At 60.3% G+C, this 114,676-nt stretch carries 103 protein-coding genes, 1 CRISPR repeat array and 1 riboswitch (2 of these 105 cut by a window edge); of the genes, 41 read left to right on the plus strand and 62 right to left on the minus strand.

The features are described from left to right. From GGU46_RS12270 to GGU46_RS12285, 4 genes are all read right to left on the minus strand, one after another. Positions 1–272, minus strand: partial view of a UTP--glucose-1-phosphate uridylyltransferase gene (locus GGU46_RS12270; RefSeq protein ID WP_183403826.1) — the beginning only. Its footprint begins 3,064 nt before the window's first position; 272 of the gene's 3,336 nt are visible here — the first part of the coding sequence; the start codon lies at positions 270–272; its stop codon lies beyond the left edge, outside the window. Positions 273–522: 250 nt separating this feature from the next. After that, the gene (locus tag GGU46_RS12275; protein WP_246398993.1) at positions 523–1,482 is read right to left on the minus strand and encodes a UTP--glucose-1-phosphate uridylyltransferase; all 960 of its coding nucleotides are present in this window, start codon (positions 1,480–1,482) and stop codon (positions 523–525) included. A gap of 630 nt (positions 1,483–2,112) precedes the next feature. Beyond that, the gene (locus GGU46_RS12280) at positions 2,113–3,231 is read right to left on the minus strand and encodes a VWA domain-containing protein (RefSeq protein WP_215906339.1); all 1,119 of its coding nucleotides are present in this window, start codon (positions 3,229–3,231) and stop codon (positions 2,113–2,115) included. Between the two features lie 35 nt (positions 3,232–3,266). Next, positions 3,267–3,818 carry a CbrC family protein gene (locus GGU46_RS12285; RefSeq protein WP_183403827.1) on the minus strand — a complete coding sequence of 184 codons (552 nt, stop codon included), beginning with the start codon at positions 3,816–3,818 and terminating at the stop codon, positions 3,267–3,269. Positions 3,819–4,146: 328 nt separating this feature from the next. On the opposite strand from GGU46_RS12285, the gene GGU46_RS12290 reads away from it, so the two are divergent. Next, on the plus strand, positions 4,147–6,585 hold the full coding sequence (locus GGU46_RS12290) for a zinc-dependent metalloprotease (protein WP_183403828.1): 2,439 nt from the start codon (positions 4,147–4,149) through the stop codon (positions 6,583–6,585). A 226-nt stretch (positions 6,586–6,811) separates the two neighbouring features. Here the strand turns inward: GGU46_RS12290 and GGU46_RS12295 are convergent, their stop codons facing one another. The 7 genes from GGU46_RS12295 to pxpB form a co-directional block, all read right to left on the minus strand. Next, positions 6,812–7,174 (minus strand): Imm51 family immunity protein, encoded by a 363-nt coding sequence (locus GGU46_RS12295; RefSeq protein WP_183403829.1) that lies wholly within the window; start codon positions 7,172–7,174, stop codon positions 6,812–6,814. A 168-nt stretch (positions 7,175–7,342) separates the two neighbouring features. Then, entirely contained in the window at positions 7,343–7,900 is a 558-nt protein-coding gene (locus GGU46_RS12300; RefSeq protein WP_183403830.1) for a peptide deformylase, read from the minus strand. 180 nt (positions 7,901–8,080) lie between these two features. Continuing rightward, entirely contained in the window at positions 8,081–9,520 is a 1,440-nt protein-coding gene (locus tag GGU46_RS12305) for an amidohydrolase family protein (RefSeq protein WP_183403831.1), read from the minus strand. An 18-nt stretch (positions 9,521–9,538) separates the two neighbouring features. Then, on the minus strand, positions 9,539–10,729 hold the full coding sequence (locus tag GGU46_RS12310) for an NRAMP family divalent metal transporter (protein WP_317171911.1): 1,191 nt from the start codon (positions 10,727–10,729) through the stop codon (positions 9,539–9,541). Next, positions 10,726–11,505: a LamB/YcsF family protein gene (locus GGU46_RS12315; protein ID WP_183403832.1), complete on the minus strand. Its 780-nt coding sequence runs from the start codon at positions 11,503–11,505 to the stop codon at positions 10,726–10,728. The genes GGU46_RS12310 and GGU46_RS12315 overlap by 4 nt, the downstream gene beginning before the upstream one ends. Beyond that, complete coding sequence (locus tag GGU46_RS12320) at positions 11,502–12,509, minus strand: 5-oxoprolinase subunit C family protein (protein ID WP_183403833.1); 1,008 nt, start codon at positions 12,507–12,509, stop codon at positions 11,502–11,504. The genes GGU46_RS12315 and GGU46_RS12320 overlap by 4 nt, the downstream gene beginning before the upstream one ends. Then, positions 12,499–13,242: a 5-oxoprolinase subunit PxpB gene (gene pxpB, locus GGU46_RS12325; protein WP_183403834.1), complete on the minus strand. Its 744-nt coding sequence runs from the start codon at positions 13,240–13,242 to the stop codon at positions 12,499–12,501. Before pxpB ends, GGU46_RS12320 begins: the two co-directional genes overlap by 11 nt. A 51-nt stretch (positions 13,243–13,293) precedes the next feature. Between pxpB and GGU46_RS12330 the strand changes: the two genes are divergently transcribed. Continuing rightward, entirely contained in the window at positions 13,294–15,900 is a 2,607-nt protein-coding gene (locus GGU46_RS12330; protein WP_246398991.1) for a M1 family metallopeptidase, read from the plus strand. Positions 15,901–16,041: 141 nt separating this feature from the next. On the opposite strand, the gene GGU46_RS12335 is transcribed toward GGU46_RS12330, so the two are convergent. The 11 genes from GGU46_RS12335 to GGU46_RS12385 form a co-directional block, all read right to left on the minus strand. Continuing rightward, on the minus strand, positions 16,042–18,357 hold the full coding sequence (locus tag GGU46_RS12335) for a DUF5682 family protein (protein ID WP_183403835.1): 2,316 nt from the start codon (positions 18,355–18,357) through the stop codon (positions 16,042–16,044). 28 nt (positions 18,358–18,385) lie between these two features. Then, positions 18,386–18,868, minus strand: coding sequence for a DUF6985 domain-containing protein (locus tag GGU46_RS12340; RefSeq protein WP_215906340.1), 483 nt, complete (start codon positions 18,866–18,868; stop codon positions 18,386–18,388). A 7-nt stretch (positions 18,869–18,875) separates the two neighbouring features. After that, a complete protein-coding gene (locus tag GGU46_RS12345) occupies positions 18,876–19,526 on the minus strand; it encodes an SMI1/KNR4 family protein (RefSeq protein ID WP_183403836.1) in 651 nt (216 codons plus the stop codon). 96 nt (positions 19,527–19,622) lie between these two features. Next, complete coding sequence (locus GGU46_RS12350) at positions 19,623–20,195, minus strand: SMI1/KNR4 family protein (protein ID WP_183403837.1); 573 nt, start codon at positions 20,193–20,195, stop codon at positions 19,623–19,625. 63 nt (positions 20,196–20,258) lie between these two features. Further along, positions 20,259–20,828, minus strand: coding sequence for a hypothetical protein (locus tag GGU46_RS12355; RefSeq protein WP_183403838.1), 570 nt, complete (start codon positions 20,826–20,828; stop codon positions 20,259–20,261). Next, the gene (locus GGU46_RS12360) at positions 20,821–21,468 is read right to left on the minus strand and encodes a hypothetical protein (RefSeq protein WP_183403839.1); all 648 of its coding nucleotides are present in this window, start codon (positions 21,466–21,468) and stop codon (positions 20,821–20,823) included. Before GGU46_RS12360 ends, GGU46_RS12355 begins: the two co-directional genes overlap by 8 nt. Beyond that, positions 21,426–22,523, minus strand: a complete 1,098-nt coding sequence (locus GGU46_RS12365; RefSeq protein ID WP_183403840.1) for an ATP-binding protein — start codon at positions 22,521–22,523, stop codon at positions 21,426–21,428. Before GGU46_RS12365 ends, GGU46_RS12360 begins: the two co-directional genes overlap by 43 nt. Positions 22,524–22,924: 401 nt before the next feature. Beyond that, positions 22,925–24,523: a DUF5691 domain-containing protein gene (locus GGU46_RS12370; protein ID WP_183403841.1), complete on the minus strand. Its 1,599-nt coding sequence runs from the start codon at positions 24,521–24,523 to the stop codon at positions 22,925–22,927. Next, positions 24,523–25,944, minus strand: a complete 1,422-nt coding sequence (locus GGU46_RS12375) for an SWIM zinc finger family protein (RefSeq protein WP_183403842.1) — start codon at positions 25,942–25,944, stop codon at positions 24,523–24,525. Before GGU46_RS12375 ends, GGU46_RS12370 begins: the two co-directional genes overlap by 1 nt. A gap of 59 nt (positions 25,945–26,003) precedes the next feature. After that, a complete protein-coding gene (locus tag GGU46_RS12380; RefSeq protein WP_215906341.1) occupies positions 26,004–26,393 on the minus strand; it encodes a hypothetical protein in 390 nt (129 codons plus the stop codon). 317 nt (positions 26,394–26,710) lie between these two features. Beyond that, positions 26,711–27,262 (minus strand): hypothetical protein, encoded by a 552-nt coding sequence (locus tag GGU46_RS12385; protein ID WP_183403844.1) that lies wholly within the window; start codon positions 27,260–27,262, stop codon positions 26,711–26,713. Between the two features lie 107 nt (positions 27,263–27,369). Between GGU46_RS12385 and GGU46_RS12390 the strand changes: the two genes are divergently transcribed. After that, complete coding sequence (locus GGU46_RS12390) at positions 27,370–27,867, plus strand: 2-dehydro-3-deoxyphosphooctonate aldolase (protein ID WP_183403845.1); 498 nt, start codon at positions 27,370–27,372, stop codon at positions 27,865–27,867. Positions 27,868–27,935: 68 nt separating this feature from the next. On the opposite strand, the gene GGU46_RS12395 is transcribed toward GGU46_RS12390, so the two are convergent. Next, a complete protein-coding gene (locus GGU46_RS12395; RefSeq protein WP_183403846.1) occupies positions 27,936–30,236 on the minus strand; it encodes an efflux RND transporter permease subunit in 2,301 nt (766 codons plus the stop codon). Positions 30,237–30,443: 207 nt separating this feature from the next. Between GGU46_RS12395 and GGU46_RS12400 the strand changes: the two genes are divergently transcribed. The 7 genes from GGU46_RS12400 to GGU46_RS12430 all read left to right on the plus strand — a co-directional run bounded on the left by GGU46_RS12400 (position 30,444) and on the right by GGU46_RS12430 (position 35,378). After that, complete coding sequence (locus GGU46_RS12400; RefSeq protein ID WP_183403847.1) at positions 30,444–30,677, plus strand: hypothetical protein; 234 nt, start codon at positions 30,444–30,446, stop codon at positions 30,675–30,677. Positions 30,678–30,931: 254 nt separating this feature from the next. Then, positions 30,932–32,116 (plus strand): carboxylesterase family protein, encoded by a 1,185-nt coding sequence (locus GGU46_RS12405; RefSeq protein WP_183403848.1) that lies wholly within the window; start codon positions 30,932–30,934, stop codon positions 32,114–32,116. Between the two features lie 157 nt (positions 32,117–32,273). Continuing rightward, on the plus strand, positions 32,274–33,392 hold the full coding sequence (locus GGU46_RS12410; RefSeq protein WP_183403849.1) for a type I restriction endonuclease: 1,119 nt from the start codon (positions 32,274–32,276) through the stop codon (positions 33,390–33,392). A gap of 121 nt (positions 33,393–33,513) precedes the next feature. Beyond that, the gene (locus tag GGU46_RS12415; RefSeq protein WP_183403850.1) at positions 33,514–34,308 is read left to right on the plus strand and encodes a thymidylate synthase; all 795 of its coding nucleotides are present in this window, start codon (positions 33,514–33,516) and stop codon (positions 34,306–34,308) included. Positions 34,309–34,322: 14 nt separating this feature from the next. Continuing rightward, positions 34,323–34,490, plus strand: a complete 168-nt coding sequence (locus GGU46_RS12420; RefSeq protein ID WP_183403851.1) for a hypothetical protein — start codon at positions 34,323–34,325, stop codon at positions 34,488–34,490. Between the two features lie 408 nt (positions 34,491–34,898). Continuing rightward, on the plus strand, positions 34,899–35,084 hold the full coding sequence (locus GGU46_RS12425) for a hypothetical protein (RefSeq protein WP_184094010.1): 186 nt from the start codon (positions 34,899–34,901) through the stop codon (positions 35,082–35,084). Positions 35,085–35,183: 99 nt separating this feature from the next. Then, on the plus strand, positions 35,184–35,378 hold the full coding sequence (locus tag GGU46_RS12430) for a hypothetical protein (RefSeq protein WP_215906342.1): 195 nt from the start codon (positions 35,184–35,186) through the stop codon (positions 35,376–35,378). A 25-nt stretch (positions 35,379–35,403) separates the two neighbouring features. Here the strand turns inward: GGU46_RS12430 and GGU46_RS12435 are convergent, their stop codons facing one another. The 5 genes from GGU46_RS12435 to GGU46_RS12455 form a co-directional block, all read right to left on the minus strand. Next, positions 35,404–36,240 carry an aminotransferase class IV gene (locus tag GGU46_RS12435; protein ID WP_183403854.1) on the minus strand — a complete coding sequence of 279 codons (837 nt, stop codon included), beginning with the start codon at positions 36,238–36,240 and terminating at the stop codon, positions 35,404–35,406. Between the two features lie 53 nt (positions 36,241–36,293). Next, positions 36,294–37,433: a DNA-processing protein DprA gene (gene dprA / locus GGU46_RS12440; RefSeq protein ID WP_183403855.1), complete on the minus strand. Its 1,140-nt coding sequence runs from the start codon at positions 37,431–37,433 to the stop codon at positions 36,294–36,296. A gap of 13 nt (positions 37,434–37,446) precedes the next feature. Further along, a complete protein-coding gene (locus tag GGU46_RS12445; protein ID WP_183403856.1) occupies positions 37,447–37,869 on the minus strand; it encodes a hypothetical protein in 423 nt (140 codons plus the stop codon). Between the two features lie 3 nt (positions 37,870–37,872). Further along, entirely contained in the window at positions 37,873–38,235 is a 363-nt protein-coding gene (locus GGU46_RS12450; protein ID WP_183403857.1) for a MerR family transcriptional regulator, read from the minus strand. Between the two features lie 139 nt (positions 38,236–38,374). Then, complete coding sequence (locus GGU46_RS12455; RefSeq protein ID WP_183403858.1) at positions 38,375–39,469, minus strand: glycoside hydrolase family 53 protein; 1,095 nt, start codon at positions 39,467–39,469, stop codon at positions 38,375–38,377. A 439-nt stretch (positions 39,470–39,908) separates the two neighbouring features. On the opposite strand from GGU46_RS12455, the gene alaS reads away from it, so the two are divergent. The 3 genes from alaS (at position 39,909) to GGU46_RS12470 (ending at position 44,762) form a co-directional block, all read left to right on the plus strand. Continuing rightward, the gene (alaS, locus tag GGU46_RS12460) at positions 39,909–42,593 is read left to right on the plus strand and encodes an alanine--tRNA ligase (protein ID WP_183404278.1); all 2,685 of its coding nucleotides are present in this window, start codon (positions 39,909–39,911) and stop codon (positions 42,591–42,593) included. Positions 42,594–42,697: 104 nt separating this feature from the next. Continuing rightward, entirely contained in the window at positions 42,698–43,756 is a 1,059-nt protein-coding gene (locus GGU46_RS12465; RefSeq protein WP_183403859.1) for a PD-(D/E)XK nuclease family protein, read from the plus strand. Positions 43,757–43,793: 37 nt separating this feature from the next. Next, a complete protein-coding gene (locus GGU46_RS12470) occupies positions 43,794–44,762 on the plus strand; it encodes an LIC11966 family surface protein (RefSeq protein ID WP_183403860.1) in 969 nt (322 codons plus the stop codon). Positions 44,763–44,922: 160 nt separating this feature from the next. Here the strand turns inward: GGU46_RS12470 and GGU46_RS12475 are convergent, their stop codons facing one another. After that, complete coding sequence (locus tag GGU46_RS12475) at positions 44,923–47,376, minus strand: T9SS type A sorting domain-containing protein (protein ID WP_183403861.1); 2,454 nt, start codon at positions 47,374–47,376, stop codon at positions 44,923–44,925. A 198-nt stretch (positions 47,377–47,574) separates the two neighbouring features. Between GGU46_RS12475 and gatB the strand changes: the two genes are divergently transcribed. The 3 genes from gatB (at position 47,575) to GGU46_RS12490 (ending at position 51,040) form a co-directional block, all read left to right on the plus strand. Further along, positions 47,575–49,032, plus strand: a complete 1,458-nt coding sequence (gene gatB / locus GGU46_RS12480; protein WP_183403862.1) for an Asp-tRNA(Asn)/Glu-tRNA(Gln) amidotransferase subunit GatB — start codon at positions 47,575–47,577, stop codon at positions 49,030–49,032. 161 nt (positions 49,033–49,193) lie between these two features. Continuing rightward, the gene (locus GGU46_RS12485; RefSeq protein ID WP_183403863.1) at positions 49,194–49,715 is read left to right on the plus strand and encodes a peroxiredoxin family protein; all 522 of its coding nucleotides are present in this window, start codon (positions 49,194–49,196) and stop codon (positions 49,713–49,715) included. Between the two features lie 179 nt (positions 49,716–49,894). Further along, positions 49,895–51,040: a TlpA disulfide reductase family protein gene (locus GGU46_RS12490; protein ID WP_184094008.1), complete on the plus strand. Its 1,146-nt coding sequence runs from the start codon at positions 49,895–49,897 to the stop codon at positions 51,038–51,040. 116 nt (positions 51,041–51,156) lie between these two features. On the opposite strand, the gene GGU46_RS12495 is transcribed toward GGU46_RS12490, so the two are convergent. From GGU46_RS12495 to GGU46_RS12505, 3 genes are all read right to left on the minus strand, one after another. Further along, positions 51,157–51,990 (minus strand): hypothetical protein, encoded by an 834-nt coding sequence (locus GGU46_RS12495; RefSeq protein ID WP_183403865.1) that lies wholly within the window; start codon positions 51,988–51,990, stop codon positions 51,157–51,159. 72 nt (positions 51,991–52,062) lie between these two features. Beyond that, entirely contained in the window at positions 52,063–52,584 is a 522-nt protein-coding gene (locus GGU46_RS12500) for an acyl-CoA thioesterase (protein WP_183403866.1), read from the minus strand. 148 nt (positions 52,585–52,732) lie between these two features. Beyond that, positions 52,733–53,386 carry a protein-L-isoaspartate(D-aspartate) O-methyltransferase gene (locus tag GGU46_RS12505; RefSeq protein WP_183403867.1) on the minus strand — a complete coding sequence of 218 codons (654 nt, stop codon included), beginning with the start codon at positions 53,384–53,386 and terminating at the stop codon, positions 52,733–52,735. Between the two features lie 213 nt (positions 53,387–53,599). On the opposite strand from GGU46_RS12505, the gene GGU46_RS12510 reads away from it, so the two are divergent. The 4 genes from GGU46_RS12510 to GGU46_RS12525 all read left to right on the plus strand — a co-directional run bounded on the left by GGU46_RS12510 (position 53,600) and on the right by GGU46_RS12525 (position 56,888). Further along, positions 53,600–55,015: a sugar transferase gene (locus GGU46_RS12510; RefSeq protein ID WP_246398990.1), complete on the plus strand. Its 1,416-nt coding sequence runs from the start codon at positions 53,600–53,602 to the stop codon at positions 55,013–55,015. A 316-nt stretch (positions 55,016–55,331) separates the two neighbouring features. After that, positions 55,332–55,922, plus strand: a complete 591-nt coding sequence (locus GGU46_RS12515) for a riboflavin synthase (protein ID WP_183403868.1) — start codon at positions 55,332–55,334, stop codon at positions 55,920–55,922. Between the two features lie 128 nt (positions 55,923–56,050). After that, positions 56,051–56,602: a hypothetical protein gene (locus GGU46_RS12520; protein ID WP_183403869.1), complete on the plus strand. Its 552-nt coding sequence runs from the start codon at positions 56,051–56,053 to the stop codon at positions 56,600–56,602. Positions 56,603–56,678: 76 nt separating this feature from the next. Beyond that, positions 56,679–56,888: a hypothetical protein gene (locus GGU46_RS12525; RefSeq protein WP_139921832.1), complete on the plus strand. Its 210-nt coding sequence runs from the start codon at positions 56,679–56,681 to the stop codon at positions 56,886–56,888. A gap of 64 nt (positions 56,889–56,952) precedes the next feature. Here GGU46_RS12525 and GGU46_RS12530 read toward each other — a convergent pair whose 3' ends face one another. From GGU46_RS12530 to GGU46_RS12550, 5 genes are all read right to left on the minus strand, one after another. Next, on the minus strand, positions 56,953–57,465 hold the full coding sequence (locus GGU46_RS12530; RefSeq protein WP_183403870.1) for a hypothetical protein: 513 nt from the start codon (positions 57,463–57,465) through the stop codon (positions 56,953–56,955). Between the two features lie 444 nt (positions 57,466–57,909). Continuing rightward, positions 57,910–58,488 carry a phosphatase PAP2 family protein gene (locus tag GGU46_RS12535; RefSeq protein WP_183403871.1) on the minus strand — a complete coding sequence of 193 codons (579 nt, stop codon included), beginning with the start codon at positions 58,486–58,488 and terminating at the stop codon, positions 57,910–57,912. Then, positions 58,485–59,441 (minus strand): oxygen-dependent coproporphyrinogen oxidase, encoded by a 957-nt coding sequence (gene hemF / locus GGU46_RS12540; protein WP_183403872.1) that lies wholly within the window; start codon positions 59,439–59,441, stop codon positions 58,485–58,487. Before hemF ends, GGU46_RS12535 begins: the two co-directional genes overlap by 4 nt. A gap of 136 nt (positions 59,442–59,577) precedes the next feature. Beyond that, a complete protein-coding gene (locus GGU46_RS12545) occupies positions 59,578–60,474 on the minus strand; it encodes a hypothetical protein (RefSeq protein ID WP_183403873.1) in 897 nt (298 codons plus the stop codon). A 36-nt stretch (positions 60,475–60,510) separates the two neighbouring features. Then, positions 60,511–61,044: a GNAT family N-acetyltransferase gene (locus tag GGU46_RS12550; RefSeq protein ID WP_183403874.1), complete on the minus strand. Its 534-nt coding sequence runs from the start codon at positions 61,042–61,044 to the stop codon at positions 60,511–60,513. A 136-nt stretch (positions 61,045–61,180) separates the two neighbouring features. On the opposite strand from GGU46_RS12550, the gene GGU46_RS12555 reads away from it, so the two are divergent. Beyond that, positions 61,181–61,801 carry a hypothetical protein gene (locus tag GGU46_RS12555; protein ID WP_183403875.1) on the plus strand — a complete coding sequence of 207 codons (621 nt, stop codon included), beginning with the start codon at positions 61,181–61,183 and terminating at the stop codon, positions 61,799–61,801. A gap of 203 nt (positions 61,802–62,004) precedes the next feature. Further along, positions 62,005–64,131, plus strand: coding sequence for an alpha-ketoacid dehydrogenase subunit alpha/beta (locus GGU46_RS12560; protein ID WP_183403876.1), 2,127 nt, complete (start codon positions 62,005–62,007; stop codon positions 64,129–64,131). 221 nt (positions 64,132–64,352) lie between these two features. Here the strand turns inward: GGU46_RS12560 and tamL are convergent, their stop codons facing one another. Continuing rightward, entirely contained in the window at positions 64,353–66,983 is a 2,631-nt protein-coding gene (gene tamL / locus GGU46_RS12565; RefSeq protein WP_183403877.1) for a translocation and assembly module lipoprotein TamL, read from the minus strand. Between tamL and GGU46_RS12570 the strand changes: the two genes are divergently transcribed. After that, a complete protein-coding gene (locus GGU46_RS12570) occupies positions 66,974–67,729 on the plus strand; it encodes a TrmH family RNA methyltransferase (protein WP_183403878.1) in 756 nt (251 codons plus the stop codon). The two genes, tamL and GGU46_RS12570, sit on opposite strands and share 10 nt — an antisense overlap. Before the next feature lie 204 nt (positions 67,730–67,933). On the opposite strand, the gene GGU46_RS12575 is transcribed toward GGU46_RS12570, so the two are convergent. The 7 genes from GGU46_RS12575 to GGU46_RS12605 all read right to left on the minus strand — a co-directional run bounded on the left by GGU46_RS12575 (position 67,934) and on the right by GGU46_RS12605 (position 73,787). Beyond that, a complete protein-coding gene (locus GGU46_RS12575) occupies positions 67,934–69,067 on the minus strand; it encodes a porin family protein (RefSeq protein WP_183403879.1) in 1,134 nt (377 codons plus the stop codon). A gap of 26 nt (positions 69,068–69,093) precedes the next feature. Continuing rightward, entirely contained in the window at positions 69,094–69,915 is an 822-nt protein-coding gene (locus GGU46_RS12580) for a hypothetical protein (RefSeq protein ID WP_183403880.1), read from the minus strand. Next, entirely contained in the window at positions 69,896–70,483 is a 588-nt protein-coding gene (locus tag GGU46_RS12585; RefSeq protein ID WP_110979353.1) for an RNA polymerase sigma factor, read from the minus strand. The genes GGU46_RS12580 and GGU46_RS12585 overlap by 20 nt, the downstream gene beginning before the upstream one ends. Positions 70,484–70,759: 276 nt before the next feature. Next, on the minus strand, positions 70,760–71,119 hold the full coding sequence (locus GGU46_RS12590) for a CoA-binding protein (RefSeq protein ID WP_183403881.1): 360 nt from the start codon (positions 71,117–71,119) through the stop codon (positions 70,760–70,762). A gap of 73 nt (positions 71,120–71,192) precedes the next feature. Further along, entirely contained in the window at positions 71,193–72,773 is a 1,581-nt protein-coding gene (locus tag GGU46_RS12595; RefSeq protein WP_183403882.1) for an NAD(P)/FAD-dependent oxidoreductase, read from the minus strand. A 152-nt stretch (positions 72,774–72,925) separates the two neighbouring features. Further along, positions 72,926–73,243 (minus strand): hypothetical protein, encoded by a 318-nt coding sequence (locus GGU46_RS12600; RefSeq protein WP_183403883.1) that lies wholly within the window; start codon positions 73,241–73,243, stop codon positions 72,926–72,928. A 136-nt stretch (positions 73,244–73,379) separates the two neighbouring features. Then, positions 73,380–73,787 carry an acyl-CoA thioesterase gene (locus GGU46_RS12605; RefSeq protein ID WP_183403884.1) on the minus strand — a complete coding sequence of 136 codons (408 nt, stop codon included), beginning with the start codon at positions 73,785–73,787 and terminating at the stop codon, positions 73,380–73,382. A 183-nt stretch (positions 73,788–73,970) separates the two neighbouring features. Beyond that, positions 73,971–74,181: riboswitch (cobalamin riboswitch) on the minus strand. A 99-nt stretch (positions 74,182–74,280) separates the two neighbouring features. On the opposite strand from GGU46_RS12605, the gene GGU46_RS12610 reads away from it, so the two are divergent. Further along, entirely contained in the window at positions 74,281–75,606 is a 1,326-nt protein-coding gene (locus GGU46_RS12610) for an MFS transporter (RefSeq protein WP_183403885.1), read from the plus strand. Here the strand turns inward: GGU46_RS12610 and GGU46_RS12615 are convergent. Then, entirely contained in the window at positions 75,600–76,016 is a 417-nt protein-coding gene (locus GGU46_RS12615) for a hypothetical protein (protein WP_183403886.1), read from the minus strand. The genes GGU46_RS12610 and GGU46_RS12615 overlap by 7 nt on opposite strands. Before the next feature lie 207 nt (positions 76,017–76,223). On the opposite strand from GGU46_RS12615, the gene GGU46_RS12620 reads away from it, so the two are divergent. Next, a complete protein-coding gene (locus GGU46_RS12620; RefSeq protein WP_183403887.1) occupies positions 76,224–76,766 on the plus strand; it encodes a DUF2911 domain-containing protein in 543 nt (180 codons plus the stop codon). Positions 76,767–76,775: 9 nt separating this feature from the next. On the opposite strand, the gene GGU46_RS12625 is transcribed toward GGU46_RS12620, so the two are convergent. Then, a complete protein-coding gene (locus GGU46_RS12625) occupies positions 76,776–77,615 on the minus strand; it encodes a tetratricopeptide repeat protein (protein WP_183403888.1) in 840 nt (279 codons plus the stop codon). A gap of 220 nt (positions 77,616–77,835) precedes the next feature. After that, on the minus strand, positions 77,836–78,813 hold the full coding sequence (locus GGU46_RS12630) for a tryptophan 2,3-dioxygenase family protein (protein ID WP_183403889.1): 978 nt from the start codon (positions 78,811–78,813) through the stop codon (positions 77,836–77,838). Between the two features lie 475 nt (positions 78,814–79,288). Here GGU46_RS12630 and sdaAB point away from each other — a divergent pair, with 475 nt between their 5' ends. From sdaAB to GGU46_RS12660, 6 genes are all read left to right on the plus strand, one after another. Further along, positions 79,289–79,969 (plus strand): L-serine ammonia-lyase, iron-sulfur-dependent subunit beta, encoded by a 681-nt coding sequence (gene sdaAB / locus GGU46_RS12635; RefSeq protein ID WP_183403890.1) that lies wholly within the window; start codon positions 79,289–79,291, stop codon positions 79,967–79,969. A gap of 152 nt (positions 79,970–80,121) precedes the next feature. Next, positions 80,122–81,645, plus strand: a complete 1,524-nt coding sequence (locus GGU46_RS12640; RefSeq protein WP_183403891.1) for a TolC family protein — start codon at positions 80,122–80,124, stop codon at positions 81,643–81,645. 59 nt (positions 81,646–81,704) lie between these two features. Beyond that, on the plus strand, positions 81,705–83,147 hold the full coding sequence (locus GGU46_RS12645) for an efflux RND transporter periplasmic adaptor subunit (RefSeq protein WP_246398989.1): 1,443 nt from the start codon (positions 81,705–81,707) through the stop codon (positions 83,145–83,147). Between the two features lie 216 nt (positions 83,148–83,363). After that, entirely contained in the window at positions 83,364–84,353 is a 990-nt protein-coding gene (locus GGU46_RS12650) for an NAD(P)H-dependent glycerol-3-phosphate dehydrogenase (protein WP_246398988.1), read from the plus strand. Between the two features lie 449 nt (positions 84,354–84,802). Further along, positions 84,803–85,198, plus strand: coding sequence for a DUF4259 domain-containing protein (locus tag GGU46_RS12655; RefSeq protein ID WP_183403892.1), 396 nt, complete (start codon positions 84,803–84,805; stop codon positions 85,196–85,198). A 1-nt stretch (position 85,199) separates the two neighbouring features. Further along, positions 85,200–85,628, plus strand: a complete 429-nt coding sequence (locus tag GGU46_RS12660; RefSeq protein WP_183403893.1) for an EamA family transporter — start codon at positions 85,200–85,202, stop codon at positions 85,626–85,628. An 81-nt stretch (positions 85,629–85,709) separates the two neighbouring features. On the opposite strand, the gene GGU46_RS12665 is transcribed toward GGU46_RS12660, so the two are convergent. Together GGU46_RS12665 and GGU46_RS12670 are read right to left on the minus strand one after the other, a co-directional pair. After that, complete coding sequence (locus tag GGU46_RS12665; protein WP_183403894.1) at positions 85,710–86,144, minus strand: Fur family transcriptional regulator; 435 nt, start codon at positions 86,142–86,144, stop codon at positions 85,710–85,712. 460 nt (positions 86,145–86,604) lie between these two features. Then, on the minus strand, positions 86,605–88,671 hold the full coding sequence (locus tag GGU46_RS12670) for a tetratricopeptide repeat-containing sensor histidine kinase (RefSeq protein WP_183403895.1): 2,067 nt from the start codon (positions 88,669–88,671) through the stop codon (positions 86,605–86,607). Positions 88,672–88,823: 152 nt separating this feature from the next. Between GGU46_RS12670 and GGU46_RS12675 the strand changes: the two genes are divergently transcribed. Next, positions 88,824–89,684 carry a DNA/RNA non-specific endonuclease gene (locus tag GGU46_RS12675; RefSeq protein ID WP_183403896.1) on the plus strand — a complete coding sequence of 287 codons (861 nt, stop codon included), beginning with the start codon at positions 88,824–88,826 and terminating at the stop codon, positions 89,682–89,684. A gap of 102 nt (positions 89,685–89,786) precedes the next feature. Continuing rightward, complete coding sequence (locus tag GGU46_RS12680; RefSeq protein WP_183403897.1) at positions 89,787–90,173, plus strand: 4-fold beta flower protein; 387 nt, start codon at positions 89,787–89,789, stop codon at positions 90,171–90,173. Positions 90,174–90,363: 190 nt separating this feature from the next. Here the strand turns inward: GGU46_RS12680 and GGU46_RS12685 are convergent, their stop codons facing one another. From GGU46_RS12685 to GGU46_RS12695, 3 genes are all read right to left on the minus strand, one after another. Next, positions 90,364–90,588, minus strand: a complete 225-nt coding sequence (locus GGU46_RS12685; RefSeq protein WP_183403898.1) for a hypothetical protein — start codon at positions 90,586–90,588, stop codon at positions 90,364–90,366. Positions 90,589–90,829: 241 nt separating this feature from the next. After that, entirely contained in the window at positions 90,830–91,252 is a 423-nt protein-coding gene (locus tag GGU46_RS12690) for a hypothetical protein (RefSeq protein WP_183403899.1), read from the minus strand. A gap of 536 nt (positions 91,253–91,788) precedes the next feature. Next, positions 91,789–92,667 (minus strand): S24 family peptidase, encoded by an 879-nt coding sequence (locus GGU46_RS12695; protein WP_183403900.1) that lies wholly within the window; start codon positions 92,665–92,667, stop codon positions 91,789–91,791. A gap of 142 nt (positions 92,668–92,809) precedes the next feature. Between GGU46_RS12695 and GGU46_RS12700 the strand changes: the two genes are divergently transcribed. Genes GGU46_RS12700 through GGU46_RS12730 form a run of 7 tightly spaced genes read left to right on the plus strand, consistent with a single transcriptional unit; the run spans position 92,810 to position 97,285 of the window. Next, positions 92,810–93,031, plus strand: coding sequence for a hypothetical protein (locus GGU46_RS12700; protein WP_183403901.1), 222 nt, complete (start codon positions 92,810–92,812; stop codon positions 93,029–93,031). A gap of 2 nt (positions 93,032–93,033) precedes the next feature. Continuing rightward, complete coding sequence (locus GGU46_RS12705; protein ID WP_183403902.1) at positions 93,034–93,336, plus strand: helix-turn-helix domain-containing protein; 303 nt, start codon at positions 93,034–93,036, stop codon at positions 93,334–93,336. Next, a complete protein-coding gene (locus GGU46_RS12710) occupies positions 93,333–93,953 on the plus strand; it encodes a hypothetical protein (RefSeq protein ID WP_183403903.1) in 621 nt (206 codons plus the stop codon). The genes GGU46_RS12705 and GGU46_RS12710 overlap by 4 nt, the downstream gene beginning before the upstream one ends. A gap of 5 nt (positions 93,954–93,958) precedes the next feature. After that, positions 93,959–94,642 carry a hypothetical protein gene (locus GGU46_RS12715; RefSeq protein ID WP_246398987.1) on the plus strand — a complete coding sequence of 228 codons (684 nt, stop codon included), beginning with the start codon at positions 93,959–93,961 and terminating at the stop codon, positions 94,640–94,642. Positions 94,643–94,644: 2 nt separating this feature from the next. Further along, positions 94,645–95,481: an adenine nucleotide alpha hydrolase family protein gene (locus tag GGU46_RS12720; protein ID WP_183403904.1), complete on the plus strand. Its 837-nt coding sequence runs from the start codon at positions 94,645–94,647 to the stop codon at positions 95,479–95,481. Positions 95,482–95,493: 12 nt separating this feature from the next. Next, a complete protein-coding gene (locus GGU46_RS12725) occupies positions 95,494–96,537 on the plus strand; it encodes a hypothetical protein (protein WP_183403905.1) in 1,044 nt (347 codons plus the stop codon). After that, the gene (locus tag GGU46_RS12730; protein WP_246398986.1) at positions 96,500–97,285 is read left to right on the plus strand and encodes a hypothetical protein; all 786 of its coding nucleotides are present in this window, start codon (positions 96,500–96,502) and stop codon (positions 97,283–97,285) included. The genes GGU46_RS12725 and GGU46_RS12730 overlap by 38 nt, the downstream gene beginning before the upstream one ends. Before the next feature lie 136 nt (positions 97,286–97,421). Beyond that, a CRISPR array of direct repeats spans positions 97,422–104,032; the repeat unit is 37 nt; unit sequence GTTTCAATCCGTCTTCAATCCGGAATAGCCTAGTAGG. Between the two features lie 204 nt (positions 104,033–104,236). On the opposite strand, the gene cas4 is transcribed toward GGU46_RS12730, so the two are convergent. From cas4 to GGU46_RS12775, 9 genes are all read right to left on the minus strand, one after another. Continuing rightward, the gene (gene cas4, locus GGU46_RS12735; RefSeq protein WP_183403906.1) at positions 104,237–104,809 is read right to left on the minus strand and encodes a CRISPR-associated protein Cas4; all 573 of its coding nucleotides are present in this window, start codon (positions 104,807–104,809) and stop codon (positions 104,237–104,239) included. Positions 104,810–104,815: 6 nt separating this feature from the next. Continuing rightward, a complete protein-coding gene (cas2, locus tag GGU46_RS12740; protein ID WP_183403907.1) occupies positions 104,816–105,106 on the minus strand; it encodes a CRISPR-associated endonuclease Cas2 in 291 nt (96 codons plus the stop codon). Continuing rightward, positions 105,100–106,119, minus strand: a complete 1,020-nt coding sequence (cas1, locus tag GGU46_RS12745; protein WP_183403908.1) for a CRISPR-associated endonuclease Cas1 — start codon at positions 106,117–106,119, stop codon at positions 105,100–105,102. Before cas1 ends, cas2 begins: the two co-directional genes overlap by 7 nt. Before the next feature lie 104 nt (positions 106,120–106,223). Then, entirely contained in the window at positions 106,224–106,913 is a 690-nt protein-coding gene (locus GGU46_RS12750; protein ID WP_183403909.1) for a CRISPR-associated endonuclease Cas6, read from the minus strand. Further along, a complete protein-coding gene (gene cas3, locus GGU46_RS12755; protein ID WP_183403910.1) occupies positions 106,904–109,327 on the minus strand; it encodes a CRISPR-associated helicase Cas3' in 2,424 nt (807 codons plus the stop codon). Before cas3 ends, GGU46_RS12750 begins: the two co-directional genes overlap by 10 nt. Before the next feature lie 4 nt (positions 109,328–109,331). Then, a complete protein-coding gene (gene cas5, locus GGU46_RS12760) occupies positions 109,332–110,048 on the minus strand; it encodes a CRISPR-associated protein Cas5 (protein WP_183403911.1) in 717 nt (238 codons plus the stop codon). After that, positions 110,048–110,935 carry a type I-B CRISPR-associated protein Cas7/Cst2/DevR gene (gene cas7i, locus GGU46_RS12765; protein WP_183403912.1) on the minus strand — a complete coding sequence of 296 codons (888 nt, stop codon included), beginning with the start codon at positions 110,933–110,935 and terminating at the stop codon, positions 110,048–110,050. Before cas7i ends, cas5 begins: the two co-directional genes overlap by 1 nt. A 6-nt stretch (positions 110,936–110,941) precedes the next feature. Further along, the gene (locus GGU46_RS12770) at positions 110,942–112,837 is read right to left on the minus strand and encodes a hypothetical protein (RefSeq protein WP_183403913.1); all 1,896 of its coding nucleotides are present in this window, start codon (positions 112,835–112,837) and stop codon (positions 110,942–110,944) included. Between the two features lie 85 nt (positions 112,838–112,922). After that, the gene (locus GGU46_RS12775; RefSeq protein WP_183403914.1) at positions 112,923–113,822 is read right to left on the minus strand and encodes a helix-turn-helix transcriptional regulator; all 900 of its coding nucleotides are present in this window, start codon (positions 113,820–113,822) and stop codon (positions 112,923–112,925) included. A gap of 460 nt (positions 113,823–114,282) precedes the next feature. On the opposite strand from GGU46_RS12775, the gene GGU46_RS12780 reads away from it, so the two are divergent. Continuing rightward, on the plus strand, positions 114,283–114,676 hold the 5' portion of the coding sequence (locus GGU46_RS12780) for a LexA family protein (protein ID WP_183403915.1). Its footprint extends 74 nt past the window's final position; the window shows 394 of its 468 coding nt (coding positions 1–394); the start codon lies at positions 114,283–114,285; the stop codon falls past the right edge of the window.

The raw sequence follows: 114,676 nt of genomic DNA on the forward strand, positions 1-114,676 counted from the left end.
CGCCGGCCCAGCAAGTCCTCGAAGCCCGCGTAGGGAATCTTGCCCACGGGCGCTACCTCCGCCGACTCCTGCAGGAAAAACCGGAAGCCGGCGTACAGGAAAAGGATGGCCCGCACCTTGTCGTAGAGGTTGGGGGTAGCCTTCCGGAACTCGTCCAGCTCCCGCAGGTGGCGCAGCAGCTCCCGGGCCGGCAGCCCGCGGCTCAGCTCATAGAACGAGCGGTTGCGCGCCGCCGGGTCCGGGGAGGTAATGGTATCGATGAATGCATTCATGCGGATGCGTGATTTTTATGGCGCGTATCCTCGGGTAGGAGTGGGCTAGCAGCTAGCTCCCCTCCTTGGAAAGGAGGGGCTGGGGGTGGTTGACCGGAGCGGCAGGATAGGTTTAGCTTCTAGTTCGCCTCACCCCTATCCCCTCTCCGGAAAGGGAGAGGGGGACTAATTATAGTTTCGTTCTGGCGTCAGTCAACCACCCCCAACCCCTCCTCATCTGAGGAGGGGAGCTAGTTGCTAGCTTTAGCTTTTAGCTCAGCTGTGCTTTGCGGCTGTTGGCTTCGGCTAGGAGCTCTACCAGGGTGGTGAGGGTTTCGTCGTGGGCTTCGCCGGCCAGGCCCAGGGCAATCTGGGCGCGGAGCAGGCCCTGCTTGCGGCTGAGGTCGTAGCGGCTGCCGCGTACTTCCAGGGCCAGGTATTTCTCGGTGGTAGCCAGCTCCTGCAAGGCCGGGGTGAGCAGCACGTTGGGCCCGCCCGCTTCCAGCTGGGACTGCAGAATGCTGAATACGGCGGGCGTAAGGACGTGCATGCCGAAAAAGCAGAGGTAGTAGCCGGCCCGGAGCCCCGGCGTCTGCAGCTCCAGCTCGGCGAGGCTCAACGAGGGCTTCTCGATGATTTTATCAATCTGGTACACCCCAACCTGCCCGGCCAGGTGCTTGCCCGTGATGGTGCCGTAGCGGCTTACCTGGTGCTCAATAGTCGGGTTCACGGCTGATACCGAGCAGCCTTCCTGCGCGGCCAGGGCCAGCAGCTGGGCGGCGCAGCGCTGCCGGGGCACGTCGGAAACGTAGAGGTAGTCGCCGAGCAGGAGCAGGAAGGGCTCCTGGCTCACAAACTCGCGGGCGCAGTACACGGCGTGGCCGTAGCCTCGGGCCTCGGGCTGCTCGGCAAACTGCAGACGGCTGAGCAGGTGGTCGATTTTCTCGGCTTCCTCGCGGGCCCAGTCGATGCCCTGATAGGACCGGAGCAGGTTGTCGCGCAGGGAGCCGAAGGCTTCAAGGTAGCGTGGCCCGTCGCCGGGGGCGCACACCACGCACAGCTCCTCGATGCCGCTGCTCAGGGCTTCTTCGGCAATAATCTGGATAACGGGCTTGTGCAGGCCATCCACGTCCACCACCGGCAGCATGGCTTTCTGAATGGTATCGGCTACAGGGTAGAGCCGCTCGCCGCGGGCCGCTGCGGTAATTACCGCCTTCTTTATTTTCATCATAAACGCCAAAAGCAAGCAGGAGGCGCCCCGCATAGGGTAGCGCCAGAAGTAAAGCAATACGGATGAATACGCATCGGGAAACGATGCGAAAAGCAGCCGCAAAGAAACGCCGAAAAAAGGGTGGGTGCTGCTACCTGTCGCTCTACAATTCTGCTTGCTACAAGCTATAGGACAGTGGTTTATAAGGTTAGGCTAGTGCCGGTAGGAGAGAAATTCTACCGAAATCGTTACCGGTAGTTTAGGCAGTTTCAACCTGCTTTGGGATAAGCTTCCATGCCCACCAGTGCCCTTGCAAAGGTTAATCAAGGCCTGAGAATACTGGGGCAGAGAAGTTGACCAGTACGTAAAACCCGTCACGCAGAACTGGAAGCGCAGTATCTCGCTCAGCTAATATTGTCACAGTAATTGTCATGCTGAGCTTGTCGAAGCATCTCTACCGCTTCGTTGTTAGCGTGGGCGCCTCACCCCCCGGCCCCCTCTCCGGGGGAGAGGGGGAGCCGAATGACTATAGGTTAGCCAGCGGGCGAGATGCTTCGACTCCACGGACGCCAGATCAAGCATGACCCGGACCTCTAATCACGAGCCTCTAATGTCGCTTGGGTTGAGTAAGGTAGCCCTCAATCAAGCAAGCTACAATGGCGCAGCTTTCAATTCCTGACCCTGAATGGCGGCGGCCATTAGCTGCGAAAACTGGGCCGGAGTGCAGGCGAAACTCGGGATGCCCAGGGCCGCGAACTGCTCCGCCACGCGCCGGTCAAAGGAAGGAGCGCCATCGTCGGCGAGGGCGAGCAGGGCCACTACGGTTACGCCGGCTGCTTTCAGGGCAGCGGCCCGCTTTATCATTTCCCGCTCATTACCGCCCTCGTATAAGTCGCTGATGAGCACCAGAATGGTATCGGTGGGGCGGGTGATAAGCTGCTGGCAGTAAGTGAGGGCCAGGTTGATGTCGGTGCCGCCCCCGAGCTGCACCCCGAACAGCAAATCCACCGGGTCCTGCAGGTCTTCCGAGAGGTTGACCACGGCCGTATCGAAGACCACCATGTGGGTTTTCACGGCCTTGATGGACGCCAGCACTGCCCCGAACACCCCGGCGTACACCACCGAGGAGGCCATAGAGCCGCTCTGGTCCACGCAGAGCACAATTTCCTTAAGCGCCTGCCCGCGCCGCCCGTAGCCGATGAGTTTTTCCGGCACCACCGTTTTATACTCAGGCTGGTAGTGCTTGAGGTTGGCCCGGATGGTAGCGCCCCAGTTGATTTCGTGGTAGCGGGGGCGCGGGTTGCGCACGGCCCGGCTCAGGGCGCCCCGCACGGCCTGCCGTAGCGGGTTGGCCAGCTTTTGCTCCAGCTCGCGCACTACCTTCAGCACCACCTCACGGGCCGTGTGCTTCACCTTCTGGGGCATCACCCGGCTCAAGGACATGAGCGTGCCCACCAGATGCACGTCGGCCTGCACGGTGCGCAGCACTTCGGGCTCCAATAGCAGTTGGTGCAGGCCGAGCCGGTCCATGGCGTCCTGCTGCATCACGGCCACCACCGAGGAGGGGAAGTACGTGCGAATGTCGCCGAGCCAGCGGCTGACCTTGGGGGCCGAGCCGCCCAGGCCGGCTTTTCGCTCGCCGTTATGGTCGTAGAGCTGAGTCAGCACTTCATCCATGCGGCCGTAATCCGGCGACAGGGCAATTTCATTGGCGGCGTCGGCGGAGGAGCCAAGCACCAGTTTCCAGCGGGTAGCAGAGGTTGAAGACACAGCAGGGGGTAGGGAATGGGGAGCTGAAAACTACGTTAATCACAATCAATATGGAGCCGGTGCTGCCCGCAGTGGCGGCACTGGAACAAGTACCCGGTCAGGCCGCCATCAGCCGACAGGCTTTGGAGCAAAAAGTCCTCGTTGGGCCAATCCTGCAAATCAGGGCGTAGTTCCGGGAGCAGCGGCCGAATATCCTCGCCGCCCACGTAACCCAGAAACACGCACATGTCCTGGCAATGCGTCAGCCAAACGCCCTGTTGCCAGGAGTTGTAGCCGGGTGAGCGGGATACTACTTCTTCCAGGGAGGCCGCGTTGATAGGAGCCGATGCTTCGGCCGGATCAGGCGAATTGCCTTCCACAGATGCCCAGTCCTGAAATTCCGCGTCCCACTTCGCGGCCGCACTGCCGTCGGCAATGCACCACGGACACAGGTCCTCCACGTCGGCCTCGCAATAAATTGGCCCGGTATAGTTGTACGGGCGCGGCTGCTGGCAGCACTCGCAGGTAATATCCTTCTGCTCGAAGAGCCCCAGGGTGTAGGCATTGGGGTTGAACGTAAACTGCGGTAGGGCGCTGCTGGCGGACATATTAAGTAGGGGTTGCACCGCAAAATAGGCCTTAGCGTGTGGACAGTAAAGTTGTCACGCCAAATAAGCCTGTCATTCCGAGCTTGTCGAGGAATCTCGCCTGCTGACGAAGGAGTACCACTACAACATCAGCACGCGAGATTCCTCGACAAGCTCGGAATGACGTTTGGAGGAAGCAAAGATGGCGCAACGGAGCACGGCGCGGGCGGCTCCGGGTATGAGGCTGCTGAGCAGGAAAATACGCGTTCTGCCCAACGCGTGCGGTAGTCCGTGCTGAATACTGCGCATCCCTCGTTACCTTCCGCCGTCTTCACTACCTCTCCGCTGCATGAAAAAACTGTACTCGCTTCTGGTTGGCTCCCTGCTCATTAGCTCCCACTTAGTTTCGGCCCAAACCCTAGCCGAGAAAACCAAAGGCATGCAAAAGTCGCCGGGCTTTTTTCCGTTTTACTGGGATGAGAAAACGGGCCGGGTGCTGCTGGAAATCGACAAGCTCGACCAGGAAATCCTATACGTTAGCACCCTACCCAACGGGGTAGGCTCCAACGACCTGGGCCTGGACCGCGGCCAGATCGGGCAGACGCGCATCGTGAAGTTTGTCAAGAGTGGGCCCAAGGTGCTGCTGTTGCAGCCCAACTACGATTTCCGGGCCGTGAGTCCGAACGCCGAGGAGCGGCAGTCGGTGGAGAATTCCTTTGCCCAATCGGTACTGTGGGGCTTCAAGGCCGAAGCCCAGGAGGGAGGCCGGGTGCTGATTGACCTGACGCCCTTTCTGCTGCGCGACTCCCATCAGCTCGCCGACAAGCTAGAGGACCTGAAGCAGGGCACTTATAAGGCCGAGGAAAGCCGCTCGGCGGTATTTCTGCCCAACACCAAATCGTTTCCGCAGAACACCGAGTTTGAAGCCGTGGTGACGCTCACGGGCAAGGGCAAAGGCCGCGAAATCAACTCCGTGACGCCCGACCCCAGCGCCGTGACGGTGCATCTGCACCACTCTTTTATTCAGTTGCCCGACGATAAGTACAAGCCCCGGGCCTTTGATCCGCGGGCCGGCTACTTCGCCAACGAGTACATGGACTACGCCGCGCCCATCGACCAGCCCATTCAGAAGCGGCAGATTGTGCGGCACCGCCTCCAGAAGAAAGACCCCACCGCAGCGGTGAGTGAGCCGGTGGAGCCCATCGTGTACTACCTCGACCGCGGCACGCCTGAGCCCGTGCGCTCGGCCCTGCTGGAAGGGGCCGCGTGGTGGAACCAGGCGTTTGAGGCGGCCGGCTACCGCAACGCCTTCCAGGTGAAGATGCTGCCCGAGGGCGTGGACCCCATGGACATCCGCTACAACCTGATTCAGTGGATTCACCGCTCCTCCCGCGGCTGGTCGTACGGTTCCTCCATCGTAGACCCGCGCACCGGCGAAATACTTAAGGGGCAGGTGTCGCTGGGCTCGTTACGGGAGCGGCAGGACTACCTGATTGCCGAGGGGCTACTGCAGCCCTACGAGGACGGCAAGCCCGCCAGCCCCGAAATGCTGCGCGTGAGCATGGCCCGCCTGCGCCAGCTGGCCGCCCACGAGGTAGGCCACACCCTGGGCCTCTACCATAACTACGCCGCCAGCACCCGGGACCGGTCGTCGGTGATGGACTACCCCGTGCCCCGCCTCACACTCCGCCCCGATGGCACCGTGGACCTGAGCGAGGCCTACACCACCGAAATCGGCACTTGGGATAAGCGCGCCATTCTCTACGGCTACCAGGATTTTGGCCCCCAGGCCGATGAAGCCGCCGCGCTCAAGAACATCATCACCCAGACCCTCCAGGACGGCTACGTGTTCATCGCCGATGCTGACGCGCGGGCCCAGGGCGGGGCGCACCCGCTGGCTCACCTCTGGGACAACGGCACCAGCGCCGCCGACGAGCTACACCACGTTATGGATGTGCGCCGGGCCGTGCTGGACCGCTTTTCCGAAAAAGCCATTGCCCCCGGCCAGCCCATGGCTACCCTGGAAGAAGTGCTGGTGCCCATGTACCTGCTGCAGCGCTACCAGGTAGAAGCCACCTCCAAGGTGCTCGGCGGCCTCTACTACACCTACGCCGTGAAAGGCGACGGCCAGACCGTAACGCGCCTGGTAGAACCTGCCGAGCAGTGGAAAGCCTTCGATGCGCTGCTGCGCACGATTTCGCCCCGCGAGCTGGCTTTGTCGGAGGAGCTACTGACTAAGATTCCGCCCCGCCCCGTAAACTACCCGCGCACCCGCGAAACCTTCAGCGCCCGCACCGGCCTGACCTTTGACCCCACCGGCGCGGCTGAGTCGGCGGCGGCTACTACCCTGGAGTTTCTGCTGAACCCCCAGCGCGCCGCTCGCCTGGAGGAGTACCACGCCCGCCACCAGGAGCAGCCCGGCCTGGCCGCCGTGCTCGACCGGTTGGTAAAGCAAACCTGGCAGGCCAAGCCCGAAGCCGGCTACCCCGGCGAGCTGCAGCGCCTGGTAAATACGCTCACCCTGAACCGCCTGCTGACCCTGGCGGCTACCCCGCAAGCGCCCGCCGGCGTAAAAGCCGTAACCGCCATGAAAGTGGACGAGCTGAAAACCTGGCTGCAAAAAGAAGCAAAGTCGGGCAAGGACCAGAGCCGCAAAGCCACCATGTTCGCCGCCCTGCGCACCATTCAGCAGTTCGAGGAAACCCCCGAGAAGTTCCAGCCCGCCCCCGCCTTGCCCATGCCCGATGGCGCCCCCATTGGCAGCGAGGACGCCTGCGCGGGGTTTTAAGGAAGGGTAGGCTTACTCCGGCGACTATACAAGAACGTCATGCTGAGCGCAGCCGAAGCATCTCTACCGCTTCGTTGCAGAGACCTAGGCCAGTAATTAGCCAGAGGTAGAGATGCTTCGACAAGCTCAGCATGACGCTCTTTATGTGACTATAAAATTCAAGTTGCGGATTAGAGCTAGCAACTAGCTCTAATTCGCAACTTGAATTTTATTGTACTGACCCGCTCTACTCAAAAAAGTCGCCCGGGTCGGCTTGGCTGAGATACTTGTTAAGGCTGCCGAGGCCGGCGAAGATGGGGTGCACGAGGCGCAGAAACTGCTCGGTGCTGCTGCGACTGTCGGTGTAGGCGCGGAAGATGTCGCCTTCGCCGGCTAGCTCCAGGTGGTCCAGTAGCTCGGGAGCGTGTTCCTCTACAATGGTTTCGATATGCTCGGCCCAGGAGGCGCCGCTGCCGCTGAAACCGTGCTTTTCAAACACGGCGTAGTAGTCGTCCATCTCTGATAAGTCGACGACAATGCGGTATTGACGCTCCGGGGTGGCATGCTCCTGCAGGTCGTAAATGAGGAAGGGATAGTAGGGGTTGGCCATGAGGCGCAAGGTAGGGGTAGCGGCCCAAAGCAGCGGCGCCTGCCTAAAGAAACTGTCATCCTGAGCTTGCGAAGGATCGTATCACGCCTGAACGAGCCGTTGTTGCGTCTGGCGTGCTGGCGTGATACGATCCTTCGCAAGCTCAGGATGACAGATGGTTTCGCTACTTCACTCATTCACCATCTTACCACCACGCCCGTACGGGCTGTGGGCCTTGTGCTGGCGCTCAAATTCCTCGCGGGAGCAGAGCGACTTCACGTCCACCATGCGGTCCAGGGACAGGATGCCGTCGAGGTGGTCGATTTCGTGCTGGAGCAGCTCGGCCAGGTCGTCCTCGGGGCCGGCGTGGGTTTCGTGCCAGTGGCCCACTAGGTCCTGGTAGCGCACGGTTATCCACTCGTAGCGCTCTACCTGCATGAAAATGGAGAGGAAGGAGAGGCAGGCATCCCAAACCACCATTTTCTGGGGGCTGTGGCCGATGATGCTGGGGTTGATAAGCGGCCACACCGGCCGGCCCGGCAGGCGCAACAGAATCACGCGCTGCAGCTCGCCAATCTGGGGCGCGGCAATGGCCCGGCCGTAGCCCGTGGTTTCGCGCCAGTGGGCCACCGTATCCGTCAGGTCCGTGACCAGGTTGGCTATGTCGGCCGAGGTAGGGTCGGCTACGGGTTTGGCCACCGCCCGCAGGGTAGGGTGGCCAAGCTGCAGAATGTCGCGGATAGGCATGGGGAATGTGGTTGTGAGGCTAGAGCTAGTTCCCCTCCTTGGATAAGGAGGGGCTAGGGGTGGTTGAAAAACTAGAGCTAAAAAACGAAAGCCAGATTAGATACTAGTTAATATTCAGGTACATCAACCACCCCTAGCCCCTCCTTATCCAAGGAGGGGAACTAGCTTATAGCTCTAATTCTACCTGGAGTACTTGACGGCTTGCAGCATCTGGCGTAGCTCCGCGGCGCCGTACACCCGGCCGCCGGCGACTACCGTGTTTATATGGCGCAGATGGCGGATGTCTTGCAGTGGGTTTCGGTTCAGCAGCACCAGGTCAGCTTCCTTACCCGCTTGGATGGTGCCGGAGAGTTGATCGGCGTTGAGGAAGCGGGCCCCGTTGATGGTAGCGGCCTGCAGGGCCTGGGCTGGGATAAGGCCGGCCTGGACCAGCAGCTCCAACTCGCCCAGCAGGGAGGTGCCGGGGTACACGTAGGAGTTAGAAGCCCCCGCGTCGGAGCCGGCCAGCAGCGTGACGCCGGCTTGCTGCAGGGCGGGCACCAGGGTCATGAACTTGGCCGATAGCTGCTGGTTGAAGGCGCGGGTAGCAGCCGACTGAGCCCGGGCCCCGGCCAAGCGGCGGGCGTAGGTAGCCTGAATTCTGGGGTCGATGTAGGCCAGCAGCGTGTCGCGGGAGTGGTCGGTAGTGGGCAGCTCGGCCAGCAGCTTCTGGATGTAGAGCGTGGGCACGACGGCGGTTTTGTTTTTAGCCAGGGTCTGATAGAGGCGGGCGGCCGTTGCCGCGTCGTAGGTGCGGTAAATGGCGGGTAGCACCGCGAATAGGCCCAGGGGCCGGGCCGTTCCAAGGCTACGCTGCACGGCCTGGGTGATGCTGTCTTCCTTGGCGGAGCAGCCCTTGAATACGTAGTACAAGTGCTCGGAGGCATCCAGGCCGCGCGCCGAGGCCTCGCGCAGGGTAGCGGTGTAGGGCATGTGGCCGGTGGTGAGCATGCCGCGCTTTTCGGCCGCCGTAATCGTGCTGAGGAAGACTTCGCGCGAAATGGTGCTTTCGTAAAGCTTCACGTAATCGACTTTTAGCCGCTGCAAGGAGTCGAGAGCCTTATCAATCTGCGCTTGATTTTCTACCTCTAGCGAGCCGGCCCAAAACGCCTTCGGCCCGTCGATTTTGGGGCCCGAGGTGTAGATGGTAGGCCCCGCCAGTTTCCCGGCCCGGATCTGCTTACGCCATTCAAAAATGGCGGGCGTCAGGTCGCCGCCCGCGTCGCGCACGGTGGTAATGCCGTGGGCCAGGTAGAGGGGGAGCAGGTTGCGGTTGGCCGCGGCCAGCGAGTCGCCGCCCCGAAAGTGGACGTGCATGTCCCAGAGGCCAGGAATCAGGTACTTACCCTGTGCATCGAGGGTGCGCTTAGCAGCAGGCGGTTGAGCACCGGGCAGGCTTATCTGATGTATCAAGCCCGCAGAAATAACCAGCGTCCGATCAGCAAGCACCCGGCCGGTTTCCACATCCACTACGTTGGCGTGGGTGATAACCAGGTCGTAAGCCGGTTGGGTCGGGCGGCCGGCGCAGCCCGCGGCCAGCAGGGGCAGGGTTGCGGCCAGCAGGCGGGGTAGGAGTTTCATGAGGCCCATTTTCTAGTGTTATTTCCCTAGCTGCGCTACCTGCTCTAGCAGTACGGCGCCGCTCATACACGTCATCAGCAGCACGACCAGCACCCCGAATACCGTCAGGGCCAGGGGGTGGCGGTAGCTTCCTACCACGCTGGGGCGGTAGGCGGCCACGAGCAGGGTACCCAGAGTGATGGGCAGAATAAAGCCGTTCAGGGCCCCAGCCCAGACCAGCACGCTCACTGGCTTGCCTACCCCCACAAATACCAGAGTCGAGAAAACGATGAACCCAATAATCCAGCGGTTTTCGTGGGTGGCAATACCGGGCCGCATCGACTTGAGAAAGGAAACCGACGTGTAGGCCGAGCCAATAATGGAGGTAATGGCTGCCGCGAACATCACCACCCCAAACAGCTTATAGCCCACGGAGCCGGCGGCCAGCTGAAACACCGAAGCCGTAGGGTTGCCCTCCTCAATGGCCAGGCCGCGGGCCACTACCCCCAGCGTAGCCAGAAACAGCAGCACCCGAATCAGGGAGGCCACCGACACGCCCATAATGGCGCTGCGCGACACCTCGAGCAGGGCCGCCGGGCCTTTTATGCCGGCATCCAGCAGGCGGTGCCCGCCGGAAAAGGTGATGTAGCCGCCCACCGTGCCGCCCACTAGGGTAATAATGGCCCGGTAGTCGATAGCAGCGGGAACAACGGTGCGCAGAGCGGCTTCGGCTACCGGCGGTTGGGTAACCACGGCCACGTAGATAATGGCCAGAATCATGACTAGCCCCATGAGCTGGGCAAACCGATCCATGAGCGGGCCGGCCTCGCGCACCAGAAAAACAGCAATAGCTAGGCCCGCCGCTAGCACCGCGCACCACGTCACCGGCAGGCCCGTAAGCACCTCCAGCCCTAGGCCCGCCCCGCCCACGTTCCCAATGTTGAAGGCCAATCCGCCCAGCACAATCAGCAGGGAAATAAAGCCGCCCAGCCCCGGTAGCACGCGGTTAGCAATATCCGGGGCGCGCAGCTCCGACACGGCAATAACCCGCCAGATGTTGAGCTGCACGCCAATATCAATCAGAATAGAGGTCAGGATAACGAAGCCGAAGCTGGCGCCCAATGACTGGGTAAAAACAGTGGTTTGGGTCAGAAAGCCCGGCCCTACGGCCGAGGTAGCCATCAGAAAGGCGGCGCCCAGCAGCACGCCCCAGTTGCGGGCCGGCCTCACGCGGAAACCGGCTGATGGGTGCGCACGGCAATGCCTTCCTGCTTTAGCCGCGCCCGAATCTGTTGGGCAAACGCCAGGGCGTGAGCACCGTCGCCGTGCAAACACACGGTGTCGGCCTGAATGGCCACATCCTCCCCAGATTGAGCGCGCACTCGCCCGTCCTTTACCATGCGGACCACTTGGCTGATGGCCTTATCGGCGTCCGTAATTAGGGCGTCGGGCTGGCGGCGGGGCGTGAGCGTGCCATTGGGCTGGTAGGTACGGTCGGCAAACACCTCGTGGGCGGTAGCCAGGCCCAGCTTTTGACCGGCACTGATGAGGGCGCTGCCAGCCAGCCCGTAGAGGCAGGCTTCGGGGTGCACGCGGTACACGGCTTCCGCCAGGGCCTCAGCCAGAGCGAGGTTTACGGCGGCCATGTTGTAGAGGGCGCCGTGGGGTTTTACGTGGTGCACTATGCCGCCCTCAGCCCGCACGAAAGCCGCCAGTGCGCCGAGCTGGTACACCGTCATGTCGTAGGCTTCTTCGGGCGAAATGGCCATTTCGCGCCGACCGAAGCCTACCAGGTCGGGCAGGCCGGGGTGGGCCCCAATGGCTACCCCGTGTTGCAGGGCCAGGCGCACGGTGCGCTTCATCACGGCCGGGTCGCCGGCGTGGTAACCGCAGGCAATGTTGGCAGAAGTTACGAAAGGTAGAATGGCTTCGTCGTGGCCCAGGGGGTAGGCGCCGAAGCTTTCCCCCATGTCACAGTTCAGGTCGACGGCGTAGGGTTGGTTCATCGATAGTGGAAAAGGGCGAGGCCCCGTTGGAGTTGCTGAAGGGTTTTTTCCTGGTGCAGGTACCAGTAGTGCGCTTCCGCGAGGCTGACCTCCTGAAAGCGCAGCCTACCCCCCGGCGGCACCTGAGCAAGGCGGGAAAAGTCGGCGGTGATGACCTGCCCGATGCGGGGGTAGCCGCCGGTGGTCTGATGGTCGGCCAGCAAGACGATGGGCGCGCCGGAAGCGGGTACCTGCACGGTGCCGAATGTAACGGCTGAGGAGAGAATTTCCTGCTCGGCGCGGCGCTGCAGTTCCGGCTCGGCCAGCCGGTAGCCCATGCGGTCCGATTGCGGCGTCACGGTAAACTCTTCCTCCCAGAAAGCCCGCTGGCTGACCACCGTGAACAGGTCGTACTCCGGCCCTCGCAGGACCCGAATAACCGGCTCTGCTGTCGGCAAGGGCGTCAGCGCGGGCTCAGGAAACCAGGATGTGGCCACCCAGCGCGGGCCGGATTGTGGCCTGAGCAGCAGCTGATGCAGGCGCTGCCCGGCGGGCGTCGGGCCGGGGGCGGGCAGTACGTCACCGGCCCGCAGGGCCCGCCCTTCCAGGCCGCCGATGCCAGCTCGCAGGTAAGTCGATTGGCTGCCCAGCACCGCTGGCACCGCCAGTCCCCCGGAAAAAGCCAGGTAGGCCCGGCAGCCCGTGCGGGCCGGCCCGAAGGCCAACTCACTGCCGCGCCGCACGGCTACGGGCCGGTTGAGGGGTAGGGACTCGCCGTCGAGAGTAGCGGATAAATCGGCGCCGGTCAGGGCCAGCAGGTGGTCGGCTTCAAACCGAAGGGTAGGCCCCAGCAAGGTAATTTCCAGGCCGGCCACTTCGGGCGAATTTCCTACCAGCAGGTTGGCTACGCGCAGGGCCAGGGCGTCCATGGGGCCGCTGACAATCACGCCCGCCTGCCGGTAGCCCCGGCGGCCGCCATCCTGAATGGTAGTGAGCAAACCCGGCCGAAGAACGCTACAACTCATGTTCCTGCAGGTGTTGGTATTCAGCTTCGGAAATGGGCACGAACCGCAGCCGCTGGCCCGCCCGCAGCAAGCTCGGCGACGCGGCCTCGGGCGTGAACAGGCGGCGCGGCGTACGCCCAATCAGCTGCCAGCCGCCCGGCGTGGGTAGGGAGTAGATGCCCGTCTGGCGGCCGGCAATACCCACGGAGCCTGCCGGAACCAACGGCCGGGGCTGGGTTTTGCGCGGGGCAGTGAGCCGTTCATTCATCCCACCCAGGTAGGGAAAGCCCGGCGCAAACCCAATCATGTACACCAAGTACTCGGGTTCAGTATGCAGGCGAATAACTTCCTCCGCCGCAAGGCCAGTGTAGCGGCTTAGCAGGTCCAGATCAGGCCCAAAGGCGCCGCCGTAACACACCGGAATTTCTACCACCGGCACCGCATCAGGAGCCGGCAGTTCGGGCACCTGTTGCAGCAGCTGCCGGAGCGACTCTGAAACGCAGTGGTAAGGGTCTTGCTGGCCGGCCTGGCTCGCCACCCACGGGTTGTAGTACACGGTGAGGGTAGTGAAGGCCGGCACGTATTCGAGAAACCCCGGAAACGGGTGCGCGTCGAGGCAGGCCGCCACGGCCTGGATGGTGCGGTGCGTAGCCTCGCTGATACCCTCGCCGAATTGCAGCACCACGGCCGCGTCGCCGAGGGGGTAGAGCTGAACCGGCGTGGGGCCGAAGGGTGAGGGTAGGAGCTGGTCCATCGGAGGGTTTGCGTTACCTTGGGTGTTCGACCTGATGGAATTTCTCTCTGAATGAAGCTTCAATATAGTACTGGCGCGCGCCGCAGCATGTTTCTGTTGGCCCTGGGCCTGGTAGCCTGCTCTAAAAAACTCGTGGTTTCCAATTCTGCTACCCCCGCCGCAACTGCGGTAGCCGTGGTGCCCGGCGTCAGTCAGGAGCTGGCCCATGACCGCGCCCGCCGCCTTTCCCGCCTGGGCTACGACCTGCATCTGTTCGTGCCGTCGCGCAAGGAGCAGCCCGTTGCCGCCACCGAAACTGTCCGCTTTCACCTCACGGAGGCCAGCCAGCCCGTGCAGCTCGATTTCAAGGAGCAACCCGACCACCTAAAAAGCCTGACGGTGAATGGTAAACCCACGGCAATTGACTTCCGGCAGGAGCACCTGGTGCTACCCTCCGCTAGCCTGCAAACCGGCCCCAATGAGGTGAAGATTGAGTTTACGGCCGGCAACCAGAGCCTCAACCGCAACGAGGACTTCCTGTATACCCTGCTGGTGCCCGACCGCGCCCGCACCGTGTTTCCGGTCTTCGACCAGCCTAATCTGAAAGCGTCCTTTCAGCTCACGCTCACGATGTCGCCCGAGTGGCAGGCCCTGGCCAACGGCCCCCTGCTGGGCTCTACCGCCACGGCCACGAGCAAAACCCTGCGCTTTGCACCTTCCGACACCATCAGTACCTACCTGTTCTCGTTTGCGGCGGGTAAGTTTGAGCGGGTTGCGCGCACGATGGGGGGTAGGGAGATGCAGTTTCTGCACCGGGAAACCGACCAGGACAAGGTGCGGCTAAGCCTGGACCCCATCTTTCAGATTCATGCCGACGCGCTGCAGTTTCTGGAGCAGTACACCGTTATTCCGTATCCGTTCCGCAAGTTCGATTTCGTGGCCCTGCCCGACTTCCAGTACGGGGGCATGGAGCACGTGGGCGCCATCGACTACAAAGCCAGCACCTTGTTTCTGGACGAAGGCACCACCCAAGACCAGAAAATAGCCCGTTCCAACCTCATTGCCCACGAAACCGCGCACATGTGGTTCGGGGATTTAGTGACCATGCAGTGGTTTAACGACGTGTGGATGAAGGAGGTGTTTGCCAACTTCATGGCCGATAAAATCACCCAGGTAGCTGTAGCCAATTCCAACTACGACCTCAAATTCGTCATCGACCACTACCCCGCCGCCTACGGCGTGGACCGCACCACCGGGGCCAACCCCATCCGCCAGGACCTGGAAAACCTGAAAGATGCCGGCTCGCTCTACGGCAACATCATCTACCACAAGGCGCCCATTATGATGCGCCAACTGGAGCGGCTGATGGGTGAGGAGCCTTTCCGGCAGGGCCTGCAGGAGTACCTGCGGAAGTACAGCTTCGGCAACGCCACCTGGCCCGACCTCATCCAGATCCTCGACGAGCGCACCCCCGCCGACCTACAGGCTTGGAACCAGGTGTGGGTAAACCAGCCCGGCCGCCCCATCTTCGACTATCAGCTGCAAACCAAGGACGGTAGCACCGAGGTGGTCATCACCCAGCAAGCCGAGGACAAATCGGACCGGCTGTGGCCGCAGTTGTTTGAGGTGCTGCTGGTGTACCCCGATGGCCGCACCAAGGAGGTGGCCGTGAACATGAACCAGCGCCAGGTGGTGCTACCCCCGGCGGAAGGCAAAGCCGCCCCTGCTTTTATGTTGTTCAACTCTAGTGGCCTGGGCTACGGGGTTTTTCCAATTGACAAACAGCTCACTAGCAACCTGGGCAAGTTGCAGAACCCCGTGGCGCGGGCTGCCGCCTACGTAAACCTCTACGAGAATATGCTTGTGGGCCGCAGCCTCTCGCCGCGCCAGTTGCTGGAGGTGTACCGCCGGACGCTGCCCCAGGAGAAGGAGGAATTGAACATCAAGCTGCTAACGGGCCAGCTGACTGATATATATTGGAAATTGCTAAAGCCCGCGGAGCGCCTGGCTTTGGCCCCGACTTTGGAGAAAGAACTGTGGCAAGCCATGCAGCAAAATCCGGCCGCCAACTCCAAGAAGCTGCTGTTCAAAGCCTATCAGTCGGTGGCCCTGACCAAGGACGCGCAAACGCGCCTCTACCAGATCTGGGACCAGCAGCAGGCCCCCGCGGGCCTTAAGCTCACTGAAGACGACTACACCGCCCTGGCCCTCGCCCTGGCCGTGCGCGATTACCCCGCTGCTACTCCCATTCTGCCACATCAACTCACCCGCATCCAGAATCCCGACCGCAAAAAACGCATGGAGTTCCTGATGCCGGCCCTCTCGCCCGACGTGCAGACCCGCGACGCCTTCTTTGCCTCGCTCAGTGAGGAGAAAAACCGGGAAAAGGAAGCTTGGGTCACCTCGGCGCTGGCCTACCTGCACCACCCGCTGCGAGCCGCAACCTCCGAGAAGTACCTGCCCCAAAGTCTGGCTTTACTCGAAGAAATTCAGCAAACCGGCGACATTTTCTTTCCGGCCTCCTGGCTGCAGGCGACACTGGGTTCCTACCAAACGCCCACCGCCGCCCGTACCGTCCGCGACTTCCTGGCTGCCCACCCGAACTACAACTCTAAACTGCGTGCCAAGCTGCTGCAAGCTGCCGATGATGTATTTCGGGCCGAAAAGCTGGTGTTGTAGGAACCTCACCCCCCGCCCCCTCTCCTCAGGGAGAGGGGGAGCCTAACGATTCTTATTTGGTCGATTTCGTTAGGCTAAGGCAGTAGCCGTTGTAACATCAGGCTCCCCTCTCCCTGAGGAGAGGGGGGCTGGGGGGTGAGGTTACACCCCCAGCAACTCCCGTAGCACGGGTAGCACCCGTAGCCCACGCTCCAGGTCAAACTCCGCTTCCGGGGCCGCCGTAGCGGTGGGGCCGCCGTTGGCCAGCGCCAGCACCTGCTGGCGCTCTGGCTGGCTGAAATCGGCGAAGGAGCGCCGCAGCAAGGGCACAATTTCCTGGAAAACGGTTTCCTCCAGCCCCGACAGCCACCCATCGAGCAGGTCGAAGAGGGCGCGGTTATGGATGAGCAGCAGCCCGCTACCCCGCAGAAAGCCTTCAACCCAAGCAGTGGCATAGTCGGTAGATTGGGCCGGGGCCAGGGCCAGGCCTAACAGGGTCGCTGTGTCTTCGGGGCCGAGTTGCTGGATGTCGAAAAGCAGGCGGGTAGCCACACCGGCCAGTAGGCCACTGCTGGCCGGCTGGCGCGCAATGAGGTGCAGGGCGGCGTACCAATGGGCTTGCTGATCCTCTTCGGGTAGGAGCCGGATGGCTTGGTGGGCTGCCTCTATGCGTTCCAGCAACTGACTGGCGGCATTCCGGTCGAGGCCGGTGCAGGCTAGGGGCAGGGAGATGCACAGGCGCGGCACCAGGTGGTGGACTACCTGGCCTACCTGGGCGCTTTCGGTGCGGCGCACGTTGCCGTAGCGCAGTACGTTTACCAGTGGGGGCAGGGCCGTGAGCAGGTGGGCCACGTCGCGGGTGCCGGCGCTCAGGGTTTCCAGGCGGGCGACCAGGCCGGGCAGGGCGGGCGCTAGGTCAGCGTGCAGGGCCTCTTCCAGTAACTGACTGATCTGGCCCAGGTCGGTGGCTTGGTGGGCGCGGTGGTGGGCTGCACCGCTGGCGGCGCTCAGGATGGTGTTACCCCAACGGCCGGCTTCCAGCACGCTCAGCACCATTTCGGGGCGCCACTGCAGCTCCCATACCTCATGGAACGTGCCGCTTTTGCCCTGTACCCGCTGCGGCTCGCCCCACCGGATTTTCAGCAGCTGCAGGCGGTGGAGCAGGTGGCTGCGGCTCAGGTCAAGGTCTTTGCGCAGATCGAGGGTCAGCGTTTTGTAGGTGGCTTCTGGCTTGAGGCGGAGGGCTTTTTGCTGCAGAGCCAGGTCCTGCTGCAGGGGCGAGGCAGGCAGCTCCGCGGGTACTTCGCCCAGGGCTTCGCCAATTACCAGCTGCTGATGTACTAGGTCTAAGGCCTCAGCGTAGCCCCCTCCAAAAATGCTCACGGCAGCTTCTTCCAGCTCCTCAATGCCGGGTAGGGCCAGTCCGCGCACGGCAGCCAGGGCTTCGGCCAGGCGCACGCCCTCAATGGCGTGGGCCGAGGAAGCATCAATCTGCTGGGCCCGTAGCAAGTGGGCGGCCCGCACCATCCAGTGCGTGACCACCCGCTCGTGGGGCTCCTGAAACAACAGCTCGTACCAGGCCGGCGACAACACCCCCGCCCCGTAGCCCGACTGCCGGGCCAGGCGCTCGTAGGTCCAGGGTACCCAGGTAGCTTCGGTGGGCGCTTTCTTCAGGCCTTTGAGGCGGGCTTTGTCGTCTTTGGCGTAGGTAGGCAGCTCTTCGGCCCGTAGCACCGGCGCGTGCCAGGCCCCGCACACCACCGCCACCCGCTGGTAGCCCTGCTTGAGGGTAGCGCGCAGGGTTTCGCGCATATAGGCTTCCCGCAGCAATGTTTCCTCCGATTCGGGTTGGGCCAACTCCTCGCGCAGGGCCGTCATCATCTGCAGTACTACCTCAAACGTATCGGCGTGGCCGGCGCTGTGCTCGATACGGGCTTCCCACCACCGCTCCCCGTCGGTGTAGCCATCGAGGCGGGCGAGGTGGGCAATAGGGTCGAGGTGCAGGGGAGCTTCTTCGGGGGCCGGAGTTTCGGTTGCTTCAGGGTTTGTAGCAGGAGCTTCCGCTTCCGTTGGCGCGGCATCTGGGGTAGGAAAAAGAGTTGTTTCAGCGGCTACTTCAGCAGGGGGCAGCGGCTCGTGCTCTACGGCATCCGGGAGGGCGAAGCGTAGCGTCATCGGCAGATCAAAGCAGCGCAGGTGGGCGCCGTGCTGCTGGCACCACTGCGCTGCCTGCCACTCCGGCGAGAAATAGGCGAAAGGCAGAAACGTGGCCTGGGCGTGCTGCTTGGGGTTGTAGATGAGTAGGGCTACCGGCGGCTTCAGCTCCGGGTTAGAAGCCAGCGCCAGGGCCTTTTCCCCGTCGGCGGGGCACTCCAGCAGTACTATGTCAGGCTGGTAGTCGTCCAGAGCTTTGAGCAGGGAAGCAGTGCTGCCGGGACCGTGGTGGCGGATGCCGAAGAGGCGAAGTTCGGAAGGCATAAGGGGGTAGGAGGACAGTAGAGAAGACTCAGGTTTCGGCAATGCCGCCCATTTCGGTCAGCTCGTTTGCTTCAAACTTGATTTCCAGCCCGTGTTCCGTATCAAGGCCGTAGCGAATGGACAAGCGGAGCGTTTGCCCTTCCGTGATGCGGAGGTAGGCCACGTCCTGCAAATAAGCAAAATGCTCTTCGGGCGTGCGCAGATGCAGCGCCGGAGCCCCCGACTGGGCTGGGTCCTCGTAGTGCGAAGCATACAGCTCCTGGTAGCGCGCAAAGGTCTGCTGCTGCAGGTCGGGGAGCAGGCGCGGCGCATCCGCTACGAAGGCCTGAAACGTAGCTGCGTACTCGTCGAGCTGCGCCGGGGAAAGGTCGTATTCCTCGTCTTCCTCAAACAGCTCCTCGCCTAAGAATACCTCTATGGGTTGTTCAAAGCCAGGCAGTATAAACTTCTTTTGCGGTGCCATGCCGGCCCAGCTTTCCTCCACCGTTCCCCAGAATGGATGCGTTAGCATAGATAGGTTAGTTATAAGCCGAGGCTGGTAGCACACCTTGCCACCGCGGCGCGTGGTGCCAGTTTACCACGTCAATGCTTTCCGCCGCAGCCAGAAACTCGTTGCCGTCTGCCAGGGCGTCGGGGTCTAGAATGTAGCGCCCTTGCTCTAGATCTTCAGCAAATTGGGCGAGCAGGGCCTCAACAGATTCAGCCACCTGAAAAACGGATTCGTTTTCCTCATCCACAAAAATAATCTGCCCGTAGCGGCCTGCCGGGGTAGGGTCAAGGTCCACGCACAGCCAGGTATGGGAGCCGTCGAAGCCTAGTTGAAGCCAGTAAGGATTCAACACGTTATCGGCTTTTACCGAGGCCTGCGCATACACCGGCGGACATAGTTCTGGGTCTTGAGCGCGACTCTGAAACGCAGTTGCTACCCCCGCCAGGGGGATAAAGCTCAGGCTGTAGAACAGGCTGCCGAAGTTATCTGCGTCTTCATCCAGCCCGTTCCGCCAGCGGTACAGGGCCTTGTAGTCCTCAGGAAGGGGCTTGCCAACGGCAGCCTCTAGGCCACTCAATTCACTTTCAGTTGCACCCGGGTTCAGCGACTCGGTCAGAATCCGGGGGGCGTGGGCTGAGAGCCAGGTTTCTATGCGGCGGATGGAGTCAGATGAACTCATGAGGTAGGGAAAGAGTTGGCCGGGCTACCGGTTTTCAGTCAGGCAAGTGGAATGAGGGTAGGCCGCGCTTGGCGCGTCGTTGCCCACGGGAGCGGCCTACCCCGCCTCAAACTCCTGCGGAAACCCCTCCGGATGCTCTGGTTCCAGCTCCTCTAGCTGCTCATTGGTCAGCAACGCTGACTCGGCGCTGGCTTGCTCGTAGGCCTGTACTACGGCGGCCAGCCAGGCGGTCAGGTTTGGATACAGCACGGTGCGGGCTTCCCAGTCGTGCCAGTGCTCCAGTATCTGCCCGGCCTGGCCGGTGAAGGTGCCGTGCAAATCCACGCAGACATGGTCGCCTCCGCCGTTTTCCAGGAAGGGCACCCAGGCTGGGTGCCACCAGTTCGTCACAAAGTCGCCATCAGCCAGCAGCTCGTTGTTGATGCGCATGCTTTCGGCCGCGCTGTCCAGCGACTGGAGACAGTTGTTCTGGAAGAAGCTGTCGTAGCCTTCCTGCCCGTTGTGCCAGCTAAACCACTGCCGCAGTTCCGTCGGCAACACTAGGTCAAACTCCGCCTCAAACGCGGCCAGCTCCGCCCCTGTAGTTGGTGGGCCTAAGGTAGCGTAGTACTCCGGCCGGTGCTGTTGAAGCAGGGTGTCGAGGCGGGTGAGTAGTTCGGGAAAGGTCATAGTATTAAATAGAAACCTTAGCTTTTTTCAGAGCATTAGCAAAAGATGAGGTAGAAATGTATATCAGGTATGACTATTGTTTCTTATGCTCCATAACTGACGTGAACTTTTTAAATGTTTGTTCGTTGCCTCTATTGCAGACTTTTTTGATAGGCCATTTTTTTGATATTTTTTAATTATTGATTTAATATAAATATTTTCCCATATTTGATCAAAACCTGTATTGGGTACCTCGCACACGATTCTCTTTATGCTTAAGTCTGATACTTTGCTGCGAGAATTACCTGATAATAAGTAAAAGCCTCTTGATTTTATAATTCCGTCAATGATAATGCTCTGCTTGGGAATGTTGAATGTAATGGAGAATTGTATCTGTAATGGCTTATCGAATTTTATGGTTAAAAATATGATACTCTTGTTAAATGGTTTTGTAGACCATGTATATGTTGCATCTCCGGGAGGAGAATCATCATGAGTTGATATAAGCTCCTGTACATCTTGGTTCCCTTTTGTGTCAATAACAACTGCTGGAATAACCCTCCCTTCAGCTATATCTGGATGTGCAATGGCACCGTCTGAAACTACCTCATATACAGGCCAGTTTATTCGTTGAATTCTGTCTAGATTAATCATTTAGTTGAAAGGTCTTTATTAAAGTTGATTCTAATTGTTTTTGCTCTCCATTAATGTCACTTACCTCAAGTAAGTATCTTTCTATTCTGTAATTCAGAAAGTGTTTTGGTTCTTTAAATAAAAGCCATTTGGATTCGGTTTCTTTTTCAGAAACATTTATATCATTAAGAAAAAAAGAAAAATTGTTGTTTGGTATCAGTGAATGAAGATTGTGGTCATGTTCTATCAATGTTTTGGCAAATGAATCGTCATCTCGGATATATTCTATTTTCAATAAAGCTTTAAAGGAGTTTTTTGATTCTGATAAATTGCTTATGCTGATATTAAACATTAGTATTCTGCTTTCTTGGTTTTCTTTGCTTTTGAACCTTAAAGCATTTATTAAATATAGTTTGAAATTAGACTTTTTGCTATCTAATTCAATTTTGGATAGTTGAAAGGATTTCTTTGCTAGATAGTTGCTTCTTAGTGAAATAAGGAGTGCAATAACAGCCGCCGCCGCTGCAATAATTGCTATTAGTGTATCAATTTTAATGACTGAAAGCTCTTCTAATTGTGGCATTGCGGAACATATAGATTGAAAAAATAATAGCAAATCTACTCCACCACCTCCCGGCAGGCGCGGTATAAGTCCTTCCATCCGTCGCGCTCTTTTACGACGGTTTCTAGGTACTCCAGCCATACTACGCGGTCCTGCACGGGGTCTTTGATGACGGCGCCGGTGAGGCCAGCGGCGAGGTCGGCGGCTTGCAGGGTGCCGTCGCCGAAGTAGGCGGCCAGGGCCAGGCCACTGTTGAGCACAGAAATGGCCTCGCCGGTGCTGAGGGTACCGCTGGGGCTCTTGAGCTTGGTTTTGCCGTTTTCCGTCACGCCCGAACGCAGCTCCCGGAAGATGGTCACGAGGCGGCTGATTTGCTCTAGGGCCGCCGTGGTTTCGGGCAGTTGCAGGGCCCGGCCGGTTTTCTCCACCCGCGAGTGCACAATCTGCACTTCCTCGGCAATGGATGTGGGCAGGGGGAGCACCACGGTGTTGAAGCGGCGGCGCAGGGCACTGCTCAGCTCGTTCACGCCCTTGTCCCGGTCGTTGGCGGTAGCTATTACGTTGAAGCCGCGGGCAGCCTGCACCTCAGTGGCCAACTCCGGCACGGGCAGCACCTTTTCGGAGAGGACGGTAATGAGCGTGTCCTGCACGTCGGAGGGGATGCGGGTGAGTTCTTCCAGGCGCACCATGCTGCCCTCCTGCATGCCTTTGAGCAGGGGCGAGGGCACCAGGGCAGCCGGCGAAGGACCTTCGGCAATGAGGCGGGCGTAGTTCCAGGAGTAGCGGATAGCATCTTCGGAGGTGCCCGCCGTACCCTGAATCAGCAGGTTGGAGTGCCCGCTGATGGCCGCCGTCAGGTGCTCCGAAACCCAGCTCTTGGCCGTGCCCGGTACGCCCAGCAGCAGCAGGGCGCGGTCGGTGGCCAGGGTAGCCACGGCAATTTCCATCAATCGCCGCTGCCCGATGTACTTGGGCTCAATCACGAAGCCATTATCCAGGGTGCCGCCCAGCAGGTAGGTTACCACGGCCCAGGGCGAGAGCTGCCAGTTGACAGGCTTGGGCCGGTCGTCGAGGGCTTTGAGGGCGGCGAGTTCTTCGGCGTATTGCACCTCGGCGTGGGGCCGCAGGATATCGGAGGAAGGATTTAAAGCCATATATGCGAAGGGTTTGGAAGCAAAAGTGGGGTAGGGAAGATGACGTTAGACGGCTTTCAACCGGCCTAGTAGTGATTCAAGTTGCGGACTAAAGCTAGTTTTTAGCTCCCCTCCTCAGATGAGGAGGGGTTGGGGGTGGTTGATGAGGTAGGAACGATATTAGAACTAGAAATTTACTCTGACCGTCATGCGGAGCCTCGCGAAGCATCTCAACCGCTTCGTCCTCACGATTGAGTTAGCCAGAGGGAGAGATGCTTCGACTTCGCTCAGCATGACGGGCATTTACATCGTTCTGGGGTTTCAACCACCCCCGACCCCTCGCCGCTTGATGCGCGGAATCATCTGAGGAGGGGAGCTAGTTGCTAACTCTAGCCTGCAGTACTCATTCATTTATCAGTGAGCTAGCCTGGGCCGGGCGGCTCGTTCAGTGCGGCATCAAGCTGCTGGCGGAAGTGCAGGGTGTTGAGCAGGCGGGCCAGGCTGTTGTGCAGGTAAGGCACATCCTGGAGCAGGGGCTGCAGGGGCTGGGCGCAGAGGTCGTACTGGGCGGCGGGCACCACGCGGGCCATGTGCTCCAGCAGCTGACTGGTGGCGTACTGAATGCGGTAGAGCCGCTCCGGATGGCTCAGGGCCTCGCGCAGTAGTTCCACGACGCGGCCAGTGAGGCGCTCGGGCCAAGGGCCTGGCACTAGCATGAGCAGGGGTAGCCAGTGGGCATCGGGACCGAAGTAGGAGGTAGCGCTGAGCTGCGGCAGCACCAGTTCGGCCATCTGCTGAGGCGTGAGCAGGCGGGCTATCCCTTCCAGTGGCAGCGGAACCGGGTTTTTACGCGGCTGCCGCCAGTGCAGCAGGGAAGTGGCCCACTCAATATCCTGGTGCAGCAGGGTCGCCTCGGCCCAAGCGGTGAGCAGCAGCGTGGCCCACTCGGTGCCGGCCGCCAGCTCCAGAATTTTAGGGGCGGAGAGGTCCCAGTGCGTGGCCCAGCGTTGGGGCGGAATCAGGGCGAGCAGCTGGCCTAGTAGGGCGGCTTTTTCCCCCTGAAAGCGGGCGTCGCGCTGCTCAATGCCGTCTAGCAGCCAGGTTTTGTCCCAGTCGGCGGCGGGCAGCTCCACCAGCAGTTTCTTGCTCAGCAGGCCTTTTTTTAGCTGCACCAAAGGCTCGGCACGCTGCCACAGGCGCTCGGGCAGCGGGTTACCGGGGAGGCAGGCCAGCTGGGGCAGCACGGTTTGGCGCACCTCCTTGCTTTTGGAGCCTAGGTATTGGCTTAGTAGCTCCACATCCGCGGCTGAGGCATTTTCGCGCAGAGTGGCCAGCAGGGCTGCCTGGGTTTTGGCGGGTTCCTGAGGTAGGGTGGCGGCCAGCAGCTCGCGGGCCTGCTCGGGCCGTTGCCGGCGCAGGGAAATCAGGTAGCCGACGCGCTGAGGCAGGGTGCCGGTTTCCCACACCACCTCGGACTGTGGGTGAGTGGAGGCCGCCAGGATGGGCGTCCAGTCGGGGTTTTGGGCTGCCAGCCACTCCCCGCGCTGGCCCAGCACGGCCGCCGTGGCAGGGTGCAGGGCCGGGCGGGTGCGGGCGTGTTCCAGCAAATACACCAACTGCGGATGCGGCACCCGCCGCTGGTGCTCGGCCAGGTTCGTCAGGAAATCGGGTAGCAGGTCAGTATACTGGCCTTCCAGCAGCACGTTCAGGGCCTGGGCTCCATTGGGGCCGAGTGTAGCTTGCGTTTCGGCAGGCGCGGGGGGTACGGTCGGCCCGGTGCCAGGAGCAGGTAAGTAGCCGGCCTTGCGGATCAACGACAGCGCCCCGGCCGCTTGCAGTAGGTGCTTCTCGCGGGGTGCCTCGTCGGTTTCCGGGTTAGAAGTCAGGTCGGGAACCGTTGGCAGGGCGTCGGGGCTTTGGCGGGTGCCCAGCAGGGCCACGCGCACCAGCTGCTGCCAGTCGGCGCCGGGGCGGAGGGGGTTGGCCGCCAGGTCGGGGGTAGAAGCTTGGGAGTCAGGCATCAGAGAGCAGATGAAGTTTCAACCGCCGCGCCCCAGCCTACCAGGGGGCGCAGTCCCCGGCCGGTCCACTCTCCGAATATAGTGAGTGGCACGCCCCCACCAACGGCCTGCAGCTCCCACCCAAACAGGTCGTCGCAAAGCAGAGGCACCTGCTGCATAGCCGTGGTGTTGGGCTCAGCCGAAGCGGAGGCCGGGGCTAGTTCAGGCGTGAACCGTAGAACCCAGCGGCCATCCGGAGTGAAAGCCGGGCTGCCGCCGGTCAGAAGCACGGGCCACTCGCGCAGCCAGGGCTGGCGGGCCACAGCAGTGGCGTAGGCATCCAGCAGTTCGGGCAGGGTAGTGGGGTAGGGCGGAGAGGCGTCGGCGGAAGTGAGGCCGGCAAACGTGAGGGTGCCCGGTACGGCACGCAGGGAAAGCAGACCGGGGTAAAAGGTGAGGGTGCCGGTGTAGTGGCCGTCGGGCACTAAGGCAGTAGCAAAGGCCTGTCCCCCGAAGGAAAACTCCACCACCAGCGCGTAGCGGCCGGTTTGCTGACCCTGCAGCCAGCAGCGGCGCACGGTCAGGCGGTCTTCCTCCGTGACGGCCACCGACAGCACCCGCCATTCATCGGCCACCGCCGGCTCCGTGGCCAGAATATCTTCTTTTTTCAGATTCACCCCCACCAGTTGCAGCAGTTCCTGGCGGGCGGCTTCCGGCAGCTCGGGCAGGCGCTGGAAAGCCTGGGCCAGCAGGTACAGCTCGCCCAGGCGGGAGAGCATCCGTTCGGGCCAGTCGGCGCCCTGGTGGCGTAGAGTGGGCAGCTCCCGCACCACGCTGGCCAGGCCAGGGAGCTGATTATCGACCAGCCGGGCGGCCTGGTTTTCCCAGAAGCTCAGGGGTTGATTATCGGTAGCGGCCAGTCCGGCCCGCACCAGGTCCAGGAGCCAGACGGCCAGCTCCCCGGCGCCGCGCTGCATGCGGCTCAGGCGCTGAGCCTCACGCTTCTGCCGGGCCAGCTCGTTGTCAGTGGGGGTAGTGGCCGGAGCAGCGTCCGTCCCATCAGCAGTGAAGGCTGCAGCTTCCACTTCTTTGGCGGCTTTCTTGCCGGCTGTCTGCTGGCGTTTGTCCAGCCACTCCTGCAGCCAATCGGGTGGGGTAGTACCATTCAGCAGCTGGGGCTGGCGGGCCAGCAGCAGGAGCAGTCCGGCACCGTGCTTGCACGGGAACACCCGGCTGGGGCAGGAGCACTTGAAGGCGGGCTCCGTCAGGTCGAGGCCGGTTTGGTAGGGCTTGCTGCCGCTGCCCTTGCACTCGCCCCAGGCGGCGGTATCGGTGCGGCCCAGGTTGCTCCACTTGGCGGGCGCCGCCAGCTCCAGCCCGCGCTTGAGCGTGCCGGAGTCGGTGATGAGGGCGCGGGCCTGTTCTTCGGTCCAGGAGGTCAATGTTAGGCAAGGATTACGCCCGCCCCAAGGCAGGCCGGATACCCCGGCAAAGTAGGAGTTCAGCGGGGAAATTCCTTACCGCAGCCCGGGCATTTATGCAGGGTAGTGCCGGCGTAAAACAGCCGTTTCCACCACGCCGGCCGCGAAACGGGCGCGGGCTCCGGGGCGCCGCACCGGGGACAGTGCAGTATTGTTGGGGTAGTACGCTGTTGCTCAAAGGCTTCCAGTACAGCCTGCGCCGAAGTGGTGTCAGTCTCCTCAATCAGCAGCTGGTAATACATGCCTTCCCCAAACGGAAACGTGGGCGGACCGCAGCTTTTCACCAGGGCATCAACCCCAACCGCCTGTAGCTGCTGATACAGCGTTACGGCTTCGGCATAGGTCAGGTACTGGGCGGCCAGCAGGAGCATCGGGTAGGAATCAAGGTCACAATCAACTACGAAAAACACGCCCTTCCTGCTTGCGCTGGCTTTAGTCGGCACTAGCTAAAACGTCTGAAACGTCAGCGGAAGGCATAATGGCTTGCCTTAGCGCAGTGGGAAGTGGCTGCTAAAACAAAGTTACAACAAGGGGGTGTTGTTCCTTTACAGGTCAGCGAAGCAGGCCCTACTTGCCCCTGAAAAATGGTTTGCTGAAAACAACGCCACGGTCCCGTAGAGCGCGGGGTAGTGAGTGACTAGTTCTCTACGGGCAAGGCCTCGCGGCTGCAACGGCGAGGCCTTTTGCGGTAGCTTCCCTACCCCCGGCAGCAGCCCAAACCCTCGGCCTACTTGCGCCGACGGGCGGGGGTAGCCAGGCGGCCGCGCAGCCGCATGATGTACCAGAGCAGGCCGGCGCAGAGCACGGCCAGACCGGCCGCCAGCAGCTCCCGGCTGGTGCGGGCCTGGGAAGCCTCATCGGCGGTGGCCTGCAGCTCCTGCAGCTTCTTCTCCCGCTGCTTGTCGCGCAGCTGCAGGTTGCTGATCTGGTTTTCCAGGTCGTAGAAGCGCTGGCGGGTGCTGCTTTGGTCGGTCTGGGCGACGGTGATTTGCTGCTTGGCCTGCTGATTTTCGGCTACTACCGCGGCGGTTTTGCGGAGGGTAGCGGCTTGCACAGCCCGTACAATCTCGGTGTCTTTGCGGATAATGCCCTTCAGAGCATCTACTACTTCCTGCAGGTCCTTCTTGCTGGGCTTGTTGCCGAAAAGGCTGTTGCGCTGGGCATTGGCATCCTCGTACTGCTGCACCATCTGCTGGCGCTCCTGAATCAGGCGGGGCAGCGGGTCGTTGGCCGCGGGGGCGGGGGTAGGCGTTTGGGCGAGGGCAGAGCCCAGCGTCAAGCTGGCTGATAGAACCAGGAAATTGAAGCGGCGTGTGAGGAAGGAACCAATCAAAGTGAAACGAGAGCAGGAGTGGAGGGAAAGAAAATTATGCGTAAATCGAGCCTATGAAACGTATAATTTATCTAGTAAGTCTATCCGCTGTGTTGGTTACCCCGGCTTGTAAGACCGCTAAAGCTCCATTTGGTACGGATGCTAATCCCAGAATTGATGGGTCGAACAACGCGCCACAAAGCTACTATGATGCCGCCCAGCAAAGAGAGCGGCCCGCAGACGTAGTAACCATTAGTACTGACCGGGACTATGGAGTAACCCAGAAAAAGCCGGTGTGCGTCGCTGGGATATCAAAGGATGAGTCAGAGAAAGTACTAAATGAGCAGCGTTATTTGAATGCGCTGCGTGGCCCGAACGGAGAGCAAATCAGCTACCGCCGCCGTGGACACTGCTGCGAATTTGAAAGCCCGAACGGCTTCATGGGCTGGGGCGTGCTGGATGTGTACGAAGTGACGTGGAAGGGCAGCGCCAAGCCCATGCTCATCTATATCAATATGTATGATGCTGGTCCGCTACTAGCCCCACTGGGCCTGACCCTGGTTAAGCTGTAATCTGCCTTGAACTTCAAAACCAACGGCCTCCCTGCTGCGAAAGCAAAGAGGCCGTTTTTATATAGCTACTACGCCTCCAGCAGGGGCACCGGCTGCCGGATTTCCTTGGGCCGGTGGCGGTAAAACCACAAAATGAGGATGGGCAGCAGGGTCAGCTCGGCCACTACCCCGAACAGGAGCGTGAGGCCGATGAGCAGACCCACGTAGAACGTGCCGTCGAAGGAGGAGAAAATCAGGGTGGAGAAGCCGCCCACCAGAATCAGCGACGTGACAATTACCGCCTTGCCGGCCATGAGGTAAGTTTTGCGCACGGCCCGGAACAGGCTGGGCTCATCCAGCAACACCAGCTTGAGCTTGCTGATAAAGTGAATGGTATCATCGACGGCAATGCCAAAGGCAATGGTGAAGATGATGCTGGTACTCACCTTCATGCTCACGCCGGCCGCGCCCATTACGCCCGCCACAATCAGGATGGGCACCAGGTTGGGTACCAGCACCACCAGGGTCATGCGCAGGCTCCGGAACAAGAGCAGCACAATGAGCGTGACCATCACAATATCGATGCTCATGCCCGTAATCATGTTCAGGGTGAGGTTTTCGTTGTTTTTGTCGATGAGGTTGGCCGAGCCGGTGAGGCGGGTTTGCAGCACGGTACTGTCCACGGAGGCGCGGAGGTAGCGGCGCAGAGCGGCATTTAGGGCATCGGCTTTGATGCTGCCCACGTCGGGCATGCGGCCGGTGAGGCGGCCTTCCGTACCATCGGGCAGGGCCAGGGCCCGGAACTCCGGCTTCTTCCGAAACAGCTTCACCTTGCGCGTCAGGCGCTCCAGCTCGGCCTCAGAATCGGGCAGGCGGTATTCTTCCAGCAAGCCGCCATTCAGGGCCTTGCGCACCGATTTAATGAGGGTAACCGGCGAGGCCACGAAGTTCAGGCCGTAGGTTTTTTGCAGGTAGCCCTCAATCTTCTCCGTCTGGCGCAGCACTTCTAGGTCATAAATACTGCGGCCGGGGGCAGGCTTCAAATCGAGCTCAAAGGGGCGCACGCCCGCAAACTGCCGCTCGAAAAACCTGAAGTCCAGCTTTACCGGGTCGTTCTGGGAAAGATCGTCGAGCAGGGCCGAGTTGATGCGAATGCGCGAGGCCGAGGCCACCGACAGCCCCAGCACCAGGGCGCTGATGGCCACTACCCAGTGCCGCCGCGCCAGCACCACCCGGAACAGGCGGCCCAGCACGCCGTCCCAGCTGCGGCCGGTTTCGCGGGGCACCCGCAGCTGGGGCTTGCGCAGGAGCACCAGCATAGCCGGCAGCAGCGTGAAGCTCAGCGCAAACGTGAGCAGCACGGCAATGCCCGTAAACAGCCCGAAGTTGTAAATCGGCCGAATGGTGCTGGTCATCAAGGTGAAAAAGCCGATGCTGGTCGTCAGGGCCGAAAGGCCGGAGCCAAACCCCGATTCCTTGAGCGCAATCAGCAGAGAATCCTTCTTGCTGGCCCCGTAGCCCAGCTCCGTAACGTAGCGCGTGATGATGTGGATGGTATCGGACATGCCCACCACGAACAGCATCACCGGCAGCAGAGCCGTCATCAAATCAATGCTCACCCCGAAGGCCGACATCACCCCCAGGCCCCACACAATGGCGCCCAGCACCACCACCAGCGGCAGCACTACCCCCCACCAGGTCCGGAAGGTCAGCCACAATAACCCCGTCACCAGCACCACCGACAGGGTCATAAACACCATCAGCTCTACCTGCAGCCGGTCCACGAACACCGACTGGGCCACCATTTTGCCGGCCAGGTGGTACTCGTTTTCCGCGAAACCCTGCCGCTGCAACTCCCCGCGTACGGCCGCCAGCAGGGAGTCGCCGGGGGGCTTGCTGAGGTTGGGCGAGGTTTGGAATAGGATGGTAACTGCCCGCGCATCCCGGGAAATCAGGTTGCCCACCAGCCCCGGCGTGCGGTACACCAGCGTCGAGTCTGAAGCCCGGCGGGTTGGGTCCTGGGGGTGGAGGTAGGGCACGTTGAACACGCCCAGCCCCTCTACCACCGGGTTCACGGCGTTGGTGGGCGAGGACACCTGCGTAACGTGCCGCCGCCCCTGAATAAAGCGCGTCAGCGAATCAACCTGGGTCAGGAAGCGCGGCTCGAATACCGTCTGGCCCGCCGGGGCTTCCAGGCCCAGCAGCACGTAGTCGTTGTCGTTGCCGAAACGGGCGGAGTACTGGGTGTAGTAGTCCAGGTCCGGGTCACCGGCGGGGTAGAAGTCGTTGAAATTGTAGTTGAAGCGCAGCTGAGCCACGAAAAACACGGCCAGGGCCGTGAGCAGCCCGAGGGCTACGAGAGTAAGATGGGCGAGTTTGCGAAGCGGCATAAACGGTAGCACGAAGCTACGGGCTTCGCGGATCATGGAACGACCGGTCGCGCGCCGTTCAAACAAGAGTCATTCAAGGATGCGCGAAGCGGGAGCTTCGCGCTGCTTTCACTACCTTGGAATCGGTTGGTGCGCGGTCGGGGGATATATCCTTCCGCCAACTGCCATTTTCCTGCTTTTGTTTCCACCAAGCTCATCTTCTTACTCATGAAAAACGCCCTGCTCGCCCTGGCCCTGTTTGCCTTTGTTGGTTCCGCCGCCGCCCACGAGGGCCACAACGAGGGCAAAGCCAAAAAAGGCAAGAAAGAAGCCTGCACGCCCGCTATGAAGGCCACCTGCGCTAAGGGTGCCGCCGGTACACCTGCCTGCTGCATGAAGAAAGGCGCGAAAACCGCCGCCGTTACACCCGCCCCGGCGGCTACCCCGGTCAAGTCGTTGTAAGGCGTAGTGCAACCGATAAGAAGCCGCTCCACTGAGCGGCTTTTTTTTGTTGCTACCCTGCCGCTACGGCGTGTTAAACAGCAAGTTCTGGTTGGGGAGAAAGCAGCCGCGGCGTTGGCGCCCGGCGCAAAGCCGGCGACCCGCTTCCAAGGGCTGATAGGTAGAGCAAGGAGTAGTTGTTTTATGATAGTATCTTGTATTGCATGGTACTATTGTTATCTTTAATCCAGTACCCACCAAAATCTTTACTGCTTATGAAATTCGGGCACCGAGTTCTTATGCTGTTGAGCGTAGGAGCGGGGTTGGGGGGCAGAGCCGCGCAGGCTCAACCCTCAACCTACGACCAGCAGCTGCAACAGGCTTCCACCAAACTGGGCCAGCACGACTACTGCGGTGCCGTAAAAGACTTCCAGGCCGCCTTTGCCGACAGCACCAAAGCCGGCCCATTTGATGTATTTGCGGGGGCAATAGCCGCCGCCAACTGCCCAGACCAACGCACCCAGGCCCTGCGGTGGCTGCTCCGCATCCCGCGGTTTCACAACCTCCCCGTCACCACCCAGGATGTGCGCAATATCGCCCAGGAAGCCGGCTTGCGTAGCCTGCAATCTACCCCGCAGTGGGCGTATTTTCTGGAAAGAATGCAAGCCCAGGCCACCCGGCGAGAGGCCGCGGCCCGGCAGGCCACCGAGCAGTGGCTTAGCACTACGCAAAAAAATGCTCTACCCACGCCCACCCGTCGGAAGCAGTACGGGGCCGCCACCCCCGGTTTTGCCCGCTACACCGTGCCGGCTGACACCGTGCGGGTTCCGTACCTGGTGTACGTGCCGCGGAGCTATAGCCCCACCCAAGCCGCGCCTCTGCTGGTGTATCTGCACGGCGGCATCGTGAGCACCACGCAATTCCAGACCTCTAATCCGGAAGTGGCGCAAGAGCCTGTTTTTCAGGTTGCTGAGCAGCAGCGGGCTATTGTGCTGTACCCGTTCGGGCGTAAGTCGTTCGGATGGGTGGAGCACGAGGCGGCCTTGGCCACTGTGCGCCGGATGATAGCCGAGGTGCAGGCACGGTACCGCGTAGATGCCCGGCGCGTGTACCTGGGCGGCATGTCGAACGGCGGCACGGCGGCTTTTTGGTATGCGTGCCAGCAGCCCCAGGATTTTGCCGGCTTCTACGCCTTGTCGGCCATGCCTGTGAGCAAGCTGGGGCCATTGCGTTTTCAGACGCTGGCTAGCGGCGCGCCCCTATACTCGGTGAATGCCGAAGATGATGACGTTTTTCCCTACAAAGAAGTAGCCGCCATTTATGAGCAGCACCGCGCGCAGGCGCCCAAATGGCACTTTGCCTCCCGGCCGGCGGGCGGCCACGGCTTCCTCTACGGCCCGGATGGAACCCAGGCGTTAGAGGAGTTGCTGAAGAAGATGATGTCCGCTACGGCACCTTGAATAGTTTATGGCCTTTGCCTACGAGGTGATGCCTTAACCAGCACACTTTCTTAGGAGTAGCTCCACCCGCAATAACAAAGGCCGCCTTACGTGGCGGCCTTTGTTATTGCGGGTGGAGCTACTACATTTAAGAACAATGAATTAATCCTACTCATTTATGGAGCTTATTGACCAACTCACCAATCTAGCGTCGCGGGCGCAGAAGCAGATTACACACATTCAAACCGAAGAAGCCACGAAGAATGCACTAGTGATGCCATTCATCAATGCACTTGGCTACAACGTGTTTGACCCTACTGAAGTAGTGCCAGAATATATCTGTGATATTGGCACCAAAAAAGGAGAGAAGATAGACTACGCCATCCTGCGAGATGGTAAGCCAATCATTCTATTTGAGTGCAAGCATGTAGGTGGCGACCTGAATATTAATCACGCCAGCCAGCTGTTCCGGTATTTCCACGTAACGGAGGCCCGCATTGCCGTACTCACCAATGGTGTTACGTACCGGCTGTTCACGGATTTAGAGCAGCCTAACAAAATGGATGAGCGGCCCTTTATGGAATTTGACTTGTTCAACTTTCATGAAAACGACGTAGCTGAAATCAAGAAACTTAGCAAATCGGCTTTCAATATTGATGACATGCTATTTGCCGCTTATAACCTGAAGTATATGCGGGCCTTCAAAAAGTATTTTGAAGAGCAATTCAGTCAGCCTACCCCCGATTTTATCAATTTCGTATCGAAACAGATATACGATGGCGTGCTGACGCCCAAGCTGAAAGAGCAGTTCAGTGTGCTGGTGCATCGTTCTTTTCACCAGTTTCTGAACGACAAGATTACTATGCGGCTTCGTTCCGCCATGCTCGATACCAGCAGCCAAAGCATACTTGTACCAGAAGTTACCGCCGTACAAGTTCAGGAAGCGCCAGCAACGTCAGTAGCAGCAGAGGCTCCTGAAAAGGGTATTGAAACAACCGTAGAAGAAACAGAAGGCTTTATGATTGTGCGGGCTATTCTGCGTAAAACAGTGCCCGTAAATCGGGTGGTTATGCGCGACGTGCAATCTTACTGCGGTATTCTACTTGACGATAACAACCGAAAGCCGATCTGCCGCCTGCATTTCAACGGTAGTAAGAAATACGTGACGCTTTTCGATACAGAAGGAGGGGAGCGGGTGGATATCAGTTCTCTGGACGACCTCTACGGCTTAGCGTCTCGCATTCGGGCCGCTGTTCAGCGCCATGAAACCAAGCTTCAGGAAACGCCGGTTGTTTAAGTAGCTTACTGGCAGTCAGATGTAGAAAGCCGCCTAATTTGGGCGGCTTTTTCGTTATTTTGACCATTGCTTGCTTTTGCTGGTTTGCTGAGGCAAGCGTACATAGTAGCTTCCCTACCCCATGCACCAGTACCACACCCTCCTGCAGCACGTTCTCACGCACGGCACCCGCAAAACCGACCGCACCGGCACCGGTACGCTCTCCGTGTTTGGCTACCAGATGCGCTTCAACCTCCAGGAAGGCTTTCCGCTGGTGACCACCAAGAAGGTGCACCTGAAAAGCATCATCTACGAGCTGCTCTGGTTTCTGCGCGGCGACACCAACATTGCCTACCTCAAGGAGCACGGCGTCAGCATCTGGGACGAGTGGGCCGACGAGAACGGCGAGCTGGGCCCCGTGTACGGCAAGCAGTGGCGGGCCTGGACCGGCCCCGACGGCCGGACCTACGACCAGATTTCGGACATTGTGCGCCAGCTGCGCGAAACGCCCGACTCGCGCCGCATCGTGCTGTCGGCCTGGAACGTAGCCGACCTGCCCCAGATGAAGCTGCAGCCCTGCCACGCCCTGGTGCAGTTCTACGTGGCCGATGGGCGCCTGAGCTGCCAGCTCTACCAGCGCTCGGCCGACGTGTTCCTGGGCGTGCCCTTCAACATTGCTTCCTACGCCCTGCTCACCCTCATGCTGGCCCAGGTAGTGGGCCTGGAGCCCGGCGAGTTCATCTGGACCGGCGGCGACACCCATCTCTACAGCAACCACCTGGAGCAGGCCCGCCTGCAGCTCACCCGCGAGCCGCGCCTGCTGCCCCAGCTGCGCCTCAACCCGGCCGTGCAGGACATCTTCGGCTTTCGGTTCGAAGATTTCCAGCTGGAAAACTACGACCCCTGGCCCGCCATTAAGGCGCCCGTGGCCGTGTAACTTCGGAAGAAGCCGTGCTGGATATCGACGATATTATTGGGGAGGCCGTCACGGAATCCGTTTTCGGTGGTCTGCTGCGCTGGGTGTGCAGGCTGCTGAAAAACCTGTTTTTATTCGTAGTGTCGCCCTATTTGCTGCTGCGGGGCTGGGTGCACGCTCGGCCTCGTTCCGGGGGCGTGTGAGAGCTGTATGAGCAAGGCAAGCAGGCTGCCGCCCACGATATGCAGTATGTGCTGTCGGTAGTGGTGGCGTTACCGCTGGCTGCCCTGGTGGGGGTAGTGGCTTGGCAGGGCTGGAAGGCCCTACTCAACTGGTGCAGTTAACCGCTGGGGCCTTTGCTGGCCCGCCCGAAAAAAACCGTGAACAGGCCGCCCGAACGCGCACCCTCCGGACAAGTGCCCGCGCGCTCTGCTGGCGAAAGCGGTAAGCGAAACCTAAAAAATAGAATGGCAGGCCGTTACCTATCTTGTAGTATATGCATTGTGCCATATGTCAAGAAAATTTATAAAAAAAGTGCTGACGAGCTAGATCCGTTTGCTATTTTAACTGCGTAATGGTACTGTATGAAGGAAACTTTTACTCCACTTCCAGTGTTTAGCCGCCTCTCTTTGCTCACCCGGCAGCAACGCGCCTGGGTAGCCCTGTATTCCTTAAGCACCGGCTGCACTGATCGGGCCGAGATATTGGCGCAAAACGCCGTTACGGAGGCCGATCTGGCCGAATTTATCGACAGCTGGTTGCGCTTGCGTAGCCGCACCGCAATGCGCAACTACTGAGCGTATAGAGGGGGCGGCCAGCTGATGGGGAGAAAAGTATAACGTGGTTGAAAAATCCAATTTCACGAACCATGCGTATAGCAGCATATGTCTCCCGGAGTGCTATCCTATTCTGCTACCTGTATCCCTGTCCCCGCCCTAAGCCGTCGGCAACGCACCTGGATTGCCCTGTACTCCCTGGATGCCGGTCACCGCGACCGGGCCGAAGTGCTGCAGCAGAACAACGTTACGGAAGCGGACCTGACCGAATTTGAGGAAAGCTGGCTGCAAATGCGCTGCCGCCTCGATCAGTAACCCAGTGTCCGCGCCGGGGGGCTAATTACCCGGCGGCTGCTTCGGCCCCGCGCAGCCTAACCAGAAGGGGGTGTTGCTCAGACTGAAAGGCAACCCCTTCTACCTGCTGCACCGCCCGGATGCCAGCCACGTTGGCCGTGAACACCGCCTCGGCCGCCAGCAGCTCATCGGGCGTAAACAACCCTTCCTGCCAGTCAACACGCAACTGCCGGGCCACCTGCCGCAGGTGGCCCAGCCGCGTGCCCAGTACGCAGCCCGTGCTGAGAGCCGGGCAGTAAATGGTATTATTCCGAATCCAGGCTACGGCCGCGGCTACGGCCTCGGCTACGTGGCCCGTCCCCGAGAGCAGCAGCACCTCGGGCAGGTGGCGCTGTTCTCGTTCCCGGGCGGCCAGCACGTAGGTCAGGGCGTTGGGCCCTTTGCAGAAGGAAACCGGCGAGGCAGTTACCCGCACCGAGTGGGCAAACGCGGCCCGGCTGATTGGTGCGCTGTGCTCAGCGAAGGGTTGCAGAGTGACCAGCCAGTCGGGCTGCGAGGTAGTGGGCGCGTACAGGCCGCCGCCGCCGCGCCACAGCTGCAGCCGCACCCGGGCCGCCGCCGTGGGGGCGTACTGGGCATGCTGCTGCACGAAGTGGCCGATGGTAGCGGCCAGGGCCGGGGCGGAGGCCAGCGGGGGCGGCAGGATAAAGCCCAGCGCCGCCGCCGCCGCCTGCAGCCGCTGCCAGTGCTGCGGCAAGTAGCGCAGCGTGCCGTTGGCCCAGACCATTGTTTCAAAAAAACCATCGTTGAAATACAGCCCCCGGTTTGGGAGCGGCAGCGCAAAGTGGTCGTCGGGGTGAAGCTGGCCGTTGTATAGGAGCACAGGGGTAAGATATGGGGGGGCGGCCAGGTCTTGGGGCCCGGAACGCAAACAAGTTATACCAGCGCAAACCGCTTACCCGGCAATGCCTTGATGACGGTCCGAAACTCTAGCCCAAGCAACAGCGACGCTACGGCATGAACGGGCTGCTGCGCCTTCCAGGCGAGGGTGTCGAGGTGCTCTTCGCGGCCAGTGGCGGCCTGCAGCACGGCAATCAGCTGAAACTCTTCCGCCGTGAAGTCCGCCGGATCGTAGGGGGTAGGGCCCCGGAACTTGCCCTGCAGGTGCAGGGCCGCATCCCAGTTCAGCAGCTCTTCCAGGTCTTTGGGCTCGGAATACAGCGCGGCCTTGTTGGTTTTGATGAGCTCGTGGCAGCCTTCGGAGGCTGGCGAGCCCAGCGGGCCCGGCACGGCCAGCACGTCGCGGTTATAGCCCTGGGCTAGGTCGGCCGTGATGAGGGCGCCGCCTTTCTTCGCGGCTTCTATTACCACGGTGCCATCGGCGAGGCCGGCAATGATGCGGTTCCGGGCGGGGAAGTTATACTTATCGGGCTGGGTGCCGAAAGGAAACTCCGTGAGCAGGCCACCCTGCGTGAGCATCTTCTCGGCGGTTTTGCGGTGAGCCGGGGGGTAGAGCTTGTCCAGGCCCGTGGCCATCACGCCAATGGTTTCCAGCCCTTCCTGCAAGGCGGCGCGGTGGGCGGCAATGTCAATGCCGTAGGCCAGGCCGCTGATGATAAGGGGCTGGTGGGAGGCAATGCCTTTCACCAGCTTCTCAGTTTGCTCCCGGCCGTAGTCGGTGGCTTGGCGGGTGCCTACCAGGGCCACCGTTTTGGGGTGGTTCAGGTCGGCGGTGCCCTGGTAGTAGAGCAGGGTAGGTGCGTCGGGCAGCTGCTTGAGGCGGCTGGGAAACTGCTTGCTGGTATAGAAGAGAATCTGCACGCCCTCTTTCTCGGCTTTGCGCAGGGCAGCTTCGGCTTGGTTCAGGGCGGCGGTGCGCTCAGCCCCGGTCAGGATGGCCACGGTGGCGGGGCCTACCCCCGGAATCTTGCGCAGCTTGCCCGGCGGCAGGTGCAGCACGTTCTTGGCCGAGCCCCCGTAGCTCATCAGCTGCCGCGTCAGCTGCGGCCCGATGTTGGGGAAAAGGGTGAGGGCAATTTCGTGAATAAGGGTATCGTCGGGGGTAGAAATAGGCATATTAACGGCTTAGCTATACTCTAGGATTATCATTCCGCCAGTCCCAATGAGGATTTCGCATGAGCATGGATACAAAGCTATTAGCTGTCAGAAATGTGCCAAAATCATTGTCAATCAGTATTTTTTGAGATGCTGCAACTTCTATAATTACCTTTTTTATAGTCTCGAGGCTTCGGTAGTGAATATTATATAAATGAAATCCGGCCGGAAAATGGTGGGCTATTAATGCAAGCTCATCTTCGGTCCACCCAAGTATAACGCTTAGTGAGGTGCCGTAATAATCTACATAAAGCCGGTTTGCTCCCTTAATCTGAACGGCGAAGCCAGTTAAACCCGGCTGATCAGTAATTACACCACACGGAAAGACCTTTTGGATAGATTCTTTGAAAGCAGGTAACAAGGCTGCCTTTTCAGCAATAAGTAGGATAGATTCCATTTTCTATCCCTGCTGCGCCTTGCCAATAGCATCCAACTCCTTTTTCATCGTCACCATGAATTTGCGGACCCGCTCCAGGCTCTGAATCACGTCGATTTTTTCCTTGAGCTGGGGGCCTTTCTGCTTGAGCATGTCGCGGGCGCCGGGGATGGTGTAGCCGCGCTCCTTCACCAGATGGTAAATGGTGCGGAACGTGTCGATATCCTGGGGCGTGTAGAGGCGGTTGCCCTTCTTGCTTTTGCGCGGACGCAGCTCCTCAAACTCCGTCTCCCAGAACCGAATCAGGGAAGGTGCTACATTGAACTGAGCCGCTACCTCACCAATGGTGAAATACTGTTTTTCGATGTCGCGCTCTTTATAAGGCATAGGAGGGGTAGCAGCACAAAGTGAAGGGGCCGGCCGAAAGCCTGATTACAAATAAAGCAAAACCGGCGCCAACCGCCTACCCCCACGCAGCACAGCTACCGTTTGGGCAGGCGATGAGCGCCGGCTGGGCACTAGGCCACTACTTCACTTTATGCTTGCGGCTTACCTCGTCATAGATGGGCAGCAGCTCGTTGGCCTTGCCTTCCTTGTCGAAAATCTGCTCCCAGGTGTTGAGCGGCTCCCAAATGAAGGTGCCCTTGCCCTTGTTGCCCGGCAGACTGAAAGCAATGTCGTTCACTTCACGCTTCCGCTCCGAATACTCCACTACCACCACATCCTGGGGGTAGCGGGCAGCCAGGTCGGTGAGGTTGCGCTGCAGATCGGGCAGGGTGCGGTGCCACTTGGGGTAGTACGACTGGCCGATAACGTCGCAGGTAACGCCGCGGGAGAACATATTATCGAGCCAATACCGCGACTGTTCGTTCTGCCCTCCCAGGGCAATGTGCATCATGATAAGGCTTTGCGGGGTGGTTTCGCGCACGGCCGCAACGCCGGCTTTCAGCAGCTCGGCCAGGTTGTCGAGGCGGGCTACGCTGTCGGCGCTGTGGATGTCGCCGTCGGGCCAGAGCAGGCCGTGGTTGATTTCGTTGCCCACCTGCACCATGTCGGGCGGAGTGCCCTGGGCCTTGAGGGCCAGCAGCACGTCGCGGGTGTAGTCGTGCACAGCCTGAGTGAGCTGGGCGCCGTGCAGGTCTTTCCAGGCCTCGGGCTTGAACTGCTTCTGCGGATCGGCCCAGGTGTCGCTGTAATGGAAGTCGAGCAGGAATTTCAGGCCGGCTTTCTTGATGCGCGTGGCCATTTGCTGGGTGTGGGCCAGGTCGCAGAAGCCTTGCTTGGGGGCATAGCCGCTGTCGGCCGCCGGGTTGTGAAACAGGCGCAGGCGCACGTAGTTAAAGCCGTGGTCCTTAAGAATCTCCATGGCGTCCTTCTCCTGGCCTTTGTCGGAGAACCTGATGCCCCGGGCTTCCAGCTGGGGTAGGAAGGAAATATCAGCCCCCAGCATCTTCCCGATTTTCTGCTTTTTACGGCCGATAGACTGGGCTATTTGGTCGGGGGTAGGCTGACGCGCGGTTTGCGCCTTGGCAGGAGCGGGCAGGCACAGCCACACCAGCAGCAGTTTGAGCAGCAGGCGGGGGTAGGAAATAGGGTGGCGCACAAGGAAAGGTGTTTTCATGAGGTGAACAGAAAAGGAATTAATAGACCGTCCTGTCGAGCTGGTCGAGACATCTCGCGGGCTGACGTTGTGGTGCTAATTAAACTGGCCTAGAACAGTATATAGCCTGTCATCCTGAGCCTGCGAAGGACCTTGTCACGTCAGCACGAGAAGCTAGGCCAGTCGTTCACGCGGGGTAAGGTCCTTCGCAAGCTCAGGATGACGTGCTTGTATAGCGGGTTACCACTCCAGCGTCAGCCCGCGAGATGTCTCGACCAGCTCGACAGGACGTTCGGGCGAAACCGTGCGAAAAGCCTCAATAAGCACTGCTTCCACTTCCGGGCGAAGTGGCTACCTTTGGCAGCAAATGCCCTTCGGGCCCGGCCAGCTGGGTTTCCGCATCGGCAAAGTAGCTAAAATTGTTGCCGCCACTGGTGTGGCGCATCCTTATACCTCCCTCATGTCACTTCCTACCGCCAGCCACGTCCGCCAGCAGTTCCTGGATTTCTTCGCCTCCAAAGGCCACCACATTGTGCCCTCGGCGCCCATTGTGGTGAAGGACGACCCCACGCTGCTGTTCATCAACTCGGGCATGGCCCCGTTCAAGGATTACTTCCTCGGCAACAAGCCCGCACCCTTCAAGCGCATTGCTGATACTCAGAAGTGCCTGCGCGTATCGGGCAAGCACAACGACCTGGAAGAGGTGGGCTACGACACCTACCACCACACCATGTTCGAGATGCTCGGCAACTGGTCGTTTGGGGATTATTTCAAGAAGGACGCCATTGCCTGGGCCTGGGAGCTGCTCACGGAAGTGTACAAGCTGCCCAAAGACCGCCTCTACGTGACCTACTTCGAGGGCGACCAAGGCGACGGCCTGGGCCCTGACACCGAGACCCAGGAACTGTGGCGCCAGTACACCTCCGACGACCGGATTCTGCCCGGCAACAAGAAGGATAACTTCTGGGAGATGGGTGATACCGGCCCCTGCGGCCCCTGCACCGAAATCCACATCGACCTGCGCGACGAGGCCGAGGTAGCCCAGAAGGGCGGCGCCGAGCTGGTCAACGCCGACCACCCGCAGGTAGTCGAAATCTGGAACAACGTGTTCATGGAGTTCGAGCGCCGCGCCGACAAGTCGCTGCTAAAACTGCCTCAGCAGAACGTAGATACGGGCATGGGCTTCGAGCGTTTGATGATGGCCGTGTCGGGCGTGAAATCGAACTACGACACCGACGTATTCCAGCCCCTCATCCAGTTCATTGCCGCCGAGGCCGGCCTGCAGTACCACGGCACGGCGCCTGCCACCGTGAATGACCAGCCGGCTACCGAGAACGAGAAAACGGACATTGCCATCCGGGTTATTGCCGACCACATCCGGACCATCAGCTTCACCATTGCTGACGGGCAGCTGCCCAGCAACGTGAAGGCCGGCTACGTGATTCGCCGCATCTTGCGCCGCGCCGTGCGCTACGCCTTCTCCTCGCTGAACCAGAAGCAGCCCTTCCTCTACAAGCTGGTCCCCGTACTGGCCGACCAGATGGCGAGCATCTTCCCCGAGCTCAAGCAGCAGCAGCAATTCGTGCAGCGGGTGATTGAGGAAGAGGAAATTGCCTTCCTGAAAACCCTGGAAAACGGTCTGCGCCGCCTCGAAACGCTGGAAGAAGGCTTCCGCCAGAACGGCAACCGCATTGATGGCAAAACCGCATTCGAGCTGTCGGATACCTTCGGTTTCCCCCTGGACCTCACCGCCCTCATTGCCCGCGAAAAAGGCCTGACGGTGGATGAAGAAGGCTTCAAGAAAGAGCTGGACGCCCAGAAAAACCGCTCCCGCAACGCCCAGGAAGCGGAGCAGAGCGACTGGACCATCGTAACCGAATCGGAAGAGCAGCCCGCTTTCGTGGGCTATGACCAGGAGCAGGCCCCGGCGCGCATCCTGCGCTACCGCCGCACCGACCGCAAAGGCAAAACCGAGTACCAGGTGGTGCTCGACCAAACGCCATTCTACGCTGAGTCGGGCGGGCAGATTGGCGACACGGGCTACCTGGTGTCACCCCTGAGCAAGGTGCGCGTGCTCGACACGAAAAAGGAAAACGACCTCATCGTGCACACCGTGCTGGATCTGCCCCAGGACCTGGACGCTGACTTCAGCGCCGAAGTGGACCACGCCCGCCGCGACCAGATCCGTCGTAACCACACCGCCACCCACTTGCTGCAGGCTGCCCTGCGCGAGGTAGTAGGCACCCACGTAGCCCAGAAAGGCTCGCTCGTGAACGAGAAGCTGCTGCGCTTCGACTTCTCGCACTTCACCAAAGTAACCGACGACCAGCTGCGGCAGGTGGAAACCATCGTGAACCGCAAAATCCGAGAGCAGATTCCGCTGGATGAGCGCCGCAACGTGCCCATCGACGAGGCCAAAGCCCTGGGTGCTACCGCCCTGTTCGGCGAGAAATACGGCGAGTTTGTGCGCGTCATCACCTTCGACCGTGAGTTCTCGGTGGAACTCTGCGGCGGCACCCACGTGCGCACCACCGGCGACATTGGCTTCTTCAAGATTACCTCGGAAAGCGCGGTAGGCGCGGGCGTGCGCCGCATAGAGGCCGTAACGGCCGAAGCTGCCGAAGCCTTCGTAAACCAGCAGCTGGATCTGCTGGGCCAAGTGCGCGAGGCGCTGGGTAATCCCCAGCACCTCATCCCCAGCATCGAGAAGCAAACCGAGGAAATTGCCGGCCTGCGTAAGCAGATTGAGCAGTTTGCCCAGCAGAGCATCAACCAGCAGAAAGATCAGCTGGTAGGCCAGGTGAAGCCCCTCAACGGCGTGAGCTTCCTGGCGGCCCAGGTGCAGGCTACCTCCGCCGACGCGCTCAAAACCCTGGCCTTCAACCTGCGCCAGGCGGTGCCCAACCTGGTAGCCGTACTCGGCGCCGAAATCGACGGTAAGCCCCAGCTGGCCGTCATGCTCGACGACGAGCTAGCCAAAGGCGGCAAGCTCAACGCTTCCCAGTTGGTGCGCGAGCTGGCCAAGGAAATCCAGGGCGGGGGCGGCGGGCAGCCGTTCTTCGCCACGGCCGGCGGCAAGAACCTAGGTGGCCTAGGGGCTGCTGTCGGGAAGGCTGAGGCCTTGGTAGTCGAGAAGCTGGCGTAATTACATATTGACACCAAACATTTTGGGCGCTCCTCTTACATTAGAGAAGTGCCCAATGCTTTTTAAGTTTAGCTTTAGCGCTTCAACTATTTTTTGTTACACGAATGAAGCCTAACATTTTTCAGTACGCGACAAAGGAATTAAGTCAGGATGCTTTTATAGCCTGGCTATTGGACTGGGCTAATCCAGGCAATCTAATTCACGATAAAGATCTGCATCACTGTGCTTTGGACTTTGTGCAGATGCTACTAGGCACAGAAGGAAAGCAGCAACAATTGATTATTCAATCGGTGGCAGTAGAGCTACAATGGAAGAAAATTGATGTGACAGCTGAGATAGTAACAACTGAAGGGCGTTATTTATTGGTTATTGAGGATAAAATTCACAGCGCAGAGCATTCGGAACAGCTGACTAATTATCAGAAAATAGCAGCCGACCGGTGTCAAACTACTGGATGTGAGTTGAGGTGTGTATATCTTAAAACGGGTAATGAGTCATCTAATACTCTCAAAAATGTAAGAGCTAAGGGATTTAGAATTGTTTCCCGCAAACAGATTATTGGAATGCTTAGTGAGCACACCAATGTTCAGAATCACATTTTACAAGATTATAAGTCACGGCTGGAGTTAATCGAAAAAACCTTCCGTGAATTTGAGGACAAGCAGATTGGAATACAGCACTGGCATCCCAGTGATTGGGTTGGTTTATTCACGATGCTGGATGAAAATGAGGCAATTATCCGTTGGCATTATGTAGCTAACCCTGCTGGTGGGTTCCAGAATGCTCTACTGAATTGGCACGGCTGGCGGGGTGTATGCGTATACGCTCAACTTGAGGAAGAAAAACTATGCTACAAAATCAGCTTTAATCCAGAAGATGCCGAGGTTGATTTGGAGGCCCTAGACCTAGATAAAATTCAAGATACTTGGCAGAGTGTTCTGTTAAAAAATGCTCAAAAATCAACAGATGCTAGCATCCAAGCTATTAGACGCCCGAACCGATATGTGCATAAAGGAACTTGGCGAACAGTAGCTATAGTAGATCGACAAAATTGGCTCGGTAAAGATGGAGAGCTAGTAGACGTGCAGCAGGTTATTAATAACCTTAATGCGCATAAAAAATTCATTAAGGACTGCCTGAAATCTGAAAGCTTTAATGTTTAGGCAATAGAGTAGACACTATTACCCTTACCCGTATTCTATGCGCTTTTCTACCCTCCTGATTACCGCGGGCCTGCTGACTGGCCTTGCTACCCTCACCCAGGCCCAGACCTTCACCGACCCCGGCGCCTACAACAACTTTATTGTGAGTGAGCAGCGGGCCATGCTCAAGAAAAACCTGCGCTACATCAGCAAATCGGCCCACTCGGATAACGAGAAGAAGATTGACGCCAAGCGTCAGGACCTGATCAAACAGACGGAAGCCTCCCTGAATAAAGTGGCCAAAATGCCCGCGTTCAAGGACGACAAGGGTTTCAAGGAGCAAACCACCGAGGCATTTTACCAGCTCTTGAAAGTGTACTCAGAGGACTACAAGGCCGTGGATATGATGGCGGCTACCCGCACGGCCACCGTCGAAAACATGGAGCAATACTTTAAGCTCCAGGAAATTGCCGAAGCCAAGCTGCAAGTGGTCAACGACTCAGTGGATGCGGCCCAGCGCCGCTTCGCCCGGCGCCATAACATGACCATTTCCGCCGATCCTGAGGGCAAGCGCCTGGCCGAGTATATGCGGCAGGTGTCGGAAGTGAATAGCTACCAGCACAAGGTGTACCTGGCCCAGTTTCGGATTGAAAAAGCCACGGCCAAGCTCACCGACGCCCTCAGCGCCCAGGACCCGGCCGCTTTCGAAGCTGCCCGCGTGCAGCTGGTAGGCGATTCCAAAACTGCTACCACCGAGCTAACGGCCATTCCGGCCTTTCGGGGCAAAGACGCCCGCTACCGCGACGCGGCCCGCAACCTGGTGAAATTCTACGCCGGCTTCGCCGCCACCCAGGCCGCCCAGATGAAAGAGCTGCTGGAGCGCAAAGACGCTCTTACCAAAGCCGACGCTGACAAGTTCAACGGCTTTATCAACCTCTACAACACCCAGAACCAGAAGCTGGCCCAGGCCTACAACCAGGCCGGCAACGCTTTTCAGGCAACCTACATTCCGGTGTTTAACGACTAGTGTGGCTGACTTGTGCGGAGCGAGCGGAATGATGACGCTGAACTGGTGAACGGCCCGGGCAGTTGACGCCGGGGGCTGGTCTGGCCGGACCCGTAAACGCAAGCGCCTGCCCCGAAAGGAGCAGGCGCTTGGTGGTTGAAGGGGAGAGGGTAGGCCAGCGCTAGTTCACCAGCAGGTGCCCGTAGGTTTCCTCGCACCGGACCCCATATTGCCCGGTCGGTAGCCCCTGCAGAGGCAAGGGCAGCTCGGTGGCGCGGGCCGGGAGAGTAAAGCACCGCACCGGGCGACCCAGCGCATCGAGCAGCTGCACGGTGCGGGGGTAGGCGGCCGGGGCCAGGCGCAAGGTGGCCGTGTGCTGGGCCGGGTTGGGGTAGAGGGCCAGGGAAGCCAGGGCCGCCGGGCGCGTGCCGGTCACCACGGGGTCGGTGGCATACACGGCCAGGTAGGAGGCGGGCTTGCTGCCATCGCCCAGCTCGGCGAAGTCGCCGCCTACCATCAGCTCGTTGGTGGGGCGCAGGGCCAGGGCCCGCACAATGCCATTGAGGCCCGAGCCGAGGGCGCTCCAGCCGCTGCCGTTCCAGCGGGCTACCCGGTTGGCGGATGCGCCCCCGGCCTGAGTGAACAGGCCGCCCACGTACAGGTTGGGGCCTTGCACCAGCAGCGTCGAAACTGTGCTACTCACGCCACTGCCCACGCTACTCCAGGCCGTGCCGTTCCACTGGGCCACGTTACTGGCAGCCACCGAGCCGGCCGTGGAGAAGAAGCCCCCCGCGTACAGCGTGGAGCCGCTCACGGCCAAAGCATTCACGTTGCCGTCGAGGCCACTGCCCAGGCCGGCCCAGGCCGTGCCATTCCAGCGGGCTACCCGGTTAGCAGCCACCGAGCCGGCCTGGGTGAAGCTGCCCGCCGCGTACACGTCGGCGCCATTCAGGGCCAGGGCCCGCACCGTATTGTTCAGGCCTCCGCCTACGGCGCTCCAGGCCGTGCCGTTCCAGCGGGCCAGGTTGCTGGCGGCTACCGTGCCGGCCTGGCTGAAGCTACCGCCCACGTAGAGTTCGGGGCCGTTGACCAGCAGGGCATTTACGGGGCCATTAACGCCCCCGCCCACGGCGCTCCAGCTTGTGCCGTCCCACATAGCCAGGCCATTAACAGGCGTGCTGCCCGCCTGGGTGAAGCTGCCGCCCGCGTAGAGCAGAGAGCCGCTCACGGCCAGGGCCTGCACCTCGCCGCCGCTCAGGCCCGCGCCCAGGGGGCTCCAGCTGCTGCCGTTCCAACGGGCCACCCGGTTGGCGGCTACCCCACCCGCGGCCGTAAAGCTGCCGCCTGCGTACACCTCCGTGCCGCTGACAACCACCGCGTTGAGGCTGCCGTTCAGGCCCGCGCCCAGGCGGCTCCAGCGGCCCGCGCTGTAGCGGGCCACACTGCTGGACATGGGAAACTGTCCGGCGGCGTACACCTCACCGCCTGCCACGGCCAGGGCCCGTAGCTCGCCGGCTTCCAGCCCGGTGCCCAGGGGGCTCCAGGCCGCGCCGTTCCAGCGGGCCAGGCCGGGGGCGGCGGAACCGCCCGCCTCGGTGAAGTACCCCGCTGCCAGCACCTCGGTACCCTGGATGCTCAGGGCGTACACGGGCTGGTTAACGCCCGCGCCCAGGGGGCTCCAGCTGCTGCCATCCCAGCGGGCTACGCGGTTGGCGGCCGTGCCCCCGGCCTGGGTAAAGCTCCCGCCCGCATACACCTCATTCCCCACCAGGGCCAGGGCGTACACCGTATTGTTCAGGCCCGCGCCCAGAGCGCTCCAGCTCGTGCCGTTCCAGCGAGCCAGGGCGGCCGCGGGGACACCCCCGGCCTGGGTAAAGCGGCCACCGGCATACACCTCCGCGCCACTTACCGCCAGGGCGTTTACATCGGCGTTGAGGCCGGTGCCCAGGGGGCTCCAGCTCGTGCCGTTCCAGCGGGCCACGTAGGCGGCTGAGTTGCCGCCGGCTTCCGTGAACTGCCCGCCCACGTACACCTCGGAGCCGCTCACGGCCAGGGCACTGACGGGGTTGTTCAGGCCCATGCCCAGGGCTTCCCAGCCCGAGCCGGTCCAGCGGGCCACGCGGTTGGCCGCGGCGCCCCCGGCCTGCGTGAAGCTGCCTCCTACGTAGAGGGTAGTGCCGCTTACGGCCAGAGCATTCACTGCCCCGTTCACGCCCGCACCCACCGGGCGCCAGTGCTGGCCGTCCCAGCGGGCAATGTTGCTGGCGGCTACCCCGCCCACGGAGCTGAAGTTTCCGCCCACGTACACCAAGCCTCCGCTTACGGCCACGGCATGAATCGGGCCGCTGGCGTTGGGCAGCCCAAACCCATCGAGCCACTTCTCGTCGCCGGGGCCGGCTGGGGCCGCGGGCTGAAATACGGGCCGGCCGTGGGCGCCGGGCAGCAGCGTAAATCCGCGGGCGTCAAAGGAGCCAGCGGCGCCGGGGCGCAGGGTACCGCTGGCGGTCAGGGCTTCAGCCAGAGAGGGCAGGGGGCCACCAGCCCGGCCCAGGGCGGGAGCCAGCAGCAGTCCAAGCCCGAAGCAGGTAGCGACAAGCCAGCGGGAATAAGATAAAAACAGGGTAAAATTGCGCATACGGTGCGGGTAATGGTGAGAGAAAGGGAAAAAACGAGGTTAAACATACGCTACGGCGGAGCTTCGTGCAACTCTCGGGACCATTCCCCAGGTAGGGGCCAGGGGTAGGTCTGGGCAGCGCGTGCCGGCTGATAGGCCTTTTTCTCAGCCCGACGTTTTATCTTGCAGCCTCGGCCGTCAATCCGGCCCGTATTCCCTATGGACGAAAGCCTCAAAGCCAAATACCAGCCCGTTATTGGTCTGGAAGTACACGCCCAGCTGCTCACGCGCAGCAAAATGTACTCCTCCGACGAAAACGAGTACGGCGCTCTGCCCAATAACAACCTCAGCGTCATTACCCTGGGCCACCCCGGTACGCTGCCCCGCGTAAACTACACGGCCGTGGAGTACGCCATGAAGATGGGGCTGGCCACCAACTGCCAGATCCGGCGCGACAACCTGTTTGCCCGCAAAAACTACTTCTACCCCGACCTGCCCAAGGGCTACCAGATTACCCAGGACAAAACCCCCATCTGCACCGGCGGCCACGTGGAAATCCGCCTCTCGGACGGCTCGACCAAGAAAATCGGCATCACCCGCATCCACATGGAGGAGGACGCGGGCAAGAGCATGCACCTGGCAGGGGAGGTAGAAACCCTGGTGGACCTGAACCGGGCCGGCGTGCCGCTCATTGAAATTGTGTCGGAGCCGGATATCCGGACTTCGGAGGAAGCCTACGCCTACCTGGCCGAAATCAAGAAGCTGGTGCAGTACCTGGGCATCTGCGACGGCAACATGGAGGAAGGCTCCCTGCGCTGCGACGCCAACATTTCGGTGATGCTGAAAGGCGCCGACCAGTTCGGTACCAAGGTGGAGGTGAAGAACATGAACTCCTTCCGCAACGTGCAGCGCGCCATCGACTACGAGATTGAGCGGCAGATTGCCCTGGTAGAAGCCGGCGAGATAATCGACAGCGAAACCCGCGGCTTCGACGCCCAGAGCGGTACCACCAGCGGCCAGCGTTCCAAGGAAACGATGAACGACTACCGCTACTTCCCGGAGCCCGACCTGCCCCCGGTGATTATTGATGATGAGTGGCTGCACCGCGTGCAGGCCGAGTTGCCGGCCCTGCCCCAGCAGCTCTACGCCCGTTTCACCGGCGAGCTGGGCCTCTCCGACTACGATGCCAACGTACTGACCGCCGACAAGGACGTAGCCCTGTTCTTTGATGAGCTGACGCGCCTGACCCCGAACGCCAAGGCGGCCGCCAACTGGGTTACCGGCCCCGTGAAAGCTTACCTCAACGAGCGCGCCCTAACCCTGGAGCAGTTCCCGCTCACGCCCCGCCACCTGGCCGACATCATCGGGCTTATTGATGAAAACAAGGTAGGGCACTCAGTAGCCAGCAAGCAGCTGTTTCCGTACCTGCTCGAAAACTCCGCCCAAACCGCGGCTGCCGCGGCGGAGGCCCAGGGGCTGTTGCAGCAGTCGGATGCCGGCGCGCTGGAGGCCATGATTCAGCAGGTGCTGGACGCTAACCCGGCCAAAGTAGCCGAGTACCGCGCCGGCAAAAAGTCGCTGACGGGTATGTTTATGGGCGAATTGATGAAGCTGACCGGCGGCAAAGCCGACCCCAAGCTAGCCAACCAGCTGCTGCGCCAAAAGCTGGACGCTTAGCTCGCGCTACTTTCACCACAAAACCACTAGCCTGGCGGCTGGTGGTTTTGTGTTTAGTTGGGGGTAGGATTCTGTAGCCCTGATTTGGGGGTAGAGCTACCAGTTAGCTCCACCCCGCATCCTGAACTCTGTATGGTATTTGCTTGAATTTGCTACCCCCTATGATGCGTCAACCCCTCGTCGGGCTGCTGGTGCTGCTGAGCGCCGGTAGCTGCCAGCGGCCAGCAGCTACTGCTACCCCGGCCGCCGCTGCAAAACCCCGGGCTGCCGCGGAAGCACCGGATATTAACCTGCCGGGGCTCAATGGCAGCAAGTTGGCCCTGAGCAGCCTGCGCGGCAAGTATGTGCTCGTTGATTTCTGGGCCAGCTGGTGCGGGCCCTGCCGGGCCGAAAGCCCCAATCTGCGCAAAATCTACGGGCAGTTCCACAGTAGGGGGCTGGAGATTTACAGCGTGTCGTTGGACGTAAATAAGGCGCGGTGGCACCAGGCCATTGCCGCCGATGAGCTAACCTGGCACCACGTTTCGGACCTGCGCGGCTGGCAGAGCACCGCGGCACAAGCCTACGGGGTTCGTTCCATTCCGTACTCGGTGCTGCTGGACCCGGAGGGCCATGTACTAGCCCACAATCTGCGTGGTCGGGCCCTGGGCCAGAAAATTGCAGAATACCTGCCGCTGGATTAGCCGCCGGCCGGCAAGCTTACGCCAAGGGCCGGAACCAAACCCCGCGCTCCGCGTGTAGGTAGGCCGAAGGAAGCCCGACTACAATTCCAGCCAAAATCGGCAACTTGCGGGCCGTTTCTACGTCCATTGCCTCACGGTGCCGGTGCCACCACCGGTCTGTTTTTCGAATGATGCCCAAGATGAAAAGCTTGCTCTACGTGGGTGCCCTGCTGGGCATGACCAACGCCTGCAATAAAAACACCACCCCCACCAGCAGCGCCACCGGAGCGGCTACCGATGCCAGCAGCTACCAGCTCACGGGCCAGCTGCAGAATGCCCCAGCCGGCACCAAGGTGTATCTGGCCGAGTTGGGCGAAACCCAGTTTGTGTCGCGCGATACGGCCACAGTGGACGACAAAGGCCAGTTTACCTTCAGCGGCAACCTGCCCGAGGCCGGCATTTACCAGGTCAAGCTCGATGAGCAGAACCAAGCGCTGGTGGCCCTCGAAAACGGCCGCCAGGTGCAGCTGACCGGCAATGCCCAGCAGTTTAGCCAAAGCTACACGGTGAAGGGTTCGCCCGACTCCGACCTGCTCCAGCAAATCAGCCGTAGCATGCAGACCTCGCGCCAGCAGATGCAGCGCCTGGAGCAGCGTTTTAACCAGGCGGCCGAGCAAAACCGCCGCGATTCACTGGCCGTGCTGCAACAGAAGGCCCTGACGCTGCAAACCCAGGGCTCGGCCGGCCTGGCCCGCCTGGTGCGCCAGAACCCGAACTCGGTTGTGTCGGCCTTCGTGGTGACCAGCATTATCAACCCCGACGACAACTTCGCCCTGGCCGATTCCGTGGCGAACGTGCTGAAGAAAAACCGTCCGGATTCGCGCTTCACCAAGGCCCTGGTAGCTCGTCTGGAGCCTTTGCGGACCACGGCTGTAGGCGTGCAGGCTCCGGAAATCAGCCTGCCCAGCCCCGAGGGGAAAGCCGTAGCCCTGAGCAGCCTGCGGGGCAAGTACGTGCTCATCGATTTCTGGGCCTCTTGGTGCGGACCCTGCCGCCAGGAAAACCCCAACGTGGTGAAGGCCTACAACAAGTTCAAGGCCAAGGGCTTCGAGATTTATAGCGTGTCTTTTGACCAGGACCGGGGTAAGTGGCTGAAAGCTATCCAGAACGACAAGCTCACCTGGACCCACGTTTCCGACCTGAAGGGCTGGGAAAGCGCCGCCGGCCAGACTTACGGCATCAAGTCCATCCCGCAGTCGTACCTGCTTGATCCGCAAGGCCGCATCATTGCTAAAAACCTGCGCGGCGAGGCTCTGGACGCTACCTTGGCTTCGGTGCTGAAGTAGTAGGGTCTTGGAGTTTTAGGATCCTGGATTTATCAAGCAGTAAAAAGCCTCGCCAAGAAATGGCGAGGCTTTTTTGTAACCCATTTCCCAAAAGAACCTACACGTTAAGACCCCAACTACGCCATAAACATCCGCTGCACGGCTTGCCAAAGCTGCTTTTTGCGGCCGGCATCGTACTCCAGCATACTGATTTCGCTGGCGCTCAGAAAAGCCGTATCGCCGAACAGCAGCACGGGCTCGTAGGGCTGGGTGGTGTACACGGCTACGTCGAGCAGGTTTTTGCCGAAAGCCAGAAACTGCCGGGCCGCCAGGTGCTGGCGCAGGCTGCACAGGGCCACGGGGTAGGTAGGGTGTTCCACGTTCACCAGCACCACGTCCTCCACAATCAGGCGGATAGCCTTCAGCAGGTTGTTGAGGAACACGTTGCGGGGCAGCTTCCGAAACTCCTCGGCGGGCAGGCGCACCAGAATAAGCAAGCCATTGGCGTTGCTACCCAGCGTAGAGAACGGAATGTGCGCCACCGGCGACTGGGTAGGCGTGGGCTGCACGCGCCCGGCTGGGGCGGCCGCGGCGGCCGGTAGTTGGGCCAGGGTGAGGGTAGTGGCCTGGCGCGGAGCTTCGGGCGCCGGCGGTGGGGTAGCAACTGGGGTCGCCAGGGGGGCAGGCGAAACCACGGCTGCTACGGGAACCGGGGGAAGAGTAACCGGCGGAACCAGTGGGGTAGGCTTGGAACCGGCGGCTGCCCCCCCGGGCTGCGGTAGGTTGCCGGACGAAGGCAGTTGGTCCAGAACCCTGGTTGTTGCGGCCGCCGCTGCAGCCACAGCAGCCGGGGCGGCTGTCAGCGCGGGGCTGGTAGCTTCGGTGGGGCTGGCAACCGGCTCCGGCACTACGTACAGCGCGGCATCGGTGTAAAAGTTCTGGAAGAAGGCCAGAGTGGCGGCAGTATCCATACGTGGGGTTGCGACTTGGGCGGCTACCGAAAATACAGGAATCTGGCGGCTTGCTGGGGCCGCAGTAATGCGTTATTCCAACTTGAAGAGCGCCTTCAGCTCGGTGGCTTCGTGCGGGCTCATGCGCCCGCCCAGCACCAGGCGCAGCTGGCGACGACGCAGGGCCCCTTCGTAAAGGCCGATTTCCTCCGGGCTTTCCGCCACGGCCTCCGGCACGTCAATCGGGCGGCCCGACTGGTCCACGGCCACGAAGGTGAGGAAGGCCTCGTTGGACTTGATTTTAGTGCCGCTTGGGATGTCCTCGGCCCACACGTTGATGTGCACTTCCATGGAGGAACTGAAGGAGCGCGTCACCTGGGCTTCCAGCGTTACCACGCTGCCGAGCTTGATACCTTCCCGAAACGAAACGTTATCAACGGAGGCGGTAACCACAATGCGGTTGGAGTGGCGCTGGGCCGAAATGGCCGCGCACACGTCCATCAGGTGCATCATGCGGCCCCCCATCAGGTTGTTGAGCGTGTTGGTGTCGTTGGGCAGCACCAGTTCGGTCATCCGAACGAAGGAGTCTTTAACGGGCTTTTGTTTGCGCAGCATGCAGGAGCAGATAGTCTGAATATTTTGACAAAGGTACGGAGGTGGTGAGATGGTGAAGTAGTGCGGTGGTGAGTTTGTCGTTCTGACGGGCCTGACTGCGCAGATAGAACGTCAAGCTCACTACTTCACCAGTTTCCACTTCACCACCTCACTTATTCCAGCCCGCCTGGCCCAGCAGGGGCACGAAGCGAAACTCCTCCAGCACCTGGCGCGAAAATTCCTCCTCGCTTTCGCGCACCACGCGCACCATGCGCTGGGTTTGTTCGTCGCCGACGGGAATGACCAGGGCACCGCCCACGCGCAGCTGGCGCAGCAGGGGGCGCGGCAGGGCCGGGGAGCCGGCCGTAACCAGAATCTTATCGAAGGGGGCGTGCTGGGGCAGGCCCAGGGAACCGTCGCCGCCGAACAAATGGGCCGGGCGCTGCAGGGCGGCCAGGCGGCGGGCCGTGCGCTCGAACAGCACCGGGTTGTACTCAATGCTGAACACGTGCGGGGTGAGCTCCAGCAGCACGCAGCACTGGTAGCCCGAGCCCGTCCCGATTTCCAGCACCCGCTCGCCGGGCTGTACCTGCAGCAGCTCGGTTTGGTAGGCCACCGTGTAGGGTTGCGAAATCGTTTGGCCCTCGCCAATGGGAAAGGCCTTGTCCTGGTAGGCGTGGGGCTGAAAGGCCGTCTCGAAGAACAAGTGGCGCGGCACCGTGCCAATGGCCGCCAGCACCCGCTCGTCGCGGATGCCTTTGCGGCGCAGCTCCTCCACCAGGGTGCGGCGCAATCCACGATGGCGGTAGGTATCGGCGTGCATGAGACGAGCAGAAGGAATCAACTCCGGGTAGGGGGCAAGGCCCGGCGGAGCGGCCGCAAAGGCCCTCTGCGCAGATTGCGGGTAATTCCTACCTTTGCGCGACTCCGAGAAGCTGGGCCGCCCAGGCCCGGGGTTTTGAATGGAGCGCGAAATTACGGCTTTAGGCCATAAAATTACCCCGATTGCCGGCCCGGCCGGATAGTTTCCTCGCTCTTGATTCGTACTCTCCAAAAACTGAAGCTGATAGGAGCCGACTTCGGGGCGGCGTTGTTGGCGTGGATGTGCTTTTTTCTGCTGCGCAAGTATCTGCTCCAGGAAATCAACGTCCACTACCGTTTCGCGGCCGATGCGGCCTTTCTCTCCGGTTCGGCCCTGCTGATTGCCGGGTTCTGGACGGCGCTCTACGCCCTGATTGGGGAGTACAACGACATCTTTCGCAAGTCGCGCCTCTCGGAGCTGATCCGGCTGGGGCAGGTGTCGGTGCTGGGGGCCATTATCATCTTCTTTGCCCTGCTGCTCGACGACCAGGGCGTGCAGAACTACCGTAGCTACTACAAAACCATTTCGGCCTACTTTCTGCTGCACTTCACCCTCACGGCCGTGCTACGGGTGTGGGCCGTGAGCAGCGTGCAGCGGCTAGTGCGGGGCGGCGTTATCACCTTCAATACCCTGCTGGTCGGCTCCGGCGCCCTGGCCCGCGACACCTACCAGGAACTGCGCCGCACCGGGCGGCACCTGGGCCTGCAGCTGGTGGGGTTTACGCCCCTGGGCGAGGTAGTAAACGAAACGCTGGCGGCCGAGCTGCCCGCCCGCGGCTCCTACCGCCGCCTGCCCGCCCTGATTCGGGTGCTGCAGGTTGAGCAGATCATCATTGCCATTGAGCCCTCGGAGCACCGGGTTATCGAAGAAATCCTGACCCTGCTGGAGGGTACGCCCGCCCGGGTCAGCATCCTGCCCGACCTTTACCAGATGCTGCTGGGCTCGGTGAAGGTGAGCCACGTGTTCGGGACCCCGCTCATTGAAATCAAGCAGGACCTGCTGCCGCCCTGGCAGCGGGTGCTCAAGCGCCTGCTCGATGTGGTGTTATCGGTGCTGTTTCTGCTGCTGGCCTGGCCCGTGTACGCCTTTACGGCCGTGATGGTCAAGCTTTCTTCGCCCGGCCCGGTGTTTTACTCCCAGGAGCGCATTGGGCGGCACGCCCAACCCTTCCGCATCTATAAGTTTCGCTCCATGTACGTGGATGCGGAGCGGCAGGGCCCGGCCCTGAGCTCCGACCACGACCCCCGCATTACGCCCTGGGGCCGGTTCATGCGCAAAGTGCGCCTCGATGAGCTGCCCCAGTTCTGGAACGTGATTAAGGGCGACATGAGCATTGTAGGGCCGCGCCCGGAGCGGCAGTTTTTCATCGACCAGATCATGCAGCTGGCCCCGCACTACCGCCACCTGCACCGGGTGCGGCCCGGCCTCACCTCCCTGGGCCAGGTGAAGTACGGCTACGCCGAAACGGTGCCGCAAATGGTGGAGCGCCTGAAATTCGACATTCTCTACATCGAGAACATGAGCCTGGCCATGGACTTCCGGGTGCTGCTCTACACTCTGAAAATTATTATTGAGGGGCGGGGGAAGTAGCCTTATTGCCTACCGCAATGGGCCAGGCTCATTCCAAAGCCAGGCGTTTTTCAAAAGCACACGTGTAAAAGGATATTGCAATGAAATTTTGGCCCGTTGAATGGCGTAATGGGAATGTTTCAGTTAACTGGGTGCCATTATCCTGCTGGGTAATAGTTATTAACGTGACTATTATGGCGTTGCTTGGCGCCTTCAATCGGTAAGCGTAGCGCCTGCAGTTTTTAGGGTAAGCAGACACTATTCACTTGCTGGCATATTGTTAGGGTCTGGCAACCCCCCCCAAGGATTAACTTAATTACATCAGCACATCAACTCCATGTTCACCGGAATCATTGAAACCCTAGGCACCATCACCGATGTGCGTCGGGATGCCACCAATATTCACTTCACTGTAGCGTCCGGCTTTGCCTCGGAGCTGAAAATCGACCAGAGCGTGGCCCACGACGGCGTATGCCTGACGGTGGTAGCCGTGGATGCGGCGGCCGGCACCCACGTGGTAACGGCCATCGACGAGACCCTGCAGAAAACCAACCTGAGCCAGTGGGCGCCCGGCCGCCGCGTAAACCTGGAGCGCTGCCTGGCGGCGGGTGGCCGCTTCGATGGGCACATCGTGCAGGGCCACGTGGACCTCACGGCCGAGTGCGAAACGGTGGAGGACCAGAACGGCTCCTGGCTGTTTCGTTTCCGCCACGAGCCCGGACCCGGCCGCGTGACGGTGGAGAAAGGCTCTATCTGCATCAATGGCACCAGCCTGACCTGCTTCAACAGCACCGACGACGGCTTTTCGGTGGCTATCATCCCTTACACCTACGAGCACACCACCTTCCAGGACCTGCGCCCCGGCCACCGCGTGAATCTGGAGTTTGATATTGTGGGCAAGTACGTGGCAAAATTGCTGGGGAAATAGGAGCAGAAGCTCATGCGAAATGGGGAGCCAGATAGCTTGTTGGCTAGAAAATTATCGACTAAGTCTAATCTAATATATATTGAACGAGCCCTATGCCTATTTGTCTGTTCAGTTATCAGAGGTGAGTAATGAAGCTTTTAAAAAAAGTGAAACTCGCTCCATTGTTCAAACACCTGACGTATCTGCGCCGTTGGTGGTTGATATTTAGCTTTATTGTGCTGATGGGCGAGGTAATGTCTGTTATAGAATATTATTCGCACTACGATACTTTTGCTCAATTCATGCAAGTACATTTCAAATACTTGCGTAGGACATATTTGCATGTGCTGACGTATGCGTTGCTACTCGCCATCAGTTACACCGGAAAGAGAGCGTTTTGGTGGTTAGCGGTAGGTATTAGTACATATAAACTAATTATGCTTATGCACTTCTATTTTACAGTTGATTGGAGAATACTGTCCACTGATTATAATAGTGAGCTGATGCATGTTTTTTATAAGCTGCGTCTATACCCAATAGCTGGTTTACTTTTCGGTAATAATCCGGTTGCAGTAGCTTTTCTTTCAGGGGTGTATCTGTACTGGATAATTGGCTGCGTCCGTATGATTCAGCAATTAACACGCGGTGCGTTTAATGCAACAAATAGTCAGGAGCATATCCTGTTCCAGGAAGAAGGATAATTGAATTAGATTAGCTCGGCAATAAACTACAGGTAGTCAGATTCGTACGTGCATATATCACCATTCTTGAGCAATCATGTCTAGCAAACGCGAATTGATAGAGCCCACGCCCGGCGACAAGCGCTACGTGCGCCGTAATGAAAAGGGCGAGTTTACCAGCAACGTGGACCTGAACCGTTCCCTGTCCCAGGACGACCGGCACAACTCCCAGGTAACCAGCAAACCCGGCCAGGGTGACCACGGCGACGGCCACACGGGCAACCGCAAGCCCGCTGGTAAGAAGTAATAACAGCCACAAAGCTAAAAGCCCCCGCAGCGCATCCTGCGGGGGCTTCTGGGTTAGCGCGGGCCTACTCCGGGCGTAGCGTCAGCGAAACGTCGAGGTTGTCGGGGCGGCCGGGCTTGTAGCCGGCGCGGGGCAGCCATGCCGAGTGGTGGCAGTGTCTAAAGACGGTAGTAACGGGCGTGAGGGAGGTGGCGAAGACAAAGGCCGGAAACTTGTTGGCTGGTGTACGCCGGTGCGTGGCTGGGTTACGTGGCTCCGTGGCGGTAATAATCTGCCAGGGGGTAGGGTCCTGCTTGGTCATCGGCACGCAGGTTTCAGCCGGATCAGTGGTCAGGCCCTCTAGCAGCACGTAGACTCCCTCAGGCGGGAGCCGCAATTCCTTATCCGCAACGTTCAGCGTAAGCAGAGGGGTAGGAAGTGCAGCCAGATAAGCGGCCGTGTACACGGGGGCATCTGGCAGCAGGTCGTGCGCGCCGGGCCCCGACGAGGCTCCGGGTGCCACGCTGACCAACCGAACCCGGATGCGCCCTTCCGTGGGCTTGTTCGGCCTGAGGCGAATGGTAATGGTTTCTATCATCCCGGCTTCACTACCAGCGTCAGGCCGAAACAGAACCCCGTATTGATAGCCTGGAATAATCAAGTCTCCGTGAAGGTTGGAACGTTTCCGCCCGATGCTAGACAGCACCACGGTGGCCTTGGGGAGCACCTTGACCTCCGCAAGGCGCACGGAGGAACGCAGCGTATCGGGGCCAGATGCCGGCGGCGCCGGCCGGAAAACGAGATTACGGGAATCAGCAGCCTGCGGTAGGGTAATAGCGGGTGCAACGATAAGGAAGCCAGCACCCAGCAGAGGTAATAATCCAGGCAAAATCATCTGATAGAAGTGCAACGGTACAGGCGAAACCGGAACGGGCTCAGAACGGGCTGTCGAGCTTATCGAATCACAACGTTGGGAGCCCGTTCCGGTTTTGCCCGTACCCCATCACAGAGCAAGAGCAATAGAAAACCGGGTTAGCTTTTTTTACAAAGCAGCCGCCGGCCACCAGCGTGGGGCCAGGCGCCGGTAGGCCGCCACGCACACCCAAGCCGTAGCGGAGCCGAGCAAAGCGCCCGCAACTACATCAGAGGGGTAGTGGGCCCCCAGGTACATGCGGCTGTAGCTCACGATAGCGGCCCAGATGAAGAGCATACCCTTGGCTACCCGGTAGCGGGCGGGCAGCAGCAGGCCTATGAAAACGGCCAGCGCAAAGGAGTTGGCGGCGTGGGACGACAGAAACCCGAACTGCCCCCCGCAGCCATTTACCAGGTTCAGGGTGGTAGAGAGGGTAGGGTCGTGGCAGGGGCGCAGCCGGGCAAAGTAGGGCTTGAACAGGCGGCTGGAAATGCCATCGGCCAGGGCTACGCTCAGGCCCAGCAAGGGTAGAATAAGCAGGGCCCGCCGCTGGTAGAGGTAGCACAGCACCACCACCAGCACGAAGTAGGCCGGAAACCACACCAGCCGCTCCGAGAAGAAAATCATCCACGCATCCAGCTTGGGCGAGTGGTGCGAGTTGGCGCCGAGCAGCAGCCAACGGTCCAGGGATTGAAGATGCTCGATCAAGCGGTAACAGGTGGGTCAGAAAGCCAGTCGATACCTTTTTGGAGCCACTGTTGGGTAGCGGCCTCCGGCGAGCCGGGCTGAGGTTGGAGGTTATAGTGCCACTCGCATTGCGGCGGCAAGCTCATCAGGATGCTTTCGGTGCGGCCCCCGGTTTCCAGCCCAAAGCGCGTGCCCCGATCGAAGGCCAGATTAAACTCGGCGTAGCGGCCGCGGCGCACCAGCTGCCACTGCTTTTGGGCCTCGGTGTAGGGGAGGGCTGCGTTCTGGCGCATCAGCGTGATGTAGGTACGACCGTAGATTTCGCCCACGGCCCGCACGAAAGCAAACAGCTCATCAAAGGAACCATCCTTACCCACGGCGAGGCGGTCGAAGAACAGGCCCCCAATGCCGCGGGTTTCCTGGCGGTGGGGCAGGAAGAAGTACTCATCGGCCCACTGCTTGAAGCGAGGGTAGTAGGTAGCGTCATGTTGGGCGCAGACCTCGGCAGTCTGCTCATGAAACCAGCGGGCCTGCGCTACATCCACGTAAATGGGCGTCAGATCCAGCCCGCCCCCAAACCAGGCCTCGCCGTTGGCTGCCTCGAAGTAGCGCACGTTCATGTGCGAAATCGGCACCAAGGGGCTGCGCGGGTGCTGCACCACTGATACACCCGTAGCAAAGTAGCCAGGGTCAGGCATCAGCAATACGCGGGCCGCCTGCTCACTCATCGTACCTTCCACAGCTGAGAAGTTGACGCCGCCTTTCTCGATGACGCGCCCCCCCGTGAGCACGCGGGAGCGGCCGCCGCCGCCGCTGTGGTGAAGCCAGGCATCTTCCTGGAAGCGGCCCAGCCCATCGGCGGCTTCCAGCTGCCGGCACAGCCAGTCCTGAAACTGGCGCATCCACTGCTCCACCGTGTCGCGGTGGCGGGGCTGGGTAGCCGCAGCGGGAAAATCAGAAGGGGAAGTAGGCATGCTGGAGAGTTCAGGTAGGGGGCACGGCAGGGGCAGCGAGCAAACGGAAAGCGCCAGACAGTGCCGCAAAATTCAAGAGGCGCAAAGGTAAGGGTTCTGTCGGGGGGTGAAACAAGTTGGCGAACTGGATGCCACCTTACCAATGCTGCAGAGCTTTCCGTGCTTCCTCCCGGCTGGTTGCCAGGTGGCTTTTCGCTACCCCAATTTCCTCCAGTTGTTTTGCTGCCTCAACAGATGGTAGCCACATCACGTGGTGGTTGCGCATAAGCAAGCTGCGGAATAAGGGATAAAACATGGTTCCCATGCCCTCAAAGTTGGTCATGTCAACTAAGATGGGTACGTCGGAGGGAAACGCCTGCACAAACCTGGTTAGGGCTGCCTCCTCGTTGGAAGACAAGTAGCCGTAAATTCTAACCTCGTAAGGGTCTGTGCTCGTTACCCGACAGGGGAGCCCAAAATCGAAATACTGCTCCAGTCGCTCAAAGTACTCCTGCTGCTGTACGGTAGTAAAACTGTGGCGTGCCACCCCTAGAACGGCTTCCACTACCCGGTGCTCCCGCGGGTAATTTGCCTTGCGCGGCGACCAAAAATTAACTGTATGATGGGCCTTATCCTGCGCTATCTGGTTTATAACAGTTATACCATCAGTGCCAGTTTGCGGAACTCGCGTCATGGTGAGCACTGCTGCACTATCGAGCGCACCGTAGAAACGGCGCATCTGTTGCTCCGACAAGAACGCACTATCCGCAAAAACAACTGGTTGCAGCGTATCGGTGCGGTTATATACCGTGAGGTGTATCCGGCCTATGCCCTGCCTGTTAATGCGGACACTGATTGTGGCCGGCGACAGAAAAGAAGGGTAAAACTTTCCTTGGTAGCGAAAGCAGCGAAAAGGAGGGTTTGTAAAGTGTTCTGCCTGTTGAACCTGCGCTTTTTGCTGGGATGTAGCACTCGCTGCTTTTGCTACCTTTTCAGACTTAGTTGAGCAGGATGCTGTACCGAGAAGTAGCGGAAGTAGTAGCTGATACTTCATGGATTGATAAATAATTCTTCCTGAAAGTGTGTTTTTCTATTTATACTTTACTAAATCTTTCCTTAGCAGCAGCAGCTCCAGTTTCTGGCGCGGAACCCCAAAGCGGGTGTCCGTTGGGAAGGCCGCTGTTTCGCCGGTACGCCGGAAGCCGTGGCGCTCGTACCAGGCCAGCAGCTCCGCCCGCACCGAAATAACCGAAATCAGGATGCTGGTGCAGCTCAGCTGCCGGGCGTGGGTTTCGGCCGTGGCCAGCAGGTGCTTGCCCAGGCCCTGGTCCTGCTGCGTCGGCTCCACGGAAAGCATACCCAGGTACAGATCGGACAACTGGTTTTTCAGATAGACGCTGCCCAGCAGCTGCCCGGCAGGGTTGCGGGCCAGCAGGAAGGTAGCACCCGGCGCGTGGAGCAGCTCCCGCAAGTCGTCGGGGTCGGTGCGCTGTCCGTCCAGCAGGTGGGCTTCCGTGGTCCAGCCCTGGCGGGACGCATCGCCGCGGTAGGCGCGGTTTACCAGGGGTAGCAGGTCAGGCAGGTCGGCGTCAGTGGCTTCGGAGAGAAGGGGAGCAGTGAGCATGATGCGAAGGTAGAGGTCCGTGGAGAATGAGCAGCCGCCCAAAAACTATTAGTGACTACTGGTGCAACCTGCTTGAGAGCAGATGGGCTCTTCTAAGCGTACCCTTTCATTAATTAACCCAAGTTGCGGTGTTCGTATGAAAAAGAAATTATGTAGTGGACTTGTCGTGAGTGCCCTGATGTACTGCCTGGGAGGCTCGGCCGTGGCTCAGGAAGCCGCCGCCAACCCTGGTTCGCCGGCGCGACCCGCTTACCTGCGCCTGGGGCTCGGCTCGGCGTACGACATCGATGGCTATTACCGGAGTGCCCGGCTCACGCTGGAATACGCGCCTACCCTGAACCGGCACTTAGGGCTGGCTAGCCGAGTAGTAGGTGTACTGGGCAAACCCAGTGGCTCCAGCCTCGAAGCGCAGTTGCCCAACCAGAAATATAAGGCTGCTTATCTGGAGCAGGAAATTATCTACTATCCCCTGGGTACCGACAAGCGGGTGCTATTTGGAGTGGGGGCGGGGGGCTTCGCCGGCTACTACCGCAAAAACGGCTTCACGTATCTGCAGGCCACCGATGGCCGGGTCACGGACTATCAGTTGAATTCCAGGCAAGGCCTGCACGCCGGCTACCTCCTGACAGCAAGCCTGGAGGTGGCCCTCGGTCAGCAGAAACGATGGTTACTGGGGGCGAAATCTACGCTCCGCAACGGCATTGAGGGCAACACCACTACCTCCACGCATAGCCTGACCCTAGGTCGCCGGCTCTAATACTGGGTCCAAGGGCTGACGGTGCCTGGAGCAGAAACGTTGGGCTGCTACCTACTAGGTAGCAGCCCAACGTTTCTGCCGGACTTAGTGCCCGTAGAGGGTTGGGTGTAGGTGCGGAGCGAAGGTCATTTGATGAATGTGGGAAGCCTGGGGCTGCCACCTATTCATTGTGTAATTTCGCCGGACCAACCCACCCTCCATCCATGTTCACGCAACCCGCCCCGACCCTGGAACCTGACTTTGCTACCACCCGACCCAACCGCGAAACCCTGCGTCGGGCCTATCTGCTGATGCGTACCGCCGACGAGCTGGCCCGCCTCTACGAAGAAAACAAGGCCGTTACGGCTCGCTACGTGCACGCCACGGCCCGCGGCCACGAGGCCATTCAGCTGGCCGCCGCCTTCCACCTCACGCCCCACGACTACGCCGCGCCTTACTACCGCGACGACGCCTTGCTGCTGGGCCTGGGGGTAGCGCCCTACGAGCTGATGCTGCAGCTCATGGCCAAGCGCGACGACCCGTTTTCGGGCGGGCGCACCTACTATAGTCACCCCTCCCTGCGGCGGCCGGGGCAGCCCACCATTCCGCACCAGAGCTCGGCCACCGGCATGCAGGCCATTCCGGCCACCGGCGTAGCCCACGGCATCAAGTACCTGGAAGGGCAGGGGCTGGCTCCCAAAGGCTCGGGCACGCCCGCTGCTACCCCCCCGGTGCCGCCCGTAGTGCTCTGCTCCATCGGCGACGGGGCCATGACCGAGGGCGAAGTAGCTGAGGCTCTGCAGATGGCGGTATTACACCAGCTGCCCATTATTTATCTGGTGCAAGACAACGACTGGGGCATTTCGGCGACCAGCCGGGAGATGCGCGCCATGGATGCCTACGAGTTTGCGGCCGGCTTCAAAGGCCTGCAGCGCCTGCAGTTTGATGGGGCCGATTTCCTGGCCAGCTACGCCGGCATGCAGCAAGCCACCGAGTACGTGCGCCTACGGCACGGGCCGGTGCTGGTGCACGCCAAGTGCCCCCTGCTGGGCCACCACACCAGCGGCGTGCGCCGCGAGTGGTACCGCGGCGACAACCTGGCCCAGCACACCCTCCAGGACCCGCTCCCGCGCTTTCACCAGCAGCTGCTGGAGCTGGGCTTCGAGGAGGCCGACCTGGAGGAGCTGGGCCGCCAGGCCCGCGCCACCGTGCTGGCCGACTACGAGCGCGCCCTGGCGGCCCCCAACCCCGACCCGGCTACCTTCGCCGACCACGAGTTTGCGCCCCCGGCCGTAACCGAAGAAACCGGCGAGCGAAGCCCCACCGGGGCCGATAAAGCCCTGATGGTGGACGCCGCCCTGCACGCCGTGGATGACATCCTGCGCGAATTTCCGGAGGCCTTGTTTTACGGGCAGGACGTAGGCGGGGAGCTGGGCGGCGTGTTCCGGGAGGCGGCTCTGCTGGCCAAAAAGTACGGCGATGCCCGCGTATTCAACACGCCCATTCAGGAGGCCTACATCGTGGGCAGCACGGCCGGTATGAGCGCCGTGGGTGCCAAGGCCATCGTCGAAATTCAGTTTGCCGACTACATCTGGCCCGGCCTCAACCAGTTGGTGGAGGAGCTGAGCAAGTCCTGCTACCTCTCCAACGGCAAGTTTCCGGTGCAAAGCCTGATTCGGGTACCGGTGGGAGCTTACGGGGGGGGCGGGCCCTACCACTCGGGCTCCGTGGAAAGCACCCTGCTCACCATCCGGGGGATTAAGGTGGTGTACCCCAGCAATGCGGCCGACATGAAGGGCCTGCTGCGCGCGGCCTTCCTCGACCCCAACCCCGTGGTGCTGCTGGAGCACAAGGGCCTGTACTGGAGCAAAGTACCCGGCACCGAGGATGCTAAAACTGTAGAGCCGGCGGCGGGCTATGCCATTCCGCTGGGCAAAGCCGCCGTAGCGCAGGAAGCCGACGCTACCAAGCTCCGTAACGGCGAAACCTGCGTGGTTATCACCTACGGTATGGGCGTGCACTGGGCCAAAACGGCCAGCAAGCAGTTTCCCGGCCAGGTCGAAGTGCTGGACCTGCGCACCCTCAACCCCCTCGATTGGGAAGCCGTGCAGGCCGCCGTGCGCCGCCACGGTAAGGCCCTGGTGCTCACCGAAGAGCCCCTGCTGAACTCTTTCGCCGAAAGCCTGGCTGGTCGCATCCAGCGCCACTGCTTCCGCCAGCTCGATGCGCCCGTATTCACGCTGGGCGCCGCCAACCTGCCCGCCATTGCCCTCAACGTGGAGCTGGAAAAGCAAATGCTGCCCAGCCCCGAGAAAGTAGCCGCCGCCCTGCAGGAGCTGCTGGGGTATTAGTGGTGAAAAGTTTAGGGTGAGAGGGTGGAAGGTAAGCGGGCAGGAGTTGAAAAGCCCGTCATCCTGAGCGCAGCGAAGGACCTTATCACACCGAAACGATTGTTGTACTAACGACTTGTTCGGCCGTGAGAAGGTCCTTCGCTGCGCTCAGGATGACGGGCTTTTTATGTACGTAAGCACACAGTTTTAACTCACCATTTCACTATCTCACCACCTCGCCACTAGAAGGGGTAGCCGATGCCCAGGTTGAATGCGGTTTGATCCTCAGCCAGGCTGAATTTGCGGATGGCCCACTTGTTTTTCGGCGCCGTTGGGTCATAGACCTTGGTGGCTACGTCGAGGCGCAAAATCAGGAAGGTGAAATCGAAGCGGAAGCCAATGCCAGAGCCGACTGCAAACTGCCGGTAAAAGTTGTTGAGCTTGAACTGCGCCCCCTCTCTTGGGTCTTGGCGAATGGTCCAGACGTTGCCGAAGTCCGTAAACACCGCGCCTTTGATAAAGCTGTACAGCGGGAACCGGAACTCGACGTTGCCTTCCAGCAGCAGCTCGCCAGGCTGCTCCAGGTCATAGTCGCGGATTGGGTCACCGTTTTCATCCTCCAATTCCTCTGAAGGATTATCTGGGTTCAGCTTATACTGCGTAGCGGAGCCTACCCCCAGGCGGCGGGGCTTCCAGGCCCGCACGCTGGAGCTGCCGCCCGCAAACAGGTACTTGTCGTAGGGAATCAGGTAGCCTGTATCTACTTGCTTGGTTACGGAGTTCTGTATGCGCGTGGGGCTAAGTGCTGCCGCCAGGCCCCCGGCCAGCCGGTACACCAAGTAGGTTTCAGGCCCCAGCTTGTAGTAACGCCGGTAATCGGCGGTGAACTTGGCGAAATCGTAAATCTTAAGCTTGTTATTTCTCAGGTCCTCGGGGTCGTTTTCCAGGGGTTGGTCCTGGTACAGCCTCCGGGTCAGGCCGCCTACCTCCGCAAACAGGCGCAGGTAGCGCGCGTCGCGGGTTTCGTTGAAGTCGTTGGAGTTGTAGAGGGAGGTAGCGTTAAAGCTGGGAACGAACAGGTTGTCGAAGCTGCGGTAAAGCGGGGAGCCCTGGCGGATGAGCAGCGTCTGCAAGTAGGCCGCAAACTCCGGGTCGATTTTAGCGGTGCGGATAACGCTCACGTCGAATGGGGTGAGCACGTACTGATGATAAGCCGAGCGCTGCCAGATGTAGTCCAGCGTGCCCTCCACGTTGGTGCGGGTATAGTCCGGGCGCTGCACGTAGGTGTAGGTGGCGTTGAAGCGCGTGCGCGGGTTGTACTGGCTTAGAAACCGATTAGGCCGCCACGGCACCAGAAACTGCGGCAGCACCAGGTTTACGTTGGCCCCCAGCTGGGTAGTAAGCACGCTACGACCCTCCGTAACATCACCTACTGCTCCCACCACGCTGTACTGTCCTTCGAAGCCCGCGCGCAGCCCAAATTCCAGCAGCTCGGCTCCGCCAAACACGTTGCGGATTTTCAGACGCACGTTGCCGAAGGGACCCGCCCGCTCCGCCACGTAGGTGCCGCCAAACTCGGAGGTTTCCTGAAATTTCTTGGCCGGGGAGGCATTCACGGTGGCATCCAGCAGGCCCCGGGCCGAGTCGGCGGGTGCCTCGGGCCCGCGCACGCGCCGGTACGTGACGGTGCTGAACCGGAACATATCCAGGTTAGCGAGTTGGCGCTGGGTAAGCTGGGTGTTGCTGAGGCTGTAGGCGTGGCCGGGGCGCACGGCCAGCTTGCGGTTCAGGGCCCGGGTGCTGAATTTGTGCTGGTAGGCCAGGTAGTACACCGAGTCGCGGATGATGGTGTCGCGCTGGCGCCCGAAGCGCACCAGGCCCGCATCGGTAATGAAGCTTACCCGCCGCACCGTGTAGAGGCGGTGCTGCTCCCCGCGCGTGGGCTTGCTGATGATAGTGCGCAGCCGCACCGTGGTGGGGGCAAAGCTGGTATCGGCCTCCAGCGTGATGTACTGCTGGCGAAAATCAAAGTAGCCCTGGTTTTTCAGCAGGTCCTCCACTCGGTTACGCTCGGCCCCAATCTGCTCCTCATCGTACTGGTGGCCCACCCGCAGCAGACTCTGCGGCTGCGAGGCCAGCACCCGCCGCGAAATGGCCGTGTCAGCAATGTCGTAATCCAGCTGGGAGTAACGAAACGCGGGCCCCTCCTGAATGCGGTACACCACCGTCACCCGTTGCGAATCGGCGTGGAAGGGCGAGCGAAGGGTGAAGATGCGCAGGGGCGCGAACTGCCGGGTGGGCACGGTATCGGTAACCGAAACTGAGCTGCGGAAAAATCCCTTCGACTTCAGAAACGTGCCCAGCTGCTCCACGGAGGTAGCCGTCAAGGACGAATCGTAGATAACCGGGGGCTCGCCCAGGCGCATGATGGCATTGCCCTTATCCAGGGCCAGCTGGTGGCGCTGCACGTGCCGTTCGCGCTTGGTGAGCAGCTTGCCTACCTCCGCCGAGTCGGTGCCGGCGGCTTTAATCAACTGGTTAAACTCCGTGCGCTCCGCATCCAGCTTGCGCTGCAGGCGCTCGGGGTTATAGAACGAGCGGCCTAGCTGGTAGATGGCTACCTTTGGCAGCGGAAAGGTGCTGTTCGGCTTCTGCTGCACCAGGGCTTGCAGGCGCTCGGCGTCGGCCTTTTCGGTACCCTCTACCCTCACGCGGCTGAGCAGGCGCTGGCCGGGCTTGAGGAGGCGCAGGGGCGAGCAGCCGCTGAGGCTGCCTGCCACCAGCAAGCTGCCCAGCGCCACGCGCGCCACGTTTTTATCTGAAAAAAAGCCCCGAACGGGGCCCTGACCGTTAATTAGCGAATATGGTTTCAAAAGCAGTAGCGAAATACGTGCACGCGCTGCACCTGAAGAAGTACCGAACCCGGCACGGGGCCTTCCTCGTGGAAGGCGGCAAAAGCGTCCGGGAGCTGCTAAGTTCCGGGATTCTAACGGAACGCCTCATCGTTACGGCTGAATTCGGTGAGAAAATCCGGCCGGAAATTCCGGCGGGCCTACCCGTGGATGTCGTATCGGAGGACGAACTGACCCGCCTGGGCACGCTCAGCACCAACAACACGGCCCTGGCCGTGGCCCGCCTACCCCAGCAAAAACCGCTCACCCCGGCGCCCGGCCAGCTTTTTCTGGCCCTCGATGAAGTGCGCGACCCCGGCAACGTGGGCACCCTGATCCGGCTGGCCGACTGGTACGGGCTGGCCGGCGTGGTCTGCTCCGAAACCTGCGCCGACCCCTGGGCGCCCAAAACCGTGTCGGCCACCATGGGCTCTTTCACCCGCGTGCCCGTGTGGCAGCGCGAGCTGCCCGCCTGGCTGAGCGCCCTCCCCCCCGAGCTGCCCGTGTACGGCGCCGACCTGCACGGCGACAACGTGCACCGCCTCACCCTGCAGCCCACGGGCGTGCTGGTGATGGGCAGCGAAAGCCATGGCCTCACGCCCCCCGTGGAAGCCTGCCTGACCCAGCGCCTGCACATTCCGGGCCGCGGCCAGGCCGAGAGCCTCAACGTAGCCGTTTCCGCCGCCATCCTGCTGGATAACTTCTACCGGCATTCTGTGCATGAGTAAGTGAGTGAATGAGTGACGTGTCATGGCGAGCGGAGCGAAGCCATCCTTCCTGACCAAAGTGCTACCCCCCTGACATGTGACAAGCCCTTGACGACTGTGCGAGCGTCAAGGGCTTATCAGGTTATCAGGCTTGTCACGGAGGAGAGGAAGGATGGCGTCGGTACCCTCGCCATGACATTTCACCAGCTCACTATTTCACCACCGCTATTGCAGCAGGGAGATGCCGAAGCTCAAGGTTTGGGCCTGGGGGCCGCGGTTGTTTTTGAAGGTGTCGTTGAGGTGGTATTTAGCGAAGAGGTCGAGGCCGCGGATGCCGATGGTGCCTTGCAAACCGTACTGGAAGTCGGCCAGGTTGTAGGAGCCGCGGTCTTTATCTTTCTTGGTGTTGCCCCCGTCTTCGTACTTGATTTTGGTGTGCGAACCCAGGCGGTAGCCCACGAACCCGCCGGCCCCGATGCGGAAGGCGTCGCGGCCTTTCTTGTTCTTGAAGTCCAGCACGGGCATCAGGGGCAGGTTGATGCTGGAAACGGCCAGCTTACTCTTTTGCAGCTCCCGGTTGGGGGTTTCCAGGTTCCGGCTGATGATGGTGCGGCCATCGACATCAAAGAACTGGTTGTTTTTGTCCAGCATGTAGTTGTTGAACGCCAGCTCGGGGCCCGTAATCAGGTGAAAGGGCGAGCCCTTTTTGCCGACCCGGATATCGTAGTGCCAGTTCAGGCTGAGGTAGCGGGAGCCGATGGGGCGCAGGTCGAAATCCTCGCCGCCGACGGGCGTTTCGCGGTTTACTAGCGTATTCAGGCCCAGGTCGATGTTGAAGTTGCTGCGCACGGCGCGGTTGGCGCGTTGTTCGTCGCGGGCCTTGCGCTGAGCTTCTTTTACTGAGTCAGGCGTAGAGCTGATCCGAACGGACACCCCTTCCTTGTCGTCGGGCTTATCGTACACCGTTACCCCAAAGGCCCGGCCCAGTACTACGTCCACCCGGTCCGCCGATTTATTCTGGCTGCCGGGGCCCTGGTTGCGCACCGTAATGCGAATCTGCTCGGGTACTTTTTTACCCGGCTGTTCCTTGGCGGGGTAGAACTCCATGGTTATCTGCTCCGATTTGGAGTTTTTGCCGGCTGCCTCGGCCTGAGTAATATAGGCGTCAAGCAGCACCAGGAGGGAGTCGAGCTTGTACTGGCGCATCTGCCGGAGCTGGGCCTTGTCCTTGACGTAAAGGGTCATGGTAGCCTGGTTGGGCAGCTTCACCAGAATGGTGTCATCGTTGCCGGGGCGCGTGGCTGCCTGCGAGGCGAAACCCAGCAGCAGAAAGGCGAGGAGAGCGAAAATGCGTTTCATGAGAAAAGGCGCGTAAAGCGGGAGAGTTAGAGTTGGATGATTTTGGTGAGCGTGCGCCCCGCTACGTGGGCCTGCACCGTCACCGATTCGGGTAAGCCGGCCTCCGTGAGGCTCACCCGCTCGCCTTTCACGGCATTGCGGGCCTGCCGGAGCAGGGAAGTCAGGCGGGGCCGACGAGCCGGCTCAGCAGCTAGCGCCGTAGCCTCCGTACTGGGGCGTACTTCCACCTCAATAGGGCCTGCAAGGGCCACGGTAGCGGTGGGCAGCTCCGTTGGGCGAACCAGCTCCGGGTCGGGCGTACGCTCCGGAAGCGTAGCGCGGGCGGGGGTAGTAGCGGTAGGAGCAGGCTGGGTAGCGGCGGGGGCGCTGGCCAGGGCTAGCTGGCGGGGCGCCGGCGCGGTGGAAGCCTGGGGCCGGGCGGGCCGGCGGCTCTCCGAAGCGGGGTCTGGTTGTACACCCGCAGACCGGGTTTCGAGAGAAGGTGTCGTAGTGGCCACTACGGCGGCTGGCTTATTGGCCTGGGCTTCTGGGAGGCTAGATGGGGAAGCGGGGGTAGGGGTTGCCTGAGCCTTGGAAATATTTTCTGAGGTGGCCTCGGGCGTGGGGCGGACCTTAGTAGCCGCCATTTCGGGGGCGCCGGGGCGGCCGGGGTTGCTGCCTGTTAGTACCCACCAGGCGCCGCCCAGCAGCGTGAGCAGGGCCACGGCCGCAGCAGCCAGCCACAGCACGGGGCGCTTGCGGCGGGGCTGAATCTCGGCTTCAATTTCGGCCCAGAGGAAGGCGGGCGGGGTAGGCGCGTGGCCCTGCAGCCGCTCGCGGAACAGCTGATCAATATCTTCCGGTTGCATACAGTTCTTTCGGGGTGTGGGTGGAGGAGGCCGGCTGGGCTTGGGCGTTGGCTACCGCGAGGCGGCGCTGGAGCATGGCCCGGGCCTTACTGAGCTGCGACTTACTGGTGCCTTCCGAAATACCGAGCAGCTCGCCGATTTCGGGGTGGGTGTAGCCCTCCAGGGCGTACAGGTTAAAAACGGTGCGGTAGCCGGCCGGCAGCTCAGCCAGCAGGGCCAGCATATCGTCGGCATTCAGGCGGCTTTCGGCTTCGGCGGGGGTAGCGGGCGTTTCGTAGGTGAGGTCCTCAATGGCCAGGTGCAGGGGCTCTTTGCGCCGCAGCATGCCTAAGGCTTCATTCACCACAATCCGCCGGATCCAGCCCTCAAAGGAGCCTTCGTGCCGGTACTGGTCCAGGGCCCGGAATACTTTCGTGAACCCCACAATCAGGGCTTCTTCCGCGTCTTCGCGCCGCCGCAGGTAGCGCATGCACACGGAGAGCATCAGCCCGGCAAACCGCTCGTAGAGCAGCTTTTGGGCCCGACTGCTCCCTTGGCGGCAGGCGGCTATGAGGTCAGCATCAGTCACGGAAGGAGGAGTAAAGTTCAGATCAAATCAGGGCGTTTGAGGAGCTAGATGGAAAGGGAGGGGTAGGGGTTGCCTGGGAAGTGAAAAAATGTTCTTGTCACCCCAAATAAGGTAGAATACTGCTGATAATCAGCAAGGAAAATTGTGTAATTCAATCAGATATGTGCAGCCAAAATCCCGCAGTAGTTTGAAATAGATAAGATAGAAAGCCGTACCGCAAAAAAGCCCCGATACCTGAGGTATCGGGGCTTCAGTTAAAACAGGGGGTAGGAAACCCTAGTAGTTACCGACAGAGAGCATGACCAACGTACAGGCCTCCTCCGTGCGGATTCCGCGTTGCTGAGCCAACTCCTCCAATTCCGGGTTTTCGGTGCCGGGGTTGAAGATGATGCGTTTTGGGTTCAGGTCCAAGATGTAGTCGTACCAGCCGGGCTGGTTCTGGGGGCCTACATAGAGGGTTACGGTGTCAATGCCTTCGGCCGTGGGGCGGTCCGTGCGGATATCGAGGCCGGCTACCTGGCCTTTGCGAATGCCCACGGGCACTACCTCGTGGCCGTAGCTCTTGAGTTGATGAACGGCACGGTAGGCGTAGCGGGAGGGGTTATCGGTGGCCCCCAACACAAGGGTCTTTTTCATAGGAAGGAAGTTTTTCCTCCTTCTTCTAACGCTGAGTGAAGAAGAATGGAAGAATGATTTCTCCTTATAACGATTATTTCGCGCCAATGGCTGCAAAGGCCGCTTCCGCGCACCGCTCGCCATCCATGGCCGCTGACACGATGCCGCCCGCATAGCCTGCGCCTTCCCCGCACGGGAACAAGCCCTGTACCTCCGGGTGCTGCAGCGTGTCCCGGTCGCGGGGGATGCGGACAGGGGAGGAGGTGCGGCTTTCCACCCCCACAATCTGGGCCAGGTTGGTGGCGTAACCCGGAATTTTGCGGCCGAAGTTCTGGAAGCCCTGGCGCAACCGTTCTGCCAGCGCCGGCCCCAGCACCTGGTCCATGGGCACCGACACGAGGCCCGGCTGGTAGCTGGTTTCCAGCAGCTCCGGCGACACTCTGCTTTTCAGAAAGTCGCCGAGGCGCTGGGCGGGGGCCAGTTGGGTGCCTCCGGCCAGGCGGCAGGCGCGCTGCTCTATTTCCTGCTGAAACTTCAGGCCGGCCAGCGGCCCGTGCTGGCGCACATCCATGTCTTCCAGCTCCACGGCGGCCACAATGCCGGAGTTGGCAAAGCGCGAGTCGCGGCGGCTGGGGCTCATGCCGTTCACCACCACCTCGCCGGGCGAGGTAGCGGCCGGCACAATAAAACCGCCTGGGCACATGCAGAACGAGAAAACGCCGCGCTGCCGGTTTTTCCACTGCGTCTGGTGCACCAGCGAGTACGAGGCCGCCGGCAGCACCCCCCTATCCTGGCGGCGGTACTGGGCCTGGTCGATGAGGGCCTGCGGATGCTCTACCCGCACGCCCAGGGCAAAGGGCTTGGCCTCAATGAGTACGCCCCGGCGGTGCAGCAGCTCGTAGATGTCGCGGGCGGAGTGGCCGGTAGCCAGAATCACGGCGTCGGCTTCTAGGGCCTGGCCGGTGGCGGTTACTACCCCGCGCAGGCGGTTATTCTCCAGAATGAGGTCATCCACGCGGGTATCGAAAAGAACTTCGCCGCCGGCCTGGCGCACACTCTCGCGCAGGGCCGCCACCACGTAGGGCAGCTTGTTGGTCCCGATGTGGGGGTGGGCATCCACCAGAATATCGGGGGTGGCGCCGTGCTGCACCAGAATCCGCAGAATGCGCTGAATATCGCCGCGCTTGGTAGAACGGGTGTAGAGCTTGCCATCGGAGTAGGTGCCCGCGCCGCCTTCGCCGAAGCAGTAGTTGGAATCGGGGTTGACGAGGTGCTCCTTGTTGAGGGCCGCCAGGTCGCGGCGGCGGGTGCGCACGTCTTTGCCCCGCTCCACCACAATGGGCTTAATTCCCAGCTCAATAGCCCGCAGAGCCGCAAATAAACCGGCCGGACCCGCGCCTACAATCAGCACCGAGCGGCGGGCGCGGCTGACATCGGGGTACTGAAACCAGGGGCCGAACAGGTCCGTGGGCGGGGGCGTCTGGTAGATATCGGCCCGCAGGCGCACCAGGGGCTGGCGGCCGCGCGCGTCAATGGAGCGCTTGCGCAGGTGCACAAAATCGGCCTGGCCGGGCACCAGGCCAGCGGCATCCAGCAGGGCCCGGTAGCGCGCCAGTTCATCGTAGGCTACCTCCGGCGGGAGCAGTAGCTCAATTTCTTGTTTCTGAGACGACATAAAAGAGGTGAAAGGGAGTTAGCCTTTGAACCGGTAACTGGGTTACGGAGCTGCAAAGATACGCAGCCAAAAACAGCGTCTGGCCTCAGCGAGCCTACAAAAAGACTGCTGAAGCCAGACGCGGCTCATTAAAGCAAGTAAAGCAGCGGAGGCTACTGGCCCTTGGGCTGAGATGGACCGCTTTGCAAGCGGGGCCAGAATTTCTCCATGGACTCGTTGAACAGCGTCAGGGTTTGCGTGCGTACTTCCCCGGAAGGATGGCGCAGGAGCTGGCCCAGCAGGTGACGGTACATTTCCGTCGTGACCTCCAGTCCTTTGGCGCTTACGAGGCCGTGGTGGAGCAGGTCGCAGTTAGCGGCCACAGAGTTTGCCATAGAGTCAGTGAGTTCTTCGCGGGCCAGGTCCGCTTCCCGGAACGACTGTTCCAGGCGGGCATTCATTTCGGGCGTGTAATGCTGATGGGTTGCCATATCTACTCAGATAGGGGAATGGCCTGTCTAACCTGAATCCGGAGCGGAAAGGTTCAGTCCAGAAACGGAAAAATCCAGACTTTTGCCAATAACCTCCAGTAGGCTAGTTTGTTCGTTTACGAGAATTTATGTTCTTCTATCTTGCGCCCATATCGGTGCCCAGGATGCGGACGGGGCGCTTGTGCTCATCAATGGCCACAAACGTGAACAGGCCCGATACGGCGCGGTGGCGGTCCTCGGAGTACATCTGCTCCACGAACAGCTCCACGCGCACCTTCAGGCTGGTGTTGCCCACGTGCTCCACGCGCCCGATCAGCTCCACTAAAGTGCCGCCGGGAATAGGGTGGGTGAAGTCCACCTTATCAGAGGAAACCGTAACCATTTTGAGGCGGCTGAACCGGGTGGCGGTAATAAAGGCTACCTCGTCCATCAGGTGCAGGGTAGTGCCGCCGAAGAGCGTGTCGTAGTGGTTGGTGGTGTTGGGGAAGACGGCCTTGAAAATCCGGGTTTCGGCGCGGCTGATTTTCTCTTCGAGAGTAAACATAGGTAGCAAAAGTGAAAAGTGAGAATCTTTTCGCTTTGGCCGTAGTGCACGGCTTCGCACCTTGTTTGGGCCTTCATCGGGTGGCGGCGCGCCGTGGTAGCCGAGCCCTGGACACAGACCTGCCCGCCGCTACCGGCCCTACGCCGCAGAACCCGACAAGGCCCTCAGGTCGCGAAGGAGCCTTCTCAACAAGAGCGGCGGGCAGGTCTCCTGACTTACACCCTGCTTCCCGCCCTTCTCACCCGGCAGGGCAATGGGCGTGGTGGGGAAGCAGCGGCCGGCACGCGGGGTGCCGGCGGGTACTTACAGTAGCGCGTCTGTCCGGGAGTTGCACCCGGTTCCCTTTTCATGCCTACCCCCTCCGGGGCCGGCAACCTGCCGCTCGTCTGACTGTACTAACAGACAAAGAACGAAGGGCCAAAGGTAGCAGAACCGGCGGCATTGGGGCAGTTTTGGTAGTTTGCGGCCGTCCATCGTTTTTGTTTGCCTGCCCATGCCCCAGCTTCCGCCCGCCGCCCCGCGCACCATGGCCTCCCGCGTCCAGTCTATCTTCAGCGGCTCGGTAGGCAACCTGGTGGAGTGGTACGACTGGTACGTGTACTCGGCCTTTGCCCTGTATTTCGCGCCGGCTTTCTTCCCGAAGGGCAACCTCACGGCCCAGCTGCTCAACTCGGCGGCCATCTTCGCGGTAGGCTTTCTGATGCGGCCCCTGGGCGGCTGGCTGATGGGCGTGTACGCCGACCGCGCCGGGCGCAAGGCGGCTCTGCTGGCCTCGGTGCTGCTCATGTGCGGGGGCTCCCTGCTGATTGCCCTCACACCTTCATACCAACAGATAGGGGTAGCGGCGCCGGTGCTGCTGGTGGTAGCCCGGCTGCTGCAGGGCCTGAGCGTGGGCGGCGAGTACGGTACCTCCGCCACCTACCTGAGCGAAATGGCCGACCAGCGCCACCGCGGCTTCTTTTCCAGTTTCCAGTACGTGACGCTCATTGCCGGGCAGCTGCTGGCTTTGCTCGTGCAGCTGGGCCTGCAGCAGGTGCTGGCGCCCGCCGAGCTGTATGCCTGGGGCTGGCGCGTGCCCTTCGGCATTGGGGCCGTGGCCGCGCTGGTGGCCCTGTACCTGCGCCGCAGCATGGAAGAAACCGACCAGTTTACCCGCCACACGGCAACTACGCCCGCCCAGCCGCCCAACCAGATGCGCCTGCTGCTGCGGCACCCCCGCGAAATCCTGACGGTAGTGGGCCTGACGCTGGGCGGCACGGTAGTGTTTTACACCTTCACTACCTACGTGCAGAAGTTTCTGGTCAATACCACGGGCTTCACCAAGAACCAGGCGACGTTGGTTTCCTTTGGGGCGCTGGGCGTGGCCATGCTGCTGCAACCCCTGCTGGGGGCCATTTCCGACCGGGTAGGCCGGCGGCCGGTGCTGCTGTTTTTTGGGATAGGGGCCACGCTGCTGACGGTGCCGCTGCTGCGGGCGCTGGGGCAGGCCCCGGGGCCCGGCGTGGCTTTCGGCCTGCTGCTGGTGGCCCTGGTGGTAGTTAGCGGCTACACCTCCATTAATGCCGTGGTCAAGGCCGAGCTGTTTCCCACGGAAATCCGGGCTTTGGGCGTAGGACTGCCCTACGCCCTGACCGTGGCCATCTTCGGGGGCTCGGCCGAGTACGTGGCCCTGCTGGCCAAGGATTACGGGGTAGAAGAGTGGTTTTACTGGTACGTGACGGCCTGTGCTGCCTTTTCCCTGCTGGTATACCTGCGCATGCCCGATACCCGCACTACCTCCCGCCTGCGCGAAGAAGCGCAGGCACCGGCGGCCTACTGAACCACAAGCGTATCGGTCAGAGGGGTAGGCGTAGCACTCGGGAAGTGGAAAATATAGGTGCCGGGCTGGGTGGCCGTAAACGGGTAGCTGCCCTCGTAGCTTGACACTACTTCGGGGCAGACGCACCCTTGGTATGCTACCACCGGGCTGAGGTAAATGTGGTTGCCACTGCGCTGCTCACTTAATGATTTGAACTCCCCGCAGCCATTGATAATCTGCAGGGTATAGCGCACGGTTACGGGCGTGCCTACCTGCCCGGTTGCGGGGCTAAGCACTTGGGTAGTCGGGGCCAACACTTCCGTTGAGCAGGTGTCGGGCTTGCTATCCAGGCTCAGGCAGCCTGCAAGAGCTGTTGTTATCAGCGTGGCGGCTACCAGCCGGGGGGCGTAAAATAAGACCGGAGAAGGCATAGGTAAAAGGAGGCTTAGGCTCTAAAGAGGCCGCAAAACTTGTGGATGGTTGCACCGCCGGCCCCCACCCGGAGTATTTTCGGGCGCCGGGTAACCCGCTGCGGCTGCTTAAGGTATAATTCTTGCTCCGGGCCACTTTGCCCTGGTGTACGGCCCAGGCCACCGGGGTGCTTTGCCCCGGCGTTGCGTATGTGTTACTTCCCCTCTATGCCCCACGTATATCCGCCCGCGCGGTTGTGCTTTCTGCTGACGCTGTTGCTCCTGGTAGTAGTGGCAGCCTGTACCCGAGAAAAAAATCCGGACGAGAAACCTGCGCGTCCCAGCCCGCCCGCCGTGGTGACGGGGGGCCGCGGCGCGGCGACGTTCACCATTCGCTATAGTCAGCCCTCGGCCAAAGGCCGCAAAATATTCGGGGGCCTGGTGCCCTACGGCCAGGTATGGCGCACGGGGGCCAATGAGGCCACTACCTTCTCCGTAAACCAGAACGTGACCGTGCAGGGCCGCCCCCTGCCGGCCGGTACTTACGCCCTGTTTACCATTCCCGGCGCCCAGCAGTGGACCGTCATCTTTAACCGCACCCCCAACCAGTGGGGGGCCTACGAGTACCAGGAGGCCGACGACGTGCTGCGCGTGAAGGCTACCCCCGCCGCTACCCCCCAAACCCTGGAGCAGTTCCTTATCACGGCCGACCAAGCCGGCCGCGTCACCCTGGCCTGGGAAAATACGCAGGTGAGCTTTGTGGTGAAGTAGCAGTAGCTATTACCGACAATTGCTCTTCTGCAGCCGCCGGATTTCCTTTTCCATGGCTGGAGTATCGCCCCACTGCAGGGCCTGCTGGAAGGCTTGGCAGGCGCCGGTCTGGTCTTGTAGCTTCAATTTGGCTGCTCCAATGGCGCGGTAGATCTGACCTTTGTCGCGGGGGGGAACCAGGCGCAGGCACTGCTCATAGTCGGCAATAGCTGCGGGGTAGTTAGCCGCATCTGCATAAGCCAGGGCTCGGTTAGCATAGGCGCTGAGGTAGTGCGGGTTTACTTGAATAGCGGCCGTAAAATCAGCGGTGGCGGCGGCGTAGCGCTTCTGGCCGTAGCGCAGCCAGCCCCGGTTCAGAAACGACACGGAATCCTGGGGGGCTAGTGCAACCGCACGCGTCAGGTAGCGGCTGGCCTGGGCGGTATCGGCCTGCTGCATGTACCAGAAGCCCGCCCGGCTATTGGCAAAGGCATTGTTGGCATCCAGGGCCAGAATGCGGGCATTTGTTGCCAGAGCACCGGCGTAGTCCCGGCGCAGGCTTTGCCCGTAGGCTAGGCTACCATAGTACCGGATCAGGGCCTGATTGCCAGCATCGTGCCCCTGGCCTAACTGCCGGAACCGCTCAGCCTCGGCCGTTTGACCTTGGTGCTGCAGGCAGGCGCTGAAACCGTAGTACACATCGGCCAGCGTTGAATCCAGGAGCCAGGCTCGGTTGAAGCGCTTGATGGCCACCACCGGGCTGCTGGAATGCAGGTAGCGCCAGCCGAAGTTTACGTAGGCATGAGCCGCGGCCCTAGGGGTGTTATCCTCTCGCAGTGCGGTAGCAACAAACTGGCGGTCGGCGGCCATCTGCTCAGTAGTTTTTGTTTGGCCACCAAACCTAGGCACCTCATGGCTGGACCCACGGGGCTGCGCCAGTTGCTGAAGCGTTGGGCGGCTTGTGCTTTGTGCCAAAGCCAGGCCGGGGAATAGCAGGCATAGGAGTACTAGTATTCTCATGTGACACAGTGAATTAGTGCATAATAAAAACGGCGGAGCTATTGCTCCGCCGAATATACATACAGCTTTTTTACTCCCCGCCCAGCACGCTTTCCACCCAGCCTTTGCCCCAGTCTTCCAAATCCTGCGCGGTCCAGAGCTGGGGGTAGAAGATGCGGCGCTGAAACTTGGGAGGCAGGTACTGCTTCCAGTTGGTGCCCCCGGTGGCGGCAATGGCCTCGGGGCGGCGCTCCAGGTAGCGCACCGCCGACTTGTAGTGCATCAGGGGCCAATTTACATTCACGCACACATCCAGCTGCTTGAGCTGGCGCAACAGGCGCGGGTGCTCCTGGCCGGTGGGGCCGGGCGGCAGGCGCTGCACCACGGCCCACACGTTGCGCCCCTCAAAGTGGCGGGCGTGCTCCAGCAGCTTGTCGGCGTACTTCTTCTCAAATTCCACCAGGGTAAGCGCCTTGGCCCCGGTTTCCACCACCGTCGCCCCCGATTTCCAGTAGATGCAGCCCATCAGCTCGTCGTGGGCGGCGGCCTCGCCCAGCAGGCGGCGGCGCTCCTCGGGCACGAGGTTGCTGAGGCTGGTACTAGCCAGCTCAATCATGCGGTACTGCACGCTCTGGAAGCCCGAGGCCGGCATCAGGGCCATCCGGAACTCCAGAAACTGCTGCTTATCCATGCCGTCCACCATCACATCAAACGAGTCGATCAGGTTTTCGAAGTAGCGGTTAATCCGGCCCACGCGCAGCACTATCTCGTCCACGGTGGGGGTAGTGAGGTCGCCCAGCTGCTCGTACTCGCAGAGGCAGAGCTGGAAGTACAGCTCAGTTATCTGATGATAGATGATGAAAATCTTCTCATCCGGAATCTTGGTCAGGGGGCGCTGCAAACTCAGCAGGGTATCCAGCTGAATGTAGTCCCAGTAACCCAGGTAACGGGTGTGGTACAGGCCTTCGAGGTAGGCGGCCAGGTCCTGGTCGTCGGCGGAGTAGCGTTCCTGCAGGCGCCGCAGCTGCGCCAGCACCGCAGGCGAGAATTCAGATTCCGGAGAGGTCATAGGAGTAGGGCGGAAGGGTACTAGGCTGCAAAGATGGTGATTTGGATGATGGGGTGAGGAGGTGAGGAGGTCAGGGGAAACGGGCGGCAGACTTCTGGCCGGCGGCCAGGCGTCTGCCCGCCGGCCAATGGGGCAAGTCTCCCGACTTGCGGCCGCCAACGGCGGCCTCCTCGCGTCCGCGCCGTGTGGGTCGTTGGCAAACTCCTACCCCTCTTCCGGCATTAAAGATCACCGGCACGACATGCTCGCGCCGCTAGCCTTCGTTGTCAGGTTCTAAGCCAGCCGCCGGGTACGCCCACACGGCCCACACGCGAGGAGGCCGCCGTTGGCGGCCGCAAGTCAGGAGACTTGCCCCATTGGCCGGCGGGCAGACGCCTGGCCGCCGGCCAGAAGTCTGCCCGCCCGTTTCCCCTGACCTCCTCCCCATTTACCTCCTCACCTCCTCACCATTCCCCCCATCACCTATATTTACGCAATGGCAGAGAAATCCAGCATTTTCGATATGATTGGGCCCGTAATGATCGGGCCCAGCTCCTCCCACACGGCCGGGGTCGTGCGCATTGCCCGCGCCGCTATCCGCATCCTGGGCAGCAGCCCCACCCACGCCACCATCACGTTCTACAACTCCTTTGCCCGTACCTACGAGGGTCACGGCTCCGACCGCGCCATTGTGGCCGGCCTGCTGGGCATGCCCACCGACGATGTGCGCATCCGCGAGGCCTTCGACCACGCCAAGGAAGCCGGCCTGCAGTACACGTTTCAGGGGATAGGCAATGCCTCTACCATGCACCCCAACACCATCCGGCTGCAGCTGCGCGACGAGCGGACCGGCCAGGCCGTGGAGGTTATCGGGCAGAGCCGGGGCGGGGGCGTCATCCGGATTGTGGAGGTAGATGGCTTTCCGTCGGACTTCTCCGCCTCCCTGCATACGCTCATCATCGACGCCGACGACGTGCCGGGCTCCATTGCCTTTATTGCCTCCGTCATTGCGCATGATGAGTGCAACATTGCCACCATGTTCGTGTCGCGGAAAGGCAAAAACGACGCGGCCCGGCAGTTCATCGAAATTGACTCCGGCCTGCGCGACATCACCCTGGACTACCTGCGGCAGCTGCGCTGGGTGCACCGCGTTACCTATATTCCTACTATTGACTAACTAAGCGCCCGGCCGCTCCGGTTAAGGGCAAATTTCACCGGGTTGGTTGATTTCTGTCCATGCTACGTCGGCAGACTGATACCTTTGGTGGCCAGGGCCACCGCGCCGGACTGCGGTGTCTCCTACCTGTTACTGCCTCATTTCCTCTCCCTATGAAGCGTTTTTACTGGCTGCTGATGAGCGTGTCGGCCGGATTGCTGGCCGACGGATCGGCGCGGGCCCAGACTACGACGCCCACGGCTCCCGCCCAGCCCCCGGCGGGTACGCTGCGGGCCGCAACTCCTACCGGGCCCTGGACCCTGCAGCGGGCCATCGACTACGCCCTGCAGAATAACCTGACGGTGCGCCAGCAGCAACTGACCTCGGAGCTGCAGAACGCCACCCTGCGCCAGAGCCGGGCCGCCCTGCTTCCCTCGGCTAATATCTCCGGCACCCAGGCCTGGAACTACGGTACCAGCCTCGACCCCCTGACCAACGACTTCGTAAGCCAGACCATTCGCTCGAACAACTTCTCGGCCAACTCCCAGGTGACCCTGTTTTCGGGGTTTCAGCTGCGCAATACGGTCAAGCGCAACGCCCTCGACTCGCAGGCCAGCGGCCTGGATATTGAGAAGTCGCGCAACGATCTGGCCCTGAACGTGGCCTCGGCCTTTCTGCAGCTGGTACTGGCCGAGGAGCTGGTGCGCACCAACGAGGTGCGCGTGAGCAGCACCCAGGCCCAGGTAGAGCGCACCCAGAAGCTTCTGCGGGCCGGCTCCATTCCGGAAAGCAACCTGCTCGATATTCAGGCCCAGCTGGCCAGCGACGAGCTGAACGTGATTACGGCCCAGAACCAGCGCGACCTGGCCCGGCTCTCGCTGACCCAGCTACTGAACCTGCCTTCGCCCACCGGATTCCAGATTGAGGTGCCCCCACTGGCCGACCCCGACGATGAGCCCCTGCTGGAGGCCGATCCCGACGGCACCTACCAGACGGCCCAGAGCCTGCTGCCCGAAATCAAAGCCGCCGACCTGCGCGTGCGCTCGGCCCAGAGCAGCCTCGATATTGCCCGTGGCGGCTACTACCCCCGCTTGGCGTTCGGGGCCGGTATTTTCACCGGTTTCTCTTCTTCGCGGCTGGCGCGGGTGTTCAACGGCGACTCCACGGATGCCGTGGCGGTGCCCGTATTTCAGCCCGGTACGGCCGGCCAGCCCGTGCCTTCGCAGTACTTTCTGCTGCAGCCCAAGCAGGCCATTCCGGAGCTACTGCCCTCCAGCTTTTCCAGCCAGCTCAAGGATAACCTGGGTAAAAGCCTGCAGTTTTCGCTGCAAATCCCGATTCTGAACGGCCTGCAGATCCGCACCGGCGTGCAGCGGGCCCAGATCAATATTCAGCAGCAGGAGCTGCGCGCCGAGCAGACGCGCCTGCAGCTGCGCCAGAGCATTCAGCAGGCCTACGCCGACGCCATTGCCGCCCAGCGCCGCTACCTTTCCTCGCGCCGCCAGGTGGAGGCTCTCACCACGGCCTACCGCAACGCCGAAATCCGTTTCAACAATGGCCTGCTCAACGGCACGGAGTTCAACATTGCCAAGAACAACCTCACCGCCGCCGAATCGACCATGATTCAGGCCAAGTACGAGTTCATCTTCCGCCGCAAAGTGCTGGATTTCTACCAGGGGCGTCCCATTCAGCTGTAATAAGTAAACAAGGGAAGAAGAGTGGTACGAAGAGATACCCGCTATTCACTTATTTACTCATGCGCTCATTCACTCATTCACTCATTGATTTTATGCGAAATAACCGCACCCTGTACATTCTGCTGGCTATTGTACTGGTACTGATTGGCGGCATCGTGGTGGCGAAAAAACAGGGCTGGATCGGTAAGCCGGCTGGCACCGAGGTGCTGGCAGCCAAAGCCGCGCCGGCTACCATTGTGGAGAAGGTCAGCGCCTCGGGCAAAGTGCAGCCCGAAACGGAAGTGAAAATCTCGCCCGACGTTTCGGGTGAAATCACGGAGCTCTACGTGGAGGAAGGCGACTCGGTGCAGAAGGGCCAACTGCTGCTGCGCATCCGCCCCGATAACTACCAAGCCGTGGTTAGCCAGCAGAGCGCCGTGGTAGGCACCCAGCAAGCCAACGTGGCCCAGAGCCAGGCTCGCCTGCAGCAGCTGATTGCCAGCGCCCGCCAGACCGAGCTGACCTACCGCCGCAATGCCTCGCTCTACAAGCAGAAGGTGATTTCGCAGGCCGATTACGAAGCCAGCAAGGCCGCTTACGATGCCTCCCAGGAGGAAATCAACTCGGCCCGCCAGAACATCCGGGCGGCCCAGAGCAGCGTGCGCAGCGCCCGGGCCGGCCTGGAGGAAGCTCGTCGTAACCTCGATAAAACCACCATCTACGCCCCCGTAAGCGGCACGGTAAGCAAGCTCAATGTGAAGAAGGGCGAGCGGGTAGTAGGTACCTCTCAGATGGCCGGTACCGAGATTATGCGCATTGCCAACCTCAACAACATGGAGGTGCGGGTAAGCGTGAACGAAAACGACATCATCAACGTGGATTTGGGCGACTCGGCCGAGGTGGAGGTGGACTCCTACGCCAGCCAGGACCAGAAATTCCGGGGCATCGTGACGGCCATTGCCAACACGGCCAAGGACGCCCTCACGGCCGAAGCCGTCACCGAGTTTGAAGTGCGCATCCGTCTGCTGCCGGAATCTTACCGCAACCTGACCCGCACCATCAAGGGCCGCACGGTGGTGCCGTTCCGCCCCGGCATGACGGCTTCCGTGGACGTTATTACCAACCGCAAAGCCAACGTGCTCAGCGTGCCCCTGGCCGCCGTTACGACCCGCTCCGACAGCGCCCGCACCGCCAAGGATGACCAGAAGTCGGCCCCGACTGTGCGCGTGGGCCGGGGCGGTAGCGGCGGCGCTACCCCCGCGCCGGCCGCCGGCCCCAAGGACGACGTGCAGGAAGTGGTGTTCCTAATCCGCAACGGCAAGGCCGTGCTGACGCCCGTGAAAACCGGCATCAGCGACTTCCAGAACATGGAAATCGTGAGCGGTATTCAGGCCGGCGACCAGGTCGTGAGCGGGCCGTTCCGGGCCGTATCCAAAACCCTCAAGGATGGCGCCCTGGTGGTTATCAAGGATGTTAAGACCCTCGACAAAGCCGCTTTGAAGGAAGACGGCGGGGGAGAGTAAGCTTCTCGATAAGAAAAGTTACTGGCTCAGCTTGAGCCGCTAACCCCTGCCGGAAGGCCGCTCTTGCAGCACGCAGGGGCGGCCTTCCGTTTTTTTTACCTAAGATTGACGTAGCGGTGAGATGATGAGTTTGTCGTTCAGGTGACACGGTTCTGCGCCATCTGAACGATAACCTCACCAGCTCACCAATCCACCACCTTCCCACTTTCCCACCCCTTGGAAAAAATAGCCATGCTTGGCGGCGGCTCCTGGGCCACCGCGCTGACCAAAATTCTCGCTGAAAATGGCAGCCGCGTCCACTGGTGGATGCGCAGCAAGGACGACGTGCAGCACCTGCTGCGCACCCGCCACAACCCCCGCTACCTCTCCTCCGTGGCCCATGACCTGAACCGCGTATTCCCGACCACCGATCTGGAAGACGCCGTGCGGGAAGCCGACTGGCTGGTGCTGGCCGTGCCGGCCGCCTTCGTGCAAAGCACTCTCGATAAGCTGGACCGCGACGCCCTGAAGCATAAGCGGATTATTTCGGCCATCAAAGGCATGATTCCGGGCAAGAACGTGCTGGTGACGGATTACGTGGCCGAGCGGTTTCGGCTTTCGCACGCCCGCCTGGGGGTAGTGGCCGGCCCCTGCCACGCCGAGGAGGTAGCCCTGGAGAAGCAGAGCTACCTCACCATCGGCTCGCCCGACGCGGAGCTGGCCGAGGACTTTAGCCGCCTGCTGCGCAACCGCTACGTGAAGGCCAATCCCGCCCAGGACCTGGATGGCATTGAATACTGTGCCGTGATGAAAAACATCATTGCCCTAACCTGCGGCATTGCCCACGGCCTCGGGTACGGCGACAATTTTCAGGCCGTGCTGGTCAGCAACGCGGTGCAGGAAATCCGCCGCTTCGTGCACGCCGTGAACCCCCAGCCCCGCGACCTCTCGGCCTCCGCCTACCTCGGCGATTTGCTCGTAACGGCCTACTCGCAGTTTTCGCGCAACCGCACCTTCGGCAGCATGGTGGGCCGGGGCTACTCCGTGAAATCGGCCCAACTGGAAATGAATATGATTGCCGAAGGGTACTACGCCGTGAAAAGCATCTATGAAATGAACCGCAAGCTGCAGGTGAACATGCCCATCACGGCGGCGGCCTACCACATCCTCTACGAGAAGATTTCGCCCGCCATTGAGGTGGAGCTGCTGAAGGAGAAGTTTAAGTGAGAAGCTGGAAGCGGTATTGGCAGTTTGCTGCGACGAACTGGATAAACTGTGTTTGTCTGGCCGGTGCCACCTATATCGTTTGTGTAGGGGCCGCTATACTAGAAAGTGGGAGCAGGTTTAACCTCTACGAAAATGTTGTTCTAGGGCCTCTGCTCATTATTCTAGGCTATGGAATTGTAGTGTGGCCCCTTTTTCTGGCAGCAGTACTAGGGCTCGATACCTTGATTTACCTGGGTGTGACGAGCGGCTCTTTTCCCTCTCAGCAGAAAACACTGACTGGTGGGCTACTCCTGGAATGCCTCATCATTGGTAGCCCGTTCATCTACTGGGCTATTACTCAAGACTACCCCCTTTGGTATTTTCTCGTAACCGTATTTGTTTCATCACAGCTGCTATGGCGTAATAAAATCTTAAAGCGACTGATAGCGCGACAACCCTAATTTTAATACATGGCCACCTGGGACTACCATAATTTCGACAACGATGCCGCGGCCGACCTGGCCGAGGAATTCCGCAGCAACCCCAACGAAGCGCTGCTCTACGAAGTGCTGGCCACCGCCGCCGAGGCCGAGGAAGAGCTGGACGAGGAGGAAGCCAGCCAGGCCCTGGCCGCCGCCGAAATCGTGGCGGCTATTCACGGGCACCCTACCCCCGATTTTCTACCGGGCCTAACCCTGGCCGTGAATGGCATGGAGGCCGATGAAGACCTGGCCGAACTAGCTCAGGAAGCGGTAGAAGCCGTGCTGAACAGCTCGGCCCTGCAGGCCCGCTGGGCCGAATCGGCGGAGTATGAGAACTGGCAGCAGCTGCAGCAGGAACTGCTGGCCCGTTTAGCGGCCGAGTAGCATGCAGTGGCTTCTGCTGGCCCTGCTCACGGCCCTGTGCCTGGCCTTTTATAACTTCTTTATCAAGCTGGCCGCCGACCACATTTCGGCGGCGGCGGGCGCGGTCATTCTGCAGCTGGTGGCCGCCGCCTTGGGCGGCCTGTGGCTGCTGTGGCTGCGCCTGAAAGGGCAGCCTCTGGAGGTAAGTGGTAAGGGAGCTGGCTTGGCTATTGCCGCCGGGCTGGGGGTAGGCCTGGCCGAAATCCTGACGTTTGTGGTATTCAGCCGGGGCGTGCCTTCTTCGGTGGGTACGCCGGTGATTGTGGGCGGCTCGGTGCTCCTGACGGCCGTTTTGGGCCTGGTAGTGCTCCGGGAGGCATTGTCATGGCCACAGGCTTTGGGCCTGGTCAGCATTGTGGTAGGCATTGCCCTGCTGGCCCGTGGGCACTAGCAGGGGGGTAGGAACTAGTGCAAACAGAAAGGCCCGCCGGATAACCGGTGGGCCTTTCTGTTTTTCGGCAAAAGAAAACGGCTATGCCGACCCCTGGCACTGCTGGCACACCCCGGCCAGCAGGTAGTCGCGCGACTCCACCCGGAACCCCTGGGGAAGCAGGACAGGCGGAATGGTCACGTGGTCGAGGCAGTAGGTGTGCTGGCACTGGGTGCATTTGAAGTGCACGTGGTCATCGGAGTGGGCGTGCTCGCTGCAGTGGTCAGAGCAGGCCGCGTACCGGATAACGTCGGTATTGTCGATAACCCGGTGAATCAGGCCTTTCTCCTCAAACGTTTTAAGGGTCCGGTAGAGGGTAATCCGGTCCGTATCATCGCCCAGGGCCTGTTCCAGCTCGTGGCTGGTAAGGGCAAAAGGAGAGCCGGCCAGTAGCCGCAGTACCCCACGCCGGACCGGAGTCTGGCGCAGCCCGTGCTGGGCCAGCACGGAAGTAAGGGAATCAGCAGAAGCTTTCATGATCCTGCAAACATACGGCACATTGTGTCGCGTTCCGTGGGGTAAAGTAATCGGGGGCCAATGCCCAAAGGCCAGAGCGGATAGCTCTGGCCTTTGGGCATTGGTTGTGGAAAAGGAACGGGAACGGTTTCGGAGGCAGGAGCAAGGACATCCTGACTACCGGAGGGATAAGCAAATGTGCGGGGCCTGTGCCTTGCCGGCAAGGTCAAAATAGCCCTGATTGTGACAGGGCGGCTTCCTGCCAGTGCGGGCAGGAAAGACGACCTCAAAAGCATCAGGCCAGGTTTGCGGCTGCCTAAAGCAGAAAACAGACAGCAAAAAAATACGATTTGTGACATGAGCAGCCCGCGCGTGCTACCAGGAAACAGCCGCCGTCCGAAGGCTCCCGCTAGCCGCCGTAAGCCTCCCGGTCCCCCAAAACGAGAGCAGCAGCGCGCACTTGGTAGTAGCGCGGGGCGCCTCAGGTAGCCGCATCCAGGGGCAGCGGCAACGTAACCATGTACTCCGTGCCCTGCCCCGGCTGACTGGTAGCCGTAAGCTGCCCCTTGAGCCCCCTGGTAATCAGATCATAGCTCAGGGGTAGGCCCAGGTCAGAGGAGCCGTCCCGCTCGGGAAAGCGCTGAAAGAGCGTGGTCATTGCTTCGGCCGAGAGGCCGGGGCCGTTGTCGCGCACCAGCAGCTCCACCGTTTCCGCGGTGCGGCGGGTGTGCAGCTCTACCTGGGGGACGTAGTTATCCTCGGCTTCCGCTGCGGCCTGGCGCTGCAGCACGGCCTGCAAGGCGGCGCTGAAAATGCCCACCAGCGCCCGCCCGATGTCTTGCCGGACTACCTGCACCGAGCCCACCGCCGGATCAAGGCGCAGCAACAGGGCCGCGGTGAAGTAGCGGTTCTTGGCGCGCAGGTCGTGGTAGGTTAAGCGAAGATATTCTTCGGCCAAAGCATTGAGCTTGGTGGGTTGGCGCGGCCCGCTGCCATCCTGGGAGTACTCCAGCATACCCTGCACGATGGAGTCGGCGCGCTGGGCAAACTGCAGGATGCGGGTCTGGTTCTGCAGCAGATTCTGCAGCATCTCATCCAGCAGCTCCCGCTCGTAGGGGCGCGTTATCAGCCGGGCGACTTCGTGGCGCAGCTCGGTGCAGAGCTCGGCGCTGATGGCGGCAAACTTGCGCGCGGAGCTTACCGGGGTCTGAATTTCGTGGGCCACGCCGGCCATCAGTTCGCCCAGCGAAGCCATTTTCTCGCGCAGCACTAGCTGGCTCTGGGTTATTTTCAACTCTTGCAGAGTCCGGGCCAGGTTGTCGCGCTGGGCTGTTAGCTGCCGGGCCTGGTGGGTTACCTGCTCATTGAGGCTCTGCAGGCGCTGGTTGGCCCGCTGCTGCTGGCGGTTGTTGCGTCCCAGCAGCACGGATACCAGCAGCAGCACGGCTACGCCCGCCAGCAGGGCGGCCGTCCGGATCTGGCCGGCCATCTTGTCCCGTTCTTCCTCCAGCTGGCGCAGGCGCTGCTGCTCAGCAAAACCGATGGCATCGAGCTGCTTGATCCGCTGGGGGTTGTGCAGGCTGTCCTGGGCCATCAGCAGCAGGCCCATGTATTTGAGGGTGCTGTCGGGCTGTTGCTGCCGGCCAAAGGCCCGCGTCAGTAGCTTGCTGTTGCGCACAATCCCCACCGTGAAGGGCAGGGACTGGCCCAGTACCAGGGCCTTACGGGCGTAGTAAATGCTGGAATCCGGCTGCTGACGGGCGTGGTAAAGCTCGGCCATGTACTGGTAGGAGCGACTGGCGCTGCGCCGGTCGTTTTCGGGAGCGGCTGCCCGTACGCTCTGGCGGTAAAAGCGGAGCGCCGCCTCCGGCCGGCCCAGCGCCACCTGTAGCAGGCCCAGCTCGCGCAGCACGTAGGGCGCGGGCGTGCCCCAACAGCTCTGGTGCAGGGTCCGCGCCCGGCGGGTCAGCGCCCAGGCCCGGTTCAGAAAGAAGGCGGCTGAGTCGTAGCGGCCCAGGCCAACATAGCTGGCGCCCATGTTCGTGAGCACGCTAACCAGCTGGGAGGTATCAGCGGTGTGAGCCTGCTGATACAGGCGCCAGGCACGGGAGTAGTACTGCAGGGAGGGCCGGTAGTCATCCAGCGAAAAATACAGCAGCCCCGTTTGGTTGAGGGTGCGGGCCGTGCCTTCCAGATCATGGCTGACCTCATTCAGGTGCAGGGCCTGCAGATCGACACGCAGGGCCTGGGGCAGATTCCCCCGCTCACCCAGCAGCAGAGCAATGCGGGAAAGACAGCGCCCTTCGCCTTTGCGGTAGCCAATACGACGAGCCAGCGCCAGCCCCTGCCGGGCGTACCACTGCACCGAATCGAAGCGTGAATAGCGGTACGTTGCCGCCAGATCGGCCAGCAGCAGCGTACGGGCCGTGTCGGAGGAAGCGTGGCGTAGCGCCCGTTGCAGCACGCGGGTTTGCGGGCTTTGAGCCCATCCGGCCGAACTCGTGAGCACGACGGCCGCCAGCAGCAACCCCAGGAAGCGTTGAATCATGGGGGAAGGTACGCAAGGGAAACGGCGCCGAAAAATCCAGCACCGCGGCTCCGCTCCCTGGCTGGCCCGGGCGTTGCGGCCCTGGCTTGGGTCAGGCCAGCGGCTCCCTGCGGCACGGAGCCATACTCGGCCCGCCGAGCTACCTTTGCGGCATGCGTTTTCTTTTTTCTCTGCGACGGGGCGGGAGCCGCGCCCTGGGGCTGGTGGCTCTGGCCGGCACCTGGTCCTGCTCATCCCCGGACCCTGCCCCGGCTACCGAATCGGAGCACCTGACCCTGGGCAACCCCAGCGGGGCCACGGCCGACGTGCAAATGTCGTCTAACTACCTGCTGATCAAGCCCCAGTTTGCGCTTTCCTACCACCGCAACCAGGGCAAACCCAATTGGGTAAGCTGGCACCTGACGACCCGCTGGCTGGGCAGTGCCGCCCGCCAAGACAACTTCCGGCCTGATACCCAGCTGCCCACTACCTGGTACCGGGTGACGAGTGCCAGCTACTCCGGCTCCGGCTTTGATCGGGGCCATAATTGCCCCTCCGCCGACCGCACCAGCACCACCGCCGATAATTCGGCTACCTTTCTGATGACCAACATGATGCCCCAGGCCCCGCGCAATAACCAGCGCACCTGGGCCGGGCTGGAGGAGTTTTGCCGGCGTCAGCTTCAGAATGGTACCCACGAGCTGTACGTGGTATGCGGCAGCTACGGCCGGGGCGGCACCGGCTCCGAGGGCTACAAAACCACCCTGGATCAGGGCCGCGTAACCGTGCCGGCCCACGTATGGAAGGTGGTGGTGATGCTGCCCACCGGCGACGATGACGCCGCCCGCGTGACGGCCAACACCCGGGTGATTGCCGTTGCCATGCCCAACGACAACAACCTGACGGCCAGCTGGGAAGAATATCGCACCAGCGTAGATGCCATTGAGGCCGCTACGGGCTACGATCTGCTTTCCGCCGTGGCGCCGGCGGTGCAGCAGCAGCTGGAGCGCCGCATCGATCAGGGACCTATCTAAAGCCAGGCTTTAGGAGCTGGGCGCCTGTCGCTGGCTAATTGCATGGTTCCGACGGGGGGGAGGAAATCCGGTTGGGGTGGGGCGCTCGTTTATAGCGCGAATATGAAGCCCCACTCCATGATTCCGCTGTATAATGCTACCGGTACGCCGGTTGCGTACGCCGATGATGCCTGCCAGGCCATTTACGATGCCAAAGGAAATATAGTCGCGTGGTTTGAGCAGGAGCTGCTGTACACGGTGCAGGGGCGTTACCTGGGCTGGGTGCAGCACGGGTGGCTGTACGACCGGTGCGGCCGGCCCGCCTTGTTTGCCGAAAATGCTACGGGTGGGCCCGCCCGCCCACCCCTGGGCCAGGCGGCCGTGGCCCCGCCCCGCTTCCGGCTGGCGGCTTTGCCCCACCCACTGCCGCGCCGCCAGCCCCGGCCGGCCCGGCGCTGCCGCACCACGGAATGGTCTCCGTTGTCAAGTATCACTTATTTTGTGCAGTAGCCGGCTTTGCACCGGATGCTCCGGCTGCCGCAACGGTGCTGGAGCAGCGCCCGGTTTCTAGGGGTGCCGGGGGAGGGCACGCATGTATCGTTCGGCTGGTGCTACACCGCTCCTATCAAGCCGCCAGGGGCTTTGGGAAGCGGCAGGGGGTAGGAAGCCCAACTGCCGGTCCTTCAAAGGAAAAACCGAACTAGTGCTGCTGCCACTGGCCGGCGGCCTTAATCAAGGCCTCGGCTCCCGACACGGAACGCTGGTTAAGCAGATCCAGGCACGTACGCTGCAACTGAATATCCTGCACAAGGGTAAGCGGCTGCTGGGAATAACGGGCCGATATAAGCTGGGCCAGAAGTACGGCAGCGGTAGAAAATTGTTCCTCGTGCAAAGCGGCACGAAAAGCTACTTCGGTATCTGACATCAAAAGAGAAATTAAGCTCTTCTGACGGGGCAATAAACATACCAAAGTACAACTGCAGCCCCACGTCCCTTGGCCGGATTCGGCGGGCGCACGAGGTCAGCTGTTGGGGCCAGCACGCTCGGGCTAAAAAGAGACTGTAGCGAAAAGGCCCATGCGCCGATTCCAGAATCTCGCCTGGGAACCGCGGGTGGCTACCCGTACAGTCTTTGAAACGCAGCCCAACCGTACTAGGTAGGGTTGGTCAGTTGGTTTGATGGAGCCACGCTGCAGCCTGCTGAGCATCGTTAAAAACGCGGTACACCAGCACTCCTTCGCGCTGCACGCCCTGCATCAGATTACTCAGCGACAGGCGCGCAAATACATCCTGGGGTAGAAGCACGGCCGCAAGCATCTCGCGCTGTAGCGCGTGAGAAACCGTTAGCCACTGCTCCCGAATCCAGTGGCTTTCTTCCGGGCTGAAAGGCGTCAGCAGGCGTTGGTTGGCCAGCATCTTGTTCCAGCCGCGGCGTTTGAGCAGGTTCTCCAGGTGGTTCAGAAAGGCCTGAAACGTGCTGAACTGACGTTGGCCGGCATTGTAATCTACTACCACATAGCCGTCGGGATGCTCATATAATCGGCCAATGGGATTTTCATAGTATAGCGGAAGACCTGCTAGTTGAAGCATAGGGTGGGAGGGGGCGAAAAGGAGCGGAAGAAGTTGTGCAAGGTACGGCATAGGGCCTTTTGCATCAACGATAAAGATTGCCGAGCTGGGGCCGGCGTCGGGCGTAGAGGCTGCCCTGGCTTCCCAACCCCGTCGCGCCTTGAGCAAGATCTGCCCCAAGCTGCCCCCTCAGGACCTAATGGGGGGGCCATCCTCGTTACAGCGCGGCGGGTACCCATAGCTACCTTGGGAGCCTAGCCGGCCGCGCTTCACTGGCTGGCATAGCTTGGGCTGTCAAATACCAGATTCTCCCGCCGGTTGTGGGGGGAGATGGCAAAGGCCCAATCGATAACCTGCGGGCCCTGCAGTACAACGTAGGGTAAAGGCCGCGTATCCGGGCCCGCAAAGCGCACTAAAAAAACGCCTTGTAAACCACTGATTTACAAGGCGTTTCCGTTCTCTTTGAGCCCCCTGCCGGGATCCATCTGACCACGCCGAAATGCTCGGTAACTATTGCTTTATCAGGCGCTTACATATAAATAAGTGCCTGTCCATTTTTATAGGGTAGCGTCAGAGGTAGCGCCTTCCTCCAAATGTCGCCGCACGGTGCCCTTATCGAAGCCCAAGGCCTCAATTACCTCCCACAGCCGCTCCACCGTCACGTCGGGCGCGCTGGGTAAGTAGGTGCTGATGTAGCCCCGTACCCGCCATAGCTCCGTAATGTCCGAGGCATCCAGCGGGTAAGGCCGGCGGTGCGGGTTGTCGGAGTGTAGTACCACCTCGTCGGCTTTGCTGGTGATGCGCGCCCGGATGCGCTTGAGCATCACCGATTCCGACGTGACGACCACGTAGATGTCGTCCGGCACCAGCAGCCGCCAATTATCCACGTAGGAGCACACCACAATGTCGTTGTGGTTCAGCGTGGGCTCCATGGAATCCCCCGCCACCTCAAAGGCCCGGAACTTGCCCCGCTCAAACTTGGGCAAGCGGTAGCGCGGCAGGTCTTTCACGAATACGGCCTCGTTGTGCTGCACCGTGTAGCCGGCCTGGGCCGATACCGGCACCAGCTCCACGTTGTCCTCGCCCTCGCGGTCCACCGTGACTACCAGCACCCCGCCACTATTCACCGCCGCTTGCTCACCAGCGGCTGCTCGCTGGCGCGCCGACGCTGGAGTACCGCTCCCTTCGCCCCGCAGCATGGGCCCCTGACCCAGCATCAGCCACTCCGGCGATAAATCCGGCCACTGACGCAGGAAGTCCACCAAAGTAGGATAGCTGGGCTCCGAGCCTTTCAGGATGTTGTACAGCTTGCTGGTCGTGCTATATCCCAGTTTCTGGGTAGCACTGCTGGCGTTCAGGCCGTAATGCCGCAGCACTTGCTGCACCCGCTGGACTATTTCAGGCCTTTTTTCAGCCTCAGTATCAGGGGTTTTCATTTCGTTTACTGTTTTGATGTATATTTTGCTTTGTGATGTAAGTATATTTACATCACAAAGCAACGGTCTTTCGTAGGCAATATACAAATATACAGGAAACAGCATGGAACAAAAAGAGAAAGAAACGGGAATATTGCAGCAAGTGCTACAAAAGCTTGGCCGTAAGCACACTGTAATAGCAGACACGCTGGCCCGCTTAAAAGAGCGCGGGGTCAAACTCAGCCAGTCCCGCCTCTACCAAATCATTGCCGACGACGAGGCGCGTAAGGAGGTAGTGGATGTATTTCTGGAAGTAGCCGAAGAGGAGTTTGCCCGTCGCCGACAAGTGCAGGAGCGGGCCCGCCAGCTCATTGCCGAAGCGTAGCCATGCAGGCCGTTATCATCATTCCCGAAACGGAGTGGCGCGCCCACCTGGCCCGCCTCGACAAGCTGGAGCAGGCCGAAGCTGCCCGCACCATGGCCACCACCGCCAAGCCTGACCAGGTGCTGACCACCGCCCAGGCGGCTGCCTACCTCGGCCTTTCCGTCAGTGCCCTGCTGCGGGCCCGCCGCGCCGGCCGCCTCCAGGGGGTGCGCCTCAACGAAAAGGATTGGGGCTTCCACCAGTCCGTGCTCGACGCCTACCCGCGCCGCTACTATCGTCCTACCCTGCAGGTAGCCGCCGCGTGAGCCCGACCGTCATTTCCCTGTTCGACCACTCCGGCCGCTTCGTGGAGCCCTGGGCCGCCGCCGGCTACACCTGCTACTGCGTGGATGTGCAGCACCCGCCCGGCCAGACGTGGATGGGCAATGTGTGCCTGGTCGGCGGCGACGTGCGCCGCTTCGTGCCCCCGGCCGGCCCGGTGGCTTTCGTAGCGGCCTTCCCGCCCTGTACCGACCTGAGCAACGCCGGTGCCCACTTGTTCAAGGTCAAGGGCCTGCGGGCCCTGGCTGCCTCCCTGGACCTGGTCGGCGCGGCCGATGACCTCTGCCACCAGCTGGGCGCGCCCTACTTCATCGAAAACCCGCGCGGGCAGCTGCGCCACTACTTCGGGGAGCCCTGCTACCAGTTCGACCCGTGCGAGTACGCCGGCTGGCTGCCCGACCCCGGAGTTGAAGCCTATACCAAGCGCACCTGCCTCTGGACCGGCCACGGCTTCCGGATGCCCGAGAAACGCCCCGTCTTTCCCGTCAAGGGCTCGATGGTGGATAAGGTGCCTCAGTCAAAGAACCGCGCCAACCTGCGCAGCCTCACGCCCCGCGGCTTCTCGGCCGCAGTATTTCACGCCCACCACTACGCCCTGTAACCCGCATGAGCACCCAACTCGCCCCCCTCGTTGGCCCTGAGGCCGCCCAATCCATCATCCGCATCCAGAAGGCGAAAATCAAGGACTACCAGCTTATCTGTGAATTTACGGAGCAGCGCGACCAGGATGCCCCGCCCCGCAGCTTTACCCTCACCAGCCTGGAACTGGTGCACCCCGACCTGCAGCACCGCTTTTCCCGCCTCGTGCCCCACTTGTGCCTGCTCTGTGAGCAGCTGCCCGAAACGCCCGACTTCTGGCCCCAGGACGAGGCGGAGGAACTGCCCTACCACTTTGACAACTTCACGGTAACAGGCCTGAGCATCGGCCACAGCGGGGGAGGGGTAACACTCATCGGCCGGCGCCGCCTTTCCGGGAACCGGGTGCTCAACCTCACCAGCCCCTACGTAGCCTACGAGGACGAAAACACGGAATACGGCTACGTGCGGGCGTTAGAATCGGCAGTGCTCGATGCATTGGAAGAAGTAGAAGCCGCCCTGCGGGGCAAGCACAGCGACGCCGGCAAGCAGCTGGATTTATTCGAGCAGGAGTCCCCGGAGGACGCCCACCAATTACTAGCTGAAGCTAACGCTTACCTGACCGAGCCGCAGCCCACTACCGACGAAGCCGCGGCCGGGGAGCAACCCCAGCCGACTGTCAAGAAGCGCAGCCGGGCCAAAAAAGCGGAGTAACCATGCAGCACATTGTATGTTTCTCCGGCGGCCACAGCTCCGCCCTCGTCGCCCTGGCCGTGGTCGGCCGCTACGGGCGCGGCTCAGTAACACTTCTGAACCACGACATCAACCCCGAGAAAGAGCACGCCGACATCAAGCGGTTCAAGCGGGAGGTAGCCGCCTTTCTGGGCGTGCCCATCACCTACGCCAACCTTGGCGGCATCACCGACCCCCAGCAGCTGCCCGACCAGTTCCAGGTAAGCTTAGCCGCCAAGGCCTTCAAACAGCCCGGCAACGGCAACGCCTTCTGCACCCACGAGCTGAAAACCAAACCCTTTCACGCCTACCTCAACCAGCACCACCCGCCGGGCCAGGCCGTCATCTACTACGGCTTCGATGATGACGAGCAGGAGCGCATCAACCGGCGCCGCCACATTCTGGGCGCGATGGGCTACGCTACCTGCTTTCCCCTGGCCGAGTGGCTCGACACGCTGGAAAGCACCACGGAGGTAGGCATTGCCCCGCCCCTGACCTACGGCGCGTACAAGCACGGCAACTGCGCCGGGTGCCTGAAAGGCGGTATTCAGCACTGGTATGTCACCTTCTGCCACCGCTCCGACGTGTATGCCCAGGCTGAGGCCACCGAGGCAGAGCTAGGCTATACCATCAACCGCAGCCGGGCCTACAAGCGCGTACGCCCGCTGCCCCTAACCGAGCTGCGCCCGGTTTTCGCGCAGATGCAGGCCGATGGGGTGCCCGATACGGAGCATTACCCAACTGGTAAATTCTCCTGGGACTTGCGCCGGTATCAGGTGGAAGGGGCCGAAATCCGCAAGCCATGCGAATGTTCCTTCTGACGACGTGGCCCCGTGAATTTCATCCTCCACACCATGGCCGCCCACCAACGGCTGAGCACCCGCCCCGAAGCCCGGCCCCACCACATGAGCCTATACTGGGCTCTGTTCTACCAATGGAACGCCGCCCGCTTCCCCGAAGCCCTGGCCCTGCACCGCGCCACCACCATGCAGGCTGCCCGCATCGGCAACAAAGACACCTACCTAAGCGCCCTGCGCGACTTGGAGGCGTGGGGCTTGCTGGCCTACCAGCCCAGCCACAGCGGCGGCAGCACGGCCCGGCTACGGGTGCTCGGCGGGGCAGGGGAGGCTGGCCCAGAAGTAGGCCAACCTAAACCGGCCAGTCGGCCCGGAAGTGGGCCAACTCAACCCGCACCAGTTAGCCCAGAAGTGGGCCAACGGTCAGCCCAAAACTGGGCAAACCCAGGAGGGGAGGTCGGCCCGGAAGTGGGCCAACACTCCTTGTATAATAAAACAGGTAGTAGTACAAATAGTGAAAACACGGGTGCCGCCACCGCTCCGCACCAAAAAAAAATAGAGGTGCTGGAGGGCGAAGGGCTTTCAGGGGCGGAACTGCTGCCGAACGACACCGCCCCGTCCAACGGTGCAGGCCCGGCGCAGCCGACAGCCCCCAAAAAGAAAGTTGCGCCAAAGAAAAAGGGCCCGCAGGCCGAAACCATCCGCAGATCCGCCACTGCCCCGCCGGGCGATGCCCGCCGGAACGGCTGCACTGCCTTCCCCGAGCTGCCCTTCAGCCAGAGCCCTATTGCCGACGTGTCGGCCTTCATTCAGGCCTTCCAGGGCACCGACTACGAGCTGGCCGACCTACGCCACTACCACCAGCTGGTAGCCACGTGGCGCGACAAGAAAACCGGATTAGAGCCCACCCGCAAGGATTGGGTTGCCACCGCCAAACGATTCATGCTCAATGACGCCGCCGATAACCGCCTCAAACTCGCTCCCAACGTCCAGCGCCGCCCCGATGGCTTCCTCCAGCAGCAGCCCCCGGCCGGAGACTTCTTTGCTGCAACTGGCTTCCGCTCCAAGTACGACCGGTAGCCACCTGGCCAGCACCCCCAACCCCAGTGCCCGCCTGGCCCTGGCCGAGCTGTCGGTGGGGCTCACCGTGGCCCAGGCCGCCGCCGCCCCCAAGCTGTTCCAGCTCAAAAAGCAGGTAGGGGAGGACGTGGTCATAAAGCTGCTGGTGATTGTGCTGCGGGCCTTTGTGGACAGTGTCCGGGTTGCCGAAAAGCCCGACGCGGCCGACATTCTGGAGCTGGCCGACACGCTGGCCCAGACCTACACCCACGACAGCGTCAAGGACATTATTCTGGCTCTGAAAGAAGCCCGCACCACCGGCACCCGCTTCTTCAACGCCCTTGACCCGGCCACCATCTACGGCATCATCAGCAAGTATTTTGACCGCAAGGCCCGCACTCTCGAGAATCAGCACCTCGACCGGAAAGCTCAGGCCATCAGCCAAGAGGCCGTAGCCCTCCGCCAGCTGCAACTGGCCGCCCCCCAGCTCGTGCAGAATGTAGCCCTGATGATTCCCGACCGCCACCCCAACGCCCAACACCTGCGCGACAAGCTCACCCTTATCAAGCAGAAGCACCGCCGCGGGCTGCTGAGCATGGAGCAGGCCGCGCAGCAGCGCCACGAGGTTCAGCAGGCCATCAACCGCAACCCCCGGCCCGATTGGCAACCCGCCGAAGCCGCCCAGCAGCAGATAACCCGGCGCCACCAGCAGGCCACCCGCCGCTTCGCCGACAAGCTGGGCCTCGACCCTAAGCACCTGGGCGCATGAACACCCTGCGGGGGCTGACACCACACGAATTCATCTGTGCTCTGTGGCAAAAGAACCCGTCTAGCTTAAGCCGAAACCCAACCCACCTCACGCTGGGACTATACACCTAGTTGGCTCTGCAAACCTAGCGTGGTACGTTTCAATCCGTCTTCACTCCGGAATAGCCTGGTGAGTCGAATCAGTCGCGGGCCTGGGGTACCTCCTTCATGCAGTTTCAATCCGTCTTCACTCCGGAATAGCCTAGTAGGCCCGGTAATCCAGCAGCCCGAACGTCGATTCCGGCACGGGTTTCAATCCGTCTTCACTTTGGAATAGCCTAGTAGGGCGGTCGGGGGTATCAGCCGGCGGTACAATCAGCCGTTCGTAGGAAAGTTTCAATCCGTCTTCACTCTGGAACAACCTGGTAGGGGTCGCTTCTCTGGTTTCACTGGTACTTGTTTCACTGTTTCAATCCGTCTTCACTCTGGAATAGCCTGTTAGGGAGCTGAATCCAGATATCCATTGCCTTGATGTCGTCCAGTTTCAATCCGTCTTCAATCCGGAATAGCCTGGTAGGAGGATGGCGGCGAGGTATCGCAGCTCTGGACCGTGGAGTTTCAATCCGTCTTCAATCCGGAATAGCCTGGTAGGTACTGAGCAGGTAGGGTAGCCGGCCGGCAAGGGAATGTTTCAATCCGTCTTCAATCCGGAATAGCCTGGTAGGGCGATGGCATTTGGTCGGACTATGTACTTGTCTGCCTTGTTTCAATCCGTCTTCAATCCGGAATAGCCTAGTAGGACTGCTCAGCACCTTGATTTTGTCACCAATCGGGTGTTTCAATCCGTCTTCAATCCGGAATAGCCTAGTAGGTGAAAGTTGGTTTTGAGCCGTTCCAGCTCACAGAAGAGTTTCAATCCGTCTTCAATCCGGAATAGCCTAGTAGGGTCGCCGGCAGCTGCAGGCAGTGCAATTTCAGAGCAAGTTTCAATCCGTCTTCAATCCGGAATAGCCTAGTAGGCAATACCGGGACCACGGTAGAAGTATCCCACTTCGAGTTTCAATCCGTCTTCAATCCGGAATAGCCTAGTAGGCACCGCCGCAGCTGCGGCAGGATCTGCCGGCGAGAAAGTTTCAATCCGTCTTCAATCCGGAATAGCCTAGTAGGGTAGGCGGTCTGATCGTTGCGGGCGCAATGTTCAGTGAGTTTCAATCCGTCTTCAATCCGGAATAGCCTAGTAGGGTCAATGGTAACTGCGGGAGCGGCCATGAGTCAGAAAGTTTCAATCCGTCTTCAATCCGGAATAGCCTAGTAGGCTTGGCGGCCCGGATGATGCCGGCAATCAGCATCTGCTGTTTCAATCCGTCTTCAATCCGGAATAGCCTAGTAGGTGAGCAGTTGCCCAATGCCGGCGCGGCTGCCCTGCAGTTTCAATCCGTCTTCAATCCGGAATAGCCTAGTAGGGCCTTCGTGGTGGGCCTGGAGCTGTCGTTTCGTCTGGTTTCAATCCGTCTTCAATCCGGAATAGCCTAGTAGGCGCATAGGCCTGGGACAGGTAGGCTTTAGCCTCTTTCAGTTTCAATCCGTCTTCAATCCGGAATAGCCTAGTAGGCTACTGGCAGCCGTGAAGCGGGTTGGTCTTTTCACCAAGTTTCAATCCGTCTTCAATCCGGAATAGCCTAGTAGGTCCAGGCGCAGGTTCAGGCCCCAGTTGGTGTTGGACTGGGTTTCAATCCGTCTTCAATCCGGAATAGCCTAGTAGGGGAAAGCCAGAACTGCCAGGGCGGGCAGGTGGAGTACATGTTTCAATCCGTCTTCAATCCGGAATAGCCTAGTAGGCGGCAGCCGGTCCCGAAACTCGGTAATACCCGCAATGGGTTTCAATCCGTCTTCAATCCGGAATAGCCTAGTAGGACAAGGCAAAAACCGCGTTTTCGGCACCGTAGGGCAAGTTTCAATCCGTCTTCAATCCGGAATAGCCTAGTAGGTTACCAAACGAAACCGTGTTAAGCAATGCCAAAACCAAGTTTCAATCCGTCTTCAATCCGGAATAGCCTAGTAGGCTTACAGCTGCTACGCATTGATACAGAAAAGGCTATAGGTTTCAATCCGTCTTCAATCCGGAATAGCCTAGTAGGAGCGTAACGGCTTCCTTGGTTTCTTTTACCGAGGCATGTTTCAATCCGTCTTCAATCCGGAATAGCCTAGTAGGCCGTGCTTTCCGAAGGCCGGAACACAAAGCGTACTTTCAGTTTCAATCCGTCTTCAATCCGGAATAGCCTAGTAGGCCGCCGGATTTCAGCCGCCGTCTTCTCGGTAGGATTGTTTCAATCCGTCTTCAATCCGGAATAGCCTAGTAGGCTGGCCGTGCCGCAGCTGCTGAGTCAGTTCTACTACTTGTTTCAATCCGTCTTCAATCCGGAATAGCCTAGTAGGACCCCGTTTGGCCGGCTACTCCAACAATCAAGTCGAAGTTTCAATCCGTCTTCAATCCGGAATAGCCTAGTAGGGCCGCCGCCCGCGCGGCCAGCTATGCCCAGGCGGTCAGGTTTCAATCCGTCTTCAATCCGGAATAGCCTAGTAGGGACCAGTTGCTGGTGCACCGCCGCAACGTGGTATCCGCGTTTCAATCCGTCTTCAATCCGGAATAGCCTAGTAGGATGTGCCGTAGCTGTCATCGGCAGTTCGACTATGCGTTTCAATCCGTCTTCAATCCGGAATAGCCTAGTAGGAGACTATGCCCAGACGCCCGCGCCCGAACTGCTCATGTTTCAATCCGTCTTCAATCCGGAATAGCCTAGTAGGGATGCGACGACGTTCTCAGTATTAGGCGGGAATCAGAAGTTTCAATCCGTCTTCAATCCGGAATAGCCTAGTAGGTAAGGATGGCAACACCATTCTGATCTACCACATGGAATGTTTCAATCCGTCTTCAATCCGGAATAGCCTAGTAGGTGGCTCCACGTAATTAGCTACTGGCCCGAAACGTTTCCGTTTCAATCCGTCTTCAATCCGGAATAGCCTAGTAGGTAGTGGCCGCTGCATGCTCTGTAAAAATCACAGACCTGTTTCAATCCGTCTTCAATCCGGAATAGCCTAGTAGGAGCGCATGAAGATTGTGGGCTTTCAGCAGGCCATCAAGTTTCAATCCGTCTTCAATCCGGAATAGCCTAGTAGGGATGCTCGGCGACCGGGCCAACGCCAGCAAGGACTAGTTTCAATCCGTCTTCAATCCGGAATAGCCTAGTAGGCGGGAGCACCTACCCCGACTGGGCCGGCACCTACGAAGGGTTTCAATCCGTCTTCAATCCGGAATAGCCTAGTAGGAGTAGGGCTACGCCTGGCTGACGGAAGATGAGCAACTGATTGGTTTCAATCCGTCTTCAATCCGGAATAGCCTAGTAGGATCGTGGAAGGGCTGGGTAAGCTGGAAACCAAGATTGAGTTTCAATCCGTCTTCAATCCGGAATAGCCTAGTAGGCTCGGCACCGGGTACTGGGTGCGGCCCGGGCGGGCCTGTTTCAATCCGTCTTCAATCCGGAATAGCCTAGTAGGCCCCAGCTTCGAGGGCGGTGGCTTCGAGTAGGGCAAGTTTCAATCCGTCTTCAATCCGGAATAGCCTAGTAGGCACCATTCGAACCATCAGCCGTGCCCTGTCGCTGCTGGTTTCAATCCGTCTTCAATCCGGAATAGCCTAGTAGGCTGGCCGTGCCGCAGCTGCTGAGTCAGTTCTACTACCTGTTTCAATCCGTCTTCAATCCGGAATAGCCTAGTAGGGCTGTAGCCGCGTGGCTGCTGCTGTTTGTGGTCGATTGTTTCAATCCGTCTTCAATCCGGAATAGCCTAGTAGGTAGATTACGAAAAGCTAGCTGGAGCACTTAAAAAAGGTTTCAATCCGTCTTCAATCCGGAATAGCCTAGTAGGTTTGCTGCTGGGTTTCCAGCGTGCTCCGGCCATAGTCCTGCTGTTTCAATCCGTCTTCAATCCGGAATAGCCTAGTAGGGCTTACCTACCACCCGTACCATGCTTCCCATTCAAGTTTCAATCCGTCTTCAATCCGGAATAGCCTAGTAGGATGTGCCGTAGCTGCCACCGGCAATTTGATTACGCGTTTCAATCCGTCTTCAATCCGGAATAGCCTAGTAGGGCCAGGTCCAGAGCGGTGAGAGAGGCCATAGTCAGAGCTGAAGTTTCAATCCGTCTTCAATCCGGAATAGCCTAGTAGGGGCGAGTGTGGTAGCTGCTACGCTGGTGAGCCTTGCGCGTTTCAATCCGTCTTCAATCCGGAATAGCCTAGTAGGGCTGGCCGAGCTGGGCATCCGCGTCATTGAAAACATGTTTCAATCCGTCTTCAATCCGGAATAGCCTAGTAGGCCTTCGTCGGGACTGGGATGCCAAGCAACAGCGCATGTTTCAATCCGTCTTCAATCCGGAATAGCCTAGTAGGACTACCCCTGCCTGATGCCCAGCCTACCCAAGTCCAGGTTTCAATCCGTCTTCAATCCGGAATAGCCTAGTAGGTTCCTTCCAGCTCAGCCAGCCGATTGACTGCCTCCGAGTTTCAATCCGTCTTCAATCCGGAATAGCCTAGTAGGCGTTGCAGCGGGCCCTGGGCTACCTGCTCCACGGCCAGTTTCAATCCGTCTTCAATCCGGAATAGCCTAGTAGGTTCAGTGTCGCCTTATAAGGAGACGAATAAGACGAAGTTTCAATCCGTCTTCAATCCGGAATAGCCTAGTAGGTGGAACTGGGCAAAAACTCTGCTGGCCCCTTTCAGTCGGTTTCAATCCGTCTTCAATCCGGAATAGCCTAGTAGGCGCGTGACACTGCCAGTGGATACCTTCCCAGCTACCTGGTAGTTTCAATCCGTCTTCAATCCGGAATAGCCTAGTAGGCCAGTTCTGTCAACTGCTCCGGGCGCAACACGGTGTTTCAATCCGTCTTCAATCCGGAATAGCCTAGTAGGGCCGTTGGCGCCTTCGCGCAGCACGTACACCACTTCGTGTTTCAATCCGTCTTCAATCCGGAATAGCCTAGTAGGCGACTTCTATACCTTGGTAGAAGTTGAGGTGGAAAAGTTTCAATCCGTCTTCAATCCGGAATAGCCTAGTAGGCCTGTCAGGCGGGTGCGCAGCTCGTTGTTGCCTTCGCGTTTCAATCCGTCTTCAATCCGGAATAGCCTAGTAGGAAGCATCCGAGGTTTGGTCGCTGAAGCGCTCCACCGTCAGTTTCAATCCGTCTTCAATCCGGAATAGCCTAGTAGGGCACCTCCCTGGCGCAGGAAGCGGCCATCAAAAACGAGTTTCAATCCGTCTTCAATCCGGAATAGCCTAGTAGGCGCATAGGCCTGGGACAGGTAGGCTTTAGCCTCTTTCAGTTTCAATCCGTCTTCAATCCGGAATAGCCTAGTAGGCTACTGGCAGCCGTGAAGCGGGTTGGTCTTTTCACCAAGTTTCAATCCGTCTTCAATCCGGAATAGCCTAGTAGGTCCAGGCGCAGGTTCAGGCCCCAGTTGGTGTTGGACTGGGTTTCAATCCGTCTTCAATCCGGAATAGCCTAGTAGGGGAAAGCCAGAACTGCCAGGGCGGGCAGGTGGAGTACATGTTTCAATCCGTCTTCAATCCGGAATAGCCTAGTAGGAGGCCCGGCCCTGCTGGGCCAGCTGCTGACCTACCAGCCGGTTTCAATCCGTCTTCAATCCGGAATAGCCTAGTAGGGGAAGATCAATCATCCCTATACCGTTGTCAACCTAGGAGTTTCAATCCGTCTTCAATCCGGAATAGCCTAGTAGGTGGGCACTACCCGCCCGAAGATTTCAATAAGCACCAGGTTTCAATCCGTCTTCAATCCGGAATAGCCTAGTAGGACTGTCCCTGTGGATGGCGCTATGCCCCCCGTAAAGGCGTTTCAATCCGTCTTCAATCCGGAATAGCCTAGTAGGCGTACTTTTTGCTTCTGGCCTTGTTGCCGCCAGCGTCGTTTCAATCCGTCTTCAATCCGGAATAGCCTAGTAGGTGAAAATAATCCAGTAACATTGTGAAACGACTACGTGGTTTCAATCCGTCTTCAATCCGGAATAGCCTAGTAGGGTAGGAAGAAAACCCGTGGCGATGCTCACACCGCCACGGATGTTTCAATCCGTCTTCAATCCGGAATAGCCTAGTAGGTTTGTCGCCTGCTGAGGCAAGCGCCTACACGGCTGCCGTGCAACAATTTGTTTCAATCCGTCTTCAATCCGGAATAGCCTAGTAGGCACCGGCCCGCAGGGGCTGTATTGGGTGCGGGCGGAAGTTTCAATCCGTCTTCAATCCGGAATAGCCTAGTAGGTGCTCAACTGGCGGGAAATCGAAGTAGTACGGCCCGACGTTTCAATCCGTCTTCAATCCGGAATAGCCTAGTAGGACCATGACCCCCGCAACCTTCACCTATCGAGTAGTTTGTTTCAATCCGTCTTCAATCCGGAATAGCCTAGTAGGAGTACGCGGCCGAATTCTCTTACCTGATGTCCTCTGTTTCAATCCGTCTTCAATCCGGAATAGCCTAGTAGGGTAAGAGAGTGTACCCGCGCTGGGCGTTGAGGGCCGGTTTCAATCCGTCTTCAATCCGGAATAGCCTAGTAGGTATCTGTGCCAAGCGGGCCGGCAAGCCCACGAATCCGTTTCAATCCGTCTTCAATCCGGAATAGCCTAGTAGGGGTGTTTTCACCCATTGCCGGTACGTGAGCTTCATGGCGTTTCAATCCGTCTTCAATCCGGAATAGCCTAGTAGGTCGTCGCTGCTTGCAAATAGCTGATAACCAGGGTATTTGTATAATTTGTTCTGCGCTCATTATGCATTCTATCGTACGTCAAAGAGCAGGTTTTTTTAAAATTTTCGCACATCTTCCGTAAGGATAATTATATAATAGTGAGGTAGTTACACTTGAAAAGAAAGAATTTCCAAATAAGTTGACACCCGGAAATACAGTTCTTCCTCACTGCGTGCAGATGTTGCGATAGGTGCAAGTTACGCAACGACTTTTGTAGCGCGTTGCTTTCGGGTAACGATTCGTTTCCAGAATATCCAATACCTCCGCCGCTATCCGCTTCACCTCCGCTACATTGTTCGGCCCAATGGGCACTTCCACTACTTTATTCCGGCTGCGCGTGTACACCAAATACCCCCGCCGCACCGGCTGGCCAAAGGTTTCCTCAATCAGCCAAGCGTAGCAGTATAGCTGCGTTTGGTAGGTCTGGTACACGCTGTCCTCCCACTCAGCAAATTTATAGTCCAGCGGAGCCAATGTATTATCACTCAGCTGCAACACCTCATCCACCCGGCCTCGTAGCACTTCGTTCGTCAAGTACTGGTCCAGGTATTTGTCCACCACGCCCAACCGCCGCCGCAGATAGTCTTTGTTCTGCTCCAGCCGCTGGTCGTGCAGGTGGCGCCCCCGCAGCACTTTGTAGTTTTTGTGCTCATACTGCGGCACCCGCAGCACGTATTCAAAATACGTAAAGCGCGGACAGTACAGGTACTCAATCAAGTGTGAGGGCGTCAACGACATAAAGGTTCAGAGAAACAGGTTGCGCACCTCATCCGACACCAGTGCCTTATCAAAGGCCTGCCCCAGCAGTACCGTCTGCTGTAGCTCCGCCTTGTTCATCGGAAACAGATACACTTTGTCGCATTCCTCGTCAATCAACTCGGCCAGCCGCAGCTGCAGCGTATCTTTTTCGTGCGCGCTCAAGGTGCCCAAAAAACACGAAAACTGTACCCGGTACAATCCCGCCTGCTTGCAGATCTTAGCCGCCTTCGCCCGGGCGCGGTCCTGCTCAATGTCGTAGAGCACCCACACTAGCATGGCTGATCAGTTAGGGAAGGGGCCTGGCTAAGCAAGGCATTGGCGAACTGGTGGGCATCGGCCTGCAGGGCCACCCCGCGCAGCAGGTTGCGGCCCCGGTGCCGGATGCTGTCCTGGTCCAGAAACCGGCCGAAGGCCTCTACCAGCAGGGCTTTGCCTTCGGCATTCAGCGTCACGCCCTGAGCCAGCGGCTCGGTGTGCGCTTTGTTTACTTTCTTGGCCGAAAACAGCCGGAACACCGTCTCATCCGCCCAAGCCCGGTACGGCTCAATAAAGTCAAACACCATGCTGAGCTGGTTGTAGTCGTCGCGGTGCAGAAAGCCTACGTAGGGGTCCAGCCCCGCCACTAGCAAGGCTTTTTCCACCCGCCCGTACAGGATACCGTAGGCATAGTTCAGGAAGGCATTAAAGGCATCCCGCGCCGGCCGGCTGCTTCGCCCGGCAAAGCGGTAGTCGGCCGGTAGCACGTAGCTCAGCGTTTCAAAGTAGAGCCGCCCGGCCGTGCCCTCCAGGCCCCGCAGCGTGTCCGCCACTTGGCTCACCCGTTCCGCCTCCAGGCTTTGCACCGACAAGCTCAGGGCCGCCAGCCGCCGCAGCTTGTCTTCCAGGTAGTCAGTATGCTGGGGCCGGTGCTTTTTCAGATCCTTGATGAAGTTGGCCTGGTTCCCCATTTTCGTCAGCACCCACGTCTTCACCCACCGTAGCCCCTCCGGCCCCATACTGGCTACCAGCTGCGTTTTGCGAATCTTGGTGGTGCTGCCCAGCTTGCTGTGCCACACCCGCCCCACGGGGCTGCCGTCATGCTCCACAAACAGCAGGTCCACGTTGTGCTGCATGGCCAGCCGGATAGCGTCCGTGCTCAGGGCCGAGCCCGTGGTCATCACAATGCCCTTGACCCGCGACGCCGCAAACTGCTGCTTCTCGACCTCGCCCTGCTCGTTGCGCTTCCGAATCTCGAACATCGCCTCCTTCACGTGGACGTAGCTGCCGTAAGTGTTAATGTGCAGATGCATAAGTCAGGATTAGCAGAAAGAATTTGCGTAAAAGGGTCCCTGGTCCGCGAATCCCAGCCGTGCAGGAGGGAAGAGCAGAACAGGCCGACCCGCCACAGCGGCCCTTACTTCACCCGGCGCACCGCGCCGAAACCGCGGGCCACCGACTTGCCCAGCCCCACCCTATCGGGCAACACCACATTCGCCACAAACTCCCCCCCGAAGGCTACCATCGGCTGGTTTTTAAAGCGCGTTGGCACCGGTTCACTCAAAGCCACGTGCAGCAGCAGCCGCGGCATGTCGGGGGCGTAGGTTCCCGTAGCCTTGAGCAGCGCCAAGATGTTATTGGTCAGAATGCGCGTCAGCTGCCGCTGCCGCTCTTCTGGCCCCAGCGTCTGGTACTCCCGGTGGTTCTCCTGGTTCAGCGGCATCCACAGCGTCTCAAACCGGTAGCGGTGCAGGGCCGCGGCCGGCCCGATGGCCGCTTGCTGGTGCACAATGTGCTTGGCCTGCACCGGGTAGTGATGCCCCTCAATCTGCAGCTCCCGGATGCGCAAAAACAGCTCTACCAGTAGCGTCGCGCCCTCACCTAGCCCTAGCAGGGTCGGCGTGCCCGCCAACACCTTGTACTGCACCAGCGGGTACTGCTGCCGGTAGGTACCGTCCTCGTAGTGATTATGCAACAGGGGCGAGTGGTCCCGGAACAGCTCCCCGAAGTACCCCCGCAGCTTGTGCGCGTCGCGCGTACGCAGCCGGATGTCGGGCAGGGTGATGGTGGTCAGGGCAATAGTGTCAGAATGAGTTGTTATAGACATCGTACTACTACGTCAGGGTCTTTTAGGCTATTCTTCATTTCAGCGTATTGCTCCGGACTGATATACACGCCGATGTCGTGGGAGTAGGGGATATGGACAAACTCATGCCAGCCTTCCTTCAAGGAGAACTCTTCCCTCTTGGCGTTGGCCAGCCGCTTGGCGGTCAGGTACAGGCTACGCCGGATGCTTACTTCGTGCTGGGCCAGGGCCACTGCGCGTTTTTTCTTGTCTCGTATCTGGCGTAATCCATCCCGAAATTGCATTGGAATGATAGTCACCGCGTCCATCCCCTCGCGGGTCACGGCTTCCTCGCCTTCCTCCGAATCTGCCAGCGCGTAATCCTGCAAATAGCCGCACCGGTCCTGAACAGCCTGGTGTTGCCCCTTGCCTTTCAAGTAGCTGGGGTGGGTAGCTAGCTGCCAGCCGCTGTACACTTCGTCCACCAAATCCAACAAATCCTGTTCGGTCAAGTAGGGCTGCTGCCCCGTGTGCTGAGCCAACAGGGTGAGGGTACGCTGTAGAATGCTTTCCTGCTGGTCGGTGAGCAGGTCATATACTTTCTCTGCCGCTTCCGTGTGCTGAAATACAACCACTTCAGTAGCAGGCTGGCCGGCGGCGGTTAGCTTGCTGCGCCGGCGATTCACGCGCCCGGCCCGCTGTATCAGTGCATCAATGGGCGCGTTTTCAGTGTACAACCGGTCGTAGTCAATGTCCAGCGACACTTCCGCTACCTGCGTGGCAATCAGCAGAAACCCCGCGCCTTGTAGGGTGGGGTCAGTTTCCCGTTGTTCCAGCTCCCGTTCTTTCTTTTGCCGGTCCGCCACAATAAACCGGGAATGGTAGCACATCGGCGCCAAATCGGCCAATACCTGCTGCAGCCGGATGGCTTCATTTACGGTATTCACTACCAACAGCACTTTCCGGCCGGCTTGCACCTGGTCCCTGATTTCGGGTAACAGCGCGTCTACCCCGTCGGCCACCACCCGAAACCGGTTCCGGCACGCTGCCAACAGCTCCCGATCCTGTAACAGCTCTACCGTGTCGGTTCCGCCCAGGGCTTCAGTCAGCAGGTGGCGTAGCTGAGAGGGTAAAGTCGCCGTCATCACCAGAAACCGCGTCTGCCACCGCTGCCGCAAGTACCGAATGGTGCTCACCAGCAGCCCCAGGGTGTAGGGCTCGTAAGCGTGCACTTCGTCAAGCACCACGCTAGCCCGAAACAGGTGCAGGGTCTTCAACTCCCACCAGCCCAGATTGAAGCCGGAAGTCAGCACCTGGTCCACGGTGGCTACCGTCACGGGCTTAAAGAACGACGATTCCCGGAGGTAGTCAAAGTCCTGATAGGTCCTCCCATTCTGCTCGGCAATATCCTGCCGGTACAGCTTGGCTGAGGAGTGCACTACGGCCGTGTACTGCTCATCTGCCGCATCCTTGCCAAAATAGGCGTTCAGCCGCTCATACAGGGCATTTGAGGTAACCCGGGTGGGCAGCAGATATACGATTCGCGCCCAGGCCTGGGGCCGGTTGGCGGCCCATAGCAGCGCTGCTTCCGTTTTGCCGCTACCCGTCGGCGCAATAGCCACCACGTTCCCTTGCGCGTTGCCTGCTTGCTCCTGAAACACTCGAAACCCGGCAAAGCGGATGCCGCGACTGGCCGCCCGCGCCGCCAGCCAGCTGCGCAGGTCGGCGGCCGTGTAGCGTAGAGGCAACTCCAGCGCCCGGTTGCCCGAAGCCGTCCAGTCCGCGGCGTACAGCAGGGCCTTGTACTTGATGTACTCTTCCCGGCGCTCCGGTGAGGCTTCCCGTAGGGCCACCTCCACCTGACCCGCCGTGCCCCCGCCCGCCTGCCACAGCAGAGTACGGTGGCGGGCCAGCGTGTTACGGGTCATGGGCTTGTGTAGAGCCTCCGCACCAGCAAACAGCGGTAGGACCGTCGCAAACCCGTAGTCATTCAACCGGTGGCGGGCATACGCCAGAAAGACCATGAAATCGGCTTGCCGTATCTGCCACTTTTCTACTCCCTCGTCCCGGAGAAATAAGTCGGCCGAGAAAGATTTGTGGTGGGTCATCACTGCCAGCACCGGCCCCCGCAGAGCAGTTGGCAACAACTGCTTATGATGGTGGGCGTTGAGGTAGAGCCAGAAAATAGCAGATAGGAACTCGTGCCGCAAATGCTCCAGCGTCGCGTCCTCCACCGGCTCCCCCAGGGCTTCCCGCAGCTTGTTCTCGAAGTTGGGCGAAATCTTGCCGAAGTCGTGCAGTAACACCGACAGGAAGCTATGTTGCCAGAAGTCGGCCGGTACGGGCAGCACCCCATCGTAGCTGGCCCGTAGTGCCGCCCACGCCTCCAGCACCCGGTCACAGTGCTCCTGCAAGCTCTGCCGGGGTGTGGTTTTGGCAATCAGGTGGGTCAGCATCGGCCTATAAGTCAAAGGTGGGTATGAACTCATCCCCCCAGTGCACTCCCCGCAGCGGAGCGGTGGGCAGGTGTACCCCAGCCGCGCCCACGAAGGAGAACAGCCGTCGCTGCACCACGGCCCGCACGCCATAGGCCGACTTGTACTGAAAGCGGGTGGGAAGCTGGTAAGCCATCGGGTCCGAGTCGCGCACCGTCAGCGAAAAGCCCTGGCCCCACTTGGCTTGGGCCAGCACCTGAGCCAGCACGTCGCCCTCCACCAGTGCACTAGTGCACCGCTCCGACTCGGTTTCCCCGTGCAGCAGTTCCACGCGCACCACTTTGGCCAGTGAGTCGCTCTGGCCCAGCGTCAGCGCCTGCACCGGGGCTTCCAGGGCGGCGGCCAGTTCACCGACCAACTTATGGTCCGGGCTGCCCAATACGAGTTGGAACCAGCCATCCACCAGTAATTCCCGCGTAATAACGCTGCGTCCCGGTAGGGTGCGGTACTTCCATAAGTCGCGGGCTTGCCCGCGGGCCCCGCCCCGGACTCCCAGCCGAAAAGGAGTCTGCTCAAAATAGGCCTGCGCCGCCTGAGGGCTCAGGCCTAGCGCCGCCCCGGCCAGCCCCACCACCGTAGTGGGGGGTGGCAGAGGGAAGGTTTTCTGGAAGTTCTGAAAATCGGGGTTGCGGAAGGAGGCTGTCTGCGCCCGCAACGCCACTGCGCAATACTGCCACTCCATTAGCTTACGCCGTAGTAGCTGTTCACCCAACTCCGAATGGTCTCAAAGCCCTGGGCCAGCGGCACTACTCCTTCGGCGGGAGCAAACACCCCAGCCTGCGCCGCCAACACCGACTGCTCTATAAATCGCCCGTAGTCGCTCACCACCGAGCGTACCGCTTCCAGCTTCACCTGCTGGGTACCAGGCTCCACGTCCACTGCTTCCAGAAAAACCGGGTTTTTCGACTTCATCCAGGCTGCCGCCACGAACTTCGGGGAGATGTCGGCCAAGAACCGCGACTGTCGCCCCGAACTCCACAGGGTTTGGAAAGCATCCAGCAGGGCCAGTACCCGGTTAGCCCGTTCTGCGGCCGGCAGCTCAAAGGATTTGCCACCCCGGCCTTCCGGCTCCACACCCACCCGGTCCAGCTCAATGAGGATGGTACCCCGGTAGAAGCCCGAATGAATTTCCGTTTCAAAAATGTTGGGGTTGCCACCCGCCGCCTTGCTCATGTAGTTGGTGCCAAAGTCCAGGTCGTCCTGGTACTTGCTGAGCGCCAGCAGCGACTCTACCCGCACCGGTGAGGTGCGCACCAGCGTGCCCGATTTGGCGGCGTCCATGTAGCCAAACAGGTCGTCGTCAATATAAGTAGCCGGTTCCCCGGCCGTTTTGGCCGCTCCTTTCGCCTCCGAACCCTCGCCCGTGGGCGACAAGGCCCAGCCCAGCTCCTGCAGCTTGTCGCGCAGGGCCCGCCGCACGGCCTGCGACGAGAGGTAGGGGAGCTGGTCCCCGTTGGCCAGGGTCACCTTCTTGATAGTGCCAATGTTATCTACCTCTTTATCGCCTCCATTCAGGCTGGCAAAGGATACTTTGGATAGGTACGTCAGGGTAATGCTGTTGGGCTTCATGGATAGTTAAGCAGAAGGTTGGGAGTTGTCGGATTTCTTTGGATTCAGTTCCGTATTCAGTTGGTTCAGGGCCGAGAGCAGGATGAACTGCTTCACCCACGGAAACTCCGCCTCCGTAAGCGTGTCCAGCAGTTCGCGGCTGACCAGCAGTCCGTAGCGCATCTGTACCCGGCTGAGTTGCTCCAGAAAGTCGGGGTAGCGCCGGGCTTTGCGCAGAGCCACAATGTACTTGCGGCCCTGTTTGGCATTTATCTGTCGCTGTCCAAGGTTGGCGGTACCTTTCTCGGCGGCTTTGCCCTGGTAGTTTAAAATGCCCTGCCCGATTTGCGCGCCCAGCTTGATTGCGCGTTCCTGCAATGCGGATTGTTCCATAATGTGGGAGTTGGTAAGTTTCTCGTATAATTCCGTCAGGTGCAGTAGGGCAGAATAATGCTTCCAGCCCGGTCCGTTTTTAGGGTCAGCCAGCCCGTCCAGCAGATAGCCGTAGCAGTCATAGAGCAGCCCCTCAACATCTTCCAGAATTGACTGCCCTTGTAGCATCCGGCCGACTACCCGCTCCCGTAGCTGCCGCTCCTGTTGAAAGGCATTGGCGGCGGTGCGCTGGCTTGGTTTCAACACCTTTAGACTTTGTAAGGCCGCTTTAAGCGGTATTTTCTGTAGCTGCAAATGGCCAATAAGCCCGATGGCATAGTGAAAATTGAACAACTTGTCAAAGACCTTTGGCCGCATGGTGGCCGCAAACGACTCAGCCCGCAGGAAGTATAATGCCAAGGGCCCCCGCAGAGCAGTTGGGAACAGCAGCTCGGTCGGGTCTAACCATTCTTCGTCAGCTGGTTCCGCCTCTTGTGTTGACACCACCGGCTCCTTTAGGGGCAGTTCTACCCGCAGCACTTGCTCCCGCAAAGAGTGTAGCACCACAAACAGGGTTTCGTACACTCCTACAAAGTCTCCTGGCTTGCCCAGAGCCTCACTCGCCCGGAAATTGCGCTGAAATTCCAGCTTTTCCTCCCGCAGCTGCTCTACTCCCAGTCCATTCTGTATGCCCCGGTACAAACGGTCCACTACTACTGTGTGCAGGTGCTCCAGGCTGTCGGCGTGCAGGAAATATACGTTCAGCGCTTCGCGCAGCTTGTTGGGATACTGGTACAAGCAAGCCGCCGCGGCAAACCGGCTCAGATACATCGCCTTCCAGGATACTTTCTTGTCGCTGCTGCTCAGCCCCGAGTTGAACATGCTCATGCTCGACGACAGAAAGGGCGAAATATTCTGGGCTTCTACCAGTGTCTTTACGCTTTCCCCGGTTAGATAGCACCGGTGTGGGCCAGGCGCGAAGTGCGCCGCCGTAGGAGCGTCCAGCCGGGTAATCTTGGTGTAGGGCTCGTTGAAATAGACCTTCTTATCTCGCTTGACCCCCCGCTCGGTATAACCCGCATCCAGCCGGGCGGCCAGCGCGGGGTCCTTGTTTTCAATGTCTTTGAACTTACGGCTGTTTTCCTTCCGCCGGGTACCCCCCTGTGCGTTGTTGGTCAGCAGGTGCGTAAACCCGTAAGTATTCATTTTCGGAAAAGCCTGGATGACTTCCCCAGTCAGGGTAAAGTAAAGGTTTCCACCCTTTTGCATTTGCTTGTGGGTGTAGGTGTCGTACACCTCCCTTCCCATAGCATAATAAAGTTCTTCTAGCAGCTCATACAGCCGTGGGTGCTCCACCCACACATGCTCGGGGAGGCTACCATCAGCACCCATCAACCCAAAATGCCGGCCTTCACTCAGTTCGTAAGGTTGCAGCGGTTGCAGGTTGTCATGTTCAGTCAGCCGGGCCGCCTGCTGCAGGTAGTGGTACAAGGCCACGGTGCCATTGTCCAGAAACACGTTGCCCGAGTAAGGAAAGGAAATACGTTGCATAAACTCCTGTATCAGCGTTAAGCCAAAGATGTAGCAGGCAGCAGGACAATTTGTGTCAAGGCTGCCAGGGTTAGCCCAAAAATCCTCACCACCGCGCCTGCCCGGCCTTCTCCCGTAAAAACTCCCGAAAGGTCGCCGGCTGCACCACCCGCACCTCCGTGGGCAGGCCCAGCACAAACCGGCCGATGCCCAGGTAGCTGCGCACCTCTCCACGAAAGACGTAGCGCAAATCCGGCGCGTCGTTCACTACTGTTGGCAGTACAAAGGCGCGCGCCCCCGGATGCTCCTCCACCAACAGGCGGTAAGCCCGCGCCGTCAAGTGCAGCTCCACTAGCTCCACCGCCGGACCAGACAGCCCAAAGACATCAAGCTGCTCCTGCGTAGCGGCGTGGGAGCAGGCTATATCCAACAGCGTCACGTCCTCAATGCGCCGGGTTTTGTAGGTGCGGGTCTGCCCGGTGGCTACGTCCACTGCATTCAGCTGGGCATAGTTATCGGTGAAACCCAGTGGCTCCACTTCCCGGTCCCGCACCGTGCCCGAGTGCGGCGACTGGTAGCGCACCAGCCGCACCCGGCAGCGTTGGCGCAAGGCCTCGGCCAGTTGCTGCACTACCCGCGCCTGGTGCATGTCCAGCAGCTCGTCGGCCAGCGGCACCAGCTCCGAGGTTTGGTACAGCTTCCGGCTCAGGCTTTCCCGCAACGGGTTGTTTTCCTCAAGGCCGGCCACTGCCTGCCGCAATACATAGGTTTCCTCAGCCGAGAAAAAGGCAGGCTTTTCAGGGTCGGTTTCAAACAGATACACGTACCCGCGGCCCTGCGTCTCTTCATCAATATGATAGCCTACTTCTTCCAGTAATTTCAGGTAGCGCCGAATGGTGCGCGGGTGGCAATCCTGGAGGCGGGCCAGTTGGTTCAGCGTATGCCGGCCTTGTTTTAGTAATCGAATTAAAGTAAACACCCGTAGCAGCTTCGCCTGCTCAATCATAGACACCTGAATAAAAAAAAGATAACGTCGCCTAAAGCTAGAAAGCAGGCCCCATATTCAGGTGATATAGGCCCGACTTTTAATTGCTGTGAGCAGAACCAGGTACCAGCCTGGTGTGTCAACCACTACTGCGCAGGGCCAGGTGGCAATAGCTTTTTAAGCAGTGGCTGCGCTGGCGATGCATCATTTCCCTCTGTAAACCCCGGCGCCCTGGGCTAGGTAACTATTCACGCTTTATATGCTTCATAATCTAGGAGCAACATTTTATATAGGATTTGCTATTCTTATTGGTTGTAAAGAAGAAGGTAAGGGATGGGCGTAACTATATAAAAAAACCTGTTTTAGGGTTTGATGACATAGTTTTTCGAAGAAGATTCGTGGTGGAGTGCCGCTGTTGAACAAGTATGTTGCTAATTTATTTAGTATAATTGCTGTGCCCGATACGATTCACACACCTCGCATGACCTCCGTCGAACTCATTGAAGTCGGCCCGCCGACAACCACCCTCTGGCTGCCGCTGTTCGCTACCCTGGTGCCCGCCGGCTTCCCCTCCCCAGCCTCCGATGAGCTGGAAGAACTCTTTGACCTGAACCGCATCCTGTTCCGCCACCCCGAGGCTACCTACCTGATTCGGGTAGCGGGGGAGAGCATGAAGAACGCCGAGATTCACGCCGGCGACCTGCTGGCCGTGGACAAGCACCTGGAAGCCGACCACAACCACATCGTGGTAGCCGTGCTGGAAGGGGAGTGCACCGTCAAGCGTCTGGTACGGCGAGGCAGCAGCTGGTGGCTGCAGGCCGAAAACCCAGACTACCCCGACTACGAAATTACTGACCCGGATACTCTGCGCATCT

The organism is Hymenobacter latericoloratus (assembly GCF_014199535.1).
In the GTDB taxonomy this organism is placed as follows: domain Bacteria; phylum Bacteroidota; class Bacteroidia; order Cytophagales; family Hymenobacteraceae; genus Hymenobacter; species Hymenobacter latericoloratus.

Coding starts and splice junctions, on each gene's coding strand:
- GGU46_RS12410 (WP_183403849.1), top strand. CDS start 32,274: ATGGAGCTTATTGACCAACTCACCAATCTAGCGTCGCGGGCGCAGAAG.
- GGU46_RS12690 (WP_183403899.1), bottom strand. CDS start 91,252: ATGCTTCAACTAGCAGGTCTTCCGCTATACTATGAAAATCCCATTGGC.
- GGU46_RS12290 (WP_183403828.1), top strand. CDS start 4,147: ATGAAAAAACTGTACTCGCTTCTGGTTGGCTCCCTGCTCATTAGCTCC.
- dprA (WP_183403855.1), bottom strand. CDS start 37,433: ATGCCTATTTCTACCCCCGACGATACCCTTATTCACGAAATTGCCCTC.
- GGU46_RS12300 (WP_183403830.1), bottom strand. CDS start 7,900: ATGCCTATCCGCGACATTCTGCAGCTTGGCCACCCTACCCTGCGGGCG.
- GGU46_RS12370 (WP_183403841.1), bottom strand. CDS start 24,523: ATGCCTGACTCCCAAGCTTCTACCCCCGACCTGGCGGCCAACCCCCTC.
- GGU46_RS12350 (WP_183403837.1), bottom strand. CDS start 20,195: ATGACCTTTCCCGAACTACTCACCCGCCTCGACACCCTGCTTCAACAG.
- GGU46_RS12640 (WP_183403891.1), top strand. CDS start 80,122: ATGAAGCGTTTTTACTGGCTGCTGATGAGCGTGTCGGCCGGATTGCTG.
- cas3 (WP_183403910.1), bottom strand. CDS start 109,327: ATGCTGACCCACCTGATTGCCAAAACCACACCCCGGCAGAGCTTGCAG.
- GGU46_RS12340 (WP_215906340.1), bottom strand. CDS start 18,868: ATGCTAACGCATCCATTCTGGGGAACGGTGGAGGAAAGCTGGGCCGGC.
- GGU46_RS12555 (WP_183403875.1), top strand. CDS start 61,181: ATGAAAAAGAAATTATGTAGTGGACTTGTCGTGAGTGCCCTGATGTAC.
- GGU46_RS12660 (WP_183403893.1), top strand. CDS start 85,200: ATGCAGTGGCTTCTGCTGGCCCTGCTCACGGCCCTGTGCCTGGCCTTT.
- GGU46_RS12315 (WP_183403832.1), bottom strand. CDS start 11,505: ATGAACCAACCCTACGCCGTCGACCTGAACTGTGACATGGGGGAAAGC.
- GGU46_RS12500 (WP_183403866.1), bottom strand. CDS start 52,584: ATGCTGCGCAAACAAAAGCCCGTTAAAGACTCCTTCGTTCGGATGACC.
- GGU46_RS12390 (WP_183403845.1), top strand. CDS start 27,370: ATGAAACGTATAATTTATCTAGTAAGTCTATCCGCTGTGTTGGTTACC.
- GGU46_RS12550 (WP_183403874.1), bottom strand. CDS start 61,044: ATGCTCACTGCTCCCCTTCTCTCCGAAGCCACTGACGCCGACCTGCCT.
- pxpB (WP_183403834.1), bottom strand. CDS start 13,242: ATGGACCAGCTCCTACCCTCACCCTTCGGCCCCACGCCGGTTCAGCTC.
- GGU46_RS12475 (WP_183403861.1), bottom strand. CDS start 47,376: ATGCGCAATTTTACCCTGTTTTTATCTTATTCCCGCTGGCTTGTCGCT.
- GGU46_RS12365 (WP_183403840.1), bottom strand. CDS start 22,523: ATGGCTTTAAATCCTTCCTCCGATATCCTGCGGCCCCACGCCGAGGTG.
- GGU46_RS12685 (WP_183403898.1), bottom strand. CDS start 90,588: ATGTCAGATACCGAAGTAGCTTTTCGTGCCGCTTTGCACGAGGAACAA.
- GGU46_RS12490 (WP_184094008.1), top strand. CDS start 49,895: ATGAAAAGCTTGCTCTACGTGGGTGCCCTGCTGGGCATGACCAACGCC.
- alaS (WP_183404278.1), top strand. CDS start 39,909: ATGTCACTTCCTACCGCCAGCCACGTCCGCCAGCAGTTCCTGGATTTC.
- cas5 (WP_183403911.1), bottom strand. CDS start 110,048: ATGGAGTGGCAGTATTGCGCAGTGGCGTTGCGGGCGCAGACAGCCTCC.
- cas7i (WP_183403912.1), bottom strand. CDS start 110,935: ATGAAGCCCAACAGCATTACCCTGACGTACCTATCCAAAGTATCCTTT.
- GGU46_RS12515 (WP_183403868.1), top strand. CDS start 55,332: ATGTTCACCGGAATCATTGAAACCCTAGGCACCATCACCGATGTGCGT.
- GGU46_RS12450 (WP_183403857.1), bottom strand. CDS start 38,235: ATGCCTTATAAAGAGCGCGACATCGAAAAACAGTATTTCACCATTGGT.
- GGU46_RS12645 (WP_246398989.1), top strand. CDS start 81,705: ATGCGCTCATTCACTCATTCACTCATTGATTTTATGCGAAATAACCGC.
- GGU46_RS12530 (WP_183403870.1), bottom strand. CDS start 57,465: ATGATAGAAACCATTACCATTCGCCTCAGGCCGAACAAGCCCACGGAA.
- GGU46_RS12615 (WP_183403886.1), bottom strand. CDS start 76,016: ATGCCTTCTCCGGTCTTATTTTACGCCCCCCGGCTGGTAGCCGCCACG.
- GGU46_RS12395 (WP_183403846.1), bottom strand. CDS start 30,236: ATGCCGCTTCGCAAACTCGCCCATCTTACTCTCGTAGCCCTCGGGCTG.
- cas2 (WP_183403907.1), bottom strand. CDS start 105,106: ATGCTAGTGTGGGTGCTCTACGACATTGAGCAGGACCGCGCCCGGGCG.
- GGU46_RS12630 (WP_183403889.1), bottom strand. CDS start 78,813: ATGACCTCTCCGGAATCTGAATTCTCGCCTGCGGTGCTGGCGCAGCTG.
- GGU46_RS12610 (WP_183403885.1), top strand. CDS start 74,281: ATGCCCCAGCTTCCGCCCGCCGCCCCGCGCACCATGGCCTCCCGCGTC.
- GGU46_RS12620 (WP_183403887.1), top strand. CDS start 76,224: ATGCCCCACGTATATCCGCCCGCGCGGTTGTGCTTTCTGCTGACGCTG.
- GGU46_RS12695 (WP_183403900.1), bottom strand. CDS start 92,667: ATGAAAACCCCTGATACTGAGGCTGAAAAAAGGCCTGAAATAGTCCAG.
- hemF (WP_183403872.1), bottom strand. CDS start 59,441: ATGCCTACTTCCCCTTCTGATTTTCCCGCTGCGGCTACCCAGCCCCGC.
- GGU46_RS12405 (WP_183403848.1), top strand. CDS start 30,932: ATGAAATTCGGGCACCGAGTTCTTATGCTGTTGAGCGTAGGAGCGGGG.
- GGU46_RS12485 (WP_183403863.1), top strand. CDS start 49,194: ATGATGCGTCAACCCCTCGTCGGGCTGCTGGTGCTGCTGAGCGCCGGT.
- GGU46_RS12595 (WP_183403882.1), bottom strand. CDS start 72,773: ATGTCGTCTCAGAAACAAGAAATTGAGCTACTGCTCCCGCCGGAGGTA.
- gatB (WP_183403862.1), top strand. CDS start 47,575: ATGGACGAAAGCCTCAAAGCCAAATACCAGCCCGTTATTGGTCTGGAA.
- GGU46_RS12560 (WP_183403876.1), top strand. CDS start 62,005: ATGTTCACGCAACCCGCCCCGACCCTGGAACCTGACTTTGCTACCACC.
- GGU46_RS12285 (WP_183403827.1), bottom strand. CDS start 3,818: ATGTCCGCCAGCAGCGCCCTACCGCAGTTTACGTTCAACCCCAATGCC.
- GGU46_RS12465 (WP_183403859.1), top strand. CDS start 42,698: ATGAAGCCTAACATTTTTCAGTACGCGACAAAGGAATTAAGTCAGGAT.
- GGU46_RS12320 (WP_183403833.1), bottom strand. CDS start 12,509: ATGAGTTGTAGCGTTCTTCGGCCGGGTTTGCTCACTACCATTCAGGAT.
- GGU46_RS12705 (WP_183403902.1), top strand. CDS start 93,034: ATGCAGGCCGTTATCATCATTCCCGAAACGGAGTGGCGCGCCCACCTG.
- GGU46_RS12455 (WP_183403858.1), bottom strand. CDS start 39,469: ATGAAAACACCTTTCCTTGTGCGCCACCCTATTTCCTACCCCCGCCTG.
- GGU46_RS12520 (WP_183403869.1), top strand. CDS start 56,051: ATGAAGCTTTTAAAAAAAGTGAAACTCGCTCCATTGTTCAAACACCTG.
- GGU46_RS12605 (WP_183403884.1), bottom strand. CDS start 73,787: ATGTTTACTCTCGAAGAGAAAATCAGCCGCGCCGAAACCCGGATTTTC.
- GGU46_RS12400 (WP_183403847.1), top strand. CDS start 30,444: ATGAAAAACGCCCTGCTCGCCCTGGCCCTGTTTGCCTTTGTTGGTTCC.
- GGU46_RS12600 (WP_183403883.1), bottom strand. CDS start 73,243: ATGGCAACCCATCAGCATTACACGCCCGAAATGAATGCCCGCCTGGAA.
- cas1 (WP_183403908.1), bottom strand. CDS start 106,119: ATGCATCTGCACATTAACACTTACGGCAGCTACGTCCACGTGAAGGAG.
- GGU46_RS12545 (WP_183403873.1), bottom strand. CDS start 60,474: ATGAAGTATCAGCTACTACTTCCGCTACTTCTCGGTACAGCATCCTGC.
- GGU46_RS12415 (WP_183403850.1), top strand. CDS start 33,514: ATGCACCAGTACCACACCCTCCTGCAGCACGTTCTCACGCACGGCACC.
- GGU46_RS12770 (WP_183403913.1), bottom strand. CDS start 112,837: ATGCAACGTATTTCCTTTCCTTACTCGGGCAACGTGTTTCTGGACAAT.
- GGU46_RS12470 (WP_183403860.1), top strand. CDS start 43,794: ATGCGCTTTTCTACCCTCCTGATTACCGCGGGCCTGCTGACTGGCCTT.
- GGU46_RS12720 (WP_183403904.1), top strand. CDS start 94,645: ATGCAGCACATTGTATGTTTCTCCGGCGGCCACAGCTCCGCCCTCGTC.
- GGU46_RS12495 (WP_183403865.1), bottom strand. CDS start 51,990: ATGGATACTGCCGCCACTCTGGCCTTCTTCCAGAACTTTTACACCGAT.
- sdaAB (WP_183403890.1), top strand. CDS start 79,289: ATGGCAGAGAAATCCAGCATTTTCGATATGATTGGGCCCGTAATGATC.
- GGU46_RS12675 (WP_183403896.1), top strand. CDS start 88,824: ATGCGTTTTCTTTTTTCTCTGCGACGGGGCGGGAGCCGCGCCCTGGGG.
- GGU46_RS12580 (WP_183403880.1), bottom strand. CDS start 69,915: ATGCAACCGGAAGATATTGATCAGCTGTTCCGCGAGCGGCTGCAGGGC.
- GGU46_RS12295 (WP_183403829.1), bottom strand. CDS start 7,174: ATGGCCAACCCCTACTATCCCTTCCTCATTTACGACCTGCAGGAGCAT.
- GGU46_RS12625 (WP_183403888.1), bottom strand. CDS start 77,615: ATGGCCGCCGACCGCCAGTTTGTTGCTACCGCACTGCGAGAGGATAAC.
- GGU46_RS12355 (WP_183403838.1), bottom strand. CDS start 20,828: ATGATTAATCTAGACAGAATTCAACGAATAAACTGGCCTGTATATGAG.
- cas4 (WP_183403906.1), bottom strand. CDS start 104,809: ATGTCGTTGACGCCCTCACACTTGATTGAGTACCTGTACTGTCCGCGC.
- GGU46_RS12505 (WP_183403867.1), bottom strand. CDS start 53,386: ATGCACGCCGATACCTACCGCCATCGTGGATTGCGCCGCACCCTGGTG.
- GGU46_RS12665 (WP_183403894.1), bottom strand. CDS start 86,144: ATGAAAGCTTCTGCTGATTCCCTTACTTCCGTGCTGGCCCAGCACGGG.
- GGU46_RS12445 (WP_183403856.1), bottom strand. CDS start 37,869: ATGGAATCTATCCTACTTATTGCTGAAAAGGCAGCCTTGTTACCTGCT.
- GGU46_RS12655 (WP_183403892.1), top strand. CDS start 84,803: ATGGCCACCTGGGACTACCATAATTTCGACAACGATGCCGCGGCCGAC.
- GGU46_RS12775 (WP_183403914.1), bottom strand. CDS start 113,822: ATGATTGAGCAGGCGAAGCTGCTACGGGTGTTTACTTTAATTCGATTA.
- GGU46_RS12305 (WP_183403831.1), bottom strand. CDS start 9,520: ATGAAACTCCTACCCCGCCTGCTGGCCGCAACCCTGCCCCTGCTGGCC.
- GGU46_RS12330 (WP_246398991.1), top strand. CDS start 13,294: ATGAAGCTTCAATATAGTACTGGCGCGCGCCGCAGCATGTTTCTGTTG.
- GGU46_RS12750 (WP_183403909.1), bottom strand. CDS start 106,913: ATGTCTATAACAACTCATTCTGACACTATTGCCCTGACCACCATCACC.
- GGU46_RS12590 (WP_183403881.1), bottom strand. CDS start 71,119: ATGAAAAAGACCCTTGTGTTGGGGGCCACCGATAACCCCTCCCGCTAC.
- GGU46_RS12570 (WP_183403878.1), top strand. CDS start 66,974: ATGGTTTCAAAAGCAGTAGCGAAATACGTGCACGCGCTGCACCTGAAG.
- GGU46_RS12335 (WP_183403835.1), bottom strand. CDS start 18,357: ATGCCTTCCGAACTTCGCCTCTTCGGCATCCGCCACCACGGTCCCGGC.
- GGU46_RS12680 (WP_183403897.1), top strand. CDS start 89,787: ATGAAGCCCCACTCCATGATTCCGCTGTATAATGCTACCGGTACGCCG.
- GGU46_RS12360 (WP_183403839.1), bottom strand. CDS start 21,468: ATGGAAGGACTTATACCGCGCCTGCCGGGAGGTGGTGGAGTAGATTTG.
- GGU46_RS12345 (WP_183403836.1), bottom strand. CDS start 19,526: ATGAGTTCATCTGACTCCATCCGCCGCATAGAAACCTGGCTCTCAGCC.
- GGU46_RS12525 (WP_139921832.1), top strand. CDS start 56,679: ATGTCTAGCAAACGCGAATTGATAGAGCCCACGCCCGGCGACAAGCGC.
- GGU46_RS12275 (WP_246398993.1), bottom strand. CDS start 1,482: ATGATGAAAATAAAGAAGGCGGTAATTACCGCAGCGGCCCGCGGCGAG.
- GGU46_RS12670 (WP_183403895.1), bottom strand. CDS start 88,671: ATGATTCAACGCTTCCTGGGGTTGCTGCTGGCGGCCGTCGTGCTCACG.
- GGU46_RS12575 (WP_183403879.1), bottom strand. CDS start 69,067: ATGAAACGCATTTTCGCTCTCCTCGCCTTTCTGCTGCTGGGTTTCGCC.
- GGU46_RS12715 (WP_246398987.1), top strand. CDS start 93,959: ATGAGCACCCAACTCGCCCCCCTCGTTGGCCCTGAGGCCGCCCAATCC.